The sequence below is a fragment of the Rhizobium sp. WYCCWR 11152 genome (assembly GCF_013087615.1).
Lineage (GTDB): Bacteria > Pseudomonadota > Alphaproteobacteria > Rhizobiales > Rhizobiaceae > Rhizobium > Rhizobium indicum.
The window spans coordinates 57,672-169,954 of the sequence record NZ_JABFCP010000003.1 but is presented as its reverse complement, the minus strand read 5'-3'; the positions used below and the strand labels follow the sequence as shown (position 1 = coordinate 169,954).

Annotated in this window: 111 protein-coding genes, 1 pseudogene and 1 riboswitch (2 of these 113 cut by a window edge); of the genes and pseudogenes, 49 read left to right on the top strand and 63 right to left on the bottom strand. The window is 61.8% G+C overall.

Annotation, left to right across the window (positions count from 1 at the left end):
- The 7 genes from G9X67_RS03270 to pepT all read left to right on the top strand — a co-directional run.
- Positions 1–151: the end of a PLP-dependent transferase gene (locus G9X67_RS03270; protein ID WP_171598048.1), read on the top strand. 1,022 nt of this gene lie to the left of the window's left edge; only the last 151 of its 1,173 coding nucleotides appear in the window; its start codon lies beyond the left edge, outside the window; its stop codon occupies positions 149–151.
- Positions 152–186: 35 nt separating this feature from the next.
- Entirely contained in the window at positions 187–1,446 is a 1,260-nt protein-coding gene (locus G9X67_RS03265) for a sugar ABC transporter substrate-binding protein (RefSeq protein WP_003547731.1), read from the top strand.
- A gap of 96 nt (positions 1,447–1,542) precedes the next feature.
- The gene (locus G9X67_RS03260; protein WP_033183885.1) at positions 1,543–2,478 is read left to right on the top strand and encodes a sugar ABC transporter permease; all 936 of its coding nucleotides are present in this window, start codon (positions 1,543–1,545) and stop codon (positions 2,476–2,478) included.
- A 4-nt stretch (positions 2,479–2,482) separates the two neighbouring features.
- Entirely contained in the window at positions 2,483–3,313 is an 831-nt protein-coding gene (locus G9X67_RS03255; RefSeq protein ID WP_027665653.1) for a carbohydrate ABC transporter permease, read from the top strand.
- A 4-nt stretch (positions 3,314–3,317) separates the two neighbouring features.
- Entirely contained in the window at positions 3,318–4,376 is a 1,059-nt protein-coding gene (gene ugpC / locus G9X67_RS03250) for a sn-glycerol-3-phosphate ABC transporter ATP-binding protein UgpC (RefSeq protein ID WP_171598047.1), read from the top strand.
- 70 nt (positions 4,377–4,446) lie between these two features.
- Positions 4,447–5,196 (top strand): metallophosphoesterase, encoded by a 750-nt coding sequence (locus G9X67_RS03245; RefSeq protein ID WP_171598046.1) that lies wholly within the window; start codon positions 4,447–4,449, stop codon positions 5,194–5,196.
- A gap of 104 nt (positions 5,197–5,300) precedes the next feature.
- Positions 5,301–6,533: a peptidase T gene (pepT, locus tag G9X67_RS03240; protein WP_171598045.1), complete on the top strand. Its 1,233-nt coding sequence runs from the start codon at positions 5,301–5,303 to the stop codon at positions 6,531–6,533.
- 94 nt (positions 6,534–6,627) lie between these two features.
- On the opposite strand, the gene G9X67_RS03235 is transcribed toward pepT, so the two are convergent.
- From G9X67_RS03235 to G9X67_RS03215, 5 genes are all read right to left on the bottom strand, one after another.
- Positions 6,628–7,464, bottom strand: coding sequence for a cell wall hydrolase (locus G9X67_RS03235; protein ID WP_171598044.1), 837 nt, complete (start codon positions 7,462–7,464; stop codon positions 6,628–6,630).
- Positions 7,465–7,688: 224 nt separating this feature from the next.
- Entirely contained in the window at positions 7,689–8,729 is a 1,041-nt protein-coding gene (locus tag G9X67_RS03230; RefSeq protein WP_171598043.1) for a sulfate/molybdate ABC transporter ATP-binding protein, read from the bottom strand.
- A gap of 10 nt (positions 8,730–8,739) precedes the next feature.
- Entirely contained in the window at positions 8,740–9,612 is an 873-nt protein-coding gene (cysW, locus tag G9X67_RS03225) for a sulfate ABC transporter permease subunit CysW (RefSeq protein ID WP_113547670.1), read from the bottom strand.
- A complete protein-coding gene (gene cysT, locus G9X67_RS03220; protein ID WP_138331333.1) occupies positions 9,602–10,459 on the bottom strand; it encodes a sulfate ABC transporter permease subunit CysT in 858 nt (285 codons plus the stop codon). The genes cysW and cysT overlap by 11 nt, the downstream gene beginning before the upstream one ends.
- Before the next feature lie 8 nt (positions 10,460–10,467).
- The gene (locus tag G9X67_RS03215) at positions 10,468–11,493 is read right to left on the bottom strand and encodes a sulfate ABC transporter substrate-binding protein (protein ID WP_138331334.1); all 1,026 of its coding nucleotides are present in this window, start codon (positions 11,491–11,493) and stop codon (positions 10,468–10,470) included.
- 362 nt (positions 11,494–11,855) lie between these two features.
- Here G9X67_RS03215 and G9X67_RS03210 point away from each other — a divergent pair, with 362 nt between their 5' ends.
- The gene (locus G9X67_RS03210; RefSeq protein ID WP_029874803.1) at positions 11,856–12,872 is read left to right on the top strand and encodes a porin; all 1,017 of its coding nucleotides are present in this window, start codon (positions 11,856–11,858) and stop codon (positions 12,870–12,872) included.
- Positions 12,873–13,078: 206 nt separating this feature from the next.
- Here the strand turns inward: G9X67_RS03210 and G9X67_RS03205 are convergent, their stop codons facing one another.
- The 7 genes from G9X67_RS03205 to G9X67_RS03175 all read right to left on the bottom strand — a co-directional run bounded on the left by G9X67_RS03205 (position 13,079) and on the right by G9X67_RS03175 (position 22,005).
- The gene (locus G9X67_RS03205; protein WP_171598042.1) at positions 13,079–13,534 is read right to left on the bottom strand and encodes a PTS sugar transporter subunit IIA; all 456 of its coding nucleotides are present in this window, start codon (positions 13,532–13,534) and stop codon (positions 13,079–13,081) included.
- Between the two features lie 57 nt (positions 13,535–13,591).
- Positions 13,592–14,284 carry a response regulator transcription factor gene (locus G9X67_RS03200; RefSeq protein WP_171598041.1) on the bottom strand — a complete coding sequence of 231 codons (693 nt, stop codon included), beginning with the start codon at positions 14,282–14,284 and terminating at the stop codon, positions 13,592–13,594.
- Positions 14,281–16,989 (bottom strand): sensor histidine kinase KdpD, encoded by a 2,709-nt coding sequence (locus G9X67_RS03195; RefSeq protein WP_171598040.1) that lies wholly within the window; start codon positions 16,987–16,989, stop codon positions 14,281–14,283. The genes G9X67_RS03200 and G9X67_RS03195 overlap by 4 nt, the downstream gene beginning before the upstream one ends.
- A gap of 292 nt (positions 16,990–17,281) precedes the next feature.
- Positions 17,282–17,851, bottom strand: coding sequence for a potassium-transporting ATPase subunit KdpC (kdpC, locus tag G9X67_RS03190; RefSeq protein WP_171598039.1), 570 nt, complete (start codon positions 17,849–17,851; stop codon positions 17,282–17,284).
- 21 nt (positions 17,852–17,872) lie between these two features.
- Positions 17,873–19,933: a potassium-transporting ATPase subunit KdpB gene (kdpB, locus tag G9X67_RS03185; RefSeq protein WP_171598038.1), complete on the bottom strand. Its 2,061-nt coding sequence runs from the start codon at positions 19,931–19,933 to the stop codon at positions 17,873–17,875.
- Positions 19,934–20,142: 209 nt separating this feature from the next.
- Positions 20,143–21,846: a potassium-transporting ATPase subunit KdpA gene (gene kdpA / locus G9X67_RS03180; RefSeq protein WP_171598037.1), complete on the bottom strand. Its 1,704-nt coding sequence runs from the start codon at positions 21,844–21,846 to the stop codon at positions 20,143–20,145.
- Between the two features lie 69 nt (positions 21,847–21,915).
- A complete protein-coding gene (locus tag G9X67_RS03175; protein WP_003547774.1) occupies positions 21,916–22,005 on the bottom strand; it encodes a K(+)-transporting ATPase subunit F in 90 nt (29 codons plus the stop codon).
- A gap of 96 nt (positions 22,006–22,101) precedes the next feature.
- On the opposite strand from G9X67_RS03175, the gene G9X67_RS03170 reads away from it, so the two are divergent.
- Entirely contained in the window at positions 22,102–22,278 is a 177-nt protein-coding gene (locus G9X67_RS03170; RefSeq protein ID WP_246697135.1) for a hypothetical protein, read from the top strand.
- 218 nt (positions 22,279–22,496) lie between these two features.
- Positions 22,497–23,540: an NAD(P)-dependent alcohol dehydrogenase gene (locus G9X67_RS03165; protein ID WP_171598035.1), complete on the top strand. Its 1,044-nt coding sequence runs from the start codon at positions 22,497–22,499 to the stop codon at positions 23,538–23,540.
- Between the two features lie 126 nt (positions 23,541–23,666).
- Here the strand turns inward: G9X67_RS03165 and G9X67_RS03160 are convergent, their stop codons facing one another.
- The 4 genes from G9X67_RS03160 to G9X67_RS03145 form a co-directional block, all read right to left on the bottom strand.
- Positions 23,667–24,236, bottom strand: coding sequence for a VTT domain-containing protein (locus tag G9X67_RS03160; RefSeq protein WP_171598034.1), 570 nt, complete (start codon positions 24,234–24,236; stop codon positions 23,667–23,669).
- A 30-nt stretch (positions 24,237–24,266) separates the two neighbouring features.
- The gene (locus tag G9X67_RS03155; protein ID WP_171598033.1) at positions 24,267–25,628 is read right to left on the bottom strand and encodes an FAD-containing oxidoreductase; all 1,362 of its coding nucleotides are present in this window, start codon (positions 25,626–25,628) and stop codon (positions 24,267–24,269) included.
- Positions 25,625–26,086, bottom strand: coding sequence for a DUF4126 family protein (locus G9X67_RS03150; protein WP_138331345.1), 462 nt, complete (start codon positions 26,084–26,086; stop codon positions 25,625–25,627). The genes G9X67_RS03155 and G9X67_RS03150 overlap by 4 nt, the downstream gene beginning before the upstream one ends.
- Positions 26,087–26,176: 90 nt before the next feature.
- A complete protein-coding gene (locus G9X67_RS03145; protein ID WP_138389684.1) occupies positions 26,177–27,364 on the bottom strand; it encodes an acyl-CoA dehydrogenase in 1,188 nt (395 codons plus the stop codon).
- Positions 27,365–27,539: 175 nt separating this feature from the next.
- Here G9X67_RS03145 and G9X67_RS03140 point away from each other — a divergent pair, with 175 nt between their 5' ends.
- Entirely contained in the window at positions 27,540–27,878 is a 339-nt protein-coding gene (locus tag G9X67_RS03140) for a cupin domain-containing protein (RefSeq protein ID WP_138331347.1), read from the top strand.
- A 53-nt stretch (positions 27,879–27,931) separates the two neighbouring features.
- Here G9X67_RS03140 and G9X67_RS03135 read toward each other — a convergent pair whose 3' ends face one another.
- Positions 27,932–28,885, bottom strand: a complete 954-nt coding sequence (locus tag G9X67_RS03135) for a LysR family transcriptional regulator (protein WP_138331348.1) — start codon at positions 28,883–28,885, stop codon at positions 27,932–27,934.
- Between the two features lie 174 nt (positions 28,886–29,059).
- Here G9X67_RS03135 and G9X67_RS03130 point away from each other — a divergent pair, with 174 nt between their 5' ends.
- The 7 genes from G9X67_RS03130 (at position 29,060) to mmsB (ending at position 36,255) form a co-directional block, all read left to right on the top strand.
- Positions 29,060–30,265 (top strand): ABC transporter substrate-binding protein, encoded by a 1,206-nt coding sequence (locus G9X67_RS03130; protein WP_138331349.1) that lies wholly within the window; start codon positions 29,060–29,062, stop codon positions 30,263–30,265.
- A gap of 5 nt (positions 30,266–30,270) precedes the next feature.
- Positions 30,271–31,053 carry an ABC transporter ATP-binding protein gene (locus G9X67_RS03125; protein ID WP_138331350.1) on the top strand — a complete coding sequence of 261 codons (783 nt, stop codon included), beginning with the start codon at positions 30,271–30,273 and terminating at the stop codon, positions 31,051–31,053.
- The gene (locus G9X67_RS03120; protein ID WP_138389682.1) at positions 31,053–31,754 is read left to right on the top strand and encodes an ABC transporter ATP-binding protein; all 702 of its coding nucleotides are present in this window, start codon (positions 31,053–31,055) and stop codon (positions 31,752–31,754) included. Before G9X67_RS03125 ends, G9X67_RS03120 begins: the two co-directional genes overlap by 1 nt.
- A gap of 4 nt (positions 31,755–31,758) precedes the next feature.
- Positions 31,759–32,646, top strand: a complete 888-nt coding sequence (locus G9X67_RS03115) for a branched-chain amino acid ABC transporter permease (protein WP_003547797.1) — start codon at positions 31,759–31,761, stop codon at positions 32,644–32,646.
- 1 nt (position 32,647) lies between these two features.
- Positions 32,648–33,637, top strand: coding sequence for a branched-chain amino acid ABC transporter permease (locus G9X67_RS03110; RefSeq protein WP_003547798.1), 990 nt, complete (start codon positions 32,648–32,650; stop codon positions 33,635–33,637).
- A 131-nt stretch (positions 33,638–33,768) separates the two neighbouring features.
- Positions 33,769–35,364: a GMC family oxidoreductase N-terminal domain-containing protein gene (locus G9X67_RS03105; RefSeq protein WP_171598245.1), complete on the top strand. Its 1,596-nt coding sequence runs from the start codon at positions 33,769–33,771 to the stop codon at positions 35,362–35,364.
- Between the two features lie 9 nt (positions 35,365–35,373).
- Positions 35,374–36,255 (top strand): 3-hydroxyisobutyrate dehydrogenase, encoded by an 882-nt coding sequence (gene mmsB, locus G9X67_RS03100; RefSeq protein WP_171598032.1) that lies wholly within the window; start codon positions 35,374–35,376, stop codon positions 36,253–36,255.
- Positions 36,256–36,271: 16 nt separating this feature from the next.
- Here the strand turns inward: mmsB and G9X67_RS03095 are convergent, their stop codons facing one another.
- The 8 genes from G9X67_RS03095 to G9X67_RS03060 form a co-directional block, all read right to left on the bottom strand.
- Positions 36,272–37,030 carry a fumarylacetoacetate hydrolase family protein gene (locus G9X67_RS03095; RefSeq protein ID WP_171598031.1) on the bottom strand — a complete coding sequence of 253 codons (759 nt, stop codon included), beginning with the start codon at positions 37,028–37,030 and terminating at the stop codon, positions 36,272–36,274.
- 78 nt (positions 37,031–37,108) lie between these two features.
- The gene (locus G9X67_RS03090) at positions 37,109–38,488 is read right to left on the bottom strand and encodes an FGGY-family carbohydrate kinase (RefSeq protein ID WP_171598030.1); all 1,380 of its coding nucleotides are present in this window, start codon (positions 38,486–38,488) and stop codon (positions 37,109–37,111) included.
- Positions 38,485–38,805, bottom strand: coding sequence for an L-rhamnose mutarotase (gene rhaM / locus G9X67_RS03085; protein ID WP_171598029.1), 321 nt, complete (start codon positions 38,803–38,805; stop codon positions 38,485–38,487). The genes G9X67_RS03090 and rhaM overlap by 4 nt, the downstream gene beginning before the upstream one ends.
- Entirely contained in the window at positions 38,802–39,809 is a 1,008-nt protein-coding gene (locus G9X67_RS03080; RefSeq protein ID WP_138389676.1) for an ABC transporter permease, read from the bottom strand. Before G9X67_RS03080 ends, rhaM begins: the two co-directional genes overlap by 4 nt.
- Positions 39,806–40,807, bottom strand: coding sequence for an ABC transporter permease (locus tag G9X67_RS03075; protein ID WP_138389675.1), 1,002 nt, complete (start codon positions 40,805–40,807; stop codon positions 39,806–39,808). The genes G9X67_RS03080 and G9X67_RS03075 overlap by 4 nt, the downstream gene beginning before the upstream one ends.
- Positions 40,808–40,830: 23 nt before the next feature.
- Positions 40,831–42,366, bottom strand: coding sequence for a sugar ABC transporter ATP-binding protein (locus tag G9X67_RS03070; protein WP_138389674.1), 1,536 nt, complete (start codon positions 42,364–42,366; stop codon positions 40,831–40,833).
- 73 nt (positions 42,367–42,439) lie between these two features.
- A complete protein-coding gene (gene rhaS, locus G9X67_RS03065; RefSeq protein ID WP_024320014.1) occupies positions 42,440–43,435 on the bottom strand; it encodes a rhamnose ABC transporter substrate-binding protein in 996 nt (331 codons plus the stop codon).
- Between the two features lie 48 nt (positions 43,436–43,483).
- Positions 43,484–44,296, bottom strand: a complete 813-nt coding sequence (locus G9X67_RS03060; protein ID WP_018246533.1) for a DeoR/GlpR family DNA-binding transcription regulator — start codon at positions 44,294–44,296, stop codon at positions 43,484–43,486.
- A 198-nt stretch (positions 44,297–44,494) separates the two neighbouring features.
- Between G9X67_RS03060 and G9X67_RS03055 the strand changes: the two genes are divergently transcribed.
- A complete protein-coding gene (locus G9X67_RS03055) occupies positions 44,495–46,591 on the top strand; it encodes a bifunctional rhamnulose-1-phosphate aldolase/short-chain dehydrogenase (RefSeq protein WP_171598028.1) in 2,097 nt (698 codons plus the stop codon).
- Positions 46,592–46,654: 63 nt separating this feature from the next.
- Here the strand turns inward: G9X67_RS03055 and G9X67_RS03050 are convergent, their stop codons facing one another.
- The gene (locus G9X67_RS03050) at positions 46,655–46,813 is read right to left on the bottom strand and encodes a YqaE/Pmp3 family membrane protein (protein WP_003547831.1); all 159 of its coding nucleotides are present in this window, start codon (positions 46,811–46,813) and stop codon (positions 46,655–46,657) included.
- Between the two features lie 78 nt (positions 46,814–46,891).
- On the opposite strand from G9X67_RS03050, the gene rhaI reads away from it, so the two are divergent.
- A complete protein-coding gene (rhaI, locus tag G9X67_RS03045; RefSeq protein ID WP_171598027.1) occupies positions 46,892–48,184 on the top strand; it encodes an L-rhamnose catabolism isomerase in 1,293 nt (430 codons plus the stop codon).
- Positions 48,185–48,278: 94 nt separating this feature from the next.
- Here rhaI and G9X67_RS03040 read toward each other — a convergent pair whose 3' ends face one another.
- Positions 48,279–48,737, bottom strand: a complete 459-nt coding sequence (locus G9X67_RS03040; RefSeq protein ID WP_003547836.1) for a carboxymuconolactone decarboxylase family protein — start codon at positions 48,735–48,737, stop codon at positions 48,279–48,281.
- A 108-nt stretch (positions 48,738–48,845) separates the two neighbouring features.
- On the opposite strand from G9X67_RS03040, the gene G9X67_RS03035 reads away from it, so the two are divergent.
- Both G9X67_RS03035 and G9X67_RS03030 read left to right on the top strand, forming a co-directional pair.
- Positions 48,846–49,715, top strand: a complete 870-nt coding sequence (locus G9X67_RS03035; RefSeq protein WP_171598026.1) for a sigma-70 family RNA polymerase sigma factor — start codon at positions 48,846–48,848, stop codon at positions 49,713–49,715.
- Between the two features lie 272 nt (positions 49,716–49,987).
- Positions 49,988–51,196: an amidohydrolase/deacetylase family metallohydrolase gene (locus G9X67_RS03030; RefSeq protein WP_138389670.1), complete on the top strand. Its 1,209-nt coding sequence runs from the start codon at positions 49,988–49,990 to the stop codon at positions 51,194–51,196.
- A 124-nt stretch (positions 51,197–51,320) separates the two neighbouring features.
- On the opposite strand, the gene G9X67_RS03025 is transcribed toward G9X67_RS03030, so the two are convergent.
- The 4 genes from G9X67_RS03025 to G9X67_RS03010 all read right to left on the bottom strand — a co-directional run bounded on the left by G9X67_RS03025 (position 51,321) and on the right by G9X67_RS03010 (position 53,457).
- Positions 51,321–52,169, bottom strand: coding sequence for an IclR family transcriptional regulator (locus G9X67_RS03025; protein ID WP_131139660.1), 849 nt, complete (start codon positions 52,167–52,169; stop codon positions 51,321–51,323).
- A 118-nt stretch (positions 52,170–52,287) separates the two neighbouring features.
- On the bottom strand, positions 52,288–52,710 hold the full coding sequence (locus G9X67_RS03020; RefSeq protein ID WP_138389669.1) for a type II toxin-antitoxin system VapC family toxin: 423 nt from the start codon (positions 52,708–52,710) through the stop codon (positions 52,288–52,290).
- Entirely contained in the window at positions 52,710–52,958 is a 249-nt protein-coding gene (locus G9X67_RS03015) for a type II toxin-antitoxin system prevent-host-death family antitoxin (protein ID WP_138389668.1), read from the bottom strand. Before G9X67_RS03015 ends, G9X67_RS03020 begins: the two co-directional genes overlap by 1 nt.
- Before the next feature lie 283 nt (positions 52,959–53,241).
- On the bottom strand, positions 53,242–53,457 hold the full coding sequence (locus G9X67_RS03010) for a hypothetical protein (RefSeq protein WP_138389667.1): 216 nt from the start codon (positions 53,455–53,457) through the stop codon (positions 53,242–53,244).
- A 127-nt stretch (positions 53,458–53,584) separates the two neighbouring features.
- Here G9X67_RS03010 and G9X67_RS03005 point away from each other — a divergent pair, with 127 nt between their 5' ends.
- Positions 53,585–54,208 (top strand): TetR/AcrR family transcriptional regulator, encoded by a 624-nt coding sequence (locus G9X67_RS03005; protein ID WP_138389666.1) that lies wholly within the window; start codon positions 53,585–53,587, stop codon positions 54,206–54,208.
- 83 nt (positions 54,209–54,291) lie between these two features.
- Entirely contained in the window at positions 54,292–54,480 is a 189-nt protein-coding gene (locus G9X67_RS03000) for a hypothetical protein (protein ID WP_003547852.1), read from the top strand.
- A gap of 48 nt (positions 54,481–54,528) precedes the next feature.
- On the opposite strand, the gene G9X67_RS02995 is transcribed toward G9X67_RS03000, so the two are convergent.
- Positions 54,529–54,969: a DUF1810 domain-containing protein gene (locus G9X67_RS02995; RefSeq protein ID WP_138331370.1), complete on the bottom strand. Its 441-nt coding sequence runs from the start codon at positions 54,967–54,969 to the stop codon at positions 54,529–54,531.
- Positions 54,970–55,041: 72 nt separating this feature from the next.
- The gene (locus tag G9X67_RS02990; RefSeq protein ID WP_027665604.1) at positions 55,042–55,320 is read right to left on the bottom strand and encodes a hypothetical protein; all 279 of its coding nucleotides are present in this window, start codon (positions 55,318–55,320) and stop codon (positions 55,042–55,044) included.
- A gap of 275 nt (positions 55,321–55,595) precedes the next feature.
- On the opposite strand from G9X67_RS02990, the gene G9X67_RS02985 reads away from it, so the two are divergent.
- On the top strand, positions 55,596–56,966 hold the full coding sequence (locus G9X67_RS02985; RefSeq protein ID WP_171598025.1) for an amidase: 1,371 nt from the start codon (positions 55,596–55,598) through the stop codon (positions 56,964–56,966).
- Positions 56,967–57,032: 66 nt separating this feature from the next.
- Positions 57,033–57,893, top strand: coding sequence for a TIM barrel protein (locus tag G9X67_RS02980; RefSeq protein ID WP_171598024.1), 861 nt, complete (start codon positions 57,033–57,035; stop codon positions 57,891–57,893).
- Positions 57,894–58,030: 137 nt separating this feature from the next.
- Here G9X67_RS02980 and betC read toward each other — a convergent pair whose 3' ends face one another.
- The gene (gene betC / locus G9X67_RS02975) at positions 58,031–59,539 is read right to left on the bottom strand and encodes a choline-sulfatase (RefSeq protein WP_171598023.1); all 1,509 of its coding nucleotides are present in this window, start codon (positions 59,537–59,539) and stop codon (positions 58,031–58,033) included.
- Between the two features lie 142 nt (positions 59,540–59,681).
- Here betC and G9X67_RS02970 point away from each other — a divergent pair, with 142 nt between their 5' ends.
- The 3 genes from G9X67_RS02970 (at position 59,682) to G9X67_RS02960 (ending at position 61,799) form a co-directional block, all read left to right on the top strand.
- Positions 59,682–60,584 (top strand): LysR family transcriptional regulator, encoded by a 903-nt coding sequence (locus G9X67_RS02970; protein WP_138389662.1) that lies wholly within the window; start codon positions 59,682–59,684, stop codon positions 60,582–60,584.
- 120 nt (positions 60,585–60,704) lie between these two features.
- The gene (locus tag G9X67_RS02965; protein ID WP_026265569.1) at positions 60,705–60,908 is read left to right on the top strand and encodes a hypothetical protein; all 204 of its coding nucleotides are present in this window, start codon (positions 60,705–60,707) and stop codon (positions 60,906–60,908) included.
- A gap of 99 nt (positions 60,909–61,007) precedes the next feature.
- Positions 61,008–61,799, top strand: a complete 792-nt coding sequence (locus G9X67_RS02960) for an aldolase/citrate lyase family protein (protein ID WP_138389661.1) — start codon at positions 61,008–61,010, stop codon at positions 61,797–61,799.
- Between the two features lie 3 nt (positions 61,800–61,802).
- Here the strand turns inward: G9X67_RS02960 and G9X67_RS02955 are convergent, their stop codons facing one another.
- The 21 genes from G9X67_RS02955 to G9X67_RS02855 all read right to left on the bottom strand — a co-directional run bounded on the left by G9X67_RS02955 (position 61,803) and on the right by G9X67_RS02855 (position 83,859).
- Positions 61,803–62,483 (bottom strand): hypothetical protein, encoded by a 681-nt coding sequence (locus tag G9X67_RS02955; protein ID WP_171598022.1) that lies wholly within the window; start codon positions 62,481–62,483, stop codon positions 61,803–61,805.
- Between the two features lie 70 nt (positions 62,484–62,553).
- Complete coding sequence (locus G9X67_RS02950) at positions 62,554–63,453, bottom strand: ATP-binding cassette domain-containing protein (RefSeq protein ID WP_138331378.1); 900 nt, start codon at positions 63,451–63,453, stop codon at positions 62,554–62,556.
- Positions 63,450–64,253 carry an ATP-binding cassette domain-containing protein gene (locus G9X67_RS02945; protein WP_171598021.1) on the bottom strand — a complete coding sequence of 268 codons (804 nt, stop codon included), beginning with the start codon at positions 64,251–64,253 and terminating at the stop codon, positions 63,450–63,452. The genes G9X67_RS02950 and G9X67_RS02945 overlap by 4 nt, the downstream gene beginning before the upstream one ends.
- Entirely contained in the window at positions 64,250–65,128 is an 879-nt protein-coding gene (locus tag G9X67_RS02940) for an ABC transporter permease (protein ID WP_018495205.1), read from the bottom strand. Before G9X67_RS02940 ends, G9X67_RS02945 begins: the two co-directional genes overlap by 4 nt.
- 1 nt (position 65,129) lies before the next feature.
- Positions 65,130–66,107 carry an ABC transporter permease gene (locus tag G9X67_RS02935; RefSeq protein WP_138331380.1) on the bottom strand — a complete coding sequence of 326 codons (978 nt, stop codon included), beginning with the start codon at positions 66,105–66,107 and terminating at the stop codon, positions 65,130–65,132.
- A 55-nt stretch (positions 66,108–66,162) separates the two neighbouring features.
- Positions 66,163–67,809 carry an ABC transporter substrate-binding protein gene (locus G9X67_RS02930; protein ID WP_138331381.1) on the bottom strand — a complete coding sequence of 549 codons (1,647 nt, stop codon included), beginning with the start codon at positions 67,807–67,809 and terminating at the stop codon, positions 66,163–66,165.
- Positions 67,810–67,852: 43 nt separating this feature from the next.
- Positions 67,853–68,875 carry a glycoside hydrolase family 3 N-terminal domain-containing protein gene (locus G9X67_RS02925; protein ID WP_138331382.1) on the bottom strand — a complete coding sequence of 341 codons (1,023 nt, stop codon included), beginning with the start codon at positions 68,873–68,875 and terminating at the stop codon, positions 67,853–67,855.
- 24 nt (positions 68,876–68,899) lie between these two features.
- The gene (locus tag G9X67_RS02920) at positions 68,900–69,379 is read right to left on the bottom strand and encodes a GNAT family N-acetyltransferase (protein ID WP_138331383.1); all 480 of its coding nucleotides are present in this window, start codon (positions 69,377–69,379) and stop codon (positions 68,900–68,902) included.
- Between the two features lie 218 nt (positions 69,380–69,597).
- Complete coding sequence (thiD, locus tag G9X67_RS02915; RefSeq protein WP_138331384.1) at positions 69,598–70,407, bottom strand: bifunctional hydroxymethylpyrimidine kinase/phosphomethylpyrimidine kinase; 810 nt, start codon at positions 70,405–70,407, stop codon at positions 69,598–69,600.
- Positions 70,404–71,039: a thiamine phosphate synthase gene (gene thiE, locus G9X67_RS02910; RefSeq protein WP_138331385.1), complete on the bottom strand. Its 636-nt coding sequence runs from the start codon at positions 71,037–71,039 to the stop codon at positions 70,404–70,406. Before thiE ends, thiD begins: the two co-directional genes overlap by 4 nt.
- Entirely contained in the window at positions 71,036–71,839 is an 804-nt protein-coding gene (thiM, locus tag G9X67_RS02905) for a hydroxyethylthiazole kinase (protein WP_138331386.1), read from the bottom strand. The genes thiE and thiM overlap by 4 nt, the downstream gene beginning before the upstream one ends.
- A 50-nt stretch (positions 71,840–71,889) precedes the next feature.
- A riboswitch (TPP riboswitch) is annotated at positions 71,890–71,986 on the bottom strand.
- 91 nt (positions 71,987–72,077) lie between these two features.
- Complete coding sequence (locus G9X67_RS02900; protein WP_171598020.1) at positions 72,078–73,406, bottom strand: hypothetical protein; 1,329 nt, start codon at positions 73,404–73,406, stop codon at positions 72,078–72,080.
- Positions 73,407–73,415: 9 nt separating this feature from the next.
- Positions 73,416–75,092: a S8 family peptidase gene (locus G9X67_RS02895; protein WP_138331388.1), complete on the bottom strand. Its 1,677-nt coding sequence runs from the start codon at positions 75,090–75,092 to the stop codon at positions 73,416–73,418.
- Positions 75,093–75,225: 133 nt separating this feature from the next.
- Positions 75,226–76,914 carry an ABC transporter ATP-binding protein gene (locus G9X67_RS02890; protein WP_171598019.1) on the bottom strand — a complete coding sequence of 563 codons (1,689 nt, stop codon included), beginning with the start codon at positions 76,912–76,914 and terminating at the stop codon, positions 75,226–75,228.
- Entirely contained in the window at positions 76,911–77,855 is a 945-nt protein-coding gene (locus tag G9X67_RS02885; protein ID WP_171598018.1) for an acetamidase/formamidase family protein, read from the bottom strand. Before G9X67_RS02885 ends, G9X67_RS02890 begins: the two co-directional genes overlap by 4 nt.
- A gap of 67 nt (positions 77,856–77,922) precedes the next feature.
- Entirely contained in the window at positions 77,923–79,542 is a 1,620-nt protein-coding gene (locus G9X67_RS02880) for an ABC transporter substrate-binding protein (RefSeq protein WP_171598017.1), read from the bottom strand.
- Positions 79,543–79,567: 25 nt separating this feature from the next.
- Positions 79,568–80,488, bottom strand: coding sequence for an ABC transporter permease (locus tag G9X67_RS02875; RefSeq protein ID WP_138331392.1), 921 nt, complete (start codon positions 80,486–80,488; stop codon positions 79,568–79,570).
- Positions 80,488–81,336 (bottom strand): ABC transporter permease, encoded by an 849-nt coding sequence (locus G9X67_RS02870; protein WP_003547924.1) that lies wholly within the window; start codon positions 81,334–81,336, stop codon positions 80,488–80,490. Before G9X67_RS02870 ends, G9X67_RS02875 begins: the two co-directional genes overlap by 1 nt.
- A complete protein-coding gene (locus G9X67_RS02865; protein ID WP_138331393.1) occupies positions 81,336–81,920 on the bottom strand; it encodes an ANTAR domain-containing protein in 585 nt (194 codons plus the stop codon). The genes G9X67_RS02870 and G9X67_RS02865 overlap by 1 nt, the downstream gene beginning before the upstream one ends.
- Entirely contained in the window at positions 81,917–83,050 is a 1,134-nt protein-coding gene (locus G9X67_RS02860) for a transporter substrate-binding protein (RefSeq protein WP_171598016.1), read from the bottom strand. The genes G9X67_RS02865 and G9X67_RS02860 overlap by 4 nt, the downstream gene beginning before the upstream one ends.
- A 224-nt stretch (positions 83,051–83,274) precedes the next feature.
- On the bottom strand, positions 83,275–83,859 hold the full coding sequence (locus G9X67_RS02855) for a DUF1349 domain-containing protein (protein ID WP_138331395.1): 585 nt from the start codon (positions 83,857–83,859) through the stop codon (positions 83,275–83,277).
- A gap of 227 nt (positions 83,860–84,086) precedes the next feature.
- Here G9X67_RS02855 and G9X67_RS02850 point away from each other — a divergent pair, with 227 nt between their 5' ends.
- From G9X67_RS02850 to G9X67_RS02825, 6 genes are all read left to right on the top strand, one after another.
- Complete coding sequence (locus G9X67_RS02850; RefSeq protein ID WP_138331396.1) at positions 84,087–85,613, top strand: ABC transporter substrate-binding protein; 1,527 nt, start codon at positions 84,087–84,089, stop codon at positions 85,611–85,613.
- Between the two features lie 80 nt (positions 85,614–85,693).
- Positions 85,694–86,635: an ABC transporter permease gene (locus G9X67_RS02845; RefSeq protein WP_011655191.1), complete on the top strand. Its 942-nt coding sequence runs from the start codon at positions 85,694–85,696 to the stop codon at positions 86,633–86,635.
- Positions 86,635–87,504 carry an ABC transporter permease gene (locus G9X67_RS02840; protein ID WP_138331397.1) on the top strand — a complete coding sequence of 290 codons (870 nt, stop codon included), beginning with the start codon at positions 86,635–86,637 and terminating at the stop codon, positions 87,502–87,504. Before G9X67_RS02845 ends, G9X67_RS02840 begins: the two co-directional genes overlap by 1 nt.
- Positions 87,505–87,554: 50 nt before the next feature.
- Positions 87,555–88,067 carry a RidA family protein gene (locus tag G9X67_RS02835; RefSeq protein WP_171598015.1) on the top strand — a complete coding sequence of 171 codons (513 nt, stop codon included), beginning with the start codon at positions 87,555–87,557 and terminating at the stop codon, positions 88,065–88,067.
- 68 nt (positions 88,068–88,135) lie between these two features.
- Complete coding sequence (locus tag G9X67_RS02830; protein ID WP_171598014.1) at positions 88,136–89,332, top strand: aminotransferase class V-fold PLP-dependent enzyme; 1,197 nt, start codon at positions 88,136–88,138, stop codon at positions 89,330–89,332.
- A 23-nt stretch (positions 89,333–89,355) separates the two neighbouring features.
- Positions 89,356–91,191, top strand: a complete 1,836-nt coding sequence (locus tag G9X67_RS02825) for an ABC transporter ATP-binding protein (protein WP_171598013.1) — start codon at positions 89,356–89,358, stop codon at positions 91,189–91,191.
- A 41-nt stretch (positions 91,192–91,232) separates the two neighbouring features.
- Here the strand turns inward: G9X67_RS02825 and G9X67_RS02820 are convergent, their stop codons facing one another.
- Both G9X67_RS02820 and phaZ read right to left on the bottom strand, forming a co-directional pair.
- Positions 91,233–91,580 carry a DUF3088 domain-containing protein gene (locus tag G9X67_RS02820; RefSeq protein WP_062940297.1) on the bottom strand — a complete coding sequence of 116 codons (348 nt, stop codon included), beginning with the start codon at positions 91,578–91,580 and terminating at the stop codon, positions 91,233–91,235.
- Between the two features lie 58 nt (positions 91,581–91,638).
- The gene (gene phaZ, locus G9X67_RS02815; RefSeq protein WP_138389877.1) at positions 91,639–92,853 is read right to left on the bottom strand and encodes a polyhydroxyalkanoate depolymerase; all 1,215 of its coding nucleotides are present in this window, start codon (positions 92,851–92,853) and stop codon (positions 91,639–91,641) included.
- A 123-nt stretch (positions 92,854–92,976) separates the two neighbouring features.
- On the opposite strand from phaZ, the gene G9X67_RS02810 reads away from it, so the two are divergent.
- The 12 genes from G9X67_RS02810 (at position 92,977) to G9X67_RS02755 (ending at position 104,333) form a co-directional block, all read left to right on the top strand.
- Positions 92,977–93,630, top strand: a complete 654-nt coding sequence (locus tag G9X67_RS02810; RefSeq protein WP_138331401.1) for a glutathione S-transferase — start codon at positions 92,977–92,979, stop codon at positions 93,628–93,630.
- Between the two features lie 115 nt (positions 93,631–93,745).
- Positions 93,746–94,567 (top strand): bifunctional allantoicase/(S)-ureidoglycine aminohydrolase, encoded by an 822-nt coding sequence (locus G9X67_RS02805; RefSeq protein WP_138331402.1) that lies wholly within the window; start codon positions 93,746–93,748, stop codon positions 94,565–94,567.
- 19 nt (positions 94,568–94,586) lie between these two features.
- Entirely contained in the window at positions 94,587–95,123 is a 537-nt protein-coding gene (locus G9X67_RS02800; protein ID WP_171598012.1) for a GNAT family N-acetyltransferase, read from the top strand.
- A gap of 218 nt (positions 95,124–95,341) precedes the next feature.
- Complete coding sequence (locus tag G9X67_RS02795) at positions 95,342–96,229, top strand: DUF1206 domain-containing protein (RefSeq protein WP_171598011.1); 888 nt, start codon at positions 95,342–95,344, stop codon at positions 96,227–96,229.
- A gap of 113 nt (positions 96,230–96,342) precedes the next feature.
- Positions 96,343–97,269: a TIGR02587 family membrane protein gene (locus G9X67_RS02790; protein WP_171598010.1), complete on the top strand. Its 927-nt coding sequence runs from the start codon at positions 96,343–96,345 to the stop codon at positions 97,267–97,269.
- 6 nt (positions 97,270–97,275) lie between these two features.
- Positions 97,276–97,686 carry a TIGR02588 family protein gene (locus G9X67_RS02785; protein WP_171598009.1) on the top strand — a complete coding sequence of 137 codons (411 nt, stop codon included), beginning with the start codon at positions 97,276–97,278 and terminating at the stop codon, positions 97,684–97,686.
- 266 nt (positions 97,687–97,952) lie between these two features.
- A complete protein-coding gene (locus tag G9X67_RS02780) occupies positions 97,953–98,942 on the top strand; it encodes a TIM barrel protein (RefSeq protein WP_171598008.1) in 990 nt (329 codons plus the stop codon).
- Positions 98,943–98,968: 26 nt separating this feature from the next.
- The gene (locus G9X67_RS02775) at positions 98,969–100,015 is read left to right on the top strand and encodes a substrate-binding domain-containing protein (protein WP_171598007.1); all 1,047 of its coding nucleotides are present in this window, start codon (positions 98,969–98,971) and stop codon (positions 100,013–100,015) included.
- Between the two features lie 61 nt (positions 100,016–100,076).
- Positions 100,077–101,585 (top strand): sugar ABC transporter ATP-binding protein, encoded by a 1,509-nt coding sequence (locus tag G9X67_RS02770; RefSeq protein WP_171598006.1) that lies wholly within the window; start codon positions 100,077–100,079, stop codon positions 101,583–101,585.
- Between the two features lie 17 nt (positions 101,586–101,602).
- Entirely contained in the window at positions 101,603–102,577 is a 975-nt protein-coding gene (locus G9X67_RS02765) for an ABC transporter permease (RefSeq protein WP_171598005.1), read from the top strand.
- Positions 102,574–103,446, top strand: coding sequence for a MurR/RpiR family transcriptional regulator (locus tag G9X67_RS02760; RefSeq protein WP_138331411.1), 873 nt, complete (start codon positions 102,574–102,576; stop codon positions 103,444–103,446). The genes G9X67_RS02765 and G9X67_RS02760 overlap by 4 nt, the downstream gene beginning before the upstream one ends.
- Positions 103,443–104,333, top strand: a complete 891-nt coding sequence (locus G9X67_RS02755; RefSeq protein WP_138331412.1) for a ribokinase — start codon at positions 103,443–103,445, stop codon at positions 104,331–104,333. The genes G9X67_RS02760 and G9X67_RS02755 overlap by 4 nt, the downstream gene beginning before the upstream one ends.
- A 53-nt stretch (positions 104,334–104,386) precedes the next feature.
- On the opposite strand, the gene G9X67_RS02750 is transcribed toward G9X67_RS02755, so the two are convergent.
- Positions 104,387–104,605: a hypothetical protein gene (locus G9X67_RS02750; protein ID WP_003547964.1), complete on the bottom strand. Its 219-nt coding sequence runs from the start codon at positions 104,603–104,605 to the stop codon at positions 104,387–104,389.
- 60 nt (positions 104,606–104,665) lie between these two features.
- Complete coding sequence (locus tag G9X67_RS02745) at positions 104,666–105,511, bottom strand: pirin family protein (RefSeq protein ID WP_171598004.1); 846 nt, start codon at positions 105,509–105,511, stop codon at positions 104,666–104,668.
- Positions 105,512–105,775: 264 nt separating this feature from the next.
- Between G9X67_RS02745 and G9X67_RS02740 the strand changes: the two genes are divergently transcribed.
- Both G9X67_RS02740 and G9X67_RS02735 read left to right on the top strand, forming a co-directional pair.
- Positions 105,776–106,258 carry a DMT family transporter gene (locus G9X67_RS02740; RefSeq protein WP_171598003.1) on the top strand — a complete coding sequence of 161 codons (483 nt, stop codon included), beginning with the start codon at positions 105,776–105,778 and terminating at the stop codon, positions 106,256–106,258.
- Positions 106,255–106,692 (top strand): DMT family transporter, encoded by a 438-nt coding sequence (locus G9X67_RS02735; protein ID WP_171598002.1) that lies wholly within the window; start codon positions 106,255–106,257, stop codon positions 106,690–106,692. The genes G9X67_RS02740 and G9X67_RS02735 overlap by 4 nt, the downstream gene beginning before the upstream one ends.
- 138 nt (positions 106,693–106,830) lie before the next feature.
- Here the strand turns inward: G9X67_RS02735 and G9X67_RS02730 are convergent, their stop codons facing one another.
- The 4 genes and pseudogenes from G9X67_RS02730 to G9X67_RS02715 all read right to left on the bottom strand — a co-directional run.
- A complete protein-coding gene (locus tag G9X67_RS02730; protein ID WP_138331416.1) occupies positions 106,831–108,279 on the bottom strand; it encodes a M20 family metallopeptidase in 1,449 nt (482 codons plus the stop codon).
- A gap of 135 nt (positions 108,280–108,414) precedes the next feature.
- A pseudogene (locus tag G9X67_RS02725) lies at positions 108,415–109,960 on the bottom strand (ABC transporter substrate-binding protein).
- A 24-nt stretch (positions 109,961–109,984) separates the two neighbouring features.
- Positions 109,985–110,845 carry a serine hydrolase gene (locus G9X67_RS02720; protein WP_138331418.1) on the bottom strand — a complete coding sequence of 287 codons (861 nt, stop codon included), beginning with the start codon at positions 110,843–110,845 and terminating at the stop codon, positions 109,985–109,987.
- A gap of 1 nt (position 110,846) precedes the next feature.
- Positions 110,847–112,283, bottom strand: the 3' portion of a protein-coding gene (locus G9X67_RS02715; protein WP_171598001.1) for an ABC transporter ATP-binding protein. Its footprint extends 192 nt past the window's final position; only the last 1,437 of its 1,629 coding nucleotides appear in the window; its start codon lies off the right edge, out of view — the gene reads right to left on this strand; it ends in the stop codon at positions 110,847–110,849.

Genomic DNA, 112,283 nt, shown 5'->3' with positions numbered 1-112,283 from the left:
CGAGGTGGTGCTTCAGCAGAAGGCACAGCCGAATTCCGCACATGCCTTCGGCATCCATGCGCGATCCGTACGTCTCCATGTCGGCCTCGAAGGAACCGAGGCTCTGTGGAGAGATATCGAGGAGGCGCTCGCCGCCGCCTCACAATCCTGAAACCCGAGAGAAACCTAACAAGGGGGAACTGATCCATGAAAAAACTAATAATCTCGACGCTCTTTGCTTCGATGATGGCGGGCACGGCCTTTGCCGATACCACGCTCAAGCTTGTCGAAGTGATCACCAGCCCGGAGCGCACCGAAACGCTGAAATCGATCGTCGGCAAATTCGAAGCCGCCAATCCCGGCACCAAGGTCGACATCATCTCGCTGCCCTGGAACGAAGCGTTCCAGAAGTTCGCGACCATGGTATCCGCCGGCGACGTGCCCGATGTGATGGAAATGCCCGATACCTGGCTATCGCTCTATGCCAATAACGGCATGCTCGAGAGCCTGGAGCCCTACCTCGAAAAGTGGGAGCACACCAAGGAGCTGACGCCGCGCGCGCTCGAACTCGGCCGCGACGTCAAGAACACTGCCTATATGCTGCCCTACGGCTTCTATCTCAGGGCGATGTTCTACAACAAGAAGCTGCTTGCCGAAGCTGGCGTCGCCGCGCCGCCGAAGACGATGGAAGAATTCACCGCCGCTTCGGAGAAGGTTTCCAAACTGTCCGGCAAATACGGCTACTGCATGCGCGGCGGAGCGGGCGGCCTCAATGGCTGGATGATCTTCGCCGCCTCGATGGCCGGGTCGAACAAGTACTTCAACGACGACGGCACCTCCACGATGAACAGCCCAGGCTGGGCCAAGGGCATCGAATGGATGGTCGATCTCTACAAGAAGGGCTATGCGCCGAAGGACAGCGTCAACTGGGGCTTCAACGAAGTCGTCGCCGGCTTCTATTCCGGCACCTGCGCTTTCCTCGATCAGGATCCGGATGCGCTGATCGCCATCGCCGAACGCATGAAGAAGGAGGATTTCGGCGTCATGCCGCTGCCGAAGGGCCCCGACGGCAAGTCCTTCCCGACGATCGGCTACGGCGGCTGGTCGATGTTCACGACTAGCGGCAACAAGGACCTCTCCTGGAAGCTGATCGCCACCCTCGAAGGGCCAGAAGGCAATATCGAGTGGAACAAGCGCATCGGCGCCCTGCCGGCCTATACGGCGGCCGAGAAGGATCCCTTCTACGCCGGTGACCAGTTCAAGGGCTGGTTCGAGGAACTGGCGGACCCGAACACGGTACCAACGGTCATGCCGACCTACCTCGAGGAATTCGCCTTCTTCAAAGATTCGCTGGCGATCAAGACCTCGCAGCAGGCATTGCTCGGCGATATCTCGGCGAAGGATCTGGCCGACCAGTGGGCGGAATACCTCACCAAGGCGCAGCAGAAGTTCCTCGCCAAGAAATAAGCGACGGATCGACGGCGGCGGCCTCAGAACAGGCCGCCGCCGCTTTTTTGATGACACAGACGGCGCCTGAACGCCGCGAATGGGAACTTCTGGCTGATGACCATTTCCGCCGATACGCTCGACATGCGTCGCGACCGCAGGCCATGGCTGCGTCGCGTTGCCGATGCTTCGGAGCCCTATCTCTACAGCGCGCCGTCGCTGATCCTGATCATTGCGGTGATGCTGGTGCCGCTGACCGTCGGCATTTCCTACGCCTTCCGCGATATCCAGCTGCTCAATCCATTTTCCGGCGGCTTCATCGGGCTCGATCACTTCCGCGAGCTTTCCGGCGATGCCGCCTTCTACGGGGCGTTGCGGAACACGCTGTGGTGGACCGGCGCCTCCGTCGTCCTGCAGTTCGTCTTCGGGCTGATCCTGGCGCTGCTGCTCGACAAGCCCTTTAAGGGCAGGGCAATCGCGCAGGCGCTGGTCTTCCTGCCCTGGGCCGTGCCATCCTTTCTCGCCGGCCTCAACTGGGCCTGGCTGTTCAATCCCGTCATCGGGCCGATCCCGCACTGGCTCTTCGCGCTCGGGCTGATGCATGAGCCGGGCAATATCCTCTCCGATCCCAATTATGCGATGTGGGGACCGATCGTCGCCAATGTCTGGTGGGGCATTCCCTTCTTCGCCATCACGCTGCTTGCGGCGCTGCAGGCGATCCCGCGCGATCTCTATGAGGCGGCATCGATCGACGGCGCCGGCTGGTTCCAGCGCTTCCGCTCGATCACCCTGCCGTTTCTGGCGCCGACGATCGCCATCACCGTGCTGCTGCGCACCGTGTGGATTTCCAATTTCGCCGATCTCATCGTCGTCATGACCAATGGCGGGCCGGCGGACCGGACGCAGATCGTCGCCAGTTACATCTTCACGACAGCCTTCAGGCGGCTCGATTTCGGTTATGCGTCGGCGATCGCGCTGGTGCTGCTCGTACTGCTGCTTGCCTATTCGATGCTGATCATCCTGCTCCGGCAGACGTTGCTGAACAAGGATTGAGATCATGAGACGATCCGTCATTCCCACCATCGCACACCGTCTGGCGATCCTCTGCTACATCGCCTTCGCGCTCTTTCCGCTGTTCTGGCTGCTCAAGGTGTCGGTGACGCCGAACGACCTGCTCTATAGCGAAGGGGTGCGCATGTGGCCGTCGCGCACGACATGGGATCATTATGCTTTCGTGCTGAGGCACAGCGCCTTTCCGACTTTCTTCAAGAACAGCCTGATCGTCTCGGCCTCGACGGCCGTCACCGTGACGATCTGCGCCTCGCTGTCCGGCTACGCGCTGTCGCGCTTCAATTTCCGGGCAAAGTACTGGATCGTCGCCCTGATGCTGCTGACCCAGATGTTCCCGCTGGTCATGCTGGTGGCGCCGATCTTCAAGATCCTGTCGCCGCTGCATCTGACCAACAGCCTGACCGGGCTCGTCATCGTCTACACTGCCTTCAACGTGCCTTTCGCCACCTTCCTGATGCAGTCATTCTTCGACGGCATCCCGAGGGATCTCGAAGAGGCGGCGAAGATCGACGGGGCGACGCAGTTCACGGCGTTTCGCCAGATCATCCTGCCGCTGACGCTGCCGGGGATCGCCGCCACACTCGGTTTCGTCTTCACCGCCGCCTGGAGCGAACTGCTCTTCGCGCTGATGCTGATCAACGGCAATGACGCTGCGACCTTCCCCGTCGGCCTTCTCACTTTTGTTTCGAAATTCTCGGTGGATTTCGGGCAGATGATGGCGGCGGGCGTCATGGCGCTCATTCCGGCCGGCCTCTTCTTCCTGCTCATCCAGCGCTATCTCGTCCAGGGCCTGACGGCCGGCGCGGTCAAGGGTTAAACAAATGGCATCGATCGATATCCAGAATATCCGCAAAGCCTATGGCCATGTGCAGGTGCTGCACGGCGTCAACCTGGAAATCCAGGACGGCGAATTCGTCGTGCTCGTCGGCCCGTCCGGCTGCGGCAAGTCCACGCTGCTGCGGATGATCGCCGGGTTGGAGGAGGTCACATCAGGCGAGATACGCATCGCCGGCAATAGGGTAAACGAGCTGCATCCCAAGGATCGCGACATCGCCATGGTGTTCCAGTCCTATGCGCTTTACCCGCATATGAACGTCGCCGGCAATATGAGCTACAGCCTCAGGCTGCGGAAGGTGGCGAAGGAGAAAATCACCAGTGCGGTGGCTGCAGCCGCCGCCAAACTCGGCCTCGATCCGCTGCTCGAACGCAGGCCGAAGGCGCTTTCCGGCGGCCAGCGACAGCGCGTCGCCATGGGCCGCGCCATCGTGCGCCAGCCGAAGGCCTTCCTGTTCGACGAACCGCTATCCAACCTCGATGCGCGCCTGCGCGAACAGATGCGCGCCGAAATCAAGAAACTGCATGGCGACCTGAAGGCGACCTCGATCTACGTGACCCACGACCAGATCGAGGCAATGACGCTGGCGGACCGGATCGTCGCCATGCATGGCGGGGTGGTCCAGCAGGTCGGCAGTCCCCTGGAACTCTACGACCACCCCGCCAATCTCTTCGTTGCCGGCTTCATCGGCTCGCCGGGGATGAATTTCCTCGAGGCCACCTATGATGCCGGCGGCGTGAAGCTGAAGGACGGCACGATCGTGCCGCTTGCAAAGCCTTTGCCGCTTGTCGACGGCGCAAAGGTGACGCTCGGCATCCGTCCGGAGCATGTGCTGATGAGCGATGGCGGGGCGGGGCTTGCCGCGGATGTGGAACTCGTCGAGCCCACGGGCTTCGGCATCATCCTGCACCTTGCCCTGCATGGTCTGCCGTTTAAGATCTTCACGCTGAACCGCGAAGCGCTGAAGGCAGGTCCGAAGGTCAATGTGGCCTTCCCGGCCCAATATCTGCACGTGTTCGACGGCGAAGGAAAACGCGTCGACTGAGCCGCTGGGCCGGTGGCCCGTTGCTGTCGATTTTGGCATACTGTCTGCGGCAGGGGCGGGGAGGCAGAACATGCTCGTTGCGCAGATATCCGATATCCATGTGAGGCCGGACCTTTCGTCGCTCCAGACGCTGGAGCGGGCGATAGGCTGGCTGAGGACGTTCCGCCCGGATGCGCTTGTTGTCACCGGAGATCTGGTGGACGACGGATGGCGGCACGGCTATCGCCTGGTCGCCGAAAGCCTGCGGTCGCTGGACTGCCCTGTCCACCTGTTGCCGGGCAACGGTGATGATCTGCAATTGATGCGCTCCGAACTTGCCGCCGTCACCCCATGGATCAGTGCGACCGGACCGATGCATTTCCGGGCAGCCGTCGATGGGCTGACCCTGCTCGGTGTCGATGTGACCGTCGCCGGTCAGAGCTACGGTGACGTCCTGCCGCATCTGCCATGGCTGATAAGCGCGCTTGCCGACGTGACGACGCCTGCTCTTCTGTTCATGCATCAGCCGCCATTCAGGATCGGCATCGAGGTGCTGGACCAGGTCGGATGCAGGAACGGCAGTGCGCTTCTCAGCACCTTGGAGACGACGCACAGCCTGCCGCTGGCGATTCTCTGCGGCCATGTTCACCGACCCGCATTTGGTCGGTTGGGGACGATCCCTGTCCAGACGTGCGGCTCCCTCTGCCCGCCCAATCCGCTTCTGCTGGAAGGCCGGGCCGATCTTCCGGTGATCGACGCTCCATCCTTCCTCGTGCATGAGGTCAGTGACGGCAGGCTGGTTTCGCATGTGGTATCGGTTCCGGTATCCAGGGGCGCATGAAATGGATTGAACGGTCATTCCTCACGTGCTGCGAGCGGAAAAATCTTTTGCCGCATCGCCCGTGAGGGCTATATCGTCCGTGTGATCTTGCTGGATTGGATGCCATGACCGACACTGTTCTCGACCGCTTTCTCCGTTATGTCGTTATCGACACGCAATCCGACCCTGCCTCCTCGACGCAGCCGACCACGGGCAAGCAGAAGGATCTCGGCCGGGTTCTGGTCGATGAACTGCTGAAGATCGGTCTGGCGGACGCGCATCTCGATGAACACGGCTATGTCTACGCGACCATTCCGGCCAATAGCGACAAGACGGTGCCGGTCATCTGTTTCTGCTCGCACATGGATACGGCGCCCGATTTCAGCGGCACCGATGTCGAGCCGCAGATCGTCAGGAATTATGCCGGCGGGGATATCAAGCTTGCCGGCGACACGGGCCGGGTGATCCGCGTCAGTGACCATCCCGAACTGCAAAACCAGATCGGCAACGATATCGTCACGACCGATGGAACGACATTGCTCGGCGCCGACGACAAGGCCGGACTGGCCGAAATCATGACCGCGGCTGCGATGCTCGTCGGCAATCCAGATATCAGGCACGGGACGATCAAGATCCTGTTCACGCCCGACGAGGAAGTCGGGCGCGGCGTCAACAAGGTCGACCTGAAGAAACTCGGTGCCGACTTCGCCTATACGATGGACGGCGAGACGGCCGGCCATATCGAGGATGAGACCTTCTCGGCCGACGGCGTCGAGATCAGCATATCAGGTGTGGCAATCCATCCCGGTTTCGCCAAGGACCGCATGGAAAACGCCATCAAGATCGCCAGCGCCATCATCGACCGGCTGCCGAGGGATGCTGCCCCCGAGACCACGGAAGGCCAGCAGGGCTTCATCCATCCGATCGGCGTCACCGGTTCGATGGAGAAGGCGTCGCTGAGCTTCATCATCCGTGATTTCACCGACAAGGGGCTGACGGAAAAGGAAGCGATGCTCGAAGCCATCGTCAAGGACGTGATGGCTGCCTATCCCGGCTCCACCTATCATTTTCAGGTGAAGGAGCAGTATCGCAACATGAAGGTGGTGCTCGATCGCCACCCGGAGATCGTCGAGAACGCGATCGAAGCGGTGCGCCGGGCCGGCATGACGCCGGTGCGCGGCAGCATCCGCGGCGGCACGGATGGCTCGCGCCTTTCCTTCATGGGACTGCCGTGCCCGAACATTTTCGCCGGCGGCCATGCTTTCCACTCGCCGCTCGAATGGGTGAGCCGCCAGGATATGGAAAAGGCCGTGAAGACGATCGTGGAACTGGCGAAAGTCTGGGAAGAGCGCGCCTAAACCAATTCCAGCAAAAGTGCCCAGCGGTTTTGCGTCCGGAATTGCGCGGAAACAAAAACGCGCTTCGACCTAACTCTCAAACCGGAAGGGCGGTTTAACCGCCGTTCGCCGGAAGGCTTTCACGCAGCATCACGCTGTCATAGGCGGGGCGTGGAATAGGGATCGCGATGGGCATTCCCGGCTCGGGCTCGACCGATGTTACCGGCAATGTTTCCGGCGCGGTCACCGGCGCAGTGATCCGCATCTGCCCCGTGCTCGCCGTAGCCATGGGGTCCGGAGCCGGCAGAGGAACGGGAACCGCCGAGGGTATCAATGCCTCGAATTGCGGTGGCAGCATGCTTTCGCCGGGCACATAGTTCATCGCCACCTCGTAGGAGGGCAGCGGCGGCGGCGTTTGAAGCATGCCGTTGGAGTCGCGCTTCTCGTAGAAGGCGTTGCCGCCGGCAACCGTCACATAGTGCATGTTGTCGTAGGGGAATTTCAGCCCATCGGTGTGGAAGAACATCGCGTCCTTCACCGCAGGATGGCGTGCGCCTTTAACAAGGATTGCATCGGCCGCGCTGGCAAGCTCGGTTTCTGCCTGCGGCTTGACTTCACGCGTCATCACGCCGGGCGCGAACTGCCTTTTCTGGGCCACCACGCCGCAGATCGATGTGGGATAGGCACCGGAGGTGAGCCTGTTCATGACAACGGTCCCGACAGCCATGTAGCCGTCCTCGTCCGAATGCAGCGATTCGAAATACATGGCGCGCTGCAGGCACTCGCGGTCTTTGGCCGTATAATTGAACGTGACTTTCGCCGCTTGGCCCTGCTTCGTCTTGGTGTTCGCCGCCGTTGCCGCCGGTTTCGATGTCGTTGTGCAGCTTGCAGCTGCCAGTCCTACGAACAAAATCCCGATCAGGGATTTTCCAAAGGAAATCTCCGCCCTCAACGCCAGGTGCCTCCTATGGGATTAGTCCAGCCCTTAATGATTAAGCGAGAACGTTTTACTCGTCATATGACTGAAATACAAACAACCTTAGATAACAAAAACCTTAAGGGACTCTCGCCAAATACGATTCCGGCGATGGCCTCCTGCATAATTCCCTAAATCGGAATCGATTTAGGGATAAAATTATGCAAGAATTCAAGGTGTTACAGCGTCACCAATCTCCATCAGCCGCGGAACAGTTTCCAGCGGGTCGGCTTGAAGGCTACCCGGTTGCGGTCGAGCCTGTCGGCCTCGCTCGGCGGCAATTCGATCTCGATATGCGGGCGATCGTTGCCGATATCCAATTCGATATGGCGGGTGCCGGCGACGCGGCGGCTGGAGACCGGCTGGCCGGCGATACAGTTTTCAGCTGATTCGCAGAGCCTGACGTCATGCGGGCGGAAATAGAGCTGCGCCGTGCCATCCGGCTCGCCTTCGGCATTAAGGCCGAGCGAGCGGCCTTCGAAGCGAATGTCGCCGTCTGATATCTCGACCTGCAGGCAGTTCGACTGGCCGATGAAGCCGAAGACGAAGGGAGAATTCGGATTGTCGTAAACCTGGTCCGGCGTGCCCACTTGTTCGATCGCGCCCTGGCTCATGACGACGACGCGGTCGGCAAGCTCCAGCGCCTCATCCTGGTCGTGGGTGACGAAGACTGTGGTATGTCCGGTGCGATCGTGGATATCGCGCAGCCATTTGCGCAGGTCCTTGCGCACCTGGGCGTCGAGCGCGCCGAAGGGTTCGTCGAGCAGCAGCACGTTCGGCTCGACGGCCATGGCGCGGGCGAGCGCCACACGCTGGCGCTGGCCGCCGGAAAGCTGGGCTGGGTAGCGTTTTTCGAGACCGGAAAGTTGGACGAGGTCGAGCAGTTCCAGCGCCCGCCTGCGGATATCGGCCTTCGGCGGTCGCCGCGCACTGTTTCTGACCTTCAGGCCAAAGGAGACGTTTTCGAGCACCGTCATGTAGCGGAAAAGAGCATAGTGCTGGAAGACGAAGCCGATGTTGCGCTGCTGCACTGATTTCTTCGAGGCATCCTCGTCGCTGAAGAAGATCAGCCCCTCCGTCGGGCTTTCGAGGCCGGCGATCAGCCGCAGCAATGTCGTCTTGCCGGAACCCGAAGGGCCGAGCAGTGCGATCAGCTCGCCGGAGCGGATGTCCAGCGAGACATCGTGCAGCGCCGGAAAACGATCGAATTCCTTGCGAATGTTTTGAACGCGTACTTCCATTCCAAATCCTTCAGTGCCGCCGGCTGGCGGCGATTTCGGCGCTATAGCGCATTTCCAGCAGCGTCTTCAAAACAAGAGTTACGAGCGCGAGCAAGGCCAAAAGCGTGGCGACCGCAAAAGCGCCGGTGAAATTATACTCGTTATAGAGAATTTCCACCTGCAGCGGCATGGTGTTCGTCTGGCCGCGGATGTGGCCTGATACCACCGAGACGGCGCCGAATTCGCCCATGGCGCGGGCGTTGCAGAGAAGCACGCCGTAGAGCAGGCCCCATTTGATATTCGGCAGCGTCACGTGCCAGAAGGTCTGCCAGCCGCTGGCGCCGAGCGAAAGGGCTGCCTCCTCGTCGGCCGTTCCCTGTTCCTGCATCAGCGGGATCAGCTCGCGGGCGACGAAGGGGAAGGTGACGAACATGGTGGCGAGGATCAACCCCGGCACGGCAAACAGGATCTTGATGTCGTGAGCGCTGAACCACTGGCCGAGCCAGGTATTGGCGCCGAACAGCAGAACGAAGACCAGGCCCGATATGACGGGCGAGACCGAGAACGGCAAGTCGATCAGCGTCGTTAGGAAAGCCTTGCCCTTGAACTCGAACTTGGCGATCGCCCAGGCAGCCGCGACCCCGAAGACGAGGTTGAGAGGCACGCTGACGCCGGCAACGATCAATGTCAGGCGGATCGCCGAGAAGGTCTCGGCGTCTGCGAGCGCCTGGAAGAACGGGCCGGCCCCCTTGCGGAAAGCCTCGACGAAGACGGCTGCGAGCGGCAGAAGCAGGATCAGCAACAGGAAGACGAGCGAGAGGATAATCAGGCTGAAGCGCGCGATCCTGTTTTCGGTGGTCACCGAACGCAGCTTTGTTGGTTGAGCGGTCGCATCAAGCGCCATAGCCGTACCTCCGTCTGCTCCAGCTCTGGATGAGATTGATGACCAGCAGCATGCCGAACGAGATGATCAGCATGATCGCCGCAATGCCGGTCGCTGCCGCATAATTATACTCTTCGAGTTTGATGATGATCAGCAGCGGCGCGATCTCCGATTTGAACGGCAGGTTGCCGGCGATGAAGATGACCGAGCCGTATTCGCCGACGCCGCGGGCAAAGGCGAGCGCGAAGCCGGTGAGCACGGCAGGCGCCAGCCCCGGCAGCAACACGCGGAAAATCGTCTGGAAGCGGTTGGCGCCGAGCGTTGCCGCGGCCTCCTCCACTTCCTTGTCGATCTCCTCCATGACCGGCTGCACGGTGCGCACCACGAAGGGCAGGCCAACGAAGATCAGCGCCACGACGATGCCGGCAGGCGTGAAGGCGATCTTGATGCCGAGCGGCGTCAGGAACTGGCCGATCCAGCCGTTCGGCGCATAGAGCGTCGTCAGTGCGATGCCGGCAACGGCGGTCGGCAGCGCGAAAGGCAGGTCGACCATGGCATCGATGATGCGCTTGCCGGGGAAGCGGTAACGCACCAGGACCCAGGCGAGAATGATACCGAAGACGGCATTGACGATCGCGGCGATGAAGGCGCTGCCGAAGCTGATGCGCAGCGCGTTCAGCGTGCGCGGATCGAGCGCGATCGACCAGAATTTCTCCCAGCCGAGTGCGCTCGACCGGACGGCAAGGCCCGAGAGCGGGATGAGAATCAGAAGGGTGAGCCAGGTCAAGGTAAAGCCGAGCGCCATTCCGAAACCCGGAATGACGCTCGGCCGTTTGAACCGCCACCGCGTGGGGCTATGTGCTTTCATGAAGTCTATTATTGGGCCGGCTTGTAGATTTGGTCAAATACGCCGCCGTCGCCGAAGAATTTCGGCTGTGCGTCCTTCCAGCCGCCGAAGTCGTCGATGGTCGCGAGCGTCAGCTTCGGGAAGCGGGCGATGTCGGCCGGATCGGCGGCTTCCGGCTTGGTCGGCCGATAGTAGTGCTTGGCAGCAATCTTCTGGCCTTCGTCCGAATAGAGGTAGTTGAGATAGGCTTCGGCAACCTTGCGCGTACCCTTCTTGTCGACATTGCCGTCGACGATAGCAACCGGCGGGTCGGCGCGGATGGAGAAGGCCGGCGTCACGATCTCGAACTGGTCGGGACCGAGTTCTTCGAGCGAAAGATAGGCTTCGTTTTCCCAGGCGAGCAGCACGTCGCCGAGGCCGCGCTGGACGAAGGTGGTCGTGGCGCCGCGAGCACCGGTGTCGAGAACCGGAACATGCTGCAGCAGTTTCGCAACGTATTCCTGCGCCTTGGCTTCATCGCCGCCATTCGCCTGCTTGGCCCATGCCCAGGCGGCCAGGAAGTTCCAGCGGGCGCCGCCCGATGTCTTCGGGTTCGGGGTGATAACCTGCACGTCGTCCTTGACCAGGTCGCCCCAATCCTTGATGCCCTTCGGGTTGCCCTTGCGGACGAGGAAGACGATCGTCGACGTATAGGGCGTCGAATTGTTGGGGAACTTGGTCTTCCAGTCGGCCGGGATCTTGCCGGTCGCCTTGGCGATGGCGTCGATATCGCCTTCGAGGGCAAGTGTCACGACATCGGCGTCGAGGCCGTCGATGACCGAGCGGGCCTGGGCGCCGGAACCGCCATGCGAAGCCTGGATCGTCACGGTTTCACCGTTGTCCTTCTGCCACTTGGCGGCAAAGGCGGCATTGAAATCCTTATACAATTCGCGGGTCGGATCGTAGGAAACGTTAAGAAGCGTCTGATCTGCGAATGCCGGAGCAATGCTTCCGATCGCGAAGCTGCCTGCCATGACCGCCGCCGCGAGGAGCCGGGTGAGCCGTTGTGTCTGCATGGGGAACCCTCCTGTTTTCTGTCTTAACTCTATCAACTCGGTCGTATAATGAAACAAAGGTTCTTCCGGTTCCGGCATGGCTGTTAGAATGCCATTCCATTTAAGGGGCAATTTGGAAATGGACGTGCCGAAGTTGGCCGCGGCCAATTGGGCGCCGGGCGCTGCCTGCCACGAACCCGTGTTTTTTCGGCCACAGTTCCTCCACGAAAACGACATGGTGATGCAGATTTTTGCCAAGATTTTGCCGCGATGACACTTGCGGATTCCTATATGGCTCCCGTGCGGTCGTATTCGCCGACTGCTACGCGGGGGCAACCCTTGAAGTGCGCCTCGCATTCCAAACCTGTTAAGGGCCATTTAAAATGAATATCAGAACTATCCTTTTTGCCTCCGTTGCCGCCCTTGCCGCGGCCTCCGGAGCCCGCGCAGCCGACGCCATCGTGGCGGCGGAACCCGAGCCCGTGGAATATGTTCGCGTTTGCGACGCCTACGGTACCGGCTATTTTTATATTCCGGGGACGGAAACATGCCTTTCGATCGGCGGTTACATCCGTACCGAAGTGCGCTTCGGTGAGCAGATCTCCGGCGATTCCGACGTAAACTTCTGGACTCGCGGTCAGGTCACCTTCCAGACTAAGAACGACACCGAGTACGGTACGCTCACCGGCGTCATCACGCTGCGTTACAATGTCGACAATGCCTCCGATCAGGAAGCTTTGCTCGATGAAGGCTATCTCGACATTGCCGGTTTCCGCGCCGGTAAACTGTACAGCTGGTGGGATGACGACATGAGCGGCGAGACCGATACGCTCGCCAGCAACGAGACGACCCACAACTCGATCCGTTATCAGTACGAGAACGGCGCTTTCGCGGCCGGCATTTCGGTCGACGAACTCGAAGAAGACTACGCCACCAAGCCGGGCGAAGGCCCGAACAACTTCGGTGTCGCAGGCCAGGTCTCCTACAAGGCCGGCGCCATCAGCGCTTACCTGCTTGCCGGCTATGACACCGACACCAGCGAAGTCGCTGTCCGCGGTATCGTCTATGCCGACATCGGCCCGGGCACGCTCGGCATTGCCGGCGTATGGGCAAGCGGTGCCAACTACTACTACGAAGAGTCCGAATGGACGATCGCAGCAGAATATGCCTTGAAGGTCAACGACAAGTGGTCGGTCACCCCGGGCTTCCAGTACTTCGAGAACATCGCTCTCGAGGCTGACGGCAACGGCTTCACCGGCGGCAGCGCCTACACGACCGGTGTCACCATCGACTACCAGATCGTCGAAGACCTGCGTTCGAAGCTCAGCGTGCAATATCACGATGAGGACGAAGGCGACGACGAAGTGTTCGGCTTCCTGCGCTTCCAGCGCGATTTCTAAAGCAATTCCAGGAAAAGTGCGAAACGGTTTTCCGTCCGGACTTGCGTAAAATCAAAGGATTAGAGCGGTTCAGCGTTAAGCTGAACCGCTCTAACATGTCTGATTGCAGACGAGCGGGCGCGGCCTTCGGGCCGCGCCTTTTTTATGATGCCGAAACGTGTGAGCGGTTTTCAGGCGACATCATGCTCCCGCTATTCAATTTGGACTCACACCCGTGAATCGGCGATGAAATCGGAATAGAATTCGTCGACCGTTCTTGCCTTGCGCATGGCGACAAGCGCGCCGTCCGACTGCAGCCGCCTGGCGATGGCGGAAAGCACGTTCAGATATTCGCCGCGATTGTTTTCCCCGAAGAGCAGCACGAAGGCGATGTCGGTCGGGATATCGTCGATCGCCTCGAAATCCAGCGGCTGGGCGAAGCGGAGGAGCAGGCCGCGCGGGCTGGTCATGCCGTCGATCGCCGCATGCGGGATGGCGATGCCGTTGCCGATCCCCGTCGAGCCGAGCTTCTCACGCGCTTCCAGCGCCTTCAGGATGGTCTGGCCGTCGACCGAGAAAGCCTTGGCGGCCTTGTCGGCTATGGTCTGCAGCGCGCGCCATTTGGTCTGCACCGACACGCCGATGAAGGTGTGTTCCGGGCGGATGATGTTGGGAAGGTTCATGTCATTCTCGATGCTGTTCGGGCTCGATACTGTTCGGGCAGCAGGAGGGAAGGGACGTCAGTCCGGTTCCCTGAGCCGGTAGCCGACGCCGGTCTCCGTGGTGATATAGTGCGGCTGGTCCGGAATCTGCTCGATTTTTTGCCGCAGCTGCCGGACATAAACGCGCAGATACTGCACATCAGCCGCCGGCCCCCATATCTGCTTTAGAAGAAACTGGTGTGTCAGCACCTTGCCGGCATGCTGGGCGAGCACGCGCAGGATGTCGTATTCCTTCGGCGACAGCTTTATTTCCGCGCCGTCGACCTTGACGATGCGCTTGACGAGATCGATCGACAGCCCGCCGGTCTGGAAGATCGCCTTTTCCCCCTGCTGCTGCAGGCGGTGGCGCAACGCCACGCGGATGCGGGCGCCGAGCTCGTTGATGCCGAAAGGCTTGGTGACGTAATCGTCGGCGCCGCTTTCCAGCGCCTTGACGATACCGGCCTCGTCGGTGCGGCTGGAGAGAATGACGACCGGCATGGAAAGCCCTTCGTCGCGCCACTCCTGCAGCAGGTCGTGGCCTGATTTGTCGGGCAGGCCGAGGTCGAGCACGATGAGGTCGGGCATGTCGTCGACGACCGACTGACGGGCAGCGCTGGCGTTCGGCGCTTCCTGCACCTCGTAGCCCTGCGCGGTCAGGCCGACGCGGAGCAGCTTGCGGATCGGAGGCTCGTCGTCGACGACAAGGATTTTGACGGCTGAACCGGTCATCTGAGTTCATCCAGTTTCGGAATGTCGGTGGGTTTCGGCAGGCGGATGGTGAAGACGGCGCCGGGACGGCCCGTCCGGTTGCCGGCGGTAATCGTGCCGCCCATCGCCTCGATGAAGCCGCGGCAGATGGAAAGGCCAAGCCCCGTGCCGGCGCGCACCTGATCGCCCTTGCGCACGCGGTAGAAGGTGTCGAAGACGCGGGTGAGATCGGCCGGCGGAATGCCCGGGCCTTCGTCCGAAATCTGCACGACGACGCTGTCGGCATCGGCCCAGCCCCCGATTTGGATCACCGATCCCTCGGGCGCGTATTTCGCGGCATTGTCGAGCAGGTTGAAGATCACCTGCTCGAAGAGAACAGGATCGACGCGCACCATCGGCAGGTCGGCGGGAATGCTCATCTCTGTCTTGTGCCCGTCGAGGATCTTTGCGGCTCGGCGCAGCGCGCTGCCGACGATGTCGCCGGCATAGTGCAGCGCATGGTTCGGCTCCATCGCGCCGGATTCGATCTTGGTCATGTCGAGCAGGTTGGCGATGAAGCGGTTGAGGCGTTCGGATTCGTCGACGACGGTCGACAGCAGGTCGCTGCGATCCTCCTCCGGCATCGAGGCGAAATAATCGCGTAGCGTGCCGGCGGCGCCGAGGATGGCGGCAAGCGGGGTCTTCAGGTCGTGCGAAATCGATGTCAGCAGGGCCGAGCGCAACCGGTCCGCTTCGGCCGCAAGTCTTGCCCGGTCGACATCGGCGACGAGCTGGATGCGTTCGATGGCAAGGGCCGCCTGGTCGGCGAGCGCATCGAGCAGCCGCTGTTGCTCTGGCGTCAGCAGCGGTCCGTCGCGCCGGTCGCTGTCGAGGCCGATGACGCCGACGGCGGTGCGCCCGGTTCGGAGCGGCACATAGAGGCGTTTGGCGCCGGGCAGGGTATCGGCGCCGCGGCCGGCGGCGTGATTGTGCTCCCAGGCCCAGCGGGCGGCGGCGATATCGGCATCGTCGAGCGTATCATCAGGCGGATAACCGGCCTTGACGGCGATGCTGCCCTCTTCCGGCAGCAGCAGCACGACGCGGACCTTCAGCATCGAGGCGAGCTGGAAGGCGGTCGCCCAAAGCACGTCGTCGAGCGTGCCGGTACCGGCGAGCTTTTTCGAGAAGAGATAGAGATCTTCCGTCGTCCGCGCCCGCTGGCGGGCGGCGGCGGCCTGGCGCTGCACGGTCGCGGTCAGGTTGCTGGCGATGATGGCCACGCCCAGGAAAAAGAAGAGCGCGAGCACGCTTTCCGGATCGCTGATCGTCAGCGTGTAGCGCGGCGGCAGGAAGAAGAAGTTGAAGGACAGCGCGCTGAGGATGCAGCTGTAAAGGGCCGGCCGCAGGCCGTGGAGGACGGCGGAGGTCAGTACCGCCATCAGGAAGACGAGGGCGAGGTTGCGCACGTCGAGCACCTGATCGAGCACGACGCCGACGCCGAGCGCGATGGCGACATAACCGGTCGCCAGAAGATAGGCCCTGAAATCCAGTGGCGGCGCGGTGGCAGCCGCCCGGACGCCGCGTGCGGTGGTGCCGTCCTTCTCGCTGCCGGAAATGACATGGACGCTGATCTCGCCGGTCTTGCGGATCAGCTCGTCAGTGATCGAGCGGCTCCACCAGTCGCGCCATGTCGGCTTCTTCGGGGCGCCGATGACGATATGGGTGACATTGTTGGCGGTGGCGTGACGGACGAGCTCTTCGGCGACTTCCCGGCCGGGGATGGTGATCGCCTCGCCGCCGAGCTGCTCGGCAAGGCGCAGCGTGGCGGCGACGATATCGCGCTCGGCTTCGGTCAGATTGATCGAGCGGTTGGTCTCGATATAGACGGCAGCCCAGGGTGCGCGCAGCCGCGAGGCCATGCGGGCGGCATAACGCACCAGCGAGGCGGAGCGCGGATGGTGATCGACCGAGACGAGAACGCGTTCGCCCGCCGCCCAGGGGCCTGATATGGCATGAGCCTGCATATGCGTGAGCAACTGGTCGTCGACGCGCTGGGCGGTCTTGCGCAGCGCAAGTTCTCTGAGCGCCGTCAGGTTGCCCGGCGTGAAGTAGTTGGTCAGCGCCCGCTCGGCGGTGCGCGGCATGTAGACCTTGCCGTCATGCAGGCGCTTGATCAGATCATCCGGCGTCAGGTCTATGATCTCGACGTCATCGGCAAGGTCGATGATCGAGTCCGGTACCGTCTCGCGCACACGGATGCGGGTGATCTGCGAGACGACGTCGTTCAGGCTTTCGACATGCTGGATGTTCAGCGTCGTATAGACATCGATGCCGCGATCGAGCAATTCCTTGACGTCGAGATAGCGCTTCGGATGGCGGCTGCCCTCGGCATTGGTATGGGCGAGTTCGTCGACCAGCACGAGATCAGGCCGGCGGGCAAGGATGCCGTCGAGGTCCATTTCTTCAAGCGCCCGGCCCTTGTAGCTGATTTCGACACGAGGGATGATCTCGAAGCCGGTGAGGAGCGCTTCGGTTTCCTTGCGGCCATGAGTCTCGACGACGCCGATGATGACATCGAGACCGTCGGCGATCTTGGCACGGCCGGAGACGAGCATCTCGTAGGTCTTGCCGACGCCGGGGGCGGCACCCAGAAAGATCTTCAGACGGCCGCGCGTTTCAGCCCGGGCTTTTTCGAGAAGCGCATCGGGCGATGGCCTGCCGGCCTGATCGCGGTTGTCGTCTGGCATGCGTATGGTCTTTCTGCAGATGGCTGCCGAGGACGGGCGCTATGTCTGCCCAGTTCCTCGTCAAGTCAGTTTGGTTTGGCTGGCGGATGGTATTCCTGACATGGCGTTTGTGTCGTGAATGGCTTCTTCCGCCTTCCCTCTCTCCGTCATGCTCGGGCTTGACCCGAGCATCCACACCGCATCCTTCGACGGCCGTGGCATGGATCCTCGGCACAAGGCCGAGGATGACGGAGAGCAGGGTTGGCTTTCTCGCCGAACTCGCCCTAGCGAAACAGAAGCCGCGACCACACTTTTACTCAGTCATAGAAGCATCAAGGGTCTGGTTCAACGCCAGAACATTGACTGTAGGTTCGCCGAGAATGCCGAGCTCGCGGTCTTGAACGGCGCCGTCGACCAGAGCCTTGACCTTGGCCTCATCCAGGCTTCGCGCCTTGGCGACGCGCGCCACCTGGAAATAGGCGGCCTCCGGCGAGATGTGGGGATCGAGGCCGCTGCCCGAAGCGGTGACGAGGTCGGCGGGCACCTCCGCGTTCGGGTTTGCCGCCTTGGCGGCCTCATAGTCGCCCTTGACCCGGTCGATCAGCTTCTGGCTGGTCGGGCCGAGGTTGGAGCCGCTAGAGGCGGCGGCATTGTAGCCGTCGCCGGCGGCCGAGGGACGGCCGTGGAAATATTTGTCGCTGGTAAAGGCCTGGCCGACCAGCGTCGAGCCGATCACCTGGCCGTTCTTTTCGATCAGGCTGCCGTTCGCCTGGGTCGGGAAGAGGGCCTGAGCAGCACCCGTCATGGCGAGCGGATAGAGAAGGCCGGTGATGGCGGTGGTGGCGACGATCATGACGATCGCCGGACGAAGTTCTTTCAACATTGTTCTTACTCCTTGGAGTGTTCAGGCGAGACCGAGGGCTGCGACAGCCATGTCGATCGCTTTGATGCCGATGAAGGGGACGATGATGCCGCCGACGCCGTAGATCAGCAGGTTGCGCGACAGTAGCGCGCCGGCGCCGGTCGGACGGTAGCGCACACCCTTCAGCGACAGCGGGATCAGCGCGATTATGATCAGCGCGTTGAAGATGATCGCCGACAGGATGGCGCTTTGCGGCGTCGAAAGCCCCATGATGTTGAGCACGCCGAGCTGCGGGTAGAAGGTCAGGAACATCGCCGGGATGATGGCGAAATACTTGGCGATGTCGTTGGCGATCGAGAAGGTCGTCAGCGCGCCGCGAGTCATCAGGAGCTGCTTGCCGATCTCGACGATCTCGATGAGCTTCGTCGGATCGCTATCGAGATCGACCATGTTGCCGGCCTCGCGGGCAGCGACCGTGCCGGTGTTCATGGCAACGCCGACATCGGCCTGGGCAAGTGCGGGCGCGTCGTTGGTGCCGTCGCCGCACATGGCGACGAGCTTGCCCTTCGACTGTTCCTCGCGCATCAGCGCCAGCTTCATCTCCGGCGTTGCCTGGGCGAGGAAGTCGTCGACGCCGGCCTCTGCGGCGATGGCGGCTGCCGTCAGCGGGTTGTCGCCTGTGATCATCACGGTGCGGATGCCCATCCGGCGAAGCTCGGTGAAGCGCTCGCGGATGCCGCCCTTGACGATGTCCTTCAGCTGGATGACGCCGAGCAGCTTGCCGTCGCGGGCAACGGCGAGCGGCGTACCGCCAGCCTTGGCGACCTCGTCGGCGATCGACTGCAGTTCGCGCACGACCTCGCTGCCGTTTTTAGAGGATGGGTCGCCGTTGACATAGGCCAGCACGGCATCGACCGCGCCCTTGCGGATCGAGGCGCCTTCGAGATCGACGCCACTCATGCGGGTCTGGGCGGTGAAGGGCACGAAGGTCGCCTTGAGGCTTGCCATGTCGCGGCCGCGGATCGCATATTTCTCCTTGGCAAGTACGACGATGGAGCGGCCTTCCGGCGTTTCGTCGGCAAGCGAGGCGAGCTGAGCGGCGTCGGCGAGATCCTGTTCGGACACGCCGCGAACCGGGCGGAATGTCGTCGCCTGGCGATTGCCGAGCGTGATCGTGCCCGTCTTGTCGAGCAGCAGCGTGTCGACGTCGCCGGCGGCTTCGACCGCGCGGCCGGACATGGCGAGCACGTTGAAGCGGACGAGGCGGTCCATGCCGGCGATGCCGATTGCTGAGAGCAGCGCGCCGATCGTCGTCGGGATCAGAGTGACGAAGAGGGCGACGAGCACGATGATCGGGATCGAACCGCCGGCATAGATGGCAAAGCTCGGGATCGTCGCCGTCGCAAGCACGAAGATCAGCGTCATGCCGGCAAGCAGGATGTTGAGCGCGATCTCGTTCGGCGTCTTCTGGCGCTCTGCACCTTCGACGAGCGCAATCATCCGGTCGAGGAAGGTCGAGCCGGCAGCGGCGGTGATGCGCACGCGGATCCAGTCGGAAAGCACCTGCGTGCCGCCGGTCACGGCCGAGCGATCGCCGCCGGATTCGCGGATAACAGGGGCGGATTCGCCTGTTATCGCCGCTTCATTGACGGAGGCCACACCTTCGATGACTTCACCGTCCGACGGGATGATATCGCCGGCCTCGACGAGCACGAGATCACCGACCTTGAGGCTGGTGCCCGGCACCATGCGGTAGCCGCTGCCGTTATTGGCGGTGAGCAGCTTGGCCTGGGTTTCGGTGCGCGCCTTGCGCAGCGAATCGGCCTGCGCCTTGCCGCGGCCTTCGGCGACGGCTTCGGCGAAATTGGCAAACAGCACGGTGAACCAGAGCCAGAGATTGATCTGGAACGAGAAGCCGAGATTGCCGTTGCCCGCCACCAGATCGCGTAGGAAGAGAACGGTGGTCAGCACCGAGACCGTGGCCACGACGAACATGACCGGGTTTCTGGCAAGCGCGCGGGGGTTGAGCTTCTTGAAAGCGGCCCCCACGGCCGGAATGAGGATGCGAGAATCCATGACGCTCGCGGATTTTGCCTGGCTCATAAGAGACTCCAGCTTTGAAACGAGGATGGCGAACCGGCAGCCGGTCAGCCCTGTAAGACTTTGAAGATGGCGGCGATGACGAGGAGGCCTGCCATCATCACCAGGATGATGTCGGAGGCTTGGGGTCTCGGGCCATTCCCTCGTCCCGGCGCACCGGAACGAGGGTGGAAGGCGTTGCGAAGCCTGTGACGGAGGATCATGACATCACCTCAGAAGGTCTGGCCGGCGATCATGACCAGGTGCTCGACGACGGGGCCGAGCGCCAAGGCCGGGAAGAAGGTCAGGCCGCCGACGATCAGGATCGTGCCGACAAGCAGGCCGACGAAGAGCGGACCGTCCGTCGGGAAGGTGCCGGCCGAGGCCGGAACTGTCTTCTTGGCGATCAGCGAGCCGGCGATGGCAAGGGCCGGGATGATGACCAGGAAGCGCCCGGCGAGCATGCCGATGCCGAGTGTCACGTTGTACCAGGGCGTATTGCCCGTCAGGCCGCCGAAAGCCGAGCCGTTGTTGGCCGCAGCCGAGGTATAGGCGTAGAGGATTTCGGAGAAGCCGTGCGGGCCGGCAGTGCCGATAGAGGCGACGGCGGAAGGCAGCACCGTGGCGATCGCGGTGAAGACCAACATGGCGAGCGGCAGGCAGAGGATGGCGAGAACGGCCATCTTCATTTCCTTCGCCTCGATCTTCTTGCCGAGATATTCCGGCGTGCGGCCGACCATCAGGCCGGCGACGAAGACGGCGACGATGATGAACAGCAGGATGCCGTAGAAACCCGCGCCGACACCGCCGACGATGACTTCGCCGAGCTGCATGTTGATCAGCGGAACGAGGCCGCCGAGTGCGGTGAAGCTGCCGTGCATCGCATTGACCGCTCCGCACGAGGCCGCCGTGGTGATGACCGCAAAGAGTGAGGATAGGGCGACGCCGAAGCGGACTTCCTTGCCTTCCATATTGCCGCCGCCAAGACCAAAGGCATGCATCAGCGGGTTGCCGGCGGCTTCTGCCCAATAGGTGACACCGACACCGACGGTGAACAGGATGCCCATCGTGGCAAGGATCGCCCAGCCCTGGCGCTGATTGCCGACCATGCGGCCGAAAACATTGGTGAGGGCCGCACCGATTGCGAAGATCGAGACCATCTGGATGAGGTTGGAGATCGCATCGGGGTTTTCGAACGGATGGGCGGAATTGGCGTTGAAGAAGCCGCCGCCATTGGTGCCGAGCATCTTGATCGCGAGCTGCGATGCAACAGGCCCGACGGCGATGGTCTGCTGCGCGCCTTCGAGCGTGGTCGCATTGACGTAGGGGCCAAGCGTCTGCGGCACGCCGAGATAGACGTAGACCAGTGTCAGCACGATGCAGATCGGCAGCAGCACATAGAAGGTCGCCCTGGTCATATCGACCCAGAAATTGCCGACGGCCTTGCCCGACGCGCGCGAGAAGGCGCGGATGAAGGCGAGCGCGATGGCGATGCCGGTCGCCGCAGAGACGAAGTTCTGAACCGTGAAGCCGGCCATCTGGGTCAGATAGGACATTGTGCTTTCGCCGCCGTAATTCTGCCAGTTGGTGTTGCTGACGAAGCTGACGGCGGTGTTGAAGGAAAGCTCGGGCGGGACGGCGGCCATGCCGGCTGGATTATAGGGAAGGCCGGCCTGCAGACGTTGCAGCGCGTAAAGCACGATGACGCCGAGCAGGCTGAACATCAGCATGGCGAAGGCATAGGAGGTCCAATGCTGCTCCTCGCCATCGCTGGTGCCGGCAAGGCGGTAAAGCCCCCGTTCGATCGGAACGAGGACCGGTGACAGGAAAGTGCGCTCGCCGTTGAAGACACGCGTCATGTAACCGCCGAGCGGTTTGACGAGTACGAGGACGATCCCGCAGTAAAGCAGGATCTGAAGCCATCCGTTGAGGGTCATTTGGGGTAACTTTCAATACCCGGCTGCTTCTCGGTCGCGCATGCGCGACCTCAGAAGCGCCAGTTCCTTTTAGAAGCGTTCCGGGCGAAGGAGAGCGTAGGTGAGATAAACTGTGAGAAACACGGTTACGGCACCGCTCAAGACATAATCGAGGGTCATCGTCGGTTCTCCTGTCAAAGCCTGTCGCAGGCTCGGGTGTAGGCAAAGCACAGCGCGAAGAATATGATCGCGGTGCCAAGTAGAATGATATCCATCATGATCGTGACTCCTGTTGTTCTTGTTGGAGTCAGACAAGACAAAGGGCGCTGGGAGGCCGCCTTTCATGCTTTCTGGCGTGGAGATGATCTTTTCGATCTCTCGGCCATCAATATGGAGCCGAAGGGCATAAAGGTTCGAGACGGACGACAGGCCATCAATATAAAAATCTTATAAATGCCGTTACGCGGCCGCTCGCCATCGGACCAGGCTGGCGAGTTTCGGACGGGCCGCGGCAGGGCTCTGAACCTCCGGCAGATCTGCTTGAGCATTTTTTCACTTGTTGAGCAAAAGCCATCGCAATCCGGTTGAATTGGGAAGGCTTCGGGCCTTATAGTCGGCTTCGACGCTGCCCGATGGAGTCATGGGCAAGCCATTAGGGAAGGAAACCGACGATGACCAAAGTCCGTGCGCTTGTCCTCGAGCGCCAGCATGAGCTTGCGCTTCGCGATATCGATCTGCCGCTTGAAACCGGCCCTGGCGAGGTGAAGATCAGGATCCACACGGTTGGCGTGTGCGGTTCGGACGTGCATTATTACACCCACGGCAAGATCGGCCCCTTCGTCGTCAACGCGCCGATGGTGCTCGGCCATGAGGCGGCGGGCACGGTGATCGAGGTCGGGGCCGGCGTCACGCATCTCAAAGTCGGCGACCGCGTCTGCATGGAGCCCGGCATTCCCGACCCGAATTCCAAGGCAAGCCGGATCGGCATGTACAATATCGACCCGGCAGTCACCTTCTGGGCGACCCCGCCGATCCACGGCGTGCTGACGCCCGAGGTCGTGCATCCCGCCAACTACACCTTCAAGCTGCCCGACAATGTCAGCTTTGCCGAAGGCGCCATGGTCGAACCCTTCGCCGTCGGCATGCAGGCGGCCACCAAGGCGAAGATTACGCCGGGTGATACTGCCGTCGTCCTCGGCGCTGGGCCGATCGGCACTATGGTGGCGATCGCGGCGCTTGCCGGCGGCTGCGCCCGCGCGATCGTCGCCGATCTTGCCCAGCCGAAGCTCGATATCGCCGCACAGTACCAAGGCGTCATTCCGGTGAATATCCGCGAGAAGAACCTGGCCGAAGAGGTTGCCCGGCTGACCGACGGCTGGGGCGCCGATGTCGTCTTCGAATGCTCCGGCTCGCCGAAGGCCTGGGAGACCATCATGGCGCTGCCGCGCCCGGGCGGCGTCATCGTCGTCGTCGGCCTGCCGGTCAACCCGATCGGCTTCGACGTCTCGACGGCATCCACCAAGGAAATCCGCATCGAGACGGTGTTCCGCTACGCGCACCAGTATGAGCGCTCGATCGCGCTGCTCGGCTCGGGAAGAGTGGATCTGAAGCCGCTGATTTCCGAGACCTTTAAGTTCGAAGATTCGATCAAGGCATTTGATCGCGCCGTTGAGGCGCGGCCGAGCGACGTGAAGCTGCAGATCGTGATGGAGTAGAGCATGATGCCGAAAAGTGTGATCGGTTTTCGGACAACATCATGCTCCAATTATATAAATTTAGAACAGGATTCAGATTTTAGGCCGACCCGGCCTAAAATCATCCTGTTCTAGGACGCCATACGGCTATGAGTGCCTGGCACTCAGTTTTATCTTCCGAAAGGCAAGAGCCGCGCCTGCAACGACAGCCGCGGCTCCGACTGCGATCAGCAGATGACGATGAAGGGGAAGGTGGCCCAATGTCTGTTGGATGCCGTGCCCGAAGAGATAACCGAGCGCCGTGAAAAGCTGCCCCCACACCAGCGCGGCCACGGCATTCAGGATGATGAATTTGCCGGTCGCTATTCGCGTCGTCCCGATGACGATCGGGCTGATCGTCCGCAACCCCACAAGAAAACGAAACGCAAGGATGAAGCCGGTCGGATATCTTTCCAGAAGCCGGGTTACGCGCGCCAGCGCCGGTGTTTCCATCAGCCGCCGGACCAGCCCCCATCGCGCCGCATAACGGCCGGCGAAGAACCAGAACTGATCGCCGGCGAACGAGCCCGCCGTTGCCGCGAGCGACGCCGACCAATAGGTCAGCAGCCCGCGGTGAGAAATCACGCCGCCGAGGAAGGCAGCTGTTTCGCCTTCGAAGGCTGCGCCCAGAAATATCGCCAGCAGGCCGTAGTGCTCGATCAGCAGTTCGATAGACACGCAGCTGTCCTCGGCCCGGGGTTTCTACAGCTAAACCGGCTTCAAATCCCCAAGCAGCGTCGGGATCAGCTCCGACACCGTCGGATGGATCGGCACCGACCATTGCAAGGCGGGATAGGTTGTTCCTGCATTCATCGCATCTATGATGCCGTGGATCACCTCGTCGCCCTCGATGCCCAGGATCGCCGCACCGAGGATTTTTTTGGTCTCGGCGTCGGCGATCACCTTCATGAAGCCCTTGGTCTCGCCGCGCTCGTTGGCGCGGCCGACGCGGCTCATCGGCCGGGTCGAGATCATGATTCTTCGTCCCGAGGCGCGCGCCTGCTTCTCCGTCATGCCGACACGGCCAAGCGGCGGGTCGATATAGAGCGCATAGGCCGGGATACGGCTCGACACCTTGCGATCGTCGCCGTCGAGCAGATTGGCGGCGGCGATCTCGAAATCATTGTACGAGGTGTGGGTGAAGGCGCCGTGGCCGTTGCAATCGCCAAGCGCCCAGATGCCGTCGACATTGGTGGCAAGCCTGTCGTCGACGGTAATGAAGCCGCGTCCGTCGGTGATGACGCCGGCGGCATCGAGGCCGAGATCGTCGGTGTTCGGCTTGCGGCCGGTGGCAATCAGCACATGGCTCGCATCGATCCTCGCTGAATCGGTGGCGACCGTTATTCCGTCGCTGCTCTTGGCAAAGGCGATGTCGCTGACGCCGGTATGAATGTCGATGCCCTCCGAGCGCAGGACATCGGCGATCGCGTCGGATATATCCTCGTCCTCGCGCGACGCGAGTTTCGGGCCGTGCTCGATGACGCTGACTTCGGCGCCGAAGCGGCGATACATCTGTGCGAATTCCAGCCCGATATAACTGCCGCCGATCACGGCCAGATGCCGTGGCAGCGTGTCGAGATGGATGATCGAGGTGCTGGTGAGGTAATCGATATCGTTGATCCCAGGCAGGTCAGGGATGACCGGCCGCGCTCCGACATTGAGGAAGATGCGCGGCGCAGTCAGCGTCTCGCCGTTGACGCTGACGGTCTTTGGGTCCTCGAAACGGGCATGGCCGTAGATCACGGTCATGCCCTCCATGCCGGCGAACCAGCCGATCAGGCCGTTGCGGGCGTTCATGGTCACGCTTTCGGCGCGCGCCCTGACCACCTTCATGTCGATGGCGATCTCGCCAGGGATATTGACGCCGTAAGCAGCGCCGTTTCTTGCGACATGAGCGGCGCGGGCGCTGGCGACCAGTGTCTTCGTCGGCATGCAGCCGGCATTGACGCAGGTGCCGCCGAGGAACTTGCGTTCGATCAGCGCCACCTTCATGCCCTTTTCGACCATCCTGGCGGCAAGAAAGGGGCCGGCCTGACCGGCGCCGATAACGATGGCGTCGAAGCTTTTCATGCGACGGCCCCCACGATCAGCACCGCGCCGATGACGGCGACGGCATCCTCGATGAGAGCGGCCGGCAGATCCTTGCCGAAGGAGGCGGCAAGCCTGCTGCGGATGGCGGCGCCACCATATGTGCCGATGACGGCGCCGATCACGCCGGCGATCAGCCCGCCGAAAAGCAGGCTGCTGGCGGCACCGATCGTGGCGCCGGCCAGCGCGCCCGTGACAATGCGGGCGCCGAATTGCACCGGCACCTTACGCGACGGCGTCGATGGCAGCTGATCGGTGATCAGTTCGACGACGGCGAGAAGCGTGAAGATCCACGGCGTCCATTGGTAACCCATGAAGGCAAGCGGCGTCTGCGAGACATCGAACCATCCAAGTGCTGCGCCCCAGGCGACGGCGGCGGGCGCCGTCATGGCGCGAAGCCCGGCAATGACACCAATCAGCAATGCAAGAAGCAGAAACATGCATGATCCCCCTTTTGCCGGCTCTTGCCGTCGTCAGGGAAGGTTGCACATTGTCAGGCGCGTGGCAATTCGCCCTTTCGCGCCAATGCGCTAGTTCGCAAAAGCGGCAATGCCGGTGATCGCCCGGCCGATGATCAGCGCGTGGATGTCGTGCGTGCCCTCATAGGTGTTGACCACTTCGAGGTTGACGAGATGACGGGCGATGCCGAATTCGTCGGAGATGCCGTTGCCGCCGAGCATGTCTCGGGCCGCCCGCGCGATCTCCAGCGCCTTGCCGCAGCTGTTGCGCTTGAGGATCGAGGTCAGTTCCACCGGCGGATGGCCTTCCTCTTTCATGCGGCCAAGCCGCAGGCAGCCCTGAAGGCCGAGCGAGATTTCCGCCGCCATGTCGGCGAGCTTCTTCTGGATCAGCTGGTTGGCGGCGAGCGGCCGGCCGAACTGCTTGCGCTCGAGCGTGTATTGCCGGGCTCTCGCATAACAATCCTCGGCAGCACCGAGTGCGCCCCAGGCGATGCCGAAACGGGCGGAGTTGAGGCAGGTGAACGGTCCCTTGAGGCCGGTCACATCAGGCAGAAGGTTTTCCTCAGGCACGAACACCCCGTCCATCACCACCTCGCCGGTGATCGAAGCGCGCAGGCCCACCTTGCCGTGGATCGCAGGCGCCGAAAGTCCTTTCCAGCCCTTTTCGAGGATGAAGCCGCGGATGAGGCCGTCCTCGGTCTTTGCCCAGACGACGAAAACATCGGCGATCGGCGCGTTGGAGATCCAGGTCTTCGAGCCGGTCAGGCTGTAGCCGCCGTCCACCTTTTTGGCACGTGTTGCCATCGAGCCGGGGTCGGAGCCGTGATCGGGTTCGGTCAGGCCGAAGCAGCCGATCCATTCGCCGGTGGCGAGTTTCGGCAGGTATTTCAGCTTTTGCGCCTCGGAGCCAAAGGTTTCGATTGGCACCATCACGAGCGAGGACTGCACGCTCATCATCGAGCGGTAACCGCTGTCGACCCGCTCGACCTCGCGGGCGATCAGGCCGTAGGCGACGTAGCCGAGGCCGGCGCCGCCATAATCGGGCGAGATCGTCGGGCCGAGCAGGCCGAGTTCGCCCATTTCGCGGAAGATCTCGGGATCGGTCTTTTCATTGCGGAAGGCGTCGAGAACACGGGGAGCAAGCTTTTCCTGCGCATAGGCACGGGCGGTGTCCTGCACCATGCGCTCTTCACTGGTCAGCTGCTCCACCAGGCGGAACGGATCGGCCCAGTCGAAAACTTCGCGCGTATGCTGCATGGCCGCGTCTCCTCATCCCGGTTCTGGCTTGCCTCGCTCAAGTTGGCCATAGACCCGCCAGCCGACCGCGTCAACAGAAGGCGGCAGTCTCGAAAAGACCGGCCGCGCCATCTTTTCAAAAGCGTCGGCATGATCCACTTTGCCCGCGATCGATTCTGGAACGAGGAGGCGGAAAATGTCGTCAAGCGATCTGTTCGTATCGGCCGAAGGCGCCGAATGGGTCAATCCCGAGCCCGGCGTCGTCAGGCGCATCATGACATATCTGCCCGAGATGATGCTGGTGGAAGTGGCCTTCGAAAGCGGCGCCGTGGGCGCGGCCCATTCGCATCCGCACATCCAGGCAAGCTACGTCGCCGAAGGCAGTTTCGAAGTGACGATCGATGGCCGGACCGAGGTGCTCAAGCAGGGCGGCAGCTTCATTGTGCCCCCCAATCTGGTGCATGGCGTCAAGGCGCTGGAAAAGGGCCGGCTGATCGATGCATTCACCCCGCACCGGGCCGAATTCCTGAAGTAACCAGAGCATGATGCTGAAAACTGTGAGCGGTTTCGGACGGCATCATGCTCTAATTAAACGTCCGCTCTTGTCCTGCGCGCAGGGCCGGCGGCCGTGACATAGGGCGGCACGAAGCGCGCATCTTCGCCGCGCACCGCCTCGCGCAGGAAATCGATGACGGCGCGCACGCGCGGCGCCTGTTTCAGGTCGCGGTGGCAGGTGATCCAGTAATGGCGCTTGAGGTCGATCTCTTCGGGCAGCACGCGCACCAGTTCGGGATAACGGCTGGCGAAGAAATAGGGCAGGATGCAGAGGCCGAGGCCGTTTCGAGTGGCAGTCAGCTGCGCAAAGATGCTGGAGCTCTGGAACTGCGGCTTGATGCGCGGGTGCACATCGCCGAGATAATCCAGGCCGGGCGCAAAGATCATCTCCTCGATATAGCTGACGAAGGGATGGCTGAGCAGGTCTTCGCGGCAGGTGATCTCAGGCGCCTTCGCCAGATAATCGCGCGAGCCATAGACCTGCAGGTGATAATCCGTCAGCTTCTCGGCGAAATAGGCCCCGCCCTTCGGCTCGTCGAGCACGACGGAAAGATCGGCCTCCTTGCGCGACAGCGACATGATCTGCTGGATCGTCACCAGTTCCAGCGCCAGATGCGGATGCTGGGCGGCAAACTGCGGCAGCACGGTTGCGAAGAAGAAATTGGCAAAACCCTCCGGCGCGCTCAGCCGCACCAGGCCGCGCTGCGCCATCGAGCCGGCGGCAAGATCGGCGCGCAGCCGCTCGGTCTCCTGCTCCATCTTCTCGGCCGTCTCGACAAAGCGCGTGCCCATGGCGGTCAGTACATAGCCGCGCGGATTGCGCTCGAACAGCTTGACCTTGAGCGTGAACTCCAGCCGGTCGATGCGGCGCGAGACGGTGGCATGGCTGGAACGCAGCTGACGGGCCGCCGTCGACAGCTGTCCGGTGCGGGCGACGGCTAGAAAAAACTGCAGATCGTCCCAAGTAAACTGCGGTGGATTGTTCATCGCGATCCTCTCTGTTCAAAAATGAACAGATACTGTTTGGAATTAGTTGTAAATCACCCGTTGCCTCAGGGCGGGATTTCCGTGATCGTAAGGTGAGGGTCCGCCGTCCTGAGGAGTGCGGCTGGCCAAATTTGAACAGATCCGCAATCTGGCCAATCTCTGGGAGGAGATCATATGCGAAAGAATCTCATTGCATCAGTTGCATTTCTGCTTGCGAGCAGCACTGCGGTGCTCGCGCAGAGCGCGACCGACGGCAAGGTCAAGATCGGCATCCTGAACGACCAGTCGGGTGTCTATGCCGATTTCGGCGGCAAGTCCTCCGTCGAAGCCGCCAAGATGGCGGTCGAGGATTTCGGCGGCAAGGTGCTCGACGTTCCGGTCGAGATCGTTGATGCCGACCATCAGAACAAGCCTGATATCGCCTCCAACATCGCCCGCCAGTGGTACGACACCGAACAGGTGGATGCGATCATGGAACTGACGACCTCGTCGGTGGCGCTCGCCGTGCAGGCGATCGGCAAGGAAAAGAAGAAGATCGACATCGTCACGGGTGCTGCGACGACCGATCTCACCGGCAAGGCCTGCTCGCCTTACGGCTTCCATTGGGCCTACGACACCCATGCACTCGCCGTCGGCACCGGCGGCGCGCTCGTCAAGCAGGGCGGCGACAGCTGGTTCTTCCTGACGGCCGACTATGCCTTCGGCTACTCGCTGGAGCAGCAGACCAGCGACTATGTCAAGGCGAGCGGCGGCAAGGTCGTCGGCGCCGTCCGCCATCCGCTGTCCACCCAGGACTTCTCGTCCTTCCTGCTGCAGGCGCAATCATCCGGCGCCAAGGTGATCGGCCTTGCCAATGCCGGCCTCGACACCGCAAACGCCATCAAGCAGGCGGCCGAATTCGGCATCACCCAGGGCGGCCAGCATCTGGCGGCGCTGCTCTTCACGCTCGCCGAAGTCCATGGTCTCGGCCTTGAGGCGGCTCAAGGGTTGACGTTGACGGAAGGCTATTACTGGAATCGCGACGACGAGAGCCGCGCCTTCGCCAAGAAGTTCTTCGCCCGCACCGGCAAGATGCCGAACATGATCCATGCCGGCACCTATTCGGCGGTGACACAATATCTGAAGGCGGTGCAGAAGGCCGGCACCGACGAAACGGAAGCCGTCGCCAAGCAGCTGCATGAAATGCCGGTCGACGACGTCTTCGGCCGCGGCGGCACGGTCGGCGCCAATGGCCGCATGATCCACGACATGTATCTGCTGCAGGTCAAGAAGCCTTCCGAGAGCAAGGAGCCGTGGGATTATTTCAACGTGCTCGCCACCATTCCCGGCAAGGAAGCCTATATCGATCCCGCCAAGAGCGGCTGCGATCTGGTAAAGTAAGCACGATGGCGGTTTCCGCAATTGAAACACAGGAAAAGCCGCGGGTGGTCTTGTCCGCCCGCGGCCTGCGCCGCGATTTCGGCGGCTTCACGGCCGTCAAGAACGTCGATCTCGACGTGCATGACGCCAGCGTGCATGCGCTGATCGGCCCGAACGGCGCCGGCAAGACGACGGTCTTCAACCTGCTGACCAAGTTCCTGCAGCCGACCTCAGGCACCATCAGCCTGATGGGCGTTGACATCACCGGAACGCCGCCCGACAAGGTGGCGCGCATGGGGCTGGTCCGCTCTTTCCAGATCTCGGCGGTCTTCCCGCATCTGACCGTTCTCGACAATGTCCGCGTGGCGTTGCAGCGGCCGAACAATCTTTCCACACAGTTCTGGCGGCCGCTTTCCGCACTCGACCGGCTGAACGAGCGCGCCGAGCAGCTGCTCGCCAGCGTCGGACTGTCCAAGGAGCGCGATCACATCGCCGCCGATCTTTCCTATGGCCGCAAGCGCGTGCTGGAGATCGCCACCACGCTGGCATTGGATCCGAAAGTGCTGCTGCTCGACGAGCCGATGGCCGGCATGGGGCAGGAGGATGTCGGCGTCGTCTCCTCGATCATCCGCGAGGTCGCCCGCGACCGCGCCGTATTGATGGTCGAGCACAATCTCTCCGTCGTCGCCAATATCTGCCAGCATGTCACCGTGCTGCAGCGCGGCGAGATCCTCGCCGAGGGCGACTATGCGACGGTCAGCCAGGACGAGCGTGTGCGTGTGGCCTATATGGGCACGGAGGAGCATTGATGGCCACTCTCCTCGAAGTCCAGGGGCTCAATGCCTGGTACGGCGAAAGCCACGTCCTGCACGGCGTCGACATGCGCGTTGCCGAAGGCGAGACGATCACCATTCTGGGCCGCAACGGCGTCGGCAAGACGACGACGCTGCGCACCATCACCGGCATCGTACGGGCCCGTAAGGGCAAGATCAGCTTTGACGGCAGCGATATGATGCAGGTGCCCCTGCACAAGACGGCGCATCGGGGCATCGGCTTCGTGCCGGAGGAGCGCGGCATCTTCTCGACGCTGACCGTTTCGGAAAACCTGCTGCTGCCGCCTGTCGTGGCAGGCGGCGGCATGACGCTCGACGAGATCTACGAGCTTTTCCCCAATCTCTATGAGCGCCGCGGCAGCCCAGGCACCAAACTGTCAGGCGGCGAGCAGCAGATGCTGGCGATCGCCCGAATCCTCCGCACCGGCGTCAGGCTGCTCATTCTCGATGAACCGACGGAGGGGCTTGCCCCTGTTATCGTCCAACGCATCGGCGAGGTGCTGAAGACGCTGAAGGAGCGCGGCATGACGATCCTGCTCGTCGAGCAGAATTTCCGTTTCGCCAGCCGTATTGCCGATCGCTTCTATCTGATGGATCATGGGCAGATGGTGTCGGAATTCCCGGTCGGTGAACTGCCGCAGCGCATGGATACGCTGCACAAGGTTCTGGGAGTATGACCAGATGACGATGATCTTCGGCATTCCCCTGCAGGCGTTGTTCGGCCAGTTGCTGATCGGCCTGATCAACGGCTCGTTCTACGCGCTGCTCAGCCTCGGCCTCGCCATCATTTTCGGCCTGCTCCGGGTGATCAACTTCGCCCATGGCGCGCAATATATGCTCGGCGCCTTCGTCGCCTACCTGCTGCTGACCTATGCCGGCATCGGCTACTGGCCGTCATTGATCCTGGCGCCAGTGATCGTCGGCCTTGCGGGTGCAATCATCGAGCGGCTGTTCCTGCGCCGGCTCTACGATCTCGATCCGCTCTACGGCCTGCTCTTCACCTTCGGACTGGCGCTCGCGGTCGAGGGCACCTTCCGCTATCTCTACGGCTCTTCCGGCCAGCCCTATGCAACGCCGGCGGCTCTTGCCGGCGGGGCCAACCTCGGCTTCATGTTCCTGCCGATCTATCGCGGCTGGGTGGTGGTCGTCTCGCTCGTCGTCTGCCTCGGCACCTGGCTGCTGATCGAGAAGACCAAACTCGGGGCTTACCTGCGTGCCGCCACCGAAAACGCCGTGCTGGTGCAGGTCTTCGGTGTCAACGTGCCGGTGCTCTTGACGCTCACCTATGCGCTCGGCGCCGGTCTCGCCGCCTTTGCCGGCGTGCTGGCGGCACCGATCTACCAGGTCTCGCCGCTGATGGGCTCGAACATGATCATCGTCGTCTTCGCCGTCGTCGTCGTCGGCGGCATGGGATCGATTATGGGCGCGATCATCACCGGTTACGTGCTCGGCATTGCCGAGGGCCTGACCAAGGTCTTCTATCCCGAGGCGTCCAATATCGTGATCTTCGTCATCATGGCGATCGTGCTTCTCATCAGGCCCGCGGGCCTCTTCGGACGGGATGCTTGACATGGCCGACATCACCGAAACCATCCAAACGGAAAAAAGCCGAACCGCCCTTTCGGTGCAGGCGGGTTTCCTGCTTGCGGGACTGCTGCTCCTGCTGCTGGCGCCGTTCTTTTTCTATCCGATCTTCCTGATGAAGCTGCTCTGCTTCGCGCTCTTTGCCTGCGCCTTCAACCTGCTGCTCGGTTATACCGGCCTGCTGTCCTTCGGCCACGCCACCTTCTTCGGCGGTGCCGCCTATTTCACCGCCTATACGGTGAAGGAATGGGGCTTGCCGCCGGAACTCGGCATCCTGATCGGCGTGGCGGGTGCGGCGTTTCTCGGTCTCGTGATGGGCTTCTTCGCCATCCGCCGCCAGGGCATCTATTTCGCGATGATCACGCTGGCGCTGTCGCAGATGTTCTTCTTCTTCTGCCTGCAGGCGGAGTTCACCGAGGGCGAGGACGGCATCCAGTCCGTGCCCCGCGGCCATCTCTTCGGCTTCATCGATCTGAACAGCTCGACCAACATGTATTATTTCGTGCTGGCCGTCTTCCTGGTCGGCATCCTGATCATCTGGCGCTTTATCAATTCGCCCTTCGGCATGATTCTGAAATCGATCCGCGAAAACGAGCAACGGGCGATCTCGCTCGGCTATTCCGTGGCGCGCTACAAGCTCGGTGCCTTCGTCATGTCGGCAGCGCTTGCCGGGCTCGCAGGCGCGGTGAAATCGATCGTCTTCCAGTTCGCGACGCTGACAGATGTCGCCTGGCAGATGTCGGGCGAGGTGATCCTGATGACGCTGCTCGGCGGCATCGGCACGCTGATCGGCCCGCTCTTCGGCGCCGGGCTGGTGGTGGTGCTGGAAAACTACCTCGCCACGTCGGAATTCCCGGTGACGATCATCACCGGCATCGTCTTCATGGTCTGCGTGCTGATCTTCCGCCGCGGCATCATCGGCGAATTCTACGCCTCGCGGCTGGGGCGGAAACTGGGCTTCGTCTATCGCCGCTGAACGGGCGGACCTCTCTTTCCGGAAAGAACTACTCTTTCCCGGGAAAGAGACGGGCGGCGGCGCTGCGACTATTCCTCTCCCCGTGCCGCGGGGAGGGGGAAGCGGCAAGCATGTGGAGTCTCATGCGGGGCATGGATCGTTACGACTACATCATCGTTGGGGCAGGCAGCGCCGGCTGCGTGCTCGCCAACCGGCTGTCTGCCGATGGCCGGAGCCGGGTGCTGCTGCTCGAAGCCGGCGGCAGCGACAACTATCACTGGATCCATATTCCGGTCGGTTATCTCTATTGCATCAACAATCCGCGCACCGACTGGTGCTTCACTACGGCGCCGGAAGCGGGATTGAACGGCCGGGCGCTGAGTTATCCGCGCGGCAAGGTTCTCGGCGGCTGTTCGTCGATCAACGGCATGATCTACATGCGCGGCCAGGCGCGTGATTACGACCTCTGGCGGCAGATGGGCTGCAGCGGCTGGGGCTGGGACGATATTCTGCCCTTCTTCCGCAAGTCCGAGGATTTTTATCGCGGCGAAGACGAGATGCATGGTGCCGGCGGCGAATGGCGCATCGAGAAAGCGCGCGTGCGCTGGGCCGTGCTCGACGCCTTCCAGCAGGCTGCCAGGGAAGCGGGCATTCCTGAAACCGCGGATTTCAACCGCGGCAGCAACGAGGGCTCCGGCTATTTCGACGTCAACCAGCGCTCCGGCATTCGCTGGAACACCTCGAAGGCCTTCCTGCGGCCGGTGATGAAGCGCTCCAACCTGACCGTGCTGACCAAGGCACAGGTCCGGCGGCTGCTGGTGGAGGAAGGCGCCGTTGCCGGCGTCGAGTTCCAGCATCGTGGCGTGGCGAAACGCGCCTATGCGGCGAAAGAGACCGTCCTTTCGGCCGGTTCGATCGGCTCGCCGCACATCCTGGAACTGTCGGGCATCGGCCGGGGGGAGGTTCTCAGACAGGCGGGCGTCGATGTCGTCACCGAGGTCAAGGGTGTCGGCGAGAACCTGCAGGACCATCTGCAACTGCGTCTGGCCTACAAGGTGACGGGGGTTCCGACGCTGAACGAGAAGGCGACGAAGCTGATCGGCAAGGCGGCGATCGGGCTCGAATATCTCGTCCGCCGCTCCGGGCCGATGGCGATGGCGCCGAGCCAGCTTGGCATCTTCACCCGATCGGGCCCGGACCGGGAAACGCCCGACCTGCAATATCACGTGCAGCCGGTCTCGCTGGAGAAGTTCGGCGATCCCGTCCATCCTTTCCCGGCAATCACCGCGAGCGTCTGCAATCTCAGGCCGGAAAGCCGCGGTTCGGTTCACCTGTCCAGCCCGGATTTTGCCGCTCAGCCGACGATCAGCCCGAAATACCTGTCGACGCAGCGCGATCGTGACATAGCTGTTCGCTCAATACGGTTGACGCGCAAGATCGTCGCGCAGCCTTCGTTTGCCCGTTTCAGGCCGGAGGAATTCAAGCCGGGGCCCGCCTATCAGACGGAGGCCGATCTGGAGCGGGCGGCGGGCGAGATCGGCACGACGATCTTCCATCCTGTCGGCACCTGCCGCATGGGCGCCGACAGGGACAGCGTCGTCGATCCCCGGTTGAAGCTCAGGGCGCTCGGCAAGCTCAGGATCGCCGACGCCTCGGTGATGCCGTCGATCACCTCGGGCAACACCAATTCGCCGACGATCATGATCGCCGAAAAGGCGGCAGCAATGATCCTCGAAGACAATCGATAGGAGAAGACCATGGCAAGGATCGCATTCATCGGCCTCGGCAACATGGGTGGGCCGATGGCCGCCAATCTGGTCAAATCAGGTCACGAGGTCCTCGGCTTCGATCTCGCGGCGTCCGTGCTGAAGGCGGCCGAGGAGAGCGGCGTCAAGCCGGCAAGCCATGCCAGCCAGGCGGTCAAGGAAGCGGAGATCATCATCACCATGCTGCCGCAGGGCAGACACGTGCTGACGGCCTGGACCGATATCCTGCAGTCCGCCGCGCAAGGCACGTTGGTCATCGATTGCTCGACCATCGATGTCGAAAGCAGCCGCAAGTCGCATGAGATGGCCAAGGCCGCAAGCTGCCTGTCGCTCGACGCCCCGGTCTCCGGCGGCACCGGCGGGGCGACCGCGGGCACGCTGACCTTCATGGCCGGCGGCTCGGAAGACGCCTTCGCCGAGGCAAAGCCAATCCTCGAGGCCATGGGAAAGAAGATCGTCCATTGCGGCGAGGCCGGCGCCGGCCAGGCGGCGAAGATCTGCAACAACATGATATTAGGTATTTCGATGGTGGGCGTCTGCGAGGCCTTCGTGCTCGCCGAAAAGCTCGGGCTCTCGCATCAGGCGCTGTTCGACGTCGCCTCGACCTCGTCGGGCCAGTGCTGGTCGATCAATACCTATTGCCCGGTGCCCGGACCGGTGCCGACCTCGCCGGCGAACAATGACTACAAACCGGGCTTTGCCGCGGCTCTGATGCTGAAGGATCTCAGGCTCTCCCAGGAAGCGGCGCTGGCGAGTGGCGCCTCCACGCCGCTCGGCGCGGAAGCAGCGCAGCTTTATGCGCTCTTCGAAAAGCAGGGCAATGGCGGAAGGGACTTTTCCGCCATCATCGAGATGTTCCGCGAGAAGGCGTAAGCACCGCGGCGTCAAATCAAGCCTTAGATACCGAGAAGCTGAGCCTGCTGTTGCCGAGCAGGATGTCGATTTCGCCGGGTTCGGTCAGTTCGATCGCGCCGCTCAGCGTGCCCGTCGTCAGGAGTGCGCCTGCCTTCAGCGATGTCTCGGGGCGGAGGCCGTCATTAGCATAATCGATGAGCCAGGTGAGAACGTCGCCTTTCGGATGCTGCGCCGGACCATCATAGATCGTGCGGCCGGCATGAGTGACCTTGAGCGGCGTGCCGCCTACGGTGTCGACGACGCGTTTCTCGACCTCCGGGCCGAGTACATAGCCGCTATTGCCGAGGCGGTCGGCGACGAACAGCAGAAACGAAACGCTGCCGCTTTCCTTCACAGCGCTGACCAGCAGCTCGGCGCCGAGATAGACAGCGGAAATCGCCTCGACCACCTCGGCGCGGCTGTAGGGAACGCCCGCGCGGACCGGCAGGTCGCTGCCGAGACGGACGGCGATCTCGGTCTCGAATTTCAGGCCCGGATACCAGGGAATGTCCGCGCCCGAAACGGCTTTGGCATAGGGATACAGCGTACCGGCGACCGCTTGGCCCTGCGGCGAGACCGTGACTTTCCAGGCATTGCTCGAAATACGGTCCGCAGCAGTGAGCAAATTCTGCGCCTCCATCGCCTGATGCAGATCGGCTGGCAGCGCGAAAGTGTCCGTGGCCTCCTGCAGGCCGGCCTGGCGCAGGCTGTGAAGCCGGGCGGCAAGGGCGCGCGGATCGAATGTCTCTGTCATGCTATCTCCTCGACATGATTTTGGAGTGCCACACTAGCGGCAAGACGAGGACGAACAAGGCCGTTCTTGGAAAAGGTCCTATTCCATCGCTGCGTGCCAGCGATCGCGATAGGTGGTCAGTCCTGGGATATCGGTCGGCGGAACATGTGTCTCGGCACCCGATACCGGCCGGATGCCGGTGAGAAGGGCCGCTCCCTGACTGGTGCCGGTCGAGCCCGGAAGGGCCATGACCTCGCGGCCGGTCAGGGCGGCAAGGAGCTTGAGATAGGTCCCATTGAGCGCAAAAGGCCCTTCGACGATAACGGGGCCTTTGGCGCCGACCAGTCCGAGGCAGGCATTGGTCATCAAAGCGAGATAGAGACAGGCGACGGCAGAGCGCTCCTCGCGGCTTGCCTCATTGGCGCCGATCCAGCGGCTTGTCTTTCCCGGAAAAGGCCCGGAACCGGAGGCGATATTCGCCAGCAGCATCATGCCTTTGTCGATCACGGGACCGATTGCCGCCAGGGCGGCATTTTCGTCGACGGGGCCGATCTCGGCCGACAGGATCTCGAATTCACGGCCGCCCATGAAGCGGGAAGAGGGGACGGCGCGGCCATAGGCATCGACATTGGCGAGCGCATCGCGTTCCGGATCGAGATGATCGAGATCGCCGCCGACGCCGAAATTGATGACCCATGTTCCGGTGGAGACGACGGCAAAGGGCGCTTCGCGATGGACGAGATGCGGCAGCAGCGAGGCATTGGAATCGTGAATGCCGCAATAGACCGGCACGGCTGCAGCAAGGCCGAGCTCAGCGGCGATGCCGGGAAGAACCGGGCCGAGTGCATCGAAAGCGGAACGGATCGGCGCCATGAGGTCGCGAATGCCAAGCCTGTCGACGAGCGAGGAATAGTGGCCCTCCCTCGGGTTCCAGAGGTCGGTATGGCAGCCGAGCGAGGTCAGCTCATTGGCGGCGACACCGGTCAGCCGTGCCGTCCAATATTGCGCATAGGTGAGGATGGTCGCAACCTTGGCAAACTCCTCGGGAAAGGCGGTCTTCTGGTAGTGCAGCTGTGCGCCGACATTGAGACCCATCGCCAGGCGCGGCGAGAAGGTCTCGTCAAAGGAGGGGCGGAGCGCCGTATAGGCGTCGCGGATGTCCTGCGGATATTCGTGTTCGTAGTCGATGACAGGCATGGCAAGCGTGCCGTCTCGGCCAAGCAATGCAGCGGATGCGCCATGGGTGGTGATCGAAATGGCGTCGAAGCCAGGTTCGCGCGCAAGGCTCTTCAGTGCATCGAGCGCAAAGGACCAGAGAGCCTCTACGTCGTAATGCGGATAGAGACCGGTTTTGATCGCGATATTCGGCCGTTTCAGGACGGCGATCTCGGCGCCCGTCTCGCTGTCGAGGACGACGACCTTGGCATTGGTCTTGCCGATGTCGAGGACGGCGATGCGGCGATAAGAGGTGGCGTTCATGGCATATGGAAGACGGTGACCAGGTCGCTCTGGACCGGTGAATTATCGAGATTGGTCGCCATGATGTCGGCCATGTGCGCCCACCATTTTTTCACAACCGGATGGTCCGGCAGGCTCGCCATCGTGTGGTCGGCCGGCCGCGTCAACACGCCGAACAGCGTGTTGGTCTCGCGGTCGAGATGGATGGAATAGTCGCTGGCGCCCGACTTGTGCAGAATATTGACCAGTTCCGGCCAGATCTCGTCATGCCGCTTGCGGTATTCGGCTTCCATGCCGGGATTGAGCTGCATTTTGAAGGCGTGTTTTTCTAAAGTCATCGGGAGCTCATGACCTTGATGCGGCGGGCGATGATCGGGATGGCGATGGTGATGATGAGAAGCAGGCCGATGAAGATCGACATGACGATGCCGGGCACGTTGAGCAGGCCGAGGCCGAAGGTGACGAGGCCCATGACGAAGGCGGCGATGACGACGCCGACGATGGTGCCGGAACCGCCGAGGATCGAGATGCCGCCGAGCACGACCATGGTGACGACCTCGAGTTCCCAGCCCTGGGCGATCGACGGCCGGGTCGAGCCGAGGCGTGAGGTCAGGCAGACGGCGGCAACGCCGCTCATGACGCCGGTCAACAGGAAGAGGATGAATTTGACGCGCTCGACCGGAATGCCGGAGAAGCGGGCGGCGAAGTCGTTGTTGCCGATCGCATAGACCTGCCGGCCGAAATTCGTCGCATGCAGCAGCACGGCGAAGAGGATCGCCAGCACGATGAAGAGCACGAATTCGAAGGAGAATACCCAGACGACATAGCCCTGGCCGAAATAGGCGAAATCAGCCGGGTATTTGCCATAGGCTTGGTCGCCGAGGACGATATAGGAAATGCCGCGGAAAAGGCTCATCGTGCCGATGGTGACGACGATCGACGGCAGTTTCAGCACCGAGACCAGAACGCCGTTGAAGATGCCGCAGGCAAGGCCGGTGCCGATGCCGATCGCGACCAGGCCCGGTGTGCCGATGCCGAGCTGTGCTGCCGCGCCCATTGCCGTCGAGGCGAGCGCGATGATCGCGGCGACCGAGAGGTCGATCTCGCCCGATATGACGAGCAGTGCCATGGCGAAGGCGATCATTGCCTTTTCGGTGAAATTGAAGGTGGCGTCCGAGAGGTTCCAGGCATCGAGGAAATAGGGCGAGGCCAGCGAATTGAAGATGAAGATCAGGATGGCGACGGCAAAGAGCAGCACTTCCCAGCTCGCGGCGATGCGGCGGAAGGGTGTGCCGAGGCGGTCGGGGATGACCCGCTTTTCGTGTGTGGACACGGTGCTCATACTACGGCCTCCGTTCTGATCTCGGCTGCGGCGCGGTCGCGCAGGATGATGCGGCCGCGGTTGCGCTCGCGCCTGGCGTTGAAGGCGACGGCGAGAATGATGACGGTTCCGGAGATTGCCATCTGCGTGAAGGGTGAAATGCCGATGACCGGCAGTGCATTCTTGATGACGCCGAGGAAAAGCGCGCCGAGCACGGTGCCGGCGACCGAGCCGACGCCGCCGGCAATCGAGATGCCGCCGATGACGCAGGCCGCGACGCTGTCGAGCTCGAAGCCGTTGGCGATATCGACATAGGCGACGGCATAACGCGACACCCAGAGATAGCTCGCAAGGCCGGCTAGCGCGCCCGACAGGACGAAGGCCAGGAATTTCGTCCAGCCCGTATCGATGCCGGCATAGACGGCCGCGGTCGGATTGCCGCCGGTCGCATAGGCCGAGCGGCCGAACTGGGTGTATCTGAGCAGGACATACATCAGAAGCACGATGACGATGCCCACCCAGCCGAGAACTGGCAGGCCGAGGATCGGCGTGCGCGGCACCGACAAGAAGACCGGCGTCATCTGGTGGGCGTTCACCCACGCCCCGCCCGAGAGCACGAAGGCCATGCCGCGGTAGATGGTGAGCGTGCCGAGCGTGACGACGATCGGCGGGATTTCGAGCGCCCAGACGAGAAAGCCGTTGATAGCGCCGAGGCAGGCGCCGATCACGATCGCGGCAAGGATGAGCACGACGAGCGGCAGATCGGGATAGGCGGCATTCATCATCGCGATCGCCATGCCGGTGAAGGCGAGGTTGGCGGCGACGGACAGGTCGATCGATTTCGTCAGGATGACCGTCATCTGCGCCAGCGCCAGGATGATCAGGATGGAGGTATCGTTGAAAATGCCGGCGAGATTCTCCGGCGTTGCGAAATCGGCAGCGCGCGTCGAAAAGATCGCGATCATCACGACGATGATGAGGAACAGCAGGGTTTCGCGTTTTCTGATCAGTCTTGCCATGCTCTTACCTTGCATTGCGGGCCTCATGCATTGCCAGTGGCGGCGCGCACCAGCGCTTCCGGAGACAGCTCGGCGCGTTCGAAAATCCCGGCGGCGAGCCCCTCTTTCATCACCAGGACGCGGTCCGACATGCCGATGATTTCGGGCAGTTCGGACGAGACCATGATGATCGACAGGCCCTCGGCGGCGAGTTCGCTGATGAAGCCGTGCACGGCCGCCTTCGAGCCGATGTCGATGCCCTTTGTGGGTTCATCGAGGATGATGACCTTCGGCGCGGTCGCCAGCCATTTGCCGATGACGACCTTCTGCTGATTGCCGCCGGAGAGCGTGCCGACCGGGACGGAAAGGGCGGCTGCGCGTAAGTCCAGCCGCTCGGCATATTTGCGGGCGAGCGCGAATTCTTCTGCCGCCCTGAGGAAGCCCCGGCGCGAGGTGCGGGTAAGCGACGGCAGCGTCATGTTCTGGAAGATCGGCATCGGCAGCGCCAGCCCGTGGCGGCCGCGTTCCTCCGGCACATAGACGATGCCGGCGCGAATCGCGTCCTGCGGCGAATGGATGGTGATCTCGCGGCCTTCGAGCATCATCTTGCCGGAGAGCGGCCTGGTGATGCCGAAGAGCGATTGTGACAGTTCCGAACGCCCGGCGCCGATCAGGCCGTAGATGCCGAGAATCTCGCCCTGGCGCAGGGTGAAGGAGATGTCGCGGAATTCGGTGCGGTGGCTGTAATTGCGGATCTCGAGAACCGGGCCGCCGATGGCAACATCGACCTTCGGAAAGGCATTCTCGACGTCGCGGCCGACCATCATGCGGACGATCTCGTCTTGCGGCGTTTCCTTGAGCCGGCCCTGGCCGACGGCGCGGCCGTCGCGGAAGACGACGAAATCGTCGGCGATCTCGTAGACCTCGTCGAACTTATGGCTGATGAAGAGGATCGCCTTGCCCTTTTCCCTCAGGCCGCGGACGATGCGGAAGAGATCGTCGATCTCCTTGCGGGAAAGGGCTGCCGTCGGTTCGTCCATGATGACGATGCGGGCCTCGATCGACAGAGCGCGCGCGATCGCCACCAGATGGCGCTGCGCGATCGAGAGGTCCTTCAGCCGGATTGTCGGATCTATATTGCTTTCGAGCGCGGTCAGCAGTGCCTTGGCGCGGCTGTTCATCGCCTGCCAGTCGATGGTGCGCAGACGCGTGCGCGGCGCATGGCCGAGGAAAATGTTTTCGGCAACCGTCAGTTCGTCGAACAGCACGGTTTCCTGATGGATGGCGGTGACGCCGGCGTCGATTGCTGCCTGGGCGCTGGCAAAGGTCACCGGCTGGCCGTCGACCCGGATCTCGCCTTCGTTCGGCCTGTATATGCCGGTCAGGATCTTGACGAGCGTCGATTTGCCGGCGCCGTTTTCGCCGATCAGCGCGGTCACCGTGCCGGGATGCAGCGCGATGCTGACATTGTCGAGCGCCTTCACGCCCGGAAAGATCTGGGAGATGCCGCGCATTTCCAGAATGGCGGGCGCATCACCGGTTTTGCTGTCCGTGGCGGTTTGTTGAAAGGCAGCGTTCATCAAGCTTCTACCAGTGTCGAATGAGAATCCCGGCGGCCATCAGGCCGCCGGGCTTTAATGCGGTGGTTTCGGATCAGAAGACCTTGGAGAACTGGTCGATATTCGAAGCATTGTAGACGAACGGATCGGCCATGGCGGCTTCGCCGTTGTCGCCGACCTTGATCTTGCCCATGCGGCCGACTTCGATCTCGCTGCCCGGCTTGCCGTCGGTCTCGCCCTTGACGAGGCGATAGGCGATCTGCGTTGCGGAGTAGCCGAGATCGATCGGGTTCCAGATGGCGAATTCCTTCGTGGCGCCCGACTTGATCGCGCCGGCCATTTCGGACGGCAGACCGAGACCCGTGACGTAGACCTTGCCGACAAGGCCCTTGTCTTCGACAACCTTCGATGCGGCGAGAACGCCGACCGTCGTCGGAGCGACGATGACCTTGATGTTCGGGTTCGCCTTCAGCAGGCCCTCGGCTTCACGATAGGACTTGTCCGAGAGGTCGTCGCCATAGACTGTGGTGACGAGGTTGAGGCCCGGGAAATCCTTGAGCTGCTTCTTCATCTGGTCGATCCAGATGTTCTGGTTGGTCGAGGTGGTCGTGGCCGACAGGATGGCGAAGTCACCCTTGCCGCCGTCGAGATGGTCCTTGACGAGCGTCAGGCACATCTTGCCGATCAGCTCGTTGGACGACGGGTTGAGCTGCAGGATACGGCCTTCAGGTGCCACGCCGGAATCCCAGGAGATGACCTTGATGCCGCGCTGTGTAGCCTTCTTCAGCGCCGGAACGAGCGCGTCGGGATCGTTGGCCGAAACGGCGATGGCGCTGACGCCTTGGGCAATCAGCGAGTTGATGACTTCGATCTGGCCTTCGGCCGTCGTCGTCGTCGGACCGGTATAGATGACCTCGACGCCGCCGAGTTCCTTGGCGGCTTCCTGCGCACCCTTGTTGGCAGCATCGAAGAAGCCGTTGCCGAGCGACTTGACGACGAGACCGATCTTGATGTCGGCAGCACTTGCCGTGCCGGCCATCATGGCGACGGCAAATGCCACGCCGATTGCGAGTTTCTTTGCGAGTTTCATGCTTTCATCCTCCCACTTGATTGACACTCTTCACACCTCCCCGGCGCCTTATGCGACCGACGAGGAATCCTCCTTGATTGCCTGGGCGACCGGGCTCGCGACAATGAGCCTGATGCCGGCATTCTCGATCATCCTGACGGCTTCCTCTGGAATGCCGTCATCGGTGATGATCGTAGACACACGCTCGAGCGGGCACAGAATGAGGCTCGACCGGCGATGGAACTTGCTGGAATCGGCCATGACGACCAGTTCGTCGGCCTGATGCATCAGCTTCTGTTCGCTTTGAATAATCAGCGCATCGGCTTCCATGATGCCGAGCGGGCCGACGCCCTGCGCGCCGATGAAGAAGCGGCGGGCGTAGAAATTGCGGATCGCGTCATTGTCGAAGGGGGAGAGGATCAGGCTCTGCTCGCGATAGATCGCGCCGCCCGGCACAGTCACCGTGTTCTTCGAATGCTTGACCAGATGTTCGGCGATGGCGAAAGAATTGGTCATCACCTGCAGGCGGTGCGCCGCCATGAAATGCACCATCTGGAAGGTGGTCGTGCCACCGTTGATGATGATCGCGTCGCCCGGATCGCAAAGCTCGACGGCCTGGCGGGCGATTGCGCGCTTCTTGTCGATATTGACCGATTCCGAAACGCGGAAGGGGCGCCCGGCGAGATTGCCGAGCTGCGGCGGATGCACGGCCTCGGCGCCGCCGCGCACACGTCGGATCTTGCCCTGAACATGAAGAGCCGCGATGTCGCGCCGGATCGTCGCCTCGGAAGCCTCGGTCAGTTCGGAAATATCCTGAACCGTCACGACGGACTTTTCCTGAACGGCGCTCAGAATGATGCGATGACGTTCGCGTTCGTGCATGGGGCTCCTCCTTCGATCGTTTATTTCGCACATATGAGAATGTGTCAATCAAAAACGATCATAAATTTTCATATTGCGCTGCACAATAATCGAATTTGATCGTTTTCGATTGACAAGCTGCGTTTTGATGAGCGATACCGTCAGCGAAAAGGGGCGCGAACTTTGCGTCTCGATGAAGATTTCATATGGGAGGATGACATGGCGGCGAACGTCCGGCTTCTGGAAAACCGGTGGGATGATGCTTATGCGGCAGGCCTCGATGAGCCTGGCAAGCTGCTCTATCGCTCCAACCTGCTCGGCGCCGACAAGCGCATCACTAATTATGGCGGCGGCAACACTTCGGCGAAGGTGCTGGAAACCGATCCGCTGACCGGCGGAAAGGTCAAGGTACTCTGGGTCAAGGGATCGGGCGGCGACGTCGGCACGATCAAGCTCGACGGTTTCGCGACGCTCTACCAGGACAAGCTGGAATCGCTGAAAGGCATCTATAAGGGCGTTGAGGACGAAGACCGCATGGTAGGCTTCCTGCCGCACTGCACCTTCAACCTGAATGCCCGCGCTGCCTCGATCGACACGCCGCTGCACGGTTTCGTGCCTTTCACTCATGTCGACCACATGCATCCCGATGCGATCATCGCGATCGCCGCGTCGAAGAATTCGAAGGAATTGACGCAGCAGATCTTCGGCGACGAGATCGGCTGGCTGCCCTGGCGCCGTCCGGGCTTCCAGCTCGGCCTCGACCTCGGCGCATTCGTTGCCGCAAACCCGAATGCCAAGGGCGTCGTGCTCGAGAGCCACGGCCTCTTCACCTGGGCGAACGATGCCAAGGCCTGCTACGAGTTGACGCTCGATATCATCAACAAGGCGATCGTCTGGTTTGCCGAAAAGACCGAAGGCAAGACCATTTTCGGCGGCGCGGTCGCACAGAGCTTGGCCGTCACTGAGCGCCGCGCCATCGCCGCCCGGCTGATGCCGGAGATCCGCGGCCGCATCGGCAAGCAGGAGCGTAAGCTTGGTCATTTCGACGATCAGGACGCCGTGCTCGAATTCGTCAATTCCCGGGATCTGCGTCCGCTCGGCGCGCTCGGCACCAGCTGCCCCGATCATTTCCTGCGCACCAAGATCCGCCCGCTGATCGTCGATTTCGACCCGGCCAAGCCGGATGTCGACGCGATCGTTGCCGGTCTCGACAAGGCGCTGGAAGACTACCGCGCCGATTACGCCCGCTACTACAACGACTGCAAGCATGGCAATTCGCCCGCCATGCGCGACGCCAATCCCGTCATCTTCCTGGTGCCCGGCGTCGGCATGCTGTCCTTTGCCCGCGACAAGGCGACGGCCCGCATTGCCAGCGAATTCTACGTCAACGCCATCAACGTCATGCGCGGGGCGTCGACGGTCTCCGAATATCAGGGCCTGCCGGAGCAGGAAGCCTTCGATATCGAATATTGGCTGCTTGAAGAGGCCAAGCTGCAGCGCATGCCGAAGCCAAAGAGCCTTGCCGGCCGCGTTGCCTTCGTCACTGGCGGCGCCGGCGGCATCGGCCGGGCGACGGCCGCACGCCTCGTCGGCGAAGGTGCCTGCGTGGTGCTTGCCGATATCGACCAGGCAGCGCTCGAAGGCACCGAAGCCGATTTCGTCAAGAAGTTCGGCGCCGACGCCGTGCGCAGCGTCCGGCTCGACGTCACCAAGGAAGATGCGGTGATCGCCTCCTTCGCGGAAGCCTGCGTCGAATTCGGCGGCATCGATATCCTCGTCTCGAATGCCGGCATTGCCTCCTCCGCGCCGATCGAATTGACCGAACTGGCGACGTGGAACCGCAATATCGATATTCTCGCGACCGGTTATTTCCTCGTCTCGCGTGAAGCCTTCCGCCTGTTCCGCCGTCAGGCGCTCGGCGGCAACGTCATCTTCGTCGCTTCGAAAAACGGTCTGGCCGCCTCGCCGAATGCGTCTGCCTATTGCACCGCCAAGGCTGCCGAAATCCATCTCGCCCGCTGCCTGGCGCTGGAAGGCGCGGATGCCGGCATCCGCGTCAACACCGTCAATCCGGATGCGGTCCTGCGCGGTTCGAAGATCTGGAGCGGCGAATGGCGCGAGCAGCGCGCCGCCTCGTCCAAGATCGAGGTGGACGATCTCGAGGAACATTACCGTAAGCGCTCGATGCTGAAACTCAACGTGTTTCCGGAAGATATCGCCGAGGCGATCTATTTCCTCGCATCGGACCTTTCGGCAAAATCGACCGGTAATATCATCAACGTCGATGCCGGCAACGTGCAGAGTTTTACGCGCTAGAGCAATTCCAGCAGCAATGTGCAGCGGTTTTGCTTCCGGAGCGCGTAAAGCGAACGGATAGAGCTATTTCCGGAGGATCACCCATATTGCGTGGATGATCCCCGGCACATAGCCGCAGAGTGTCAGCAATATATTGAGCCAGAAATGCAGGCCGATCCCGACCTGCAAGAATACGCCAAGGGGCGGCAGGATGATCGCAAGAAGAATGCGGACAACGTCCATCGTAGCTCCTTCGTTTGAAGACATGTAAGCGTTTGAACGCGAACCGTGCCCCTATGGTTCGCGACCAGGGAGGAATAGATGACAGATTCCAGGATTGCGCCAGATCTGGTCGCGACTGATAACGACAAGCGGGCAACCGCACTGAAGGCCGACTACGAGGCACTGGGCGCGACGCTTGCCCGTCGTGGCGTCGATATCGAGGCGGTCACCCGGAAGGTTGCGGAATTCTTCGTTGCCGTGCCCTCCTGGGGCGTCGGCACCGGCGGCACGCGTTTTGCCCGTTTCCCCGGTACCGGCGAGCCGCGCGGCATCTTCGACAAGCTCGACGATTGCGCCGTCATCAACCAGCTGACGCAGGCGACGCCGAACGTCTCGCTGCATATTCCCTGGGACAAGGCGGATGCTAGCGAATTGAAGGCGAAGGGCAATGCGCTCGGCCTCGGCTTCGATGCGATGAATTCGAACACCTTTTCCGATGCGCCGGGCCAGGCCCATTCCTATAAATACGGCTCGCTCAGCCACACCGACGCGGCGACGCGGGCGCAGGCGGTCGAGCACAATCTCGAATGCATCGAGATCGGCAAGGCGCTCGGCTCCAAGGCGCTGACGGTCTGGATCGGCGACGGCTCGAACTTCCCCGGCCAGAGCCATTTCACCAAGGCTTTCGAGCGTTACCTCGCCTCGATGGCGGATATATACAAGGCGCTGCCCGACGATTGGAAGCTGTTCTCCGAGCACAAGATGTACGAGCCGGCCTTCTATTCGACCATCGTGCAGGATTGGGGCACCAACTACCTGATCGCTCAGACGCTCGGCCCCAAGGCCTATTGCCTCGTCGATCTCGGCCACCACGCGCCGAACACCAATATCGAGATGATCGTCGCCCGGCTGATCCAATTCGGCAAGCTTGGCGGTTTCCACTTCAACGATTCGAAATATGGCGATGACGATCTCGACGCCGGCGCGATCGATCCCTACCGGCTGTTCCTCGTCTTCAACGAACTGGTTGACGCCGAACAGCGCGGCGTCAACGACTTCAACCCGGCCCATATGATCGACCAGTCGCACAATGTCACCGATCCGATCGAAAGCCTGATCAACAGCGCCAACGAAATCCGCCGCGCCTATGCGCAGGCATTGCTTGTCGACCGCAAGGCGCTCTCCGGCTACCAGGACGAAAACGACGCGCTGATGGCGTCGGAAACGCTGAAGCGCGCCTATCGCGCCGATGTCGAGCCTATCCTGGCCGAAGCCCGCCGCAGGGCTGGCGGCGCGATCGACCCGATCGCCGTCTACCGCGCCAGCGGTTATCGCAAGAAGGTAGCGGCCGAACGCCCGGCATCCGCTGCCGGCGGCGGCGGCATCATCTGAACGATCGATTGTTTCGCATGGCCTGAAGCCATGCTGATTAGGGATAGTGGTTGCCGGCAACGCAGGGGTGACGCGCTGCCGGCAATTTCGCCGATTACGGCTTCCAGGCCCCGGCGATCTGGCGGGTGGCGATGTTCAGCCGGTTCCAGACATTGATGTTGGCGATGGCGATGACGAGCGCCGCAAGGCTCCTGCCGTCATAATGCCGGGTCGCTTCGTCCCAGATATCATCCGGCACAGGGTCGGCGCGGTCGCTGACGCGGGTCACCGCCTCGGTCAGCGCAAGGGCTGCCCGCTCGGCATCGCTGAAATAGGGCGAGTCGCGCCAGGCGCCGATGGCGAAGAGCCGTTCGTCGGTTTCACCGAGCTTCTTTGCGATGCGGGGATGCCCGTCGACACAGACGCTGCAACCGTTGATCTGGCTGGCACGCAGATTGACGAGTTCGAGCAGCTTGGGCGAGAGGCCGGTTTCGGCCGGCACCTTGCTGAGAGCCGCCAGCGCCTGCATAGCCGCGGGAAGGACGAGGGCGGGATTTCCCATTCTCTCCTGCATGATAAGTCTCCTTTATAGGTTTACTGTCTGACGATCCGCCGGCGCTGTCACATCGGCCGGGTTTCATGCGTCATGGCTTTGACGGAACGCAGCGGAGGAATGTGACAAATGGACGAGAAAAAATGGCTGACTGAAGAATTCGAGGCGAACAGAGCGCATCTGAGGGCCGCGGCCTATCGCATGCTCGGCTCGCGCAGCGAGGCGGAGGATGCCGTTCAGGAGGCCTGGCTGCGGCTTAGCCGCACCGATACGACAGGGGTCGGCAATCTCGGCGGTTGGCTGACGACGGTGGTGGCCCGCATCTGCCTCGACATGCTGCGTGCCCGCAAGACCCGGCGCGAGGAGCCGCTGGAGGCGCCTGTTCATGACGGGATCGCCGATCCGGCGATCGATCCCGAGCGCGAAGCCGCCTTCGCCGATTCGGTCGGTCTGGCGCTGCTCGTCGTGTTGCAGACGCTGGCGCCCGCCGAACGTGTCGCCTTCGTGCTGCACGACATGTTCGATCTGCCCTTCGACGAGATCGCGCCGATCATCGGCCGTTCGTCCGGTGCCACCCGCCAGCTCGCAAGCCGCGCCCGTCGCCGGGTGCAGGGGGTGGACGAAGCGCCTGATGTCGATTTCGGCCGTAAGCGGACGATCGCCGAGGCCTTTCTGACGGCATCGCGCAACGGCGATCTGGAGGGATTGATCGCGGTGCTTGCCCCTGACGTCGTCTTCCGACCGGATGCGACGGCCGCCCGCTTCGGCACCATTGGCGAAATGCGCGGCGCGGCTCACGTGGCCGAAGCCTTCAAGGGTCGGGCGCAGGCGGCAGAAATCGCCAACGTCGGCGGTGAGCTTGGATTCGTCGTGGAGATCCAGGGCCAGCTCCGCGTCGTCGTGGCGCTGACGATCGTCGATGGCAGGATCGCCGCGATCGACGCCATCGCCGATCCGGATCACTTGGAACGGCTTGACTATTCTATTCTTCGAGATTGAAAAAAACGCGAATTCGCCCGCTCTTCGAAACTAGGCGCGCCTCGGATGGAGCGCGCCGCTCACGTTTCTTCAGCGATGACGACCGCGTCATTTTTCTTGACAGCGGCGTCCTCGGCTTTATTCTATTATAAAGACTTATATAACATAACTATGGAATTGTGGCGATCCAGATGCCCTTGTGCATCTTTCGCTACCCATTGCTCTTCCATAATGACCCGCAGACGGATGACCGAGGAGCGATCCGGTCCGAGACTTCGAAAGGAATGCATGTCATGTCCGGCGACCAGGCGAAGAAGCCGCTTCTCCTCACCAATGTCAAACCGATGGCTTTCGGTTCTGGCCCATCAGAGGGGGCAACCGACATTCTCGTCAATGCCGACGGCAGGATCGCCGAGATCGGTCCGTCGCTTTCCGTCTCGCAGGATGTGACGCGCATCGACGGCAAAGGCGCCTTCATCTCGCCGGGCTGGGTCGATCTGCACGTGCATATCTGGCACGGTGGCACCGATATTTCCATCCGTCCGTCCGAATGCGGCGTCGAGCGCGGCGTCACCACGCTGGTCGATGCCGGCTCGGCCGGTGAGGCGAATTTCCATGGCTTCCGGGAATATATCATCGAGCCCTCGCGCGAGCGCATCAAGGCCTTCCTCAATCTCGGCTCGATCGGCCTCGTCGCCTGCAACCGCGTCGCGGAATTACGGGATATCCGCGATATCGATCTCGACCGCATTCTCGAGGTCTATGCAGAAAACAGTGAGCACATCGTCGGCATCAAGGTGCGCGCCAGCCATGTCATCACCGGATCCTGGGGCGTTACGCCGGTCAAGCTCGGCAAGAAGATCGCCAAGATCTTGAAAGTGCCGATGATGGTGCATGTCGGCGAACCGCCGGCGCTCTATGACGAGGTGCTTGAGATTCTCGGCCCCGGCGACGTCGTCACGCATTGCTTCAACGGCAAGGCCGGGTCGAGCATCATGGAAGACGAGGATCTCTTCAATCTCGCCGAGCGCTGCGCCTCCGAGGGCATCCGCCTCGACATCGGCCATGGCGGCGCCTCCTTCTCCTTCAAGGTCGCCGAGGCGGCGATCGCGCGCGGGCTTCTGCCGTTCTCGATCTCGACCGATCTGCACGGCCATTCGATGAACTTTCCGGTCTGGGATCTGGCGACGACGATGTCGAAACTGCTCAGCGTCGGCATGCCTTTCGACAAGGTGGTGGAAGCCGTTACCCATGCGCCGGCATCGGTCATCAAGCTGTCGATGGAGAACCGGCTTTCGGTCGGCTCGCAAGCGGAATTCACCATTTTCGATCTGGTCGATTCCGATCTCGAGGCGACGGATTCCAACGGCGACGTTTCGGTCCTGAGCAAGCTGTTCGAGCCGCGCTACGCGGTGATGGGCACCGATGCCTTCACCGCCAGCCGCTATGTGCCGCGGGCGCGCAAGCTGGTGCGCCACAGCCACGGCTATTCCTACCGTTAGAGCAATTCCAGGAAAAGTGCAAAGCGGTTTTCCGTCCGGAATTGCGTAAAAACAAAAGGATAGAGTGGTTCTGCGCTTCCGTTAAAAGCTGAACCGCTCTAGGATCCATTGAAGGGCGCTATCCTCAGCGGTTGCGCCAGCCCATCAGCTTTTCGATCCGTTCCGCTGAACTGCGCACATGGGCCGTATAGTGGTTCTCGTCGGAAAACGCCTTCTGTTCCGGCAGCACGATGGAAATGGTAGCGACGCACTGGCCGTCGCGATCGCAGATCGGCGAGGCGATGCAGGCAACCGCATAATCCGATTCCCCAGCCTGGATCGACAGCCGCGATTCGAAGGCCTTGCCGGCGGCTTCCGACAGCGTGCCCGGATCGATCTCGGCGCGGCCGGTCGGTGATGAGCGGGCGCAGCGCTTGAACAGTTCGATGCGCTCCTCCTCGGCCAGGTGGCCGACGAGCAGGCGGCCGGAGGCCGTCCAGTTCAGCGGCACCCTTGTGCCGACGCGGGACGCCACCTGAAAATGGCTCGGGCCGTCGGCCATGGCCAGCACCAGCATATAGTCGCCGTCACGGCCGCAGACCTGCACGGTTTCGCCGGCCTGCCGGCAGAGATCGTGCATTTCGTGGGTAGCGATGCTCATGAAATCCAGCGACCTGGCATAGGCAAGGCCGTAATGGTAGAGCCGCGCGCCGAGCCAGATCGAGCCGTCGGTCTGGCGCGTCAGCATGTTCTTCTCGACGAGGTCGTCGACGATGACGTAAACGGTCGACAGCGGCGCCTTCACCGCCTTGGCGATGGCATAGACGCCGGCGGGCGATCCGGTCTCGTAAAGATGATCGATCACCTGAAGCGCCCGGTCGATGCCGCTGACGCGCGCGCGTCGCGCGCCCTTGCCACCGGTCTCGCCGGCAACACCCTCATCTTCGGAGTAAACTGCGGATGATGTCTTTCCGTCCAATTCCACGCACCTCATAAAACTGCGATCATGTTACATTACTATGGCATAGCTGTCGTAGAGGCAAATCGCAACAGAAGATAACCCTACGGCATCGTGTCGACGGCTGCGATGGTGGATTGATCTGCCGGTGGCATCATAATAGCTGGTGCTTTGCTCCGACGATGGTGCAAGCCTTCGCCAGCCCCTTGTCCAGTGTGACGAGCGTGGCATCGCTGCCGAGCGCGACAGCGAGATGGAGTGCATCGCCAGCGCGAAGACCGATGTCGAATTGATCGGTCATGCGTGCCGCTTCGATGAAATGCGCTCGCGATATCGGCAGGATCTCGAACGTCGTCGAACATAATTCTCTGAACATCGCCAATGCCTTGCCGCGATCGGCCGGGTCGATCTGTCCGGCTCTTGCCTTGAGCGCGACGGCGCTCGAAAATTCGGTGATCGTCCAACCGCTGACCGCGATCTCTTCGGATCGAAGCGTCGCCAGCCATTGCTGCACGTCGTCCGTGCGGGTTTCGATCGTCCAGGCGGCGATGAGGACTGACGTGTCGATATAAAGCATCAGTAACGGTCGGTGTCGCGCATGTCGCGGATGAAGGTCGCGGAATCGACCGGCTTGGCCGGCGGCTTCATCGAGGCGGTCAATGCCTTCAGCCGCTCGACATCGATCGGTTTTTTGCGCGTCTTGACGGGCACGAGCTGCGCCACCGGCTTGCCATGCCGCAAAATCTCGACGGTTTCGCCGGCTTCAACGCGATTGAGCAATTCGCTGAGATGGGCCTTGGCTTCCGCTAAATTGACACTCGCCATGACGCCCTCTTGATGACCAATTTTCTAGTCACTTTAGTCCGAAAACTAGACTGCCGCAAGACCGCGGCACGACAACCGGCGGCAAGCCGATCCTCTAAAGCGCGTCGCGATCTTTCAGATTCACTCCTTGCGCTTTAGTCTTTGTTTTTACGCATGCCGTTGCCGCAAAACCGCTGCACACTTTTGTGCGACATGCCTTAAAGCGGCAAGGGCCGCCGTCTGGTCGAGACGGCAGCCCTTGACGGGGGCAGGGAGAGATCCCCAAGCTGGTCAGGCGGCTTCTTCAGCCGAAGCAGGGCATTGCCGGCAGATTGGCGCGGCTTGCGAGCGCTCCGATTATATTGCCCACCGAAGTCGAGCGCGGTTCGCGTTTGCGGGCGGCTGTCTCCAGGAGTTGCTTGAAGTCTTCAAGCTTTACGCCGTCGGCGCGCAACACCATGGCGATCAGGGGGTCGCGAAGGGCTTCGGATATCGTCAGGTCATCTCTGGTCTTTGTCATGGTTGTCCTCCTTTCGTGGGCAGTCGCCCGTGTTCCACTTTCCGCTGCCATGCCCTCGGCATTGACTTTCGCGTTTCGTGGTGTTACCGGTAAGTAACAATGCATTTGTTACCGATCGGTCACATTGATGTCAAGGACTACGTCCGCAAAAAAATCAGAAACTTCGAATGAAATCTCCGCAGCCGTTCCAGAAGATCGCATCCCGCCGCGGGAGCGTATCGTCTCGACCGCCTCGGAGCTTTTCCGCGAGCGCGGCATTCGCGGCATCGGCGTCGATGCCATTGCCGACGCGGCTCTGACCAACAAGATGACGCTCTACCGGCATTTCGGCTCGAAGGACGAGCTCGTCTGCGAAACGCTTCGCCGCGCCTCCGAAAAGGCGGGTGCCATCTGGCGCGATCTGGAAACGGCCTATCCCGGCAATCCGCGCGCCCAGCTGGACGCCTGGGTGGAGCTGCGGGCGCAATGTCTGAACGGCGAGCCCGCCGGCTGCGATCTCGCCAATGCCGCCATCGAGCTGAAGGGCGAGGGCCATCCAGCCCACGAAATGATCGAGCGGCACAAGGCCGAACAGCGTGATCGCCTGGCCGGGCTCTGTTTGGCGGCCGGCGCGCGCGAACCCCAGCTTCTTGCCGATACATTGACGCTGCTGCTCGAGGGCGCACGCGTCAGCCGTCAGGCCATGGGCGCTGCCGGCTGCTGCGGTCATTTCGCCAAGGCGTGCCACGCGGCGATCGCTTCTTTCGCCTGAGCACCGCAAGTGTGTGGGGAGGGGAACCTTACCGCTTCCATGCCGTTTTCACACTAACCCGAGGGCGATGTGGAGGCAGGGAGATGAACTACGTCTATCTCAAACGCCTATATGCCAAGCGCGCCGAGCTCGAAGCCAAGCTGGAGCTCCATGATGCGCGCTATTGTTTCGGCGAGGAAGAGGTCGATGACGGCACCGACAGCGATCTGCGTCAGCGGTTGAGCGAAATTTCCGAGGAAATTGCTACGCTGGAGAGCAGGCCGGGCCGATAACTATTTAATTTTCAACAGCATTCAGATTTTAAGCCGACCGGCATAAAGTCAGTCTGTGCTGGCGCTAAGGATTTCCATCGTCCGTTCGTCGAATTTTCCCTGATAGAAATGCTCGATCACCTGGTGGAAGGGCGAACCGTGATCGCTGATCGCGGCAAACAAGGTCATCGACGAGCGCAGCTTGAAGTCGTCGGGTGAGCCCAGGATTTCGTGCGCCGATCGGCCGTTCACGGATAGGATCGCCTCGACGCAACGCAGCAGCCGGCTTGAGAGAATGGGATCGGCGAGATAGGCGGCGGCTTCCTCCGCCGAGCGGATCGCATATTTTTCGGCCATCGCCGACGTGCCGAGACCGGCGATCTGCGGGAAGATGAACCACATCCAGTGGGACGTTTTGCGCCCGGCCTTCAGCTCCAAGAGCGCCCGCTCATAGATCCCGTTCTGGGCGTCGATGAAGCGGTGAAGCTTGTAGTCGATGTCGCCGGCCATGGTCCTTTTCCCTTTTCCTGCTGTCGATGCAGCCTGGGCAAAGGTTTCCACGCCCGGCAATATGTTTTGCTATCAGCAAACCCTCTCAGCGTAGGGGCTGCTGTCGCGGCAATGGCCGTAGGCCGGATGCTGCGGCACGTTATCGCCGGCCGGGGCGGCAATGGCCGATGTCGTCATCGGGTCCGTATTGCCGGAAGAATATGCGGCAAAACCCGCAAAGCTCAAGAGAACCAGCGCTCCGACCACGACAATGCGCTCGAAGGCCGAAAGTTTCTGGGCGCTGACATGATCTACATAATCGCGCTCGCCTAAACCGGCGGTTTCGTCCTCTTTTACATGGAGGGTCACCATATCCTGGCGACGGCTTAAAGTTTCACAATCTGTCATTTTAATTACTCCTGCAACACATGCGGCGCCGGTCTCTTAAGAGCAAACTCTCACCCTCGTGCCGAACCGCTTCCGCATGCGAGCAGCATGTGTGTCTTCGATCGTGGCAATTGAAGGGGCGATCTTCAAACGCAGTGTTCAAAAAATCGTACCAATAAATGCAAAATATCGTGAAGCTCTGGTTCATCGGAATGATCCGCGGTAGTCCAGAGAGGAACATCTTTCTTCTGGATAGTCCCATGAGCAAATCCTTCGGCGCGATGTCGGTCGTGCAGCTTTCCGTCCTCATTCAAGGTGGCGCGGCCGATCCGGTCGAGGTCGCCGAGGCAGTTTTCGATTCCATCGCGAATTATGCCGACAAGGCGGTCTTCACCACACTGTCCGAAAGCCGGGGGATGGAGGAGGCGCGCGCCTCTTCGCGACGTCTGCGGGAAGGGCGCTCGCTTGGATTGCTGGACGGCATTCCGATTGCCTGGAAGGATCTTTTCGACATCGAAGGCCTACCGACGACGGCGGGCTCCGTTGTTCTGGCAAAGGACATGCCGGCCAAGCAAGATGCGGCCGTCGTCGCTTTGCTCAGGCAGGCGGGCATGGTCGCCGTCGGACGCACCAATATGAGCGAGTTCGCCTTTTCCGGCCTCGGCATCAATCCGCATTACGGCACGCCGGTAAATCCGCACGGCACCGATCTCCGGCGCATTCCGGGCGGCTCATCCTCCGGCGCCGGTGTCGCTGTCGCGGCCGGACTGGTGCCGGTCGCCATGGGCACCGATACCGGCGGCTCGGTGCGCATTCCCGCCGCCTTCAACGGCATCGTCGGCTACAAGGCGACACGCGGCCGCCACGCGATGGCAGGGGTCTATCCGCTGGCAAAGAGCCTGGATTCGCTGGGACCGCTCTGCCGCAGCGTCAGGGACGCGGTCTGGATCGACGCGGCGATGCGCGGCCTGACGGCGCCCGATGTCGTTGGGCTTCCCCTGCAAGGGCTGGAACTCATCGTGCCTGAAAACATCGTCTTCGATGGCGCTGAAGCCGGCGTCGTCGCCGCGTTCGAGGCAGCTCTGGGACGTCTTCAAAAGGCCGGCGCCAAGGTTGCCCGCACCGTCATCCCCGCCTTCAACGAGATATTCGATCTGGTGACGAGATATGGTCCGCTGGTGACGGCGGAGGCTTTCGCACTTCACCGCGAACGCTTGGCAGGACCGGACGCGGACAGCATGGATCACCGTGTCGTCATGCGCACCCGTCTCGGAAGCAAGACGACGCTGCCCGATTACCTGGCGATCCTCGAGGCGCGCAGCCGCCTGATCGCCGATGTCGAGCGCCTCGTCGGCGACCGGCTGCTCGCCTTTCCCACTGTCGCCCATGTCGCGCCGCCGATCGGGCCGTTGGAGCAGGATGACGAGCTGTTCTTCGCGACGAACAACAAGACGTTGCGCAACACCGCGCTCGGCAATTTCCTCGACTGGTGCGGCGTTTCCATTCCCTGCGGCACCGGTGTATCTGGCATGCCGGTCGGCCTGCTGCTTTCGGCCACCGCCCATCGCGATGAAGCGCTGCTGGGGATTGCCCTTGCGGCCGAGGCGGTCATCCGCGACGATTTTGCCTGAATTGGCAATTGAACCGCCGGGATTTAGTTGCCATTGATGGCATGAGGAGATCCGGGAGGAAAGCAAGTGCAGGTTTTGCAAAACGGACGTTTCGCGGTTTCGACATGGTCGCTGCATCGGCTGCTCGGCGCCGTTCATGCCTATAGTCCCGATCCCGACAAAAGCGCTGCTGCGAAAGAACCCTATGGCCCGGGTGCCGCGGCCCTGATCGATGTGCCGGCGGCGCTCTCGGCGCGCGGCGTCAACCGGCTGGAGATCTGTTCCTTCCATCTGCAAAGCCTCGACGCCACCTATATAAGCGAATTGCGCGACGCGATGGCGACCTCGAATGTGCTGTTCCAGACGCTGCTGGTCGAGGACGGCGATCCGAGCCATCCGGAGACGGCTGAACGCGACGTAAAATGGATGGCGGAGTGGATCGACATCGCGGCAACCCTTGGGGCTGAGAGGATGCGCGTCATTGCCGGCAAGCAGAAGCCGACGGAGGAAAACCTTGCCCGCGCCGCCCGCCATCTGAATTGGCTGGCCGGAAAGGCGGAAGGCAGCGGCGTGCGTGTCGTCGTCGAGAACTGGTTCGACCTGCTACCATCGCCAGTCGAAATGAACTGCCTGCTGGACCGGCTGGACGGCAAGGTCGGCCTCAATGGCGACCTCGGCAACTGGGCGGCGCCAGCCAAATATGAAGGCCTTGCCGACATCATGGGCCGGGCGGAAATCTGCCATGCCAAGGCCGACTATGGCACTGCCGGCCTCGATGCCGAGGATTACCGCACCTGCCTGGAGATGTGCGAGAGAGCCGGTTACGACGGTCCCTTCACGCTGATCTACGACTCGCCCTTCTTCCCTGATGAATGGGACGGCATCCTTCTGCAGAAGGCGTTCATCGAGGATTTTCTGCGCGAGGCGCCCGCGCGCAGAACGGCTTAAATCAGAAGCGCTTCTTGCTCATTCCTAGAGCATGATGCCGAAAAGTGTGAGCGGTTTTCGGACGACATCATGCTCTCACTATATAATGTAGAACAGGATTTAGATTTTAGGCCGACCCGGCCTAAAATCATCCTGTTCTAGCGCGGGAACCTCTGGTTTTCCTCCAGCACGTTCAGATCCATGTGGTTGCGCATATAGCGCTCCGAAGCTTTCTGCAGCGGCTGATAATCCCATGGATAATAGGCCCCATTGCGCAGCGCCGCATAGACCACCCAGCGGCGCGCCTGGCTTTCGCGCACGGCTTCGTCGAAATCGGAAAGGTTCCAGCGTCGGCCGGCCTGTTCGACAAGCCTTGCCAAGATCTCGGCATGCGCCGGGTCGGCCGCCAGATTGTCGAGCTCCTGCGGATCGACCTCGAGATTAAACAGCATCGGCGGGTCCTTCTCGCAGAGCGAGAGTTTGTATCGTCCGTCTCGGATACAGACGAGCGGCGCCTCGGAACCCTCTGCGGCATATTCCAACGGCACAGGGCCGCGGCTGCCGGTGCCTTCGGCAAGCGCTGCGAGATCCTCGCCCTCGGTCCATGGCTTCAATGAGGCGATATCGATCCCGGCAAGACCGGCGAGCGTCGGTGTCACGTCGAGTGTGGAGACAGGCTGGTCGATCCGTCTGGGCGTCCAGCCGGGTGCCACGATCATCAGCGGAACGCGGGCCGATCCTTCGAAGAAGTTCATCTTGAACCAGAGGCCGCGATCGCCGAGCATGTCGCCATGGTCGGAGGCAAAGAGGATGATCGTGTTTTCAGCCATGCGGCTCCGTTCCAGGACGCCGAGAATGTCGCCGATCTTCTCGTCGACATAGGAGATATTGGCGAAATAGCCCCGCCTTGCCCGCCTGATCTGCTCATCGCTGATGTCGAAAGCGTCGTGATCGCAGGCTTTCATCAGACGCTGCGAGTGCGGGTCCTGCTGCTCGAAGGCAATCGGCGCAACCGTCGGGTCAAGTGCCGGGCAGTCCTCATAGAGGTCCCAGAATTTGCGGCGCGCGACATAGGGGTCGTGCGGATGGGTGAAGCTGACGGTCAGGCACCAGGGGCGCTCGTCATGGCCACGCGAGAGATCGAACAGCTTGCGGGCGGCGTGGTAGGCGACCTCGTCGTCATACTCCATCTGGTTGGTGATCTCGGCAACGCCGGCGCCGGTGACCGAGCCCAGATTGTGATACCACCAGTCTATGCGCTCGCCGGGCTTGCCATAATCGGGCGTCCAGCCGAAGTCGGCCGGGTAGATATCCGTCGTCAGGCGTTCCTCGAATCCATGCAACTGGTCGGGGCCGACGAAATGCATCTTGCCGGAAAGCGCTGTCTGGTATCCGGCAGCGCGCAGATGATGCGCATAGGTCGGAATGTCAGAGGCAAATTCCGCCGCATTGTCATAGACGCGGGTTCGGCTCGGCAATTGTCCGGACATGAAGGAGGCTCGCGCCGGTGCGCAGAGCGGGCTTGCCGTATAGGCGTTGGTGAAACGTACGGAGCGCTCCGCCAATGATTTCAGATGCGGCGCACGCAGGAAATCGGCAGGGCCATCGGGAAAGAACGTTCCATTCAACTGATCGACCATCAGGATGAGGATATTCGGACGCGCCATGTGAAATTGTCTCCTGTGGTCTCCAAGGCCGGGACGGTCTTCCTGGAGGGGGACGTCCCTTGCTATTTGCAGATCTTATCAAAACCGCTATCATCATGCTTGTAAAGGCAGCTTTTTTTTATATTTGCCAAAAGGAATTTTTATGTCAGACCGCCTGCCTGAGCTGGGATGGATGCGCATCTTCGCGGAGGTCGCAAGGCTCGGCAGCTTTTCGGCTGCGGCGGCAGTTCTCGGCCTTACGCAGCCTGCCGTCAGTTATCAGATCCGGCGGCTGGAAGAGCAGTTCGGCGTCGCCCTGCTGCGCCGCCAGCACCGCGGCGTCGAGTTGACCGCGGAGGGCGAACGGCTTTTCCAGGTCACGGCCAAGACGGTTGGTGACATCGATGCCCTGGCGCGCAGTTTCGGCACCGAGGCTCAAAGGCCGGTCGTCAGACTGAGAACCGACTATGCTTTTTCAGCGCTTTGGCTGATCCCGCGCATGCACGGCTTTCGCCTGCTTCACCCGGAAACGGATATACAGATCGTCGCGACCCAGAGGCTTGAGCCCGGCTTTGGTGACGACGCAGATGTGGTGGTGGTTTTCGGCACAAAGGCGGAATTCGGCACTATCGGATCGCTGCTGCTGCAGGAAAAGGTCGTGCCCGTCTGCACGCGAGGCTTTCTCGATCGCAACGGCCCGTTCGACGATCCGCAGCAGCTTGCCAAGGCGATCCTGATCCATCTCGACTCACCGACGCCATCGCCCTGGTTCGACTGGCGAAGTTATTTTGCCGAATTCTCCGTTACTCGCGACCTCCATGCCGGCCGCGGTGATGTCAGTTTCAACACTTACTCGCTGGTCGTCCAGGCCGCTCTCAGCGAGCAAGGCGTGGCGATCGGCTGGATGGGGCTGGTCGATACGCTTCTCTCCACACATATGCTGGTGGAAGCCGGGCCGCCGCTCGAGGCACCCGACCGCGGTTACTGGCTGATACCGCCGCGATCGGCAAATGTTGATAGCGAAAGGCTCAGCACCTGGCTGGTGGATGAAGTCGGCAGGACATGACATCCAGACCGAGGCCGGCGCGTCATTGCATCCGGAATATGTTCGCGCTCAGGAGAGAAGCCTTGTCATGACCGACGCCGATCGACATTGTGGCATCGATTCATAGGGAAGGGCCAAAGCATGTCGCGAACCGTCGGATACGTCGTTGGACTGCTCATGATCCTCTTGGGACTGATCTGGATCGCTCAGGGAAGCGGCTATTTTCCCTATCCCGCGTCCAGTTTCATGATCAACCAAAGCATCTGGGTTCTCTGGGGAAGCATCATGGCTGTCGCGGGGCTCGCTGTGACAATCATTATTTCACGACTGCGCCGGAGAGGATGACCCGGCAACCGTGCATGGCTTTGAGGGAATTCGACATCGACGAGTTCCTCGAGCAGAAATATCTGGCGGCTAACGGCCTGTCGAAGTGAGGAGAATGGCATGAGCGCAGCTGAAATCGACGGCTTTGCGGACCGGATCAGGCAACACCGGGGCGGCATGATCTCCGCCTGGATCGGTATTCCCGACGCCACGCTCGCCAATCACCTGGCGCAGGAGGCCTTCGATGCCGTCGTGCTGGATATGCAGCACGGCATGTGGGATATGCCCTCGGCGGCGAACGCCGTCGCCCAGGTGCGGCTTGCCGGCAAGCCGGCGCTGGCGCGCATACCGGTCGGTGATTTTGCTTCCGCCTCGCGCCTGCTCGATGCCGGCGCCTCCGGCATCATCGCGCCGATGATCAATTCGGCCGAAGACGCGCAAGCCTTCATCAAGACCACCAAATACCCGCCTCTCGGCGAACGCAGCTGGGGACCCTCGCTGGCGCTGAACCATACAGGCCTGTCGGCCGATGATTATCTGAAGAACGCCAACGCGCTCACCGTCGCCATCGCCATGATCGAGACCCGGGCGGCACTCGAGGCGATCGACGACATCCTCGGCGTTGCCGGCATCGATGGCATTTTCATCGGCCCTTCCGACCTTTCGATCGCGCTCTCGAACGGCGACCAGGTGGCGCCGAACGCCGCCGAGATCGACAGCGCCATGCAGCATGCGGTTTCGCGCTGCCGCTCCCACGGCAAATTCGCCTGCGCCTTCGCCGGCGACGGGGAGCGGGCCGGCGAACTGCTGAAATTCGGCTTCGATCTGGTCATTGCCGGGGCCGAGACAGCGCAGCTGCGCTCCGGCGCCCGCCGCGCCATCAACGCCGCCCGCAGGATCGCTTCTGCTTGAGCGTCATTTCACCGGCTTGACGGCCAGCCAGATGACGTGGCGGGCGCCGCCGCGTTTGCCGTTGGCGCGCGTGTTGACCGCATCGACGGCAAAACCGCTGCCCTTAAGACGTCGCGTGAAATCGGGGTCCGGACCGGACGACCAGACGGCGAGCACGCCGCCGGGGCGCAGCGCGTCGCTTGCGGCGCGAAGGCCGGCGAAATCGTAGAGCCGGTCGTTGGATTTGCGGGTCAGGCCATCAGGGCCGTTGTCGACATCGAGCAGAATGGCGTCATAGGCAGCCTTGCCGGCGCGGATCGCTTCGCCGACATCGCCCTGATGGATGCCGACGCGCGGATCGTCGAGGCAGCCCTTGAAGACCTCGGCCATCGGCCCGCGGGCCCAGGTGATGACCGCAGGCACCAGTTCGGCGACGGTGACGCCGGCATCTTCGGGAAGGACGGCGAGAGCGGCGCGCAGGGTAAAACCCATGCCGAGCCCGCCGATCAAAATCCTTGGCTTCGGGTGCGACTTGATCCGATCCCAGGAAAGGGTCGCCAGCGCTTCTTCCGAGCCGCTGAGACGGCTATTCATCAGCTCGTTGGCGCCAAGCATGATCGAAAATTCGCTGCCGCGCTGCTTCAGCCGCAATTCGCCGTTTTCACCGGGAATGGTCGCGGAATCGAGCTGGATCCAGGGCAGCATGACGGTTTCGCCTCATATGAAAGAGACCGTCCCCTAGCATAGGGCGCTAGATGAGGCCAGCAAGCCGGCCTCAGATCATCCGCATGAAATGATCCGGCTCGAATTCGACGATGTCGTCCTGCGGCACTGCCGAACGGCGGCGGATGTCCTCCACCTCGTCGGGCCTCAGCCGCGCCTTCGGGTCCTCGAACCGGACCTCCGGATCAGGCACGGCCGAGAGCAGCAGCCGGGTATAGGGATGCAGCGGATTGTCGATCACCTTGGCAACGCTGCCCCATTCGACGATCTGGCCGGCATACATCACAGCGATATCCTCGGCGACGTAACGGGCGGTGGCGATGTCATGGGTGATGTAGAGCAGGCCGAGATTCATCTCCTGCTTCATCTCGTTCAGCAGGTTCAGCACGCCGAGGCGCACCGAGACGTCGAGCATCGAGGTCGGCTCGTCGGCGACGATGACCTCCGGCTTGACGGCCAAGGCGCGAGCAATGTTGACGCGTTGGCGCTGGCCGCCGGAAAGCTCGTGCGGATATTTCGGCGCGACGAGATCGGGATCGAGCCTGACGCGCTGCAGCAGTTCGCGGATCGCGGCGTCGATCTCGGCCCCCTTGATCTCCGGGCGGTGCAGTTTCAGTGGCCGCCGGAGATGATGGGCGATGGTGTGGGCCGGGTTGAGGGAAGCGAATGGGTCCTGGAAGATCATCTGCACCGAACGGCGGTAGCGGGCGATCTCGGCGGATTTCGCCGCCTCGACAGGCCGGCCCTTGTAGAGAATCCGGCCCGATGTCGGCAGATATTCGCGCATCGCCATGCGGGCGCAGGTGGTCTTGCCGCTGCCGGATTCGCCGACAAGCGCCAGCGCCCGGCCGGCATGCAGCGAAAACGAGATGGCGCGCGCCGCATGCACCGCCCCGGAGCCATGGCCGAAAGTCTTGGTCACCTGGTCGAGTGCGAGAATGGCGTCTGTCATAACAGCACTCCTCCATGCAGCGAGGGGAAGGAGGCCCAGAGCTTCTTCGTGTGGTCGTGCTTTGGCGTCCTGTAGATCGCCTCGGCGGCGTTCTGCTCCACCAGCTGGCCGGCGAGCATGATGCCGATGCGGTCACAAAACTGCACCATCAGCCCGAGATCATGGGTGATGAACAGAACGGAAAAGCCGAAGCTGCGGCGCAATTCGTTGATGCGCTGCAGGATTTCGCGCTGGACGACGACGTCGAGCGCCGTCGTCGGCTCGTCCATGACGACGAGCTTCGGATCGAGCGCCATGCAGATGGCGATGACGATGCGCTGGCGCATGCCGCCGGAAAACTGGTGCGGATAGTCGCGCATGCGATCCGGCGCGATGTCGACGAGCGTCAGCATCTCGGCGGTGCGCTCGCGGGCTGCAACACGGCTCATGCCCTTGTGAGCGCGCAGCATGTCGTAGAATTGCGTCTCGATGCGCAGCACCGGGTTCAGCGAATTCATGGCGCTCTGGAAAACCATGGCAACCTCGCGCCAGCGGAAGGCGCTGAGTGCCTGTTTGTCGAGGCCGAGCACGTCGCGACCGTCGAGCAGGATGCGGCTCTCCTTGCGGATTAGCGCCGGCGGCTTGTGCAGGCGGCTGATGGCAAAAGCGATGGTGCTCTTGCCGCAGCCGGATTCGCCGGCAAGGCCGAAGACCTCGCCGGGCGCGACATCGAAGCTGACATCGTCGACGGCGCGGAAATCCTTCTCCTCGCCGATATAGTCGATGGTGAGGTTCCTCACCGAGAGCAGCGGCTGCGTCACAGGCGGCCCTCCCCGGAGCGGACGAGCAGGGACCAGCGCTTCAGATGATTGCCGGTGCGCAGCCGCGGATTGGCGATCTCGTCGACGGCGAAGTTCAGCAATGACATGCCAATGCCGAGGAAGGCGAGCGCGAAGCAGGGGGTGAGAATATCCCACCAGGCGCCGACCGAAAGGGCCGAGGCTTTCTGCGCATTGTAGAGCATGGTGCCCCAGGAGATCGCTCTCGGGTCGCCGAGGCCGAGGAATTCGAGCGTCGCCTCGGTGATGATCGCGAAGATGACGCTGCCGATGAAATTGATGCCGACGATTGAAATCACGTTGGGAAAGATCTCGAATGTCATGATGCGCCATTGCGGCTCCCCCATCATCTCGGCCGATTTGACGAAATCCTTCTGCTTGACGGAGAGCGTTTCGGCACGAGTGACGCGCGCGCCCCAGGCCCAGGAGGTGGCGCCGAGGATGAGGGCGATGACGAGGGGGCTTGCCTGGCCGATGAAGGCGGCGAGCACGAGCAGCAGCGGCAGGTTCGGAACGACCAGCACCATGTTGGTGAAGAAGCTGATGATCTCGTCGGTCTTGCCGCCGCGATAGCCGGAGATGATGCCGAGTGCGGTGCCGACGAGTGTGATCAGCAGGCCGGCGCCGAAGCCGACGGCAAGCGAAGTACGGGCGCCGTAGATCAGCCGGGCAAAGACATCCTGGCCGATGCGGGTGGTGCCGAGGATATGGTCGAGTGATGGCGCTTGATGCGGCCGCCCGGTGCGGGCGGCGGGATCGTACTGCGTCAGCAACGGCGCTGCGATCGCGACGAGGACGATGAAGGCGATGATGACCAGGCCGATCAGCGCCTTGCGGTTTCGAAGCAGGGTCTTCATCTCACGCTCCCTTCAGCCGCGGGTCGAGCAGCACATAGCTGACGTCGACGATAAAATTGGCAATCAGCATGGTCGCGGTCATGATGAGGAGCTGGCCCTGGATGACGGGGTAATCGCGGGCGAGGATCGCCTGGTAGAGAATGTTGCCGAGGCCCGGATAGTTATAGACGACCTCCGTCACCAGCGAACCGCCGAGGATGGTGCCGATGGCGATGGCAAGGCTGGAGACGGTCGGCAACAGGGCGTTGCGCGCTGCGTACCAGAGCATCACATGCCGGTCGGAAAGGCCCTTGGCGCGGGCCATGACGATATAGTCCTCGCCGAGCAGGTTGATCATGTTGTTGCGCATGGTGACGGTGAAGCCGCCGATCAGCACGGTGCAGAGCGTCACCATCGGCAGGATGCCGTGATAGGCGAGGCTGCCGATGTATTGCAGGCTGAAGGCCGGATCGAGCGATGGGTCGGCGGCATAACCGTTCGGAAACCAGCCGAGCGTGAAGCCGAAGATGAAGAGCACGATCAGCGAGGTGACGACGGCCGGCACCGAGGTGGCGAAGATCGCGCCGACGGAGACGATGACATCGAACGTGCTGCCGCGGCGCCAGGCGGCGACGATGCCGAGGAAGGTGCCGAGCACAAAGCTCACGATCGTCGCCGTGCCCATCAGGCCGACGGTCCAGACGAGGGCATGGCCGAGCACCGAGGTGACCGGCAGCGGAAAATATTTGATCGAGCGGCCGAGATCGCCGGTGAAGATGCTACCGAGATAAGTGAGATACTGCTGCCAGAGCGGACCGTCGACGAAGCCGAAGGTGAGCTTCAGCGCCTGCAGGCTTTCCGGCGGCAATTCGGTGCCGGCACTCGAAAACATGATCTGCACGGGATCGCCCGGCATCAGACGAGGCAGGAAGAAATTGATTGTCGCTGCCGCGATGAAGGCTGCCATGTAGAAGACGAGGCGGCGAAGCAGGAAAGCCATGGGGACTCCGTCGTGACGGAGCGGCGCTTTACGCCGCTCCCGAGGATTGCGATGCTTACTTGACCGGCTCGAGAGCCAGGAGGTTCAGCAGGCGTGCCGGGTTGGTCCGCGAGATCGACGGATTGACGAAGGGGTTTTCCTTGGTCGACCAGCCGGTGAAGCGCTTGGTGTTGTACTGATACCAGTTCGGATTGTTGAACACCGGAATGACAGGCATGTTTTCAGCGACGATGCGCTGCGCCTTGTTCATCGCGTCCTTCTGCTTGGCAAGATCGGCGGTATGGGTGAACTCGGTGACGAGTTTTTCGACCTCCGGGTTGAACCAGCGCTGCGCGGTGAAGCGGGTCTTGCCCTTGTCCGAAGCGCTGAAGGCGCGCTTGTAGGGGTAATAGGGCGAAGCCGATGCCGGCAGGCTGTTGATCGCCGCATCGAAGGAGCCGTTGATGAGATTGCCGGTCCAGACGGCTTCCTCCGGCGTTTCGATCTTGGCGTCGATGCCGACCGCCTGCATGCCTTCGACGGCGAGGTTGACGGTGTCGATCCAGTCCGTCCAGGCGCTGGGGACGATGATCGAGAAGGAGATCTTGCTGCCGTCCGGATTGTCGCGGAAGCCGTCGCCATCCTTGTCCTTGTAGCCTGCCTCGTCGAGCAGGGCCTTGGCGGCATCGGCGTCATAGGTTGCGAACTTGCCGAAGTCGGCCTTTACGGACGGGTCCGCCCAGCTCTTGTAAAGTTCGCCCATCAGGCCGGGATCTTCGTTCAGCGTCGGATAGCCGTAGCCGGCGACGTCGATCATCGTCTTGCGGTCGAGCGCCATCGAGACGGCACGGCGGAATTTCAGGTCGTTGAAGGCCTTCTTGTTATTCTCGTTTGCGGTTTCCAGATTGAACAGGAAGGCGACCATGCTGCTCGGCGAATACCAATAGTGGAAATGCGCCGGATCCTTGGAAACATAGACATTGTCGATATCGGGAATGAAGGAGACGCCCCAGTCGAGCGTGCCGTCGGCCGTTGCGGTCAGCATCTGGTTGTTGTCGGCAAGCTGCGGGAAGCGCATGCAATCGACCTTCAGGTGCGCGTTGTCCCAGTAGCTCGGGTTGCGGCACTGGTCGTAGGTCTGGCCGGTGAAGCGCGGCACCTCCGTCAGCGGGCCGCTGCCAACAGGGGTCTCGTTGGCGAAGGTGACGGGATCGGCGACATCCTTCCAGACATGTTCCGGAACGATCGGCAACTGCGAGATCTGCTCGGCGGCGAGCGAGCTCGGATTGGCGAGCGTGAAGCGCACCGTCTGGCCGTCAACGGCCTGCACGTCGGTGATGAAGGTCCAGATGCTGACGAAATCGAGCGCCGGAAACTTCTTCAGGTAATCATAGGTGAACTTGACGTCGGCTGCGGTCAGCGGCTTGCCGTCCGACCATTTCAGGTTCGGGCGCAGCTTGAAATCGATGCTCTTCAGGTCGTCGGAGAGTTTGAAGCTTTCGGCCAGGCGATAGACCGGCTTGTTGCTGTCGAAGCGGTTGAAGACGACCAGCGGCTCGTAGATGAAGTCGAGTGTCGACTGGCGCGACGAGGTCTGGTTGAACGGGTTGAAGTTGCGAACCCAAGTCGTCGCCGGTTCGATATTCACTGTGAGGACCGTCTGCGCCACGGCGGATCCCGAAAAAAGCGTTATTGCTGCGGCTGCAAGAAGATATTTTTTCATGGTTTATTCCCCTTTTCTTATGCGGTGAGAGATGAGGTGCCGGTCAGGAGACCAGCGCGCTTGCAAACATGTCTTCGACTTCAGCATGGGCGGCGCGGACATCGATCTTGAGATTGCCGAGGCGGGCCTTGCCGGCGGCGATCCGCTGCAGGGCGGCCTCAGTCAGCGGGCGGGCAGCCTTGGCGGCGGCTTCGCTTTCCGGGATGTCGCCGTGGCTGTGGAGCGCGATGTCGAAGCCTGCGTCGAGCACCTGCTTGACGCGCTCCGGCAGGGTGCCGGAGAGCGATTCCATGAAGATGCAGTCTGATATCAGTACGCCGTCATAACCCATGTCCTTGCGGATCACGTCGTGCATGATCGGCGAGACCGACGCCGGCAGCTCGGCGTCATAGGCCGAGTAGACGACATGGGCGACCATGGCCCAAGGCGTATCCTTCAGCGCGACGAAGGGTTTGAAATCGGTGGCTGTGAGCGTCTCGCGGCTGGCATTGACGACCGGACGCTCCTTGTGGGAGTCGAGCGTCGCGCGGCCATGGCCGGGAATATGTTTGATGACGGGCATGTTGCCGGTCTCGAGAAGGCCATCGACCACCTCGCGGCCGAGGGCAGCGATGAAATCGGGATCAGGGCCGAAGGAGCGGGCGCCGATGACCGCGCTCGTCGTCTCGAAGACGAGGTCGAGAACGGGCGAGCAGCCGCTCGAAAGGCCGAGTTCCGTCATCATCGCACCCATGGCCTGGGAGGAAAGGCGCAGTGCTTTTTTGCCGAGATCGAAATCGCGGCGTGCAAGTTCGGCAAACTGGCCGAAGCTGCGGAAGAGCGGCCAGGGGCCGGCATCGAGATGCTGCACGCGGCCGCCTTCCTGGTCGGTGAAGACAGGCGCGTCGTCGCGGCCGACGGCTTCGCGGAAGCGCTCGATCAGGCGCCTCGTCTGCTCCGGCTCGCGCTGATTGCGCCGGCCGACGAACAGGCCGAGCGGATTGGTTTCGCGAAAGAGGGCGAATTCATCATCCGAAATAGTGGGATTCGGAAGGCCGACGAAAAGGGCGAGCGGGGTCGAGGACAATTCTGTAACTCCGGGATCAGATGGTCATTTCGGCGCGCTTCGCAGCATGCCTTCGTAGATGCCCTTATCGGGGGCGGGGATGATGGTTGCGCCTGCGGTCCTGGCGTAGAAATCGACTGGCCCGGCATCGCCGATGAAGGCATAGGCGTGGCCGAGCGTCTTCATGGTCTGAAGGCAGGCGGAAAAGAGAGCGAGCCCAATGCCCTTGCCGCGTGCGTCGGGGTCGACGCCGGTCGGGCCGAAGAAGCCGCGCGCCGTCGTGTCATAGCAGGCAAAGCCGAGGAGCTTGCCGCCTTCAACGGCAATCAGGCAGGCAACCGGCTGGCGGGAGAAGGCGACTGTGACTTCGCTCGCCCAGTTCTCGCTGAACCGTTGGCGAACCCAGCCGACGATAAGATGCAGTTCCGGGGGGAGGGCCGCACGGATGGAGACGCCGACGTCGTCGGCTTTGCGTTTCAGGTCGGCGAGCTCAGTGGAATATAGGCTCACAAGCAGGTCTGGCACCCGTCACTCCTCCAGTTATTCCGTTATTGCGGAACATATCCCCTTTTAGTGTCATAGACTTGGCCATCTGACCGGGCTTGTCAACAAGGTTTTTCAAACGGCCAAAGGCGCGAGCCGCCGCTGTCCCCAGGGTTTCAACGCAAAGTAGGTGCCGAACGCAAAACCGCCCCGGAAAGGCCGGGCTGTTTCGATTGGCGGAATATTGGTTGAGCGAGCGCCTATTCGCCCTCTTTCCAAAGCGCATGAAAATGCTGCACCGGGCCGTGGCCGGAGCCGACGGTGAGGTGTCCGGCTGCCGCGACCGCGCCGGCGAGGTAGTCCTTCGCGATAGCGACCGCCTCTTGCGCCGAGGCGCCCTTGGCGAGCTCGGCCGCCAGCGCGCTGGAGAGCGTGCAGCCGGTGCCATGGGTGTTCTTGGTCGGCACACGCCTGGCTTCGAACCAGTGAAGGCCGGCGGCCGTGGCAAGCACGTCAGGGCTCTGGTCGCTGTCGAGATGGCCGCCCTTGACCAGCACCGCGGCCGGGCCAAGCGCGAGCAGGCGCTCGGCCTGTTCCGCCATCTCAGCACGGTTTGTCGCCACCGGCTGGTGCAGCAGGGCTGCGGCTTCGGGCAGGTTCGGGGTCAGAAGCGTGGCCAGCGGCAGCAGCCGGCGGGTCAGCACGTCGACCGCTTCGGGCGCGAGCAGGGCGGCACCACCCTTGGCGATCATGACAGGGTCGATGACGATCGGAATGTCGCGGTGGTCAGTCAGCGCGCCGGCAACAGCGTCGGCGATGCCGGCATTGGCGATCATGCCGATCTTGACGGCATCGACGCGCACATCGGCAAAGACGGCATTGATCTGGTCGGCGACGAATTGCGGCGGCACCAGGTGCACGCCGCTGACACCTTGCGTGTTCTGCGCCGTCAGAGCGGTCAGCACCGCCATGCCGTAGACGCCGCGGGCGGAAAAGGCCTTGAGATCGGCCTGGATGCCGGCGCCGCCGGAGGGATCGGAGCCGGCGATCGAGAGAACGTTGCGGATCATGCGCGGGCCTTTCGAATTTCTGCAGCGATGCGGTGTGTGGCCGCTTCGGGATCGGGCGTGCCGCAGATTGCGGAGACGACGGCAAGCCCCCGGGCGCCCGCGGCAAACACTTGGGCGACATGATCCGCCTTGAGCCCGCCGATCGCGACAGATGGCACCGGTGAGGCCTTTACCAGCCTTGCAAGGCCGTCAAAGCCGATCGGCTGCTTGTGATCGGTCTTGGTCGGCGTCGCAAATACCGGTCCGACGCCGGTATAGTCGACAAAGCCAGGATCGACGGCGTTAGCAAGCGGCTCGCTCTCGACCGATAGGCCGAGGATCATCTCGGGGCCGATCATCGCCCGCGCTTTGCGCGCATCCATGTCCTGCTGGCCGATATGCAGGCCGTCGGCGCCGATGGCGACTGCCGCCTCGACGTCGTCGTTGACGATGAGGAGGGCGCCGGTCCCATCCAGCGCCTGTTTCAAGGCGCGGCCGGTCTCGATCATCCTGATGGTGCCGGCATGTTTGTCGCGCAACTGTACAATGGTCGCGCCGCCGGCAACGGCAAGGCGCGCGGTTTCGACCATGCCGATCCCGGCGCAGAGATCGGGGTCGAGGACGAGATAGAGCGAAAGATCGAAAGCCTTCATGCGGCTGATATCCTTGCCCTGGCGTCAAGCGTTTCGGCGTCGAGCGCGGACAGCGCATCGAGGAAGCGCCAGGAGAAGGACCCAGGCCCGGCCGCCCCAAGGGCGGCCTCCTCGCCGGCGATGGCGAAGGTTGAAAGTGCCGCGACCGTCGCGCCGAAGATATCCTCGGGTGCCGTCGCGGCAAAGGCGCCGACGAGGCAGGTGAGCGAGCAGCCGAGCGCGGTGACTTGAGGCATCAGAGCGGATCCGCCTTCGATGCGCACGGCCCGCTCGCCGTCGGTGACGAAATCCACGGCGCCGGTAACGGCAACCACCGCCCGCTGACGCTCAGCGAGCCATCGCGCCGAACCTTCCGCCTGCTCGACCGGATCGCGGCTGTCGACCCCCTGACCGCGGCTCTCCCCGCCGGCAAGCGCGATGATTTCGGAAGCGTTGCCGCGGATGATCGTGGGCTTGAGGGCCAGCAGTTCGGCGACCGCGTTGCGGCGGAAAGCCGTCGCATAGTGGGCGACCGGATCGAGCACCCAGGGCTTGCCGGCTGATGTCGCCGCCTTCGCAGCCGCCTGCATGCCGTCGATCCATTGCGTCGACAGCGTGCCGATATTAACGGTCACAGCACTGGCGATCGCGGCGAATTCGCCGGCTTCTTCCGCGGCATGCACCATGGCGGGCGAGGCACCAGCGGCGAGCAGAACATTTGCGGCGATATTCATGGCGACGTAATTGGTGATGCACTGAACGAGCGGCGGCTTCTCGCGCATCGCCTTCAGCATCGCTCCTGGTGTGGTTTTGGTCTGCATGTGGCCCCTTTCAGGCGGGGGCGGGCACGGGGCGGTTCGTGCGGGCGATGCCGCGACCCCGAGCGACTCCCTCCGCCGGCATTATCCGGTTCAGGTTCGAAGGGTGCTTCTCAGCCCGTCTGTCGACGAACGCCCCTGTCTCTCATCGCGCTCTTTTTCGCAGAGAACGGGACTGATGTCATCCTGAAAATGACAATTCCACGACTGACAGCGCCGCGCGTTTTTTTACGAAAGGCGATCAGCTGACGATCTTTGCCAACAGCCGTCCGACATCCTCGTTGTCGACATTGTTATGGGCATCCGACGCCGCCGTCTTGATGATGTACGTGTCCGCCAGGAAGGTGTTGACCTTGCCGGCCTGCGGCGCGAACACGGCATCCGTATCGTCCTCGACAGCCTGTCCCGCCTTCAGGTGTTGCGGACCGTTCGCCCCCATCGCCCCGAACTCGTCGTTGGCATCGCCGATGCTCTTGGCGATATCGCGCGACAGGCGCGACGCCAGCGCATAGGCGAGCGTGCAGGCGAGATCGTTGTGGGTGTGGGTGATGCAGATCGGGCCGGTCGGTTTGCCCACGACGTCGGGGAAGGCGCCGGCAAGGCCCGGCTTGATCTCTTTAGCGAAGCCATTGTGCGAGAAGGCGCCCTGCAGCAAAGTGAGCGAGAAGAATTCCAGCTTCGGGATCGGTGCGAGCCCGTTTGCCGCCGCCGCGACCAGCCGGGCGCCAAAACTGTGGCCGACGAGATGCAGGCGGATCGGCTGTTGCAGCACGAGCTTCGATAGCACGCTTTTCGTCAAAGCCTCGCCGACGATGCCGGCGCGTTTCTTCATTTCGTAATAGGTCAGCTGGTTCAAAAACCGCGCCACCGCCGCTCTCGGCCCGGAGATCAGGCCCGAGACGACGTCGCCGAGCCCTTGAGCCTTGCCGACGGAGCTTTCGAGGTTAAATGTCGGCGCCGCGATGAGAGCTTCCATCAGCATTTTGGCGCTGGTGGCATCGTCCGTGGCGAGCGCAATCGGCGCTGAATCCGCCTTGAGTTCGGAATCCGTTCCCGGAGAACCGAGTGCTTCGTTGCCGTTCTTGACGAGGAAAAACGATGTCGTTTCATCGAGCGTCTTCGCTGCAGCCCGCGCCGTTTGGGCCGTTGCGGCGCCATCCTGCCCGAAGAGATCCTTGAAATCCTTCAGCACGTTTTTGAAGGCTTCATCGTCAAGATCCTCAGGGTCCGCCGCCGTCCCGTCTGCCGCCAGCGTTCCGCCGCCGCCTGGCGTCACCAGTGTCTGTTCGTCGAAATCGGTGCGATAGGCCTTGGCGGGCCAGACGACGCCGGCGACGACGGTGTGGCTCGCCTTGTCGGGCGCAAGCTTCTTGCGGGCGTTCGCCCACAGCGTTCCGTAGAGCTTGCGGGCATCGTCCTTGGTATTCTTCCAGCCATGCGACATGACCACCAGATCGGTCGTTCCGGGCTGGTTGAGCAACGCCGCGAGACTTGTCGCCGTCGCGGGATCGATCGCGCCAGTCTTGTCGAATTCGAGCCATAGGAATGGCGAGGGTCCAAGCGTGTCCATATGTCCTCCTTACACAGCCTGTAGCGTTCGCATCAGATCGAGCAGGCCGGCGCCCTGAAACTCCGGCCGCCGCTTGAGATCGGTCGCGGCGCCGATGAAGATCTCTTTGACGCGTTCCGGCTGGCCGAGAAATTCACGCCGAACCGAGAGGAACGCGGCGATCGCGCCGGAGACATGCGGCGTCGCCATGCTCGTTCCGGTATCCTCCCGGAACGGCACTTCGCCTGACTTCGCACCGTTGTAGAGCGCGCATGAGATGATGCGCTCGCCGGGTGCGACGAGATCTGGCTTCATGCGCCCATCCGCGGTCGGTCCCTTGGAGGAAAAATAGGAGACGCCGTAGGTATGCGGCATATCGCGATGCGTCGAGCCGACAGTGATGGCGAGCGCTGCGTTGCCGGGATCCATGATCGTGCCGCTATGGGAGGCGCGCTCCGGCGCGCCTGAGAATTGCGTCACCGTACCGTAGCCGGCATTGCCGGCCGCGACCACGACGCAGACGCCCGAACGCACCAGCCTGTCGACCTCGACGCAGAGCGGGCTTTGCCCTGCCGCGAACCAGACCGGATCGAACGGATAGCCAAGGCTGAGATTGATGCCGTGGATCTTAATGTTGCGCCCGTAGTCGTTCGAGCGCTGGACATAGCCGATCGCAGCCAGCAGATTGCTGAGCTTGCCCTGCTTCTCATTGGCCAGCACTTTCAGGCTCAACAGCTTGCAGTGCGGTGCCATGCCGGTGATGACGCCGTCATGAGTATCCTTGACGGTTGATTTGGTCCCATTTTCGTTGCGCACCTCCGATTTCACGCAGATCTTCTTGACCGCGTCCGTTTTCGGTTCGTCCAGCACGGATGTGCGGCCGGCTATGATGCCGGCAACATGGGTTCCATGGCCGGCACTATCGATCAGCGCCGCAGCCGACGCCACGGTCGGGTCCGGATTGTCGGCCGTGAAATCCCGATGAAAGAGGCCGTCCGGCAGATCGAGCGTTCTCAGTGTTTTGAAATGCGGATGTGTCCCGTCAATGCCGGTATCGGCCACTGCCCAGACAACGCCTTTTCCGCTGGCTGCGAAGGATGCATGCGCCGCATCGCATTTGATTGTCCTGACGGATTCGTAGACGCAGCGTTTGATCTCGTGATCGCACCAGATCTTGTAGACGAGTGGTGTCTTCTTATTCTTGCTGCCGCTTTTGGTTTCACCCTTATTCTTGTCGTCATCCTTTTGGGGCATTGTCCAGCTCGAAAGCCGGTCAATGGCTTCCCGGGTCAGGGTCGCGAAGGCGTAGCTGTCGGTCCAGAGGGATTTGGCGGCGATCCTGCTGCCATTCGAAAACATCTGCGAGAGGTCCAGTTTGCTGTCCTCCGAGACCGCAGGCATGCCGAGCGGCGGGGACATGCCGAAACGCCACAGGTTGTTGCTCTCGTCAGTCGCCCCAATTCTGTTGAGGTACAACAGGAATGCTTCGAACAAGAGTTGCCGCGCCGCCGTGCCGCCGCCCGGAAAGTCGCGGTTGAATTCTATGATGACATCGAAGTGCTTCGCCTTGCCAATCCCCTTGGGGGGATCCGTCTTGCCCTTCATGAACGACGAGAGATCGCCCCCGATCCGCGTCTTGACGAGGTTTTCTTGAATATTGCCCTCGGATTTTCTCCGGGGCCGTGCTGGCTGCGGCCCTCTCGCCATGCGGTTCTCCTCCCATTTTGGAGAATAGCAGTGACAACCATAGGTGCAATATATTTCTGAAATGCAGCTCTATATTTACTAAATGTCCGAATGACTTTAAGATCGCCGATCTACACTCGCTTCGGCAATGCGCTCATACATGAACCCCTTTCACCCGATAGACCTCCGGATCGGGGATCGGAACTGCGGCGATCAGCGCGCGGGTGTAGTCATCCCTCGGGTTCTCGAAGATATCCCGCCGTGTGCCGGTTTCGATGATGTGGCCGGCGCGCATGACGGCGACGTTGTGGGACATGCGCTCGACGACGGCCATGTCATGGGAGATGAAGAGATAGGCGAGCCCCATCGTTTCCTGCAGTTCGAGAAGCAGGTCCAGCACCCGGGCGCGCACCGAGACGTCCAGGGCTGCGACGCTCTCGTCGGCGACGATCAGCTTTGGCTCTAGCGTGAGTGCCCGGGCGATGCAGATGCGCTGGCGCTGGCCGCCTGAAAATTCGTGCGGATAGCGCGTCGCCGCATCAGGCGTCAGGCCGACCCGGCGCAACAGTTCGGCGACGCGGTCCTGCCGTTCGCTATGGTTGCCGATACCGTGGATGATCATCGGTTCGCCGATCGCCTTGCCGACGGCCATGCGCGGGTCGAGCGAGGCATAGGGATCCTGGAAGATCATCTGCGCTGAGCGGCGCACGGGCCGCATCTCACGCTGGCTGAGGCCGGCGATGTTGCGGCCGTCGATCAGGACGTTGCCCTTGAAGGGGATGAGGCCGAGCACGGCCTTGCCCGTCGTCGATTTTCCGGAGCCGCTTTCGCCGACGAGGCCGAGCGTTTCACCCGGCAGGATATCGAAGGAAACGCCATCGACGGCCGCGACCGGCGGCTTGCCCTTGAAAAACCGGCTTGCGGCATTGCCGTAGGTGACGGTGAGGTCGCGCACGTTCAGAACCGGCGTGCGGTCCGGATGCAGCGTCTCGACGGCGCGCTGGGTGATGCGCGGCGGGCGGTCGGTGCCGGCAAGTGCGCCGAGCCTCGGGACGGCGGCAAGCAATTGCTGGGTATAGGCCTCCTTCGGCCGCTGGAAGACGGCGAGCGCTGTTCCCTGCTCGACGATCCGGCCATTCTGCATGATGACGACACGGTCGGCCATTTCGGCGACGACGCCCATGTCGTGGGTGATGAGGATGATCGAGGCGCCGAATTCGCGCTTCAACTCGCGCATCAGCCTGAGGATCTGCGCCTGTACGGTGACGTCGAGTGCCGTCGTCGGCTCGTCGGCAATCAGCACCTTCGGCCGGCAGGAGAGCGCCATGGCGATCATCACCCGCTGGCGCATGCCGCCGGAAAGCTCATGCGGATATTGCTTCAACCGCCGGGCCGGCTCGGTGATCTGCACGGCATCGAGCATCTTCAGCGCCACCGCCTCGGCATTGTCGCTGCCCTGGTGCGCGCGGATTGCTTCCGTCAGCTGGTTGCCGACCGACATGACCGGATTGAGCGAGGTCATCGGCTCCTGGAACACCATGGCGATATCGCCGCCGCGCACGCTGCGCATCGCCCGATCGGAAAGCCTGAGCAGGTCGCGCTCGCCAAGCAGCACGCTGCCGGAGGCGACCCGCAGCGAGGCTTTCGGCAGGAGCCCCATGATCGACAGCGAGGTGACCGACTTGCCGGAGCCGGATTCGCCGGCGATGCAGAGCGTTTCACCGCTTGCAAGCTCGAAGCTGACATCCTGGAGCACCGGCTTGCGGCCTTCGGGCGTGCGGGCATCGACGCTCAGCTTGCGAAGGCTGAGCACCGGTGCTGCGGCGGGCATGGCTTCGTTCACGCGAACACGATCCTCGGGAAGTAGAAGGAAACCACCCAGTTCGGCTGGTCGACGATCTCGCTGATCCGGAGATCGCCGCAGACCGAGCAGAGCAGATAGGCATCGACGGCGCTCATGCCGTGTTCGGCGCCGAGAAGATCGATCATGCGCATGACGCTTTCGCGCGCCCCGGTCATCAGATCGGGGCCGATGCCTGTCGTCACCTCGTAGCCGGCGCCGTCGAGATGGCGGGTCACCGGTTCGGTCGTGGTGAAGCGCGGTGTCTGCAGCTTGGCGTCCTTGACGAGCTCGATCGTCGCTTCGACGTTCATCTGGCTTTCGATCGCCGTGCCGCAGACTTCGCCATCGCCCTGGGCGGCATGGGTATCCCCGATCGAAAACAGCGCGCCGTCGACCTCGACGGGCAGGTAGAGCGTCACGCCGGCCGTTAGGTCGCGGATGTCCATGTTGCCGCCGACGCGGCGTGGGGGAACGACGGAATGGGTGCCGGGCTCGGCGGGTGCGACGCCGATCGTGCCGGCGAAGGGCTTCAGCGGCACGCGCCCGCCCCGGCCGTAAAGGGCAGGCACCATGCTGTTGGCGTCATAGGACCAGACGTGCAGCGCCGGATCCTTGAACTGGTCGGCAAGCAGGCCAAAGCCCGGAATATTGGCCGTCCAGCCGACGCCCGAGGGAATGAACTTGCGCAGCGTCACCTTCAGCGCATCGCCGGGTTTGGCGCCTTCGATATAGACCGGGCCGGAGACCGGGTTGATCTTGCCGAAATCGAGCGCGTTCAGCGTTTCCAGGGTCGCGTCGCGTCCGAGCTGGCCACCCGATGAATCCATGCATTCGAAGTGGATCGTCTCTCCGGGCTTGGCGACGACCGCGGGGGTGAAATCCTTGTTCCAGCCGAAATTGTGCTGGGCGCGGTGGATGGTGTGGGTGCAGGCGATGCACATTTCATGTCTCCCTCGACTTTATGACACCTTCCCGGCGTGGACCGGGAAGGCTTTGTTTCTTCGGGGCTTACTGCTTCACGTAGATCGCGTCGTAATTGATGACGCGGGTCGGATCGATGTAGATGTTGTCAGCACCGCCCATGCGCATCGACTTGGCGACGACGCGGCGTTCGTTGATGACAGGGATCCACGGCGCATCGGCCATGATGTCGGTGAAGATCTTGCCCCAGGCGGCGGTGCGCTCGGCTGCCTTTGCCGGATCGGACATCGAGTCGGCGGCAACGGCGCGCTTGTCGAGATTGGCGTTGCAGTACCATGACCAGTTCCAGCCGCCCGGAACCGCGCCGGCGCAACCGAGGATCGGGCCGTAGAAGTTGGACGGGTCCGGGAAGTCGGCGATCCAGGCCATGCCGCCCGACCAGATCATCGGGGCTTCGCCTTCCGTGCCGCCGGCCGAGATGACGTTTGCCTGGGCCAGTGCTCGGACTTCGGCCTTGACGCCGACAGCGGCCAGATCCTGCTGGATCGCCTGGGCGATGCGCGGCTGCGGGTCGGTGTTCGTCGAGTAGAGCACGGTCTCGAAGCCGTCGGGATAGCCGGCTTCGGCAAGCAGCGCCTTGGCTTTCGCCACGTCATAGGCATAGCCGGTGAAGGCCTTGTCGTAGCCCGGCATCAGCGGCGGCAGCGGCTGGTTGGCAGGCGTTGCGCGGCCGTTGAGGATGCGGGTGATACGCTCCTTGTTGATCGCCATGTTCAGCGCCTGGCGAACCTTGACGTTGTCGAAGGGCTTCACCTTGGTGTTGAGGGTGATGTAGCCGGTGTGCAGCTGTTCGCCGTCGACGATCATCTGCGCGCCATCGGCCGAATTCTTGATTTCGAGGAACTTCGCCGGCGGAATGCCGTCGCCGGCAATATCGACCTCGCCCTTTTGCAGGCGCAAGAGCGCCACCAGCGGTTCCTGGCCGACTTCGACCTTGAAGCTGTCGATATAGGGAACGCCCTTGACGAAATAATCCTTGTTGCGCTCGAAAACGAGCTGCTGGCCGATCGTCCAATCCTTCAGGATGAAGGTGCCGGAGCCGACCGGCTTCTTGCCGAAGTCGCCGGCGGCCGCCTCGACTGCTTCCTTCGGCACGACCGAGGCGAAGTTGATCGCAAGCACGTGCAGGAAGGTGGCGTCGGGGCGCGAGAGGTTGAAGATGACGGTGCTGTCGTCAGGCGTCTCGATGCCGGAGAGCGTCGTCGTCTTGCCGCCGGTTTCATCCTCGAAGCCCTTGATGGCGCCGAAGAAGCCGGCGCCGGGCCCCTGCGTCTTCGGGTCGACGGCGCGTTCGATCGAATATTTCACGTCGGAGGCGACGAGTTCGCGGCCGTTGGAGAACTTCACGCCCTTGTGCAGCTTGAAGGTATAGGTCAAGCCGTCGGGTGAAACGGTGAAGCTCTCGGCAAGCGAGGGAACCGGGTTCGGCGTGCCGGGCGCATAGTCCATCAGGCGGGAATAGAGGCTCTTGATCATCGACCAGTTGACCCAGTCGTAGCCGATCGCCGGGTCGAGCGTGGTGATGTCGTCCTTGTAGGTGACGACGATATCGCCACCCTGCTTGGGCGTTTCCTGCGCCATGACGGATAATGGGGCGAGCGCCACCATCGTTGCCATGGTCGTCTGTTGCAGCCAGCGTTTGAACATCTTGGTTCCCCTTCTTTGGTTGCTGTCAGCGTGTGCGGATGCGCGGATCGATGATCGGCGCGACGAGGTCGGCAAGCAGATTGCCGATGATGATGGCGAGCGCCGAGGTCAGCGTGACGCCCATGATGATCGGGATATCGACCTGCTGGATCGCCTGCCATGCGAGCTGGCCGATGCCGGGCCAGCCATAGACCGCCTCGACGACGACCACGCCACCCATGAACTGGCCGATATCGATGCCGATCATGGCGATGATCGGCAGCACGGCGTTGGGCAGCGCATGCCGCAGGATGACGCGTTTCGAGGAAAGACCCTTGGCGCGCGCCGTGCGGACATAATCCTGGTTCAGCACGTCGATCATCGACGAGCGCACCATGCGGGCGTACCAGCCGGCGCCGCAGATGCCGAGTGTTACGGCCGGCAGGACGAGATGCGAGAAGCTGCCGTAGCCGCTCATCGGAAACCAGCCGAGCGTTGCCGCCAGCAGGTAGAGCAGCAGCAGGGCGACGAGAAATTGCGGTGCGGAGGTGCCGACAAAGGAGGCCATCATCACCATCCGGTCGACGAAGCCGCCGCGGCGCACGGCAGCGATGGTGCCGAGCGTCAGGCCGAGCACCACCTCGACGAAGATGCCGGCAAGCATCAGTGTCAGCGTCGCCGGCAGCCGCGCGGCAATCAGCGTCCAGACATCGGTTTTCTGCGCATAGGAGCGGCCGAGATTGCCATGCAGCAGATTGCCGAGATATGTGCCGAACTGGACCAGCAGCGGCTGGTCGAGGCCGAGCTCATGGCGGATGTTGGCGACCGTCTGGGCGGTGGCGCTGCGGCCGGCGATCATGCGGGCCGGATCGGCCGGAAGGGCGTAGAGCAGCACGAAGGTGATCGCCGCGACGCCGAGCAGGATGAGCGCCGCCTGCGCCAGCCGGCGGAGCATGAGTGATGCCATCAGCCCCTCCCGCGCTGGGTCGGGTCGAGAATGTCGCGTAGCGCGTCGCCGACCAGATTGAAGGAAAGCGCCGTCAGAAGGATGATCGCGCCGGGAATGAAGACCAGCCAGGGGGCGGCCTGGAAATAGCTTTGACTCTCGAAGATGATGTTGCCCCAGGAGGGCTGCGGCGGCTGGACGCCGACGCCGAGAAAGGAAAGTGTCGCCTCGAGCAGCACGGTGGTGGCGATGCCGAGAGTTCCCCAGACGATTGCCGTCGGCATGAGGTGCGGCAGGATATGCATGAAGAGCACGCGCATGTGGCCGGCGCCGAGCGAGCGTTCGGCCATGATGAAATCCCGCTCCACCAGGCCGCGAGTTTCGGTATAGACGATGCGGGCGACCTGCACCCAGTTGACCAGCGCAATCACCATGGCGACGATCCAGAGGCTCGGCTTCAGCAATGCGGCGAGCACGATGGCGAGAAGCAATGCCGGAAATGCCATCATCAGATCGGTGAAGCGCATCAGGATGTTGCCCGCCAGCCCGCGGAGATAACCGGCGACGATGCCGACGAAGAGGCCGATCGTCACCGCGATGCCATTGGCGACAAGGCCGATGATCAGCGAGGTGCGGGCGCCGAAGAGCAGGCGCGAGAAGAGGTCGCGGCCGAGCGTGTCGGTGCCCAGCAGATAGGGACCGCCCGGCGGCAGCGGCGCGCCTTCGAGCGACAGGCCGTCAAACATCTGCTCGTCAGGACTGAACGGCGCGATCCACGGCGCTGCGATGGCGAGCCCGATGACGAGCGTGACGACGATGAGGCCGAAAAGGGCCGTCGGCTGGCGGATCATCTGTTTCAGCACATGCATCAGCCGGCCTCCGGCAGAGGTTCGGCACCCGCCAGGATGAAGGCTGATATCTGCTCCATCGGCAGGCGGCGGCGCATGGCGCAATTGCGCAGGATTGCGTAAGCGCTCTCCTCGTCGATGCCATGTGCGGCCTGCAGCTTTTCGACGGCGGCGTGAACGAGCGGCCGCAGCCGAACGCGCTCTTCGAGATATTGCAGTTTTTCCGCAGTCGCCTTGCGCTCCCGATGAATGGAGACGGCCATGACAAGCGCCGGATAAACGGCCGATGTGGCGATCGGCTTGGCGATGATCGCACCGGCACCCTGTCCAAGTGCCCAGGCGATGCGGCCGGGCGCTTCCGAACCAAGCAAGGCAACGACGGGGCAGGCAGGCGTTTCGCCGTGCCAGGGCAGCAGATCGTCCCAGCCCTGGTCGGCATCGACGATGACGAGATCGGGCAGTAGTGCCGCGGCCGAGAGCGGCGCCCATTGTAGCGTTGCGTGGATGCCGAGCAGGCGAAGCTGGCGGATCAGCTTTTCGGTGTTGCCGTCCTCGCGATGCAGGACCATCGCCTGCCAGCCGGTGAAATTGGGTGTCTCTCTCATGACACCACCCTTAGCCGTGGAAAGGCCAGGCGGTTGCGGCCGGTCAGATAGGGGTCGGCGGCGAGCGGCGGCCGCGAGGCGACGACATCGAAGCCGTTGTCGGCGTTGATCCGGCCGAGATGGAAGGGCAGGGCGGCATGATTGGTATCGCGGTCGATCGAAAGCGCGCCGAACAGGGTCGGCCAGGATCGATTGTGGAGCTCGCGCCGGACGGCGTCGGGCTCGTCACCGCCGGCGGCGACGATCGCGTCGACGCAGAGCCGGACGGCCGTATAGGCGCTGGCAAAGACGCTGGAGACACGCCGCTCGGCGCCGTGACGCTCGGTGACACGGGCCTTGAAGGCGGCATTTTCCGGGGTCGCGATACTATCGAAATAGGAAGCGGCGCAAAGCTGGCCGGCGGCAGCTCCGGCGGCGATATCGTCGAGTTCGCATTCCATCAGGTCGCAGCTGACTACCGGGCAATTTTCCGCGCGGAAGGCCGGATCGCGATCACCGAGGGCCTTGATCGCCTTCAGGAAGGCGTAGCTCGAGGGGCCGATCAGATTGTTGAGGATGAAGCTCGGGCGGCGCTGCGCGATCTCGGCGACGATGCGTTCGACGGCTGTCTCCTCGAGCGGAAGATAGCGTTCGCCAAGCACCTCGCCGCCGGCATTGGTAATGAGTTCGCGGGCGAGCCGGTTCATCTCCCAGCCCCAGACGTAGTTGGCGCCGACGAGGTAGGGCCTTGCGCCGTAACGCGGGATCAGGTGCTCGAAAAGCGGCAGCAGATGCTGGTTCGGGCAGCCGCCGACATAGATGACGTTCTCGTTGGCCTCGAAACCTTCATAGGGGCACATGTACCAGAGCAGGCCGTCATGTTTCTCGACGAGCGGGATGACTTCCTTGCGCGCCGCAGAGGTGATCGTACCGACGATATGGCGGCAGCCGGCGCGCAGAAGATGGCGCGCGCCATCGAGATAGGCGGCAAGATCGGCATGCGGATCGAAGAAGATGGGCTCAATCGCCACCCCTTCGACGCCGGTATATTCGGCCATCGCGAAATCGGCGCCGTCGCGCGCGTCGCGTCCCATCGAGCCGTAGGGCCCGGTGGTCGAAAAGAGGATGCCGATTTTCAGCGCGTCGTTCATGAAGTGACCACATCAAAAACCCCACGACGCTGATCCCATCGAGCGATGAGGCGTCATGGGGCGAAACTGCCCGGGGACTATCGAAGTCATGTAATGTGGAAGGCTCTTTGCCTAATCCGCAGGCTTGAGTAAAATACAGGCAGCTTATCTTTGTCAAGTGTGCTGCGCGGCACTCGCAGCGATTTGATCTTGTTCTTTCGGTAGAGCCGCCAAAGGTCGCTCTTCTAGCTCAAATCATGCAGATCGGTGGTAATCGCCGGGCCGATCGAGAATTCGGAAAAGCGGACCGTCAGTCCGCTGCGCTCCGGCGTGCAGGCCGTGGGTCCGACCTCGTAGTGATCGGCAGCCGGGAAGGGGGCGAGCCGCAGCAGCGGCCAGAAGCTGCCATCGCGCGAAGCCTGGATGCGCATCGCGCCGTTGGCGACGGTGACGCGGATGCGGAAATCTTCCAATTCCCTGAAGGGCTGAGCGACGGACCAGTCGGACTTGCCGTCGGTGACGACGGTGCTGAGGTAGGCTTCGCCGTCGGTGAACTCGACGCCTGTTTTCACCCAGCGTCTCTCGTCGATGCGCACCATCAGGCCGGCCTGGTCGTAGAGCGTGCGGAATTCGCCCCGGACGCGGATCTGTGCGGTGAAGCTGTCGGTGGTGGGAAAGGCGAGGAAGTGGCCGCTGTCACGGGTGAAGCCGTAATGGGTCTCCCGCCAGAAATCGGTCTTCTCATCGGTGGTCAGGGTGAGGCCGGTTTCGGTCGCCTGCCAGTGTGACGGCTCGTTCAGCCATTTGCCGTCGTTGAAATCGATGCTCATCCTGTTCTCCCGTTCCGTTGAAGCCTCACCGCAGTGCGATTGACTCACCTTGGCATAATGCGCGGTCTTGTTGCAGGCGGGGCGCAGCCAAAGATTGTGTGTTTTTCGGCGTCCCGGTATCCGCCGAGCGCATAATCCGTCGCTCCTGCTTGACAGGATCGATCCATCTCCTATTCTGTTACAAAAAGATGAATTACATAATTGTGGAACTAAACGGGAGCCTTCACATGAAAACACTGGTCGCATTCCTTCTCGGCACCGCGCTCGTCGCCCTGCCTTCGACGCTCCTTGCCCAGGAAAAGGGCGGCGTCATCAACGTCGCGACGATCGGCGAGCCGCCGACGCTCGATCCGATGTCGTCGACGGCCGATCTCGTCGGCATCGTCACGCAGCACATTTTCGAAACGCTCTACACCTTCGACAAGAGCTGGAACGTCACGCCGCTTCTCGCCGAAAGCCTGCCTGAGATCAGCGCCGACGGCAAAACCTATACGATCAAGCTCAGGACCGGCATCAAGTTCCACGACAATACCGACATGACCTCGGAAGATGTCGTTGCTTCGCTTGGCCGTTGGATGAAGATCGCCTCGCGCGGCAAGCAGGTGGCCGGCTTCATCGATAAGGTCACCGCCGCCGATCCGGCGACCGTGACGATCACGCTTAAGCAGCCCTATGCGCCGCTGACTTCGCTGCTCGCCTTCAACAATTCGGCTGCGATCATCATCCCGTCCGAAAAACAGGACGAGCCGATGAAAGACTTCATCGGCACCGGCCCCTATATGCTGAAGGAGCGCAAGGCCGACCAATACATCCAGCTCGTCCGCTTCGACGGCTACAAGTCACGTGAAGGCGACAGCAATGGCTATGGCGGCGCCCGCCACCAGTATCTCGATGAGATCCGCTTCGTGCCGGTGCCGGATCCGAACACCCGTGTCGAGGCCGCGGTTTCCGGCCAGTACGACTACGTCGACTCGATCCCGGTCGAATCCTACGACAAGCTGAAGGCCTCCACCGCCTCGCAGCCGATCATCCTGAAGCCCTTCGGCTATCCGGTGTTCGTCTTCAACACGAAGGAAGGTATTGCTGGGAATGTCGAGGTTCGCAAGGCGATCCGCCAGGCGCTCAGCATGGAAGACATGCTGGCGGCGGCTTTCGGCAGCAAGGATTTCTACGCGCTCGACGGCGCCATCTATCCCAAGACCTTTGCCTGGTCGACAGATGCTGGCGTCGAGGGCGCCTACAACGTCGCCGATCCGGAAGGGGCGGCGGCTGCCGCCAAGAAGGCCGGCTACAACGGCGAACCGATCCGTATCCTGACCAGCCGCCAGTATGAGTTCCACTACAAGATGGCGCAGGTCGCCGCCGAATATCTGAAGCTTGCCGGCTTCACCGTCGATATGCAGGTTGTGGACTGGGCGACGCTGACGCAGCGCCGCACCGATCCGAAGCTCTGGGATATCTACATCACCCATAGCCCCTTCCTGCCGGAGCCTGCCCTGATCGGCTCGCTCTCAACCAGCTCGCCGGGCTGGTGGGATACGCCGGCCCGCAAGGCCGCCGTCGATGCCTTCACCTCGGAAGTCGATCCGAAGAAGCGCGTGGCGCTCTGGGCCGATGTCCAGAAGGCGATCTATGTCGACGCCCCCTTCATGAAGATCGGTGACTTCAACGCCGTTTCGGCAGAGTCGACCAAGCTTGAAGGTGTCGATCCGGCTCCGTGGCCGTATTTCTGGAATGCTTCCATCAAGAAGTAGGCATCGCCACCGATACCGGCCATTCCTGGTCGGTATCGGTCTTCTTTTTTGCAGCATCTGCAAAGGTTTACCAGGCATTCATGATACGCTACATCCTCCAGCGCCTGTTCGGCATGATCGTCGTGATGTTTCTCGTCGTCACGATCGTCTTCGTCATCGTGCGCGTGACGCCGGGAGATCCCGCCGCAGTGATGCTCGGGCCGGATGCGACGCCGCAGGATATTGCCGATCTCAGATCCCGGCTCGGCCTCGATCAGTCGCTCGGCCTGCAATATGTCTATTATATCGGCCAGATGCTGAGAGGTGATCTAGGCCAGTCGATCTTCCTCAACATGCCTGTCACCTCGGCCTTGCTCGACCGGGCCGAGCCGACCTTCTTCCTGACTTTGTTTTCGCTCGCCATTGCCAGCATCATCGCCCTGCCGATCGGCATCTATGCCGCCTATCGGCGCGGCTCCTTCATTGACCAAGCGGCAACGACGCTCGCCATGTTTGCCGCCAGCATTCCGAGCTTCTGGCTCGGCCTGATCCTGATGCAGTTCTTCGCCGTCAGGCTCAACCTCTTCCCGGTCTCGGGTTATGGCGGTCCGGGCTCGACCTTTCTCGATCGGATGTATCATCTGACGCTGCCTGCCTTTGCGCTCGGCATCGTCTCCTCGGCGCTGATCCTGCGTTTCACCCGCGCGTCGATGCTCGATGTGCTTGGCGACGATTATATTCGCACGGCGCGCGCCAAGGGGCTGATCGAGCGCCGGGTCATTCTCAAGCACGCTCTGAAGAATGCGCTGATCCCGATCCTGACTGTGATCGGCCTGACGGCAGCGGTGCTGATTTCAGGCGCCGTCGTCACCGAGACCGTCTTCGGCCTGCCGGGTGTCGGCAATCTCGTCGTCTCCGCTGTTCTGCGCCGCGACTATCCCGTCATCCAGGGGGCGCTGCTCGTCATCGCCGCCCTCTACGTGCTGATCAATTTTGCGATCGACATGCTCTATCTGCTGATCGATCCGAGGGTGCGCTACTGATGGCCGATATCGCGATCAAATCCGCCGAAGGCGAGGGCAGCAAATTCGCCAGGCGCCTGCTTAAACGCAAGACGGTCGCCTTGGGCCTGCTGATCCTGACGATCTTCGTGCTTCTGGCGGTCTTCGCTCCTGTTGTCGCGCCCTATTCGCCGTCGAAGCTTTCCATCGTCAACCGGCTGAAACCGCCGAGCGGCACCTTTTTCTTTGGCACCGATGAGTTCGGCCGCGATGTTTTCTCACGTACGATCTTCGCCGGCCGCCTGTCGTTGCTCGTCGGTGTTGCGGTCGTGACTTTGTCAGCCGTGATCGGCGTGACGCTCGGCTTGCTTGCCGGCTTCTTCCAGAAGCTCGATACGCCGATCGCCCGATTGATCGATGCGATGATGGCCTTTCCGGATATTCTGCTGGCGATCGCGCTCGTTGCCGCCCTCGGCCCGTCGCTGACAACCGTCATCATCGCGCTGTCGATCGTCTATGCGCCACGCCTTGCCCGGATCGTGCGCGCATCGACGCTGGTCATTCGCGAATTGCCCTATGTCGAGGCGGCGAGGGCGCTTGGCATCTCAACCTTCCATATCATGACGCGGCATGTGCTGCGCAATCTGCTGTCGCCGATCCTGGTGCAGGCGACGTTCCTTTTCGCCAGCGCCATGCTCGCCGAAGCCGGCCTGTCTTTCCTCGGCCTCGGCGTCAGCCCCGAAATCCCGACCTGGGGAACGATGATCGCCGCCGGCCGGCAGTATATCGGCCAGGCCGACTGGATGACGCTGTTTCCGGGTGTCGCCATCATCCTCTCCGTACTGTCGCTACAGATGGTCGGTGATGGCCTCAGGGACATGCTCGATCCAAGACTGCGCAAGGATCTTTAATCCGCCGACCAAGCGTCGGCCCAATCGAAATTCGCCAAATCGAAAATTGCATGACAGGAGTTTGCGTGAATCAGTTTCCCACCGCCGCCGGCAAGGTCGAGAACTCGCCTTACGAACGGCTTGCCGCCCTCGGCATTGCGCTTCCGCCGCCGCCGCCGCCGATTGCCAATTTCGTCACGCACGTGATCGAAGGCAATATGCTCTATCTGTCCGGCCAGGGCCCGCGTGAGGCCGACGGCTTCATGCATGCCGGCAAGGTCGGCGGTGGGGTCAGTGTCGAGGAGGCCTACGGCCATGCGCGGCTGACCGGCATCAACCTGCTTGCCGTGATGCAGGATGCGCTCGGTGATCTCGCCCGCGTCAAGCGGGTGGTCAAGCTGCTCGGCATGGTCAATGCCGTGCCTGAGTTCGAAGATCATCCGAGCGTCATCAACGGTTGCTCGGATCTGCTAATAGAAGTCTTCGGGCCGGCCGGCGAACATGCCCGCTCGGCCGTTGGCTTCGGCTCGCTGCCCGGCAACATCACCGTCGAGATCGAGGCGATCGTCGCCTTGAATGGCTGACGGAAGCTCGACACACTTGATCGATCGCCCCATGTTTCGTTTTTCGACCCAGACTCCTGGAGATCTCCATGTCCACTGATATCCGCCCGTCGCTTGGCCTTCGCCCTGTCATCAACGTATCGGGCACGATGACCAGCCTCGGCGCCTCGATCGTCGTTCCCGAAGCGATCAGCGCGATGGCATCGATCCTGCCGCACTTCGCCGAGATCAACGACCTGCAGCGCAAGGCAAGCGCCGTCATCGCCCGGCTGACCGGTGGCGAGGCGGGCTTCGTCACCGCCTCCTGCTCGGCCGGCATTTCGCTGGCCGTCGCCGGCGCGATCACCGGCAATAACCTGCTGGCGATCGAGAAGCTGCCGGATGTGGTGTCGGAGAAGAACGAAGTGCTGGTGCAGATGGGCCATGTGGTGAGCTACGGTGCCCCGGTCGACCAGGCGATCCGGCTTGCCGGCGGCAAGGTCGTGCTTGTGGGGCAGGCGACCTCGACGCATCGCTTCCACATGGAAAACGCCATCACCGACAAGACCGCCGCTGCCGTCTATGTCGTCTCCCACCATGTCGTCGATTACGGCCTCTTGAACCTCAAAGAATTCGTCGAGATCGCCCATGCCAAGGGCGTGCCCGTCATCGTCGATGCGGCTTCGGAATATGACCTGCGCATCTTCGTGGAGCAGGGAGCCGATATCGCGCTCTACTCCGGCCACAAATTCCTCGGCGGCCCGACCTCGGGCATCGTTGCCGGCAGGAAGGAGCTGGTGCGCCATGCATTCCTGCAGAATATGGGCATCGGCCGCGGCATGAAGGTCGGCAAGGAGAGCATCTTCGGCGTCATGGCGGCACTCGAAGCCTGGGAAAGCCGCGACCACGCCGGCATCCGGGAACGCGAGACCGGCTATCTCAACCTGTGGAAGCGCACGCTCGACGGCCGCCCTGGCCTCACCGCGCTGATCGAGCCCGATCCGACCAACAATCCGCTCGATCGGCTGCGCCTGATCGTCGATCCCGAGCAGGCGCATATCACCGCCTGGGATCTGGCCGATGCGCTTGCCAAGGGCATCCCGCCGATCATCGTGCGCGATCATGAGGTGGAGCACCGCTATTTCTACCTCGACCCATGCAACCTGCACCCGGGTGAGGAGACGATCGTCGCGGAGCGCCTGGCGCAGGAACTCGACAAGGCGCGTGCCTCCAACGAGATCATCGCCACACCCCTGGAAAACCGCAGCAAGCACCGCTTCGACGGCGTGCTGCGCTGGCCGGATTGATATCTGCCGCGAGAGGAACCGCCATGGCCAGCGCCCAAACCCAACCGATCCAGACGACGACCGACGTTCTTTCCGTCGAAAGGCTGACGACCTCCTTCCTGGTGGACGGCGTCTGGAAACCGGTCGTGCGCGATGTTTCCTTTACGGTGGCGCCAGCGGAGACGGTGGCGATCGTCGGCGAATCCGGCTCGGGCAAGAGCGTCACCTCGCTCTCGATCATGCGGCTGCTGCAGGCGGATACGAGCCGTGTCGAGGGCCGGGTCATGCTCGGCGGACGCGACCTCCTGGCCTTGCCGGAAAATGCCATGCGGCAGGTGCGCGGCAACAAGGTGGCGATGATCTTCCAGGAGCCGATGACATCGCTCAATCCGCTTTTCACCATCGGCGACCAGATTTCCGAGGCGCTGCTCTGCCATTCCGATATGAGCAGGGCCGATGCCAAAGCCGAGACGATAAGGCTGCTGGAAAAGGTCCGCATCCCCTCGGCCGCCTCGCGCTTCGGCGAATATCCGCATCGCTTCTCCGGCGGCATGCGCCAGCGGGTGATGATCGCCATGGCGCTCGCCAGCCGGCCGAAACTGTTGATCGCCGACGAGCCGACGACGGCGCTCGACGTCACCATCCAGGGTCAGATCCTCGATCTCATCAAGATGCTGCAGGACGAAGAGGGAACCTCCGTCCTTTTCATCACCCATGACATGGGTGTCGTTGCCGAAATCGCCGACCGGACGGTGGTGATGTATCGCGGCGAACAGGTGGAAAGCGGCGCCACCGCCGATATTTTTCACCGCGGCAAACATCCCTATACGAGAGCACTACTATCAGCCGTGCCGGTGCTCGGCTCGATGCAGGGCAGGCAAAGGCCGCTGCGCTTCCCCGTGGTCAATACCGCAACGGGTGAATCGGACATTCCCGCTGAGGTCGCCGACACGGTGGCAGCGACGCCGGTGCTGCAGGTGAAGAACCTCACCAAGCGCTTCGACATTCATTCCGGCCTGTTCGGTCGGCTGACCAGCCGGGTGCATGCCGTCGAAAACGTCTCCTTCGATCTTCATGCCGGCGAGACGCTGTCGCTCGTCGGCGAATCCGGCTGCGGCAAATCGACGACCGGCCGCGCCATCATGCGGCTGATCGAGCCGCAGGCCGGTTCCGTTCTCGTCGAGGGCAGGGAGGTGCTCGGCCTCGACAGGAAGGATCTGCGCGAGATGCGCAAATCCGTGCAGATGATCTTCCAGGATCCCTTTGCTAGCCTCAATCCGCGCATGACGGTTGGTGCTGCGATCGCCGAACCCTATCTCGAACACAAGATGGGCAATTCAAAGCAGGCAAAAGACGTCGTCGCCGATCTGCTGGTGAAGGTCGGTCTGTCGGCGGATATGGCCGCGCGTTACCCGCATGAGTTTTCCGGCGGCCAGCGCCAGCGCATCTGCATCGCCCGCGCGCTCGCCTTGCAGCCGAAGGTCATCGTCGCCGATGAAAGCGTCTCGGCGCTCGACGTCTCGATCAAGGCGCAAGTCATCAACCTGATGCTCGACCTGCAACAGAGCCTCAACCTTGCCTTCCTGTTCATCTCGCACGACATGGCGGTGGTCGAGCGTGTCAGCCACCGTGTGGCGGTGATGTATCTCGGCGAGATCGTCGAGATCGGCCCGCGATCCGCAGTCTTCGAAAATCCGCAGCATCCCTATACGAAGAAACTCATCGCGGCAGTGCCCGTGCCCGATCCGGACCGTCGCCATGAAAAGCGGATGGTGGCGAATGACGAGATCAAGAGCCCGATGCGCCCGGTCGACTATCAAACGCCGAGCGCCTCTTACCGGGAGGTCGGGCCGGGGCATCTGGTGATGGCCGAGCGGTAGTCGAAGGCCGGATAGCCGGATCGGCCTAACGAGCAGAAGTTTCAAGGGTGAGGATTTGGGAATCCATGCCTTTCCGACAGGGCGGCCAGGATATTGTCCTTTTCGGAGATAAAGGCCCGCCCGCGGTACACGCCGGTTTGGTGGACGGACGTTGCTCCGTCTGCAAGCAAAAGTAGGGGCAGTGACTGATTTTCCTCTCCAACCAGTTCGATGACCGGCAATCTTGGGCGAGGCCATGCAATTCGCTCGATATCAAGTCCTTGCGCGAGGTCCGGAAAGGATGCCAGCACGCCTTCCATGAGCGCGCAATGCCAGCAGTAAAAACGTTGTCCTGGGTAGGCGGGATCTTCGAAGCCCGGGCGAAGTATAAAGAGCCTATCCCTGTTCATCGCACATTTCCCTTTCACATTGACGTGGCACGCCGATCGCTTCCGGATCTGACGGGCACTATTCCATCGCCAGGATCATGTTGCGCACGACGGGGTAGATTTCCCCCTCCCAGCGGCGGCCGCTGAAGACGCCGTAATGCCCGACATTGGCCTGAAGATGATGGCGCTTCAGATGCGGGCGCAACGCACGACAGAGATCGTGCGCGGCCGAGGTCTGGCCGAGCGCGCAGATGTCGTCGCGCCCGCCCTCGACGGTCAAAAGCGCCGTGTTGCGGATCTGGCCCGGGTCGACCTTGCGGCCATGGTGGGTGAGGTCGCCGGTCGCGAGTTCCGCCTTCTGGAAGACGCGTTCGATGGTTTCGATGTAGAATTCTTCGGTGAGGTCGAGCACGGCGAAATATTCGTCGTAGAACTTCTTGATCTTGCCGGCTTCGGCCGTCTCGCCCTTCGCCAAATGGTCGTAGAGCCTGCGATGGGCGTCCTGGTGGCGCTGCATGTTCATCGACATGAAAGCGACGAGCTGGAGGAAGCCGGGATAGACCCGCCGTCCCGCACCCCGATAACGCCAGGGAACGCCTGTGATCAGCGAATTCTCAAACCAGGCGAGCGATTTCGACACGGCAAGCTCGTTGACCTTCGTCGGGCTCTCGCGCGGATCGATCGGCCCGGCCATCAGCGTCATGGTGCGTGGGGTGGCGGGATGCCGCTCTTCCGACATCACGGCAACGGCGGCCAGCGCCTGCACGCAGGGTTGGCAGACGGCGAGGATATGAGCGCCCGGACCGATCTCCTCCAGGAAATGCATGATATAATCGACATAGTCGTCCATGCCGAAGCGTCCGGCCGACAGCGGCACGTCGCGGGCATTGGCCCAGTCGGTGATATAGACGTCATGATCGCGCAGCAGGGTCTGCACGGTGCCGCGCAGGAGTGTGGCGAAATGGCCGGACAGCGGTGCGACGACCAGCACCCGCGGCCGCTTTGCATCGGTGTCCGTTGCAAAACGAAGGAGCGTGCCGAAGGGCATGCCGAGCACGGTCTCGACGGTGACGGGCACCACGCGATTGCCGATCATGACTGAGTCTATGGCGAAATCCGGACGTTGGTGGGTGATCTCGAAGCGTGAGATCATCTCCAGCGCGGCGGCGAAGTGCCGTCCCATTTCGCTGCCGGATCCCCAGAGCGCTGTCGCGGAGAAGATCTGCAAGCGCCGCGCCAGATCGCGGAGCGGCGCGATAAGATCATCCTGGAACTGATAGGCCTGGTAGAGCATGGCCGAAATCTCCCGCACTGCCGCATCGATGCGGCGGTGCAAAAAATGCTAGTGGAATATGTCCTACCATGCGAGAAGATTATCGAGGAAGAAGCAACATTGTCCGACAAGGATACGAGCCCGATGTCGCAAGCTGCACTGACGATTTCCTCGAAGAACTACTCCTCATGGTCTCTGCGCGGCTGGCTGCTGTGCCGGATGGCGGGGCTGAACTTCGCCGAAGTCCTTGTGGAACTGGATGACGAGGCGCGCCAGGAACTGCTTCTGCTTTCACCGTCGGTTCTGGTGCCGAGGCTGACCCATAACGACGTGACGGTGTGGGACACGCTGGCGATTGCCGAATATCTCCATGAGGTCGTGCCGGATGCCGGGCTTTGGCCCACTGAGCGCGCAGCGCGCGCCCGCTGCCGGTCGGTCTCGGGCGAGATGCATTCGGGTTTCCATAACCTGCGCTCGGCATTGCCGATGAACCTCAAGGCGCGGCATGCGAGCTTCAAGATATTTTCGGGCGCGCGGCCCGATGTCGAGCGTGTCAGGGCGATCTGGACCGAATGCCTCGACGCGAGCGGCGGGCCGTGGCTGTTCGGGACCGCGCCGACCGTGGCCGATGCGATGTATGCGCCGGTCTGCACCCGCTTCCGCACCTATGCGGTGGAGCTCGAACCGCAGCTCGAAGCCTATGTGGAAACGGTGCTGTCCTGGCCGCTGATGGGCGAATGGACCGAAGGGGCGATGGCCGAGCCCGACGAGATCGTCGAGTTGGAAGTCGAGTTCTGAAGGGAACGCGGCCGGGCGGCTCCGCATCGACTTTCAGGAGCCGAATTAAGAGTTGCCTGGAGGATGAGCGGCGCATAAATCAGATGCAGTGCCACATGCCGCGAAATCTGGACCGATGAACAACAACGACTATTATTCCAAACTCGGCGGACTGCCGCCGCAGACCGAGCTGCTTTCCAGCAAGGCCGTCTTCACCACGGCCTACGCGGTCATCCCGCGCAGCGTCATGACCGACATCGTCACCAGCGTGCTTCCGCATTGGACGGGGACACGGGCATGGGTTCTCTCCCGGCCACTCTCCGGCTTCTCCGAGACGTTCTCGCAATATGTGATGGAGGTCCAGCCGGGTGGTGGAAGCGACCGGCCGGAGCCCGACAAGCGGGCCGAAGCGGTCCTGTTCGTCGTCGACGGCGAGGTGACGGTGGAACTCGATGGCGTCAGCCACGCGCTTCGCACCGGCTCCTTCGCTTATCTTCCGGCGGGTTCGGTCTGGCGCCTGAAAAACGGCGGCTCGACTGCGGCAAAATTCCACTGGATTCGAAAGGCCTTTCAGGAGGTCGAGGGGCTGGAACCGCCGCCGGCGATCTTCACGCATGAGGACCAGCACCCCATCTCGGCAATGCCCGATACCGATGGGCGCTGGGGGACGACCCGGTTCATCGATCCCGCCGATGTCCGCTACGACATGCACGTGAATATCGTGACGCTGGAGCCGGGTGCGACGATCCCCTTCATGGAAACCCATGTCATGGAGCATGGTCTCTACGTGTTGGAGGGCAAGGCGGTCTATCGGCTGAACCAGGATTGGGTCGAGGTCGAGGCCGGCGACTTCATGTGGTTGCGCTCCTTCTGCCCGCAGGCATGTTACGCCGGCGGCCCGGGCCGGTTCCGCTACCTGCTCTACAAGGACGTCAACCGTCACATGACGCTCTGGTAGGATCTATCGCAGAGGCACGATGAAGCTCGAAAGCGAACGGCTGATTTTGAGACCCTGGCGACCGCAAGATCGCAAGCCCTTCGCTGCGATCAATGCCGAGCCCGACGTTGTCAGATATCTCAATCCTCTGACTGACGAACAGTCGAATGCGATGCTCGACCGTATCGACCGGCACTTCGAGGATCATGGCTGGGGGTTCTGGGCGCTGGAAGCGAAGGCAAGCGGCGCGTTGATCGGCATGTGCGGCCTCAACAACGTTTCGCCGGCTTTGCCGTTTGCGCCGGCAGTCGAAATCGGTTGGCGGCTTTCAGCGTCTCGGCATCACGGCGCCGGCTATGCGCGCGAGGCCGCGGAACGGTCTCTCGACTTTGCATTCGACGAGCTGAAGCTTGACCGCATCGTCAGCTTCACGGTACCCGCAAACAGCAATTCCTGGGGTTTGATGAGACGACTGGGGATGAACCGGATCGGTGAGTTCGATCATCCCAATCTGGCCGAAGGCCATCCGTTGCGCCATCACGTGCTCTATGAACTGCGATCATCAAACGGTATTTGAAAGGCGGATCTCAGGGAGGTCCCAGCCGATTTCCTCAAACAACCAAGAGTGTGCGCATTCGTTTTGCCAATCTGTGATTGTGAAAGTGGCGTAATCTATCTTATGGAACTGAAATATATTTAGCCGCGTTTCACGCTGCTCGCAATCTCGTTTCATTGGGAACCCCTGGTGGCGTCCGACAGCCAGGATCGCGATAAAAGTTCGAGGCGCTTGCCTCGTTGAAGACATTCATCGCGGAGAAGTCGGAACTGTTTTGCTGGGCGCTCGTTAAATCCGCGCCGGGGGAACCAGAGATGACCAGGTCGAAATTTGAATGGCTTGCGCGGGCCGGATATAGCGCTCGAGGTATTGTGTTTTTGCTCGTTGCTGCGCTGGCAGTATTTTCGAGCTTCGGCGGCGGAAAGGCCGATACCAAGTCAGCGCTCGACGCTGTCTTGGAACAGCCGTTGGGCCGGGTGTGGTTGGGCTTGATAGGGCTCGGGCTACTCGGCTTTGTAGCATGGCGGCTTGCCCAGTCCATCGCAAACGCAGACAACCATGACCACAGTGTGAAAAGCTACCTGATCCGTGCCGCCCTCCTCGGCAGCGCCGTGACGTACATGGGGTTGGCGATATACGCCTTTCAGGACGCCCTTGGTTTTGGATCCGGTGGCGACGGCGGAGAAAAGGGCTTGGCAGCCTGGGCCATGTCGCAACCGTTTGGTCGATTCCTAGCTGGTGCGATTGGTCTCGGCTTTGTCGTTGGTGGTGCTGTTACCGCGCTGAAAGGTATCACACGGCGATTTGAGCGATATCTGACGCTCGGTCAAAGTCGACCTCTGTTATTGGTTTGCGTCTATGGGCTGGTTTCCCGTGGGGTCGTTTTCGTGATCGTCGGCATCTTCTTTTGCTATGCGGCCTTTACCGTCGATCCGGGCCAGGCAGGGAGCATAAGTGATGCCTTGACCTTCGTGAGGCAGCTTCCTTTCGGAGCTGTTCTCTACCTCGTCGTGGCTATCGGCTTAGCTGCGTTCGGAATCTATAATTTGGTCGAGGCACGATATCGAACCGTGTCGACACCAAAACTCTCACAGGTACGGTCGGAACTGCCACTATCTCACAACTGAGAAGCATTCGAGAAAAGTCATGTCAACCTTGATGTCCATGACGGCTTTGACTTCGGCGGCGCTGGTGCTCATGCGTCCAACCCGCACTTCTGCAGCGAGCGCGTGCGCTTTGAATGCCGCCGCCTCGGTTTACGGGTGGTGGGAGTTTTTCATTTAGGGGGAGATCAAACTTGAGTGTAGCGATCACGCGTGAGGATTTCGATAGAAGCAAATTTTTTGCAGGGATCGCACGCGGTATTGCGGGAGCATTGCTTTTCGCGCTGCCCATGTTCATGACCATGGAAATGTGGGAGCTCGGCTTCTACATGGACCGCAGCCGCCTGTTTCTCTTGCTGATCGTCAATATTCCCCTTCTCGTCATTCTCTCGGACCGGATCGGATTTGAGCGGACGTCGACCTGGCGACAAGCGATCCGTGACGCAAGCATTGCCTACGGCCTTGGGGTTCTGGGCAGCGCACTGATCCTCTTCGCCATGGGGGTTCTGAAATACGACCAATCTCTGCACGAGATTATCGGAATGATCGCCATCCAAGCCATACCTGCGAGCATTGGCGCGATGCTAGGTCGGAGCCAGCTCGGCGGACAATCGGACGATGGTGACGATGCCAAGGAAGGCGATAGTGATGACCCAGTCCACGAACGGGAAACGAGCTATGCCGGTGAACTATTCCTGATGGCGGTCGGCGCCCTGTTCCTCAACCTCAACGTCGCGCCCACCGAGGAAATGATCTTGCTCTCGTACAAGATGACGCCGTGGCATGCCCTGCTCATGATCGCCGCGTCGCTGGCGGTCATGCATGGGTTCGTTTACGCCCTTTCTTTCAAGGGGAGCCACGATCTCGCCGAGGGTATGCCAAGCTGGCACGCTTTCGTTCGCTTCACCCTGCCGGGCTACGTAATTGCCGGTCTGATCAGTGCCTATTGCCTCTGGACGTTCCATAGAACCGATGACATCGGGTTTACCCAAATCCTAATGGCCGTTGTCGTTCTGAGCTTTCCCGGTGCCATTGGCGCGGCAGCAGCTCGCCTGATCCTGTGAGGCACCATGACAAAAATCTCCAAGGGCAAAAATCTGGAAGCAGGCGAACCGCATTGGATTGAATGGGTCACGGGCGTCGTCTCGGCCGTAATTGTCTTTGGCGTGATTGCTTGGATTGGCAAGGATGCATTGGTGGACCGTGATTCTTCGCCGAATCTGGTCGGGGTCGTGCTGCAAACCGAAAAGCGCGGCGGTGGCTTTCAGGTCCTCTTCGAAATCCGAAACGATTCAAGCGCGACCGCGTCGCAGGTAACCGTCCAGGGCGAGATACGAGAACAAGGTTCGGTGCTTGAAAACGTCGAGACCGTCTTGGACTATGTCCCAGGACACTCGAAAGCCAAAGGTGGGCTGATATTCCAGCAAGACCCCGCCGGGAAGACTTTGACGGTCAGAGCGTCCTCATTTGATGAGCCATAGTCGAGATGCTACGTTTCGACGTCCGTCTCGCCGCCGGTGATGCCTCCGCTGCTCCTAGATAGCGCTGTTGACGGCAGGTAGCGCAGCTGCACTTCGTTCTCTTGAGCCAACCCATTCAGCGTTGTCGATTTGCTGCAAGACTAGTCAGTTGGTGATTGCATTTCGCAATGCAGCACACAATTTCGGCACCATAAAAGCGATTCATACTTTACAAAGACATCATAATCTGTGAAGTAGTGCGCAACTTCACAGATGGGACTGATGCCTTGAATCCGACACGCTTTGCCACCCGCCTCAATTCATTCGCTTCCGCTGCTCATCGGGAATGGCCGGGCCAGTCCACAAAGCCGTCGGTCATGCAAATGGCCGAACGCGCCGCCCGGGTGAAAGGTTTGACCGACCTCGACTTGAACTATCCAGACCATGTCAATGAAAATCCGGCGGAACTCGCACAGAAACTCGGTAATCTCGGGCTTTTAATCAATGGCTTCGCTATGCGCTACTACACAAATCCTGCCTTCAAGCTCGGCGCTTTCACACATCCGGATGAACACGTCCGGCGCGAGGCGATCGATCTGACGAAGAAGGGGATCGATGCCGCCCGTGAAGCCGGGTCGAAGCTGATGACGATATGGCTTGGTCAGGACGGCTTCGACTATTCCTTCCAGGCCGACTATGCGAAGATGTGGCAACACGAACTAGACGGAATCCGTGAAGTATGCGCGCACGATCCCGATTGCCTGATCTCGATTGAGTACAAGCCGAACGAGCCTCGCTCTTATAGTCTGATGCCGGATGCGGCCACGACGTTGCTCGCCATCAAGGACGTTGGCGCGAAGAACCTGGGTGTCACGCTGGACTTTGCGCATGTCCTCTATGCAGACGAGCAGCCTGCACATGCGGCCGCCTTGATCGCCCGCCACAGCCGCGTGCTCGGCGTCCATCTCAATGACGGCTATGCAAAGCGCGACGACGGCCTGATGGTTGGTGCCGTCCACACGCTTCAGACCATCGAGTTGCTCCGCCAGATTCGCCGCGATGGTTATGACGGCGCGATTTATTTCGACACGTTCCCCGATATGACCGGGCTCGATCCGGTTCATGAATGCGAGGTCAACATCAAGACCGTTCAGCGGATGTTGAAGGTCGTCGACCGCCTCGAGCAGGACAATCGCCTCGCAAACGCGATTGACCGACAGGACGCCGTTTCCACGCAGGCCATCGTACAGGAGCTGATGTTCGGCGCGGAGCACTAAACCACCAAACCCTCCGGGAGGAATACATGAAGAGATTTTTCGCTGTGGCTTTCGCCGCAACCCTTTGTGCTGGCATCACGACGGCACAGGAACTCAAGCCGCTGAACTCGGATTCCGAGCCGGACCGCATGGACTGGTCGGCACTGGAAGCCAAACTCGGCGCAATGCCAAAGCTGCCCGACGGCCTCAAAGTCGGCGGTGTTTCCAAGACGCTGACTAATGAATATTGGCGTTCGCTCGGCGAAGGGTACCAGAAGCTCGCCGACAAGCTCGGCGTAACAGTGGCCTATCAGGCGGCCCAGAGCGAAGGCGACCAGCTCGGTCAGTTGACGATCGCCGAGGGCATGGTCACCCAAGGCTACAATGTCTTGCTGGTCTCTCCGCAGACCGACGCCAATCTCCAGCCGGTGATTGAGCAGGCCAAGGCCGCCAACGTCCCTGTCGTCAACGTCAATGACGCAGTGATCCCGCAGGCCGAACATTATGTCGGCAACGTTCAGCGTGACAACGGTGTTCGCGTCGCAAAGTGGTTCATCGACAACCGTACCGATGGTGGAAAAGTCGCCATCATCGAAGGCCAGGCGGGCGTCTACGCCGCCGTCCAGCGCACCGGCGGCTTCAAGAGCACGATCGAGGACGGTGGCAAGTTCACCGTCGTCGCGAGCGTGCCGGGCAATTGGGATCGCCAGACGTCTTATGACGCAGCGACCAATATTCTCCAGCAGCATCCCGACCTCGTCGGCTTCTACTGCAACAATGACGGCATGGCGCTAGGCGTTGTCGAGGCTGTGAAGGCTGCGGGCCTGCAGGACAAGGTCGTCGTCTTTGGCACGGACGGTATCTCCGATGCCTACAAGTCGATCGCAGCGGGCGAACTGACGGGTACGGTCGACAGCTTCCCGGTTTTGACCGGTGAGGTAGCGATGGAGGTCGCACTCCGCCTCGTCGCAGGTCAGAAGCTGCCGCGCGTGGTCGCAACACCACAGGCTCTCATTACCAAAGACAACATCAACGACTTCCAAGGCGAAGGTGTCGATGTGCGCTCGGTGCTGATGAAAGCGGCTGGAAACTAAACGTCTCCCAGCGGGACGGCCGGCATGGCCGGCCGTCCAAATTCTCAAAGGTTGGATTTCCATGGCTACTCCCAGATTGGCGTTCGAGAATATCTCCAAGGTCTTTCCCGGCGTCAAAGCGCTCTCCGACGTCTCCTTCGAGGTCGCGCCCGGTGAGATCCATGCACTGCTCGGCGAGAACGGTGCCGGCAAGTCCACGCTGCTTCGCATCCTGTCGGGCGTCTTTCGCCCAACGGAAGGGGAAGTGAGGGTTGACGGCGCCGCCCATCACTTCAGGCGCCCCGAAAGTGCTCGCCAGGCCGGGATCGCCATGATTCACCAGGAGCTTCAACAGGTGCCGCATCTCACTGTGGCGCAGAACATGTTCCTCGGTCACTCGCTGACCCGTTTCGGCGGCATCGTGGTCAATCGCCGGGAGCAAGAACGGCGCGCAGCCGAGGCGCTCGCGATGATCGATCCCTCCATCAATCCCGCCGCTCCCATTTCCTCGCTGAAGGTCGCGCAGCGGCAGGTCGTCGAGATCGCCCGCGCGCTCTTGGACAAGGCGAAGATCATCGCCATGGACGAACCGACGTCCAGCCTGACACCCAGCGAATTCGACCGACTGGCCGAGATCATCAAGCGGCTGGCGGCGACCGGCGTCTCCATTATCTACGTGTCCCACAAGATGGACGAGGTGTTCCGGATCTGCCAACGCGCCACGGTCATGCGCGACGGCAAGGTCGTCGGGATGGTCGATCTGAGGAAGACCGCAACGGCCGAGGTCATCGCGATGATGGTTGGCCGCGAGCTGCTGGCCGAGGACCATCACGCGTATGCGACGAACACCGTAAGCGTCGAGGTGCGGAACCTCAATTCGGCGCGTGTCCGAGATATATCCTTCGATCTTCACAGCGGTGAGGTTCTGGGCGTGGCAGGACTTGTCGGTTCCGGCCGGACTGAACTCTTGCGCGCGCTCTCAGGTGCCGACAGGGTGACGTCGGGAACCGTGAAGGTCGACGGGAAGCTGCTGACGCTCTCCAATCCGCGGGCGGCCATTGCCGCGGGCATCGGTCTCCTTCCCGAGGAGCGCAAGCGCGAAGGCATCATCCCAGGCCGGTCCGTCACCATCAACATGGCGCTGCCCTCCATGAGCCGCTTCTCGAAAGGCGGGATCATCAATCACCGGAGGCTCAAGCGGACTGCAGAAGACCTACTGAGGCGCGTCAACCTCCGGCCATTCCAGCTCGATCGGCAGATCAGGTTATTCAGCGGCGGCAATCAGCAGAAGGCGATCATCGCACGGTGGCTGGCGGCGGGTTCACGCATTCTGCTGTTCGACGAGCCGACGCGAGGTATCGACGTCGGTGCGAAATCCGAAATCTACCACCTCATCGAGGCCCTCGCTGCAGAAGGTCATTCGGTGATCGTCGTCTCCTCTGAGCTTCCGGAAGTGATGCGTGTCTCGGACCGAGTGCTTGTCATGCGCGACGGCACGATCGTCGCCGAGCTTAGTCGCGACCAGCTCTCCGAGGAAACCATCGTCTCCCATGCCGTTGGGAAGGCCGACAGTCGCCTTGGCGCGGCATGACCAACAGGAACAATTCCATGTCTGACACAACCCAGAATGCCGCGGTGCCCTCCTCCAAACTCTTCGGATCGTTCTCGGTGCGAGACGCCGGCACCTTGATCGGACTGATCGCCATCGTGGTCATTTTTGGATTGCTGGCTCCTGACTTTCTCTCCCAGCGGAATTTGCTCAACATTCTGCAGCAGTCGAGCATCAATGCCTGCCTGGCCCTCGGGATGACGCTGGTGATCATTTCCGGCGGCATCGATCTCTCGGTCGGACCGACCGCGGCAATAGCGGCGGTGATCACGGCGACGCTGCTCGTTGCCGGAATTCCCGTTCCGCTCGCGATACTGGCCGGTCTCGGGATTGGCGTCATTTGCGGGCTCGTCAATGGCGTCCTCGTAGCCTATGCGGGCCTGCAACCTTTCATCGTCACCCTCGGTACGCTGAGCACCTACCGGGCCATTGCGCTGATCTATACCGGCGGAAATCCGGTGCTTGGCGTTCCCCAGGGTTTTCGCGCGCTATTCAATGGCTCCCTGATGGGCATTCCCAATCCGGTTATCATGGTCGCGGTCGTAGCCTTTCTCGCCTGGGTGCTGCTCAAGAAGACGCCCCTCGGTGAATATCTGCTTGCCGTCGGCGGGAACGAAGAGGCCGCCTATGTTGCAGGCGTGCCGATCGCCGTCACCAAAATCACTGCCTATGTGATCTCAGGTGTCCTCGCCGCCCTGGCCTCCATGATCCTGATCGGTCGCCTTGGCGCAGCAGAGCCCATCCTTGGCAATCTCTGGGAACTCGACGCGATCGCGGCGGCCGCGATCGGTGGCGCCTCACTCATGGGCGGTAAAGGAAGCATCGTCGGCACGATCCTCGGTGCGATCATCCTCGGCGCGATGCGTAACGGACTGACGTTGATGAACGTTCAGGCCTTCTATCAACTTCTGGCCACTGGTCTTATCATCCTTGTCGCGATGATGATTGATCGCGTCACAAGGGGTAGAGGATGAATTCTGCAAATGATCTCAAGGCGGTGGGTCCGCGCATCCGGATGATGATGCCGCAGCTCACCCCTTTGGAAGCCCGGGTCGTGGAAACGGTGTTTGGATTGCGCGATTTCTCGGAGGACACCTCGCTCAAGGACATCGCCGCTGAGGCCGGGGTCTCCGAAGCCATGGTGGTGAAGATCACCAAGAAGCTCGGTTTCAATGGCTACCGGGATTTTCGTTCGGCGGTGTCGAGCTACAACAAGCTTCCGACGGCGGAGATGCATCAGGAGCTTTCCGTCGAAGATAGCTCGCGGGAGATCATTCTGAAGGTATTCCGAACCTCGATCCATGCGCTTGAGGAAACGCTGGCAATTTTGGACGTCGATGCTTTCGACCGGGCGGCGGACCTTCTTACGAAGGCTGGCCAGAGGGATTTCTACGGCGTCGGCGGGTCTGCCCAAATCGCGCGCGATGTCGCCCATAAGTTCCTGCGGATCGGGGTGAGAGCGAATGTGCAGGACGATTCTCACATGATGCTGATGTCGGCGTCGTTGCTCGGAGCGGATGACGTGGCGGTTGCCTTCTCTCATTCCGGCAATACCACGGCGGTGATCGACGCATTGCAGCTGGCCAGAAAGAGCGGCGCGCGGACAGTCGCCATCACCAATTACGGTGGTTCGCCGCTCGCCCAGATCGCCGATATCGTTCTTTGCTCGACGGCCCAGGGTTCGCCTCTGATGGGCGAAAACGCCGCTGCCCGGATCGCCCAGCTCAACATTCTCGACGCGCTCTTCGTCGCGGTCGCTCAACGCAACTACGACGCGGCGGAGAAGAACCTCGAAAAAACGATGTCCGCGGTAGCATCGAAACGCAAGGACAAGATCATATGACGACCGCCTCCCCCTCCGTTATCGTCTTTGGAAGCCTGCACTACGACATCATGGTGCATGGCCCGGCGCGACCGCGAAAGGGCGAAACAGTGACGGGGGAGAGTTGGCATCCGAAGTGCGGCGGCAAGGGCGGCAACCAGGCGGTTTCGTCTGCAAAGACCGGCATCCGGACCGCGATGATCGGCGCGGTCGCCGATGACGCCTTCGGCCGAGCGCTGGTGGAAAATCTCGATCGGCAAGGTGTCGATAACCAATTTGTTAAGGTAGCGGACAGTGGCGGGAGCGGCATGAGCGTGGCGATCTTCGACCGCGAGGGCGACTATGGCGCCGTAATTGTGTCCGGAAGCAATCTCACCCTCGGACAATCGGATGTGGATCGAGCATCGGAACTCTTCGGCGAGCAAAGTGTCCTTGTTCTGCAGAACGAAGTCCCCGACGCCGCCAATGTCGCCGCCGCCAAAGCGATGAAGTCGGCCGGAGGGCGGGTCATCCTCAACGCGGCACCGGCGCGCGATCTGCCTCCCGCACTCTCCGAACTGGTCGACGTCATCGTCGTCAACGCGATCGAAGCTGAACAGCTGACCGACGTCGCCGTATTTGACTCACTCGCGGGCGCTCTCGACGCTGCGCGTCTGCTTGCCAAGACGTATCCCGCCGCAGTCGTCACAGCGGGCGGCGAAGGCCTTGCCTGCGCGACGAAGCCAGGCCAGGAATTCTTGATCGAAGCCATCAAGGTAAAGCTTGTCAGCACCCATGGCGCCGGTGACGAATTCACCGGCGTGCTGGCCGCTGAAATTGCAGGTGGGACCGGACTGGAGGGCGCGCTCCACGCCGCTAATCATGCAGCCGCCGTGCTAGTCAGCACGCCACGTGAGACCGTTCGGTAACTGATAGTTGGCATTCCGACAGGAGACGTCGATTGTTCTCGGAGTCTTATTGGTCAGGCCGTTCGTCCAAGGGTGGAAAGTGCATCCTGCAGTCTAAGCGCCGCCAGCGCCTCGGTTGCCTCGTCTGAAGACCATCCCGCTTCCAACGCCGCAGACAGGACCAGCGATTCCGTTTGAAGCTCAAGCTTCTCATAAAGTGGCTCGATGGCTTCGCGGGCTGTTACGACGTGCTGGTCTGGTGGGGTGATGGGTGTGGCGGCAACCGTAGGCATGAAATGCTCCTCCTATTGAACGCTAAGGTTCGAAACCCGTTAAGGGCATCCTTGTTCCATTCATATTGCCCTTTTGGCCTTCGAGCGGCGATGCGAAAGATGACGACGCCACATATCGCGCAATTTCCTCCACCTCAGAAACGCGCGAACGATGATTGCTGGCGGAATCTTCTCGTGGTCGCCAACAGTCCCCTGCCTGGTGATTGGTGCGTTCGGGTCGAGCAGAAACGCCACCAACGTGCTTGCACTCTGCGCCTCTACTTCGAGCTTGTCATCCGATAAATGCAGCCCCTGCTCGCCTTCGGCGAACGTCTCCTTATTGACGACTACGGAACCGCTGAAGACATAGAAATAGAGGTCTCGGCCTCGTTTCTGCGGGAATTCCACCCGTACGCCCGCGTCTAGCCGTATGTCGAAGACGTCGATCGCGCTGCGGACATAGAAGGGCGCGCCCTCCCCTTCCGGCCCGACCAGATGGCGCCAGGCGTTTGCCGCGGCAGCCGGCATAGCTCCGTACTGGATCTTCGGCTCGAGATCGACGGCACGAGGGCGAACGAGGATCTGCAGCATTCGCAGAGGCGGATCGGATGCCAGCGTCTCTTCGGAATGCCAAAAGCTGACCCCGGCATTCATCACCATCAGATGATCACGGTCGAGCACCAGTCGGCCAGCGGCCTTGTCGTCGTGACGCATGACGCCGTCGGGCACCCAGGAAATGATCTCGTCGTTCCGGTGCTCATGCATCGCAACCAGGCGGCCAGGGTCGAGGATGGATTCAACGACCATGGCGAGCGGGCCCTGGCCGTGATCGGTCGGCTTCGGCTTCAACCAGCCCGGCATGTTGACATGCGCGACGAAGCCTCCGGCATCCCGCACCACGAATGTTCGTTCGCCCTTGAGCAGCATTGCATCCTCCATGCTTGCAAGGCAGTGACGACACCAGGCCATTAGCCATCTGCCGGAAGGGCCCGTCAATGCAAAGGATGTTTGTCGGACCACGATTGACGCCAGGCAGGAAATCCGCTGAGACGTACCGTCCTAATTAGGAACCATGGTCGACGCATTCGTCCAGGCGAGTGCTGCAGCGTCCTTTGCGCGTCTAAAAGACGCGGCGCTGCAGTGGCAATTTGAAAAATATCGGGCGTAATCGATTCTTTGACAGGATCTGCAATGACTACCGAAGCACGTAATTCGCATCCCATCTACTTCATCGGAGCCTTTGCCACGGGCGGCCTCCTGACTTTCATGGTGCACCTCAACGGCGAGTTGGCCCGTTATGGCAATCCCCTGTTCTCATCTTGGACCGCGCACGGCACGGGCATCATCGCAGCCGTCATTCTTCTCCTGGTGGTCCACCGCCGGCGCACGCCGTTGGTGGAAAAAGCCCCCATCGCACCTTGGTGGGCTTATCTCGGTGGGATATCCGGCGCGGCAACGGTCATTCTGACCTCGACTGCGGTCAACTCACCGCTCGGGCTCTCCGGCACCTTGGCTTTGGGTTTGGCGGGCCAGGTCGCCTTCAGCGTCGCGGCCGACAGCTGGGGACTGTTCGGTCTGCCAAAGCGGCGCCCAGATACACGAGACATCGTAGCACTCGGCTTGGTCGTCACTGGGGCTGCACTCATCATCCTGTTTGGGCGAGGTGCGGCGTGACGGTGTTCATTCTCCTGGCCTGCCTGGGCGGTGTGCTCGTCGGCCTCAGTCGTCAGCTCAATGGGCGGTTGAGCATATCCACCACGCCGCTGATCGCATCCTTCTGGAACCATGCCATTGGCTTTGCTGCCCTCACCTGCCTTGGCCTTTTTGTCGGAGGTCTGCTTCCTGCGGGCGCTGCCGAGGCGCCTTGGTATGCCTATCTGGGTGGTCCCATCGGCGTCATCTTCGTGGCGGCGGGCAGTTGGGCGATTGCTCGAATAGGCGCGGTGAATTCGGCTCTGCTGATCATCAGTGGCCAGATGGTGACAGGAGTGGCGTTTGATTATATCAGCGCTGTCCCAGCGTCATTTTGGGCGAACGCGGCCGGAATTGTTCTCATCGTCGGCGGAATGATGGTCAGCCGCGGACGACGCAAAGCCGACGGCTCGTAATAACCAAGCGTTGCGCTGCAGGTGCCATTGCTGACCGGGCAATTTCATCGACCGATCGCCAGCCAAGGGACGGATGGACGGCGGGGAACGCCCCCCGCCCCGCAGCATCTTTTTAGGCGCGGCGTTCTCAGGGCAGGGTTACCGGCTGTGAACCGATGCAGCCATCACATCGTCGGGTATCGGGCACACATAGGCTTTGCCGCTGGTCTTTTCCCGCCACTCGGCCGTCGCGGCTGCCAGGAGGTCGGATGACGACATCAATGCGAGCCCCGTTGTCGCAAGCGTCTTGGCCGCATGCGCCATGGCTTTGTGCGCGGCCGGGCTTTTTCCTTGCGCGACGACTTGCCATGTATGGGGATTGGTGCCGATCGCCCAGGCTGGCGCCCAGCATTGCGCGGTCGGCGTCACCCAGCTGACATCTCCGACATCGGTCGATCCGGCCCGGAAATGCGATTGTCCCTCGAAATCGCGCAGACCGGTATGCAGGGGCGTCGATCCATCGACCTTGGCGTTGGAGAACACATCGCCCTTGATCTGATAGAGGCGGATGCTGCTCCTGATCGCTTCCTCAGTGAAGGTATCCTGGATTTTCCTGGCAAAGGCGATGTCGGTCTCGTCGAAGGCTATCGGCCCGAGCGCGACCATGTTCTCGTGCATCGCCGTTTCAAGCGTGATGTTGGGAAGAAGGTTCGTCGAGGCGGTGTCGAACACGATCTCGACCGCGGTTTCGGTCATCATCGCAGCACCTCGTGCGACTTTCTCGACGCGCCCGGCAAGCGCAAGCGCCTGCGGCATGTCAGGCGCCCTGATCAGATAGAGAACTTCGGCGCTCGCCTGCACGACATTGGCGGCCCTGCCGCCGGTGTCGGTGATCGCATAGTGAACGCGACAATCCTGCGGCATGTGTTCGCGCAGGAAATTGACGCCGACATTCATCAGTTCGACCGCATCGAGCGCCGAACGGCCGAGATGGGCGCTGTTGGCCGCATGTGCCGCGACACCCCTGAAACGATAGTAATATTCGAGAACGGCAAGATTGTTCGTCGAACGAACACCGTTGAACGGAGCCGGATGCCAGGTCAGGGCGGCATCGACGTCATCGAATGCGCCGGCGCGAACCATGAAGGTCTTGCCGGAACCGCCCTCCTCTCCGGGGCAGCCGTAATAGCGCACCGTCCCGGGCAGGTTGTTCTCCTTGAGGTGGCGGGCAAGCGCAACCGCCGCCATTAGCGATCCGACACCAAGCAGATTGTGCCCGCAGCCGTGACCGGTTGCGCCCGCCGCCTCGGGAAGAGGCTCGGCGACGTCGGCGGTCTGGCTCATTCCGGCCAGGGCATCGAATTCGCCGAGAAAAGCAATCACCGGCTTGCCGCTGCCGGATTCGCCGATGAAGGCCGTTTCCATGTCTGCGACGCCGCGGCGCACGGCAAAACCGTTTTCCTCGAGTGTCCTTGCCAGCAATTGCGACGAGCGCCGCTCCTCGAATTTCAGCTCCGCGAAATCCCAGATACTGTCGCTGAGGGCGATATAATCCGGTTTCATCTTTTCGACCGTCGCGGCAATGGAGCTGATCGCGTCAAGATTCATGGCATTTCCTCGCTGTCTGTCCTGCCGCCACAGGGACGTGTTGCACCGGACCCGGCAGGACTGCCTGCCGGATCTCCTGTTGACTGTCGAAACGGGATGGCGGCGCCCGAACCATCCGGGCGCGGCAGTTCAGGCTCAATTGTCGAGCGAAACTTCCCAAAGACGGGCATTCGATTGCCAGACGGGCTGGCCCTTCAGCTTCTTGGTCGCGCCCCAGACATCGACCATGTCATAGAGGAAGATGCCCGGCATTTCCTTGAGCATCAGCGTGTGAAACTCGTCGAAGAGCGCCTGACGCTTCGTCTGGTCGGCCTCCGCATAGGCGGCCTTCATCAACTCGACAGCCTTCGGGTCATCCCACATCAATGACGCATTCTTGTCCTTGTTGCCGACATAGAAGCCGTACATCAGCGCCGGATCGAGCCGCGGCGCGACCGATTGCGAGATGATCTGGTAGTTGCCGGACCGGCGGCGATCGACCTGCGTCGCATAGTCGAGCACCTCGATCTGCACATTGAGACCTGCCTGCTGCATCATGGCCTGCGCCATCACCGCGGCCGGGAAGCTTGGCACGTTGCTGCGCTTGTTGGCGATGATGGTAATCGGCTCGCCCTTATAGCCGGCCGTCGCAAGCTCTTTCTTTGCGGCCTCGATGTCGTAGGGCAGACGCTCCTTCTGGACATCGTCGAAATAGAGCGAGTCTTGCGAAACCATCGAACCGTTGGCTGCGCCGGTGCCATTGGGAGGCGGCCTCGACGAGTTGGTCGAGATCGAGTGCCATCGCCATGGCGCGGCGCACGCCGGGATTGCTCAGAACCTTGTCGCGCGTCTGGATGTAAAAGAGGTTTTTGCCGTTGTTGCGAGCCACGATCAGCTGCATCGTGTCGCTCGTCTTGAATTCGGGAATGAGATCCGGCGAAATCTCCGCGGTATCGAGCACGCCGGACTGAAGGCCGGCCTTTACGGTCGAAGCATCGGGAATGACCATGAACTTGATGCCGTCGACGAGAGGGCGTTTGGAGCCGACCATGCCGTCGGGCTTGCCGTCGTTCTGGGGCGAGACATAATCGTCGAACTTGGCGAGATGGATATACTCGCCCTTCTTCCATTCATCCCATTTGAAGGGACCGGTGCCGATCGGCTTGACGAAGCTTCCGTCCGCGCCGACCGATTCCGGGGAGATCATCCCGGTGTAACCGCATTCGGGGCGAGACATCAGGCCAAGGAAAACTGCCGATGGCTTTTCCAGCGTGATGGTGACGGTCGAAGTATCGACTGCCTTGACCCCCGTAACATGCACGGTGCCGCTGCCGTCGAAGTCAGGAAGGCAGGTCCATTTCGTTTCGGGCTTGAGATAGCGGTTCCAGTTCCACACGACGTCATCGGCGGTCAATTTCTTGCCGTTGTGGAATTTGACGTCATCACGCAGTTTGAAGCTGTAGCTCAGCCCATCCGCCGAGACTTCGAAGCTCTTTGCCAGCAGTGGCTTAACCTCGCCGTTGTTGGCATAGCCGACGAGCCCCTCGACGATATGCAGGATGACTCCATCGGTATTGCCGTCGCGATTGACGCCCGGATTGTTGCTGCGCAGATCGGAACTTTGAGCCACGACGATGTCGCGGGCGTCGACCACGCCGGTCATCGCCATCAACATGGTGCCTGCAAGAAGAAGCTTGTGCATTGTTCTACCCTCTTTTTTTGATCTTTAGGATTGGAATTCATCCCAGCAGGCGCGTGAAAGCCTGCCGATGGTTTCAAGCGCGACCGTGTAGCCGGGGGTGCCGTCCTGCATTTCCTGCGGCACGTCGTCGGTATAGACGGCGATGATGTAGAAGGGGGAACCGTCGCGATAGACGATACCGGCATTCATGCGGCCGCGCTTTCCCGTGCCGCCCTTGTGGGCGACGAGCACCCCGAATGGCAGCCGGGAAGGAATGGCATAACGCAGGATCTGGTTCTTCAGGGTTTGAAGCGCATAGGCGCTGAGCGCCTGTGAGCAGCCGAGCCGGTCCGCGGCTTCCCGCGAATCCTGGGCATCCAGTATGGTCTGCAGCAGATAGACCTGATCCCGCGCCGTCGTCGTGGTGACGGCCTTCAATGAATGATCGGGCGACAGCGCCAAGGGAGGGATGAGGAAGCGATGGTTGGTGCCCGTCATGCCGATCGACTTGCAATAGCTGTCGACCTCTTCGAGCGTCAGCCTTTCGAACACCATCTTGGTGCAGACATTGTCGCTCAGCACCATCATGCCGGTGATGGCATCACGCAGCGATATGACGATACCGGGCGTCAGATAGCGGAACATCCCGCTCGCCACTTCCTCGGCGAAACGCTTTTCGTAGGTGATCCGTTCGTCCAGGTCCAGGCGGCCTTCATGGGCGGCCTTCAAGGCAGCCATCATGATCGAGGTCTTTCGGGTGCTGGCGGAAGGGGTTTCCTCGTCCGCGCCCCTGCCGATCGTTTCGCCGCTGCCAAGCGCACGCACCATGAAGCGGGTCACGAAAGGCTGCGCATCGCAGATCGCGTTCAATCGCTCCGCAAGCTTTCCGGATTCAATCATCGTCATGTCAGTTCTCCAGGCGCCATTTGAGGATCACGCCGCCCTGAGCATTGTGGTCCAGAGCGGGGATGGCCGAGAGAAGCCTTTGCGTATAGGCCTCCTTCGGGCTGTCGAAAACCGTATCGCGGTCGCCCTCCTCGATGATCCGGCCGTCCTGCATGACGACGACGCGATCGGCCACCTGTTCGACCACGCCGAGATCATGGCTGATGAACAGGCAGGAAAAGCCGTAGCGTTTTTGCAGATCGGACAGGAGTTCGAGCACCTGCGCCCGGACCGTCACGTCGAGGGCCGATACCGGTTCGTCGGCGATCAGGAATTTCGGCCGGCGCGCAATGGCGCGGGCGATCGCCACGCGCTGCCGCTGACCGCCCGAAAGCTCATGCGGGTAGCGCCCGGCATAGTCGGACCCAAGGCCGACTTGCTCCAGCGTCTCCAGGGCGCGCTTGCGCTTTGCCGCAGCGTCGAGATCGGGAACGAGCCGCAGCGCTTCTTCCACGAGCGCGAGGATGGTCATGCGCGGATCGAGCGAGGAATAAGGATCTTGAAACACCATCTGGCAATTCAGCCGATAATCCATCCAGTCGTCGTCGCGGCTGCGTCCCTTGAACCGGATATCGCCTTCGCTCTCGCGGACCAGTCCGGCAATGGTGCGGCCGAGCGTGGTCTTGCCGGAACCCGAACCGCCGACCAGCGCCACGACTTCGCCCTCGTGGATATCGATGCTGACGCCATGCAGCGCCCGTTTCGGCTTTGCCGTCTTCATCAGCGACCGCCGGCCTGGATAGTCGACGACGATATCCCGCGCTGAGACCATCGGCGCCCTGGTCTTGTCGATCATCCGCGTCTCTCCGCGGAACGGCAGGGAGGAAAGCAGCTTCTTCGTATAGGCACGCTGCGGTGCGTCGAGCAGATCGGCGGTGCGCCCTTCTTCGACGATCGCGCCCTTTTCCATGACGACGATACGGTTCGTGTAGCGGGCAACCATCGGCAGATCGTGGCTGATCAGCAGCACGGCGGTGCCTTCCGCCTGTGTCAGTTCCACCATCAATTCCATGACATCGCGCTGGATCACGGCATCGAGCGCGGTCGTCGGCTCGTCGGCGATCAAGAGCGCCGGTTTCAGCAGCATGACCGATGCCAGCATGATGCGCTGGCGCATGCCACCCGAGAATTCATGCGGATAGGAAGAGAGCGCCCCGGCAGGGTCGCGGATCCCGACCCGGTTCAGCATGTCGAGGATCCGGCTGCGCCGTTCTTCCTGCGAAAGTTTCGTATGCAGCTGCAAGCCTTCTTCGAGTTGGCGGCCGACGGTCATCGAGGGATTGAGCGAGGTCATCGGCTCCTGGAAGACGACACCGATTTCCGCACCACGCAATTGGCGCAATTGCGCACCGTTCATGGAAAGCACGTCACGTCCCTTGTAGGCAACGGAGCCACCGAT

What these genes read in the sequence shown, in the direction of transcription:
- G9X67_RS03150 (WP_138331345.1), bottom strand. Translation starts at nt 26,086, where the DNA reads ATGTTTCTGCTTCTTGCATTGCTGATTGGTGTCATTGCCGGGCTTCGC.
- ugpC (WP_171598047.1), top strand. Translation starts at nt 3,318, where the DNA reads ATGGCATCGATCGATATCCAGAATATCCGCAAAGCCTATGGCCATGTG.
- G9X67_RS02990 (WP_027665604.1), bottom strand. Translation starts at nt 55,320, where the DNA reads ATGGTGACCCTCCATGTAAAAGAGGACGAAACCGCCGGTTTAGGCGAG.
- kdpC (WP_171598039.1), bottom strand. Translation starts at nt 17,851, where the DNA reads ATGTTGAAAGAACTTCGTCCGGCGATCGTCATGATCGTCGCCACCACC.
- G9X67_RS02950 (WP_138331378.1), bottom strand. Translation starts at nt 63,453, where the DNA reads ATGACAGACGCCATTCTCGCACTCGACCAGGTGACCAAGACTTTCGGC.
- G9X67_RS03165 (WP_171598035.1), top strand. Translation starts at nt 22,497, where the DNA reads ATGACCAAAGTCCGTGCGCTTGTCCTCGAGCGCCAGCATGAGCTTGCG.
- G9X67_RS02855 (WP_138331395.1), bottom strand. Translation starts at nt 83,859, where the DNA reads ATGAGCATCGATTTCAACGACGGCAAATGGCTGAACGAGCCGTCACAC.
- G9X67_RS03110 (WP_003547798.1), top strand. Translation starts at nt 32,648, where the DNA reads ATGGCCGACATCACCGAAACCATCCAAACGGAAAAAAGCCGAACCGCC.
- cysW (WP_113547670.1), bottom strand. Translation starts at nt 9,612, where the DNA reads ATGGCGCTTGATGCGACCGCTCAACCAACAAAGCTGCGTTCGGTGACC.
- rhaS (WP_024320014.1), bottom strand. Translation starts at nt 43,435, where the DNA reads ATGAAACTCGCAAAGAAACTCGCAATCGGCGTGGCATTTGCCGTCGCC.
- G9X67_RS03005 (WP_138389666.1), top strand. Translation starts at nt 53,585, where the DNA reads ATGTCAAGGACTACGTCCGCAAAAAAATCAGAAACTTCGAATGAAATC.
- G9X67_RS03175 (WP_003547774.1), bottom strand. Translation starts at nt 22,005, where the DNA reads ATGACCCTCGATTATGTCTTGAGCGGTGCCGTAACCGTGTTTCTCACA.
- G9X67_RS03130 (WP_138331349.1), top strand. Translation starts at nt 29,060, where the DNA reads ATGCGAAAGAATCTCATTGCATCAGTTGCATTTCTGCTTGCGAGCAGC.
- G9X67_RS02845 (WP_011655191.1), top strand. Translation starts at nt 85,694, where the DNA reads ATGATACGCTACATCCTCCAGCGCCTGTTCGGCATGATCGTCGTGATG.
- G9X67_RS03025 (WP_131139660.1), bottom strand. Translation starts at nt 52,169, where the DNA reads ATGAGGTGCGTGGAATTGGACGGAAAGACATCATCCGCAGTTTACTCC.
- G9X67_RS03200 (WP_171598041.1), bottom strand. Translation starts at nt 14,284, where the DNA reads ATGACCGGTTCAGCCGTCAAAATCCTTGTCGTCGACGACGAGCCTCCG.
- rhaM (WP_171598029.1), bottom strand. Translation starts at nt 38,805, where the DNA reads ATGACTTTAGAAAAACACGCCTTCAAAATGCAGCTCAATCCCGGCATG.
- G9X67_RS02895 (WP_138331388.1), bottom strand. Translation starts at nt 75,092, where the DNA reads ATGGCGAGAGGGCCGCAGCCAGCACGGCCCCGGAGAAAATCCGAGGGC.
- G9X67_RS02970 (WP_138389662.1), top strand. Translation starts at nt 59,682, where the DNA reads ATGTCAGACCGCCTGCCTGAGCTGGGATGGATGCGCATCTTCGCGGAG.
- G9X67_RS03070 (WP_138389674.1), bottom strand. Translation starts at nt 42,366, where the DNA reads ATGAACGCTGCCTTTCAACAAACCGCCACGGACAGCAAAACCGGTGAT.
- G9X67_RS03000 (WP_003547852.1), top strand. Translation starts at nt 54,292, where the DNA reads ATGAACTACGTCTATCTCAAACGCCTATATGCCAAGCGCGCCGAGCTC.
- G9X67_RS02965 (WP_026265569.1), top strand. Translation starts at nt 60,705, where the DNA reads ATGTCGCGAACCGTCGGATACGTCGTTGGACTGCTCATGATCCTCTTG.
- G9X67_RS02995 (WP_138331370.1), bottom strand. Translation starts at nt 54,969, where the DNA reads ATGGCCGGCGACATCGACTACAAGCTTCACCGCTTCATCGACGCCCAG.
- G9X67_RS03210 (WP_029874803.1), top strand. Translation starts at nt 11,856, where the DNA reads ATGAATATCAGAACTATCCTTTTTGCCTCCGTTGCCGCCCTTGCCGCG.
- G9X67_RS02775 (WP_171598007.1), top strand. Translation starts at nt 98,969, where the DNA reads ATGAAGAGATTTTTCGCTGTGGCTTTCGCCGCAACCCTTTGTGCTGGC.
- rhaI (WP_171598027.1), top strand. Translation starts at nt 46,892, where the DNA reads ATGACAGATTCCAGGATTGCGCCAGATCTGGTCGCGACTGATAACGAC.
- G9X67_RS03145 (WP_138389684.1), bottom strand. Translation starts at nt 27,364, where the DNA reads ATGCAGCATACGCGCGAAGTTTTCGACTGGGCCGATCCGTTCCGCCTG.
- G9X67_RS03010 (WP_138389667.1), bottom strand. Translation starts at nt 53,457, where the DNA reads ATGACAAAGACCAGAGATGACCTGACGATATCCGAAGCCCTTCGCGAC.
- G9X67_RS02985 (WP_171598025.1), top strand. Translation starts at nt 55,596, where the DNA reads ATGAGCAAATCCTTCGGCGCGATGTCGGTCGTGCAGCTTTCCGTCCTC.
- G9X67_RS03020 (WP_138389669.1), bottom strand. Translation starts at nt 52,710, where the DNA reads ATGCTTTATATCGACACGTCAGTCCTCATCGCCGCCTGGACGATCGAA.
- G9X67_RS03215 (WP_138331334.1), bottom strand. Translation starts at nt 11,493, where the DNA reads ATGCAGACACAACGGCTCACCCGGCTCCTCGCGGCGGCGGTCATGGCA.
- G9X67_RS02870 (WP_003547924.1), bottom strand. Translation starts at nt 81,336, where the DNA reads ATGCATGTGCTGAAACAGATGATCCGCCAGCCGACGGCCCTTTTCGGC.
- G9X67_RS03040 (WP_003547836.1), bottom strand. Translation starts at nt 48,737, where the DNA reads ATGCAGGAGAGAATGGGAAATCCCGCCCTCGTCCTTCCCGCGGCTATG.
- thiE (WP_138331385.1), bottom strand. Translation starts at nt 71,039, where the DNA reads ATGAAGGCTTTCGATCTTTCGCTCTATCTCGTCCTCGACCCCGATCTC.
- G9X67_RS03115 (WP_003547797.1), top strand. Translation starts at nt 31,759, where the DNA reads ATGACGATGATCTTCGGCATTCCCCTGCAGGCGTTGTTCGGCCAGTTG.
- G9X67_RS02860 (WP_171598016.1), bottom strand. Translation starts at nt 83,050, where the DNA reads ATGAACGACGCGCTGAAAATCGGCATCCTCTTTTCGACCACCGGGCCC.
- G9X67_RS02930 (WP_138331381.1), bottom strand. Translation starts at nt 67,809, where the DNA reads ATGAAAAAATATCTTCTTGCAGCCGCAGCAATAACGCTTTTTTCGGGA.
- G9X67_RS02770 (WP_171598006.1), top strand. Translation starts at nt 100,077, where the DNA reads ATGGCTACTCCCAGATTGGCGTTCGAGAATATCTCCAAGGTCTTTCCC.
- G9X67_RS03155 (WP_171598033.1), bottom strand. Translation starts at nt 25,628, where the DNA reads ATGAAAAGCTTCGACGCCATCGTTATCGGCGCCGGTCAGGCCGGCCCC.
- G9X67_RS03030 (WP_138389670.1), top strand. Translation starts at nt 49,988, where the DNA reads ATGTCCGGCGACCAGGCGAAGAAGCCGCTTCTCCTCACCAATGTCAAA.
- pepT (WP_171598045.1), top strand. Translation starts at nt 5,301, where the DNA reads ATGACCGACACTGTTCTCGACCGCTTTCTCCGTTATGTCGTTATCGAC.
- G9X67_RS02825 (WP_171598013.1), top strand. Translation starts at nt 89,356, where the DNA reads ATGGCCAGCGCCCAAACCCAACCGATCCAGACGACGACCGACGTTCTT.
- G9X67_RS03205 (WP_171598042.1), bottom strand. Translation starts at nt 13,534, where the DNA reads ATGAACCTTCCCAACATCATCCGCCCGGAACACACCTTCATCGGCGTG.
- G9X67_RS03245 (WP_171598046.1), top strand. Translation starts at nt 4,447, where the DNA reads ATGCTCGTTGCGCAGATATCCGATATCCATGTGAGGCCGGACCTTTCG.
- G9X67_RS03125 (WP_138331350.1), top strand. Translation starts at nt 30,271, where the DNA reads ATGGCGGTTTCCGCAATTGAAACACAGGAAAAGCCGCGGGTGGTCTTG.
- G9X67_RS02760 (WP_138331411.1), top strand. Translation starts at nt 102,574, where the DNA reads ATGAATTCTGCAAATGATCTCAAGGCGGTGGGTCCGCGCATCCGGATG.
- G9X67_RS02750 (WP_003547964.1), bottom strand. Translation starts at nt 104,605, where the DNA reads ATGCCTACGGTTGCCGCCACACCCATCACCCCACCAGACCAGCACGTC.
- G9X67_RS03255 (WP_027665653.1), top strand. Translation starts at nt 2,483, where the DNA reads ATGAGACGATCCGTCATTCCCACCATCGCACACCGTCTGGCGATCCTC.
- G9X67_RS02790 (WP_171598010.1), top strand. Translation starts at nt 96,343, where the DNA reads ATGCCGCCGCCTCGGTTTACGGGTGGTGGGAGTTTTTCATTTAGGGGG.
- G9X67_RS02875 (WP_138331392.1), bottom strand. Translation starts at nt 80,488, where the DNA reads ATGGCATCACTCATGCTCCGCCGGCTGGCGCAGGCGGCGCTCATCCTG.
- G9X67_RS02720 (WP_138331418.1), bottom strand. Translation starts at nt 110,845, where the DNA reads ATGACGATGATTGAATCCGGAAAGCTTGCGGAGCGATTGAACGCGATC.
- thiM (WP_138331386.1), bottom strand. Translation starts at nt 71,839, where the DNA reads ATGCAGACCAAAACCACACCAGGAGCGATGCTGAAGGCGATGCGCGAG.
- G9X67_RS03055 (WP_171598028.1), top strand. Translation starts at nt 44,495, where the DNA reads ATGGCGGCGAACGTCCGGCTTCTGGAAAACCGGTGGGATGATGCTTAT.
- G9X67_RS03140 (WP_138331347.1), top strand. Translation starts at nt 27,540, where the DNA reads ATGTCGTCAAGCGATCTGTTCGTATCGGCCGAAGGCGCCGAATGGGTC.
- G9X67_RS02745 (WP_171598004.1), bottom strand. Translation starts at nt 105,511, where the DNA reads ATGCTGCTCAAGGGCGAACGAACATTCGTGGTGCGGGATGCCGGAGGC.
- G9X67_RS02900 (WP_171598020.1), bottom strand. Translation starts at nt 73,406, where the DNA reads ATGGACACGCTTGGACCCTCGCCATTCCTATGGCTCGAATTCGACAAG.
- mmsB (WP_171598032.1), top strand. Translation starts at nt 35,374, where the DNA reads ATGGCAAGGATCGCATTCATCGGCCTCGGCAACATGGGTGGGCCGATG.
- G9X67_RS03075 (WP_138389675.1), bottom strand. Translation starts at nt 40,807, where the DNA reads ATGGCAAGACTGATCAGAAAACGCGAAACCCTGCTGTTCCTCATCATC.
- G9X67_RS02740 (WP_171598003.1), top strand. Translation starts at nt 105,776, where the DNA reads ATGACTACCGAAGCACGTAATTCGCATCCCATCTACTTCATCGGAGCC.
- G9X67_RS03120 (WP_138389682.1), top strand. Translation starts at nt 31,053, where the DNA reads ATGGCCACTCTCCTCGAAGTCCAGGGGCTCAATGCCTGGTACGGCGAA.
- G9X67_RS02830 (WP_171598014.1), top strand. Translation starts at nt 88,136, where the DNA reads ATGTCCACTGATATCCGCCCGTCGCTTGGCCTTCGCCCTGTCATCAAC.
- G9X67_RS03170 (WP_246697135.1), top strand. Translation starts at nt 22,102, where the DNA reads ATGATCGTGACTCCTGTTGTTCTTGTTGGAGTCAGACAAGACAAAGGG.
- G9X67_RS02755 (WP_138331412.1), top strand. Translation starts at nt 103,443, where the DNA reads ATGACGACCGCCTCCCCCTCCGTTATCGTCTTTGGAAGCCTGCACTAC.
- G9X67_RS02955 (WP_171598022.1), bottom strand. Translation starts at nt 62,483, where the DNA reads ATGCTGCCCTGGATCCAGCTCGATTCCGCGACCATTCCCGGTGAAAAC.
- G9X67_RS02940 (WP_018495205.1), bottom strand. Translation starts at nt 65,128, where the DNA reads ATGAAGACCCTGCTTCGAAACCGCAAGGCGCTGATCGGCCTGGTCATC.
- G9X67_RS02885 (WP_171598018.1), bottom strand. Translation starts at nt 77,855, where the DNA reads ATGTGCATCGCCTGCACCCACACCATCCACCGCGCCCAGCACAATTTC.
- G9X67_RS03095 (WP_171598031.1), bottom strand. Translation starts at nt 37,030, where the DNA reads ATGACAGAGACATTCGATCCGCGCGCCCTTGCCGCCCGGCTTCACAGC.
- thiD (WP_138331384.1), bottom strand. Translation starts at nt 70,407, where the DNA reads ATGATCCGCAACGTTCTCTCGATCGCCGGCTCCGATCCCTCCGGCGGC.
- G9X67_RS02880 (WP_171598017.1), bottom strand. Translation starts at nt 79,542, where the DNA reads ATGTTCAAACGCTGGCTGCAACAGACGACCATGGCAACGATGGTGGCG.
- phaZ (WP_138389877.1), bottom strand. Translation starts at nt 92,853, where the DNA reads ATGCTCTACCAGGCCTATCAGTTCCAGGATGATCTTATCGCGCCGCTC.
- G9X67_RS02800 (WP_171598012.1), top strand. Translation starts at nt 94,587, where the DNA reads ATGAAGCTCGAAAGCGAACGGCTGATTTTGAGACCCTGGCGACCGCAA.
- G9X67_RS02960 (WP_138389661.1), top strand. Translation starts at nt 61,008, where the DNA reads ATGAGCGCAGCTGAAATCGACGGCTTTGCGGACCGGATCAGGCAACAC.
- G9X67_RS02820 (WP_062940297.1), bottom strand. Translation starts at nt 91,580, where the DNA reads ATGAACAGGGATAGGCTCTTTATACTTCGCCCGGGCTTCGAAGATCCC.
- G9X67_RS03260 (WP_033183885.1), top strand. Translation starts at nt 1,543, where the DNA reads ATGACCATTTCCGCCGATACGCTCGACATGCGTCGCGACCGCAGGCCA.
- G9X67_RS03035 (WP_171598026.1), top strand. Translation starts at nt 48,846, where the DNA reads ATGGACGAGAAAAAATGGCTGACTGAAGAATTCGAGGCGAACAGAGCG.
- G9X67_RS03265 (WP_003547731.1), top strand. Translation starts at nt 187, where the DNA reads ATGAAAAAACTAATAATCTCGACGCTCTTTGCTTCGATGATGGCGGGC.
- kdpB (WP_171598038.1), bottom strand. Translation starts at nt 19,933, where the DNA reads ATGAGCCAGGCAAAATCCGCGAGCGTCATGGATTCTCGCATCCTCATT.
- G9X67_RS02835 (WP_171598015.1), top strand. Translation starts at nt 87,555, where the DNA reads ATGACAGGAGTTTGCGTGAATCAGTTTCCCACCGCCGCCGGCAAGGTC.
- G9X67_RS02935 (WP_138331380.1), bottom strand. Translation starts at nt 66,107, where the DNA reads ATGGCTTTCCTGCTTCGCCGCCTCGTCTTCTACATGGCAGCCTTCATC.
- G9X67_RS03090 (WP_171598030.1), bottom strand. Translation starts at nt 38,488, where the DNA reads ATGAACGCCACCTCTTATCGCCGCATCGCCGTCCTCGACATCGGCAAG.
- G9X67_RS03050 (WP_003547831.1), bottom strand. Translation starts at nt 46,813, where the DNA reads ATGGACGTTGTCCGCATTCTTCTTGCGATCATCCTGCCGCCCCTTGGC.
- kdpA (WP_171598037.1), bottom strand. Translation starts at nt 21,846, where the DNA reads ATGACCCTCAACGGATGGCTTCAGATCCTGCTTTACTGCGGGATCGTC.
- G9X67_RS02785 (WP_171598009.1), top strand. Translation starts at nt 97,276, where the DNA reads ATGACAAAAATCTCCAAGGGCAAAAATCTGGAAGCAGGCGAACCGCAT.
- G9X67_RS03195 (WP_171598040.1), bottom strand. Translation starts at nt 16,989, where the DNA reads ATGCCAGACGACAACCGCGATCAGGCCGGCAGGCCATCGCCCGATGCG.
- cysT (WP_138331333.1), bottom strand. Translation starts at nt 10,459, where the DNA reads ATGAAAGCACATAGCCCCACGCGGTGGCGGTTCAAACGGCCGAGCGTC.
- G9X67_RS02765 (WP_171598005.1), top strand. Translation starts at nt 101,603, where the DNA reads ATGTCTGACACAACCCAGAATGCCGCGGTGCCCTCCTCCAAACTCTTC.
- G9X67_RS02805 (WP_138331402.1), top strand. Translation starts at nt 93,746, where the DNA reads ATGAACAACAACGACTATTATTCCAAACTCGGCGGACTGCCGCCGCAG.
- G9X67_RS03230 (WP_171598043.1), bottom strand. Translation starts at nt 8,729, where the DNA reads ATGGAAGTACGCGTTCAAAACATTCGCAAGGAATTCGATCGTTTTCCG.
- G9X67_RS02840 (WP_138331397.1), top strand. Translation starts at nt 86,635, where the DNA reads ATGGCCGATATCGCGATCAAATCCGCCGAAGGCGAGGGCAGCAAATTC.
- G9X67_RS02730 (WP_138331416.1), bottom strand. Translation starts at nt 108,279, where the DNA reads ATGAATCTTGACGCGATCAGCTCCATTGCCGCGACGGTCGAAAAGATG.
- betC (WP_171598023.1), bottom strand. Translation starts at nt 59,539, where the DNA reads ATGGCGCGTCCGAATATCCTCATCCTGATGGTCGATCAGTTGAATGGA.
- G9X67_RS02850 (WP_138331396.1), top strand. Translation starts at nt 84,087, where the DNA reads ATGAAAACACTGGTCGCATTCCTTCTCGGCACCGCGCTCGTCGCCCTG.
- G9X67_RS03135 (WP_138331348.1), bottom strand. Translation starts at nt 28,885, where the DNA reads ATGAACAATCCACCGCAGTTTACTTGGGACGATCTGCAGTTTTTTCTA.
- G9X67_RS02810 (WP_138331401.1), top strand. Translation starts at nt 92,977, where the DNA reads ATGTCGCAAGCTGCACTGACGATTTCCTCGAAGAACTACTCCTCATGG.
- G9X67_RS03060 (WP_018246533.1), bottom strand. Translation starts at nt 44,296, where the DNA reads ATGCACGAACGCGAACGTCATCGCATCATTCTGAGCGCCGTTCAGGAA.
- G9X67_RS02865 (WP_138331393.1), bottom strand. Translation starts at nt 81,920, where the DNA reads ATGAGAGAGACACCCAATTTCACCGGCTGGCAGGCGATGGTCCTGCAT.
- G9X67_RS03105 (WP_171598245.1), top strand. Translation starts at nt 33,769, where the DNA reads ATGGATCGTTACGACTACATCATCGTTGGGGCAGGCAGCGCCGGCTGC.
- G9X67_RS03015 (WP_138389668.1), bottom strand. Translation starts at nt 52,958, where the DNA reads ATGGCGAGTGTCAATTTAGCGGAAGCCAAGGCCCATCTCAGCGAATTG.
- G9X67_RS03080 (WP_138389676.1), bottom strand. Translation starts at nt 39,809, where the DNA reads ATGAGCACCGTGTCCACACACGAAAAGCGGGTCATCCCCGACCGCCTC.